We start from the raw sequence: 115,343 nt of genomic DNA on the forward strand, positions 1-115,343 counted from the left end.
AATCGACCTTGCTGCGCATGGTGGCGGGGCTCGAAAGCGTGAGTTCCGGCGAGATTGCGATTGGCGGCAAGGTGGTCAATCGCATGGAGCCGAAGGATCGCGATATCGCCATGGTGTTCCAGAACTACGCGCTTTATCCGCACATGACGGTCGCGCGCAATATGGGCTACAGCCTCAAATTGCAGGGGCTGGACAAGCGCGAAATCGGCGTGCGCGTGGCCGCAGCGGCCGATATTCTCGAACTGGGGGCGCTGCTTGAACGCAAGCCGCGCGAACTGTCGGGCGGCCAGCGCCAGCGCGTCGCAATGGGGCGTGCGATCGTGCGCGAGCCTTCCGTGTTTCTCTTCGACGAACCGCTTTCGAATCTGGATGCCAAACTGCGCGTACAGATGCGTCTGGAAATCCAGCGCCTGCATGCGCGGCTGAAAACCACCAGCCTTTATGTCACGCACGACCAGATCGAGGCGATGACGCTGGCGCAACGCGTGATGGTGCTCAACGGCGGCCGCGCGGAGCAGGTCGGCACGCCTGGCGAGGTCTATGACCGCCCGGCGTCGATGTTCGTGGCGAGCTTTATCGGTTCGCCGGCCATGAATCTGCTGCAAGGCCGCGTAAGTGCGGACGGCCAGCGTTTCGAAACGGCCGGCATGGGCCCGCATTTGCCCTTGCCGCTCGCGGCGCTCGCGCCCGAACTGCGCGAGCAACTGAAGCCGGGGCGCGAATGCGTGCTAGGCGTGCGTCCCGAACATCTGTATGGCGGCGATGTCGGCGGTGAAGGTATCACGCTCGAAGTCGAAACCTGCGAACTGCTGGGCGCCGATAATCTCGCTCACGGCCGCTGGGGCAGCAATGAGTTGATCGTGCGTCTTCCGCATGAAACCCGGCCCGCGCGGGGCGAGCGCATTGCCGTGCGTCTGCCGGCGGCGCGCCTGCATTTCTTCGACCCGGCCGGGGGGAAGCGCCTCGTCTGAGCGGGCTATGTCGTAACATAGCGCTTTGGGCCGTCGCACCGGCGGTCCGCACCTTGTTTCGCTTCGGAAACGCACGTGCCATGAGGCTTTTTCGCGCGTTTCCTATGGGCAACAAGCAGGCAACAAGCAGGCAACAAGCAGTCAACAGACCGCAAACACACACGACCAGGCGACATGGCCGCATCCCTCACGCTTCGATTCCGCTCGCGCGCTGCACGCGGCGCTTATTCCGCATTCGCTCTGAGCGGGAGCCGCCATTGAACGCGCGCGCACTGCCTGCGGGGCTGATGCTCGTCCACGGCAACGAGCCCGAGCGCCTGCGCGATCTGATCGTGCACTGGATCACCCAGCATCCGATTGCGCCGCTCGAAAAGGAAATGCTGCTGGTTCAGAGTAACGGCATCGCGCAGTGGCTCAAGCTCGCGTTCGCGGCCGATCCTCAGGATGGCGGTTGCGGCATTGCGGCGGCGCTCGAAATGTCGCTGCCGTCGCGTTTTCTATGGGCCGTTTATCGTGCGGTGCTGGGTGAGGATGCGGTGCCGGCCGTGTCGCCGTTCGACAAATCGCGCCTGGTCTGGCGGCTCATGCGCATGCTGCCCGCGCTGCTCGACGAACCGGGCTACGAGCCGCTCAAGCGCTTCATGTCGAATGACGAAGAACAGCGCAAGTGCTTTCAGCTCGCGCAGCGCGTGGCCGATCTGTTCGACCAGTACCAGGTCTATCGCGCCGACTGGCTGGCCGCATGGGCCGCCAACGACGATGTGGTGATCGACGCGCGTAATAACCGCATTGCGCTCGCGGACGATGCGCGCTGGCAGGCCGCGCTCTGGCGCGCCTTGCTGGCCGACGTGAGCGCGCGCGCGCCCGCGGGCAGCGCACTGGCGGAAACGGGCCGCGCCGCCGTGCATGACCTCTTTATGCAGCGCGCCGAAAGCTGGCAGGAAGGCGATGCGCGTCCGCGTGGACTGCCGCGCCGCCTCTTGGTGTTCGGCATTTCGAGCCTGCCGCGCCAGTCGCTCGAAGTGCTGGCGGCACTCGCGCGCTGGAGTCAGGTGCTGCTCTGCGTGCACAACCCCTGCATGCATTACTGGGCCGATATCGTCGCCGATCAGGATCTGCTGCGCGCGCGTCACGCACGCCAGCGCCGTCGTGCGGGCGCGCCCGCCATCCTCGACGAATCGCAGCTGCATCTGCATGCGCAGCCTTTGCTGGCGGCCTGGGGCAAGCAGGGCCGCGATTTCATCGGCCTGCTCGACGAATACGACAGCGACGAAGCGCGCGAAACATATACGCCGCATTTCACGCGCATCGGCCAGCGTATCGATCTGTTCGACGGCGCCGAGCCGCATACGCTGCTGCAACAGTTGCAGGACGATATCCGCGATCTGCGGCCTTTGCCGGAGACGCGCGAGCATTGGCCCGCAGTCGATCCGCTGGTGGACGATTCGATCCGCTTCCACGTGGCGCACAGCGCGCAGCGCGAAGTGGAAATTCTCTATGACCGCCTGCTGGCGGCGTTCGCGGCCGACCCGGCCTTGCGCCCGCGCGACGTGATCGTGATGGTGCCGGACATCGAGGTCTATACGCCGCATATTCAGGCTGTTTTCGGTCTGGTCGATGGCGATGATCCGCGCTACATCCCGTTCAGCATTGCTGACCGCGCGCAGCGTGCATTCGATCCGCTGATCGGCGCGCTGGAGATGCTGCTGTCGCTGCCGCACGCGCGCGTGACGGTGAGCGATGTGCTCGACCTGCTGGAAGTGCCGGCGGTACGCACGCGCTTCGGTATCGATGCCGACGATGTGCCCACGCTGCGCAACTGGATCGACGGCGCGAATATTCGCTGGGGCCTGCATGCGCAGCAGCGTGCGAGTCTGGGCCTGCCGCAAGGCGACGAAGCGAGCGCGCCCAATAGCTGGATGTTCGGCCTGCGTCGCATGTTGCTCGGCTATGCGGCCGGCGATCGTGCCAACGCGTGGCGCGGCATCGAGCCGTATGCGGAAATCGGCGGGCTGGATGCGGCGCTGCTCGGGCCGCTCACGCGCCTGATCGATGCGCTCGACGAAGCATGGCGCACGCTCAGCGAGCCGGTGAGCGTGTCGCAGTGGTGCGAGCGCCTGCGTGCACTCACAACGACGTTTTTCGCCGCGACCGAAGGCGAGGATGCCTTCACGCTCGAACGCCTCGATAAAGCGCTCGAAACGTGGCGCGACGCCTGCGATGAAGCGGCGCTGACGCAGGCGCTGCCGCTGGCGATCGTGGCGGAAAACTGGCTCGGCCAGCTCGACGGCGGCGGTCTCTCGCAGCGCTTTTTTGCGGGCGCCGTCACCTTCGCCACGCTGATGCCGATGCGCGCGATTCCGTTCCGCTATGTGTGCCTGCTCGGCATGAATGACGGCGATTATCCGCGCAGCCGCACGCCGCTCGACTTCGACCTGATGCGACGCGACTATCGTCCGGGCGACCGCTCGCGTCGCGAAGACGACCGTTATCTGTTCCTCGAAGCCATGCTGTCGGCTCGCGATCATCTGCATATTTCGTGGGTGGGCCGCAGCGTGACCGACAATACACCGCGTCCACCTTCGGTGCTGGTCGGGCAGTTGCGCGACCATCTCAAGGCGGGTTGGCATCTCGAAGGCGAAGAGCCCGACAAGCCCGGCAAACTGCTGGATGCGCTGACGATCGAGCATCGGCTGCAACCGTTCAGCGCCGAGTATTTCCCCGCCGATCCTCAAGACACCGCGCTCTATACCTACGCGCACGAATGGAGCCGTCCTGCGCCGCTTGCAGGCACGCCATCCGCCGATACCGTGCTGGCGGTGGCTGAGCGCGACGAACCGCTTTCCATCCGCGAACTGGGTGAATTTCTCCGTGATCCCGTGCGCAGCTTTTTCCGCCAGCGCCTGCGCGTAGGCCTCGAAATGCAGGACGAAGCGAGCGAGAACCACGAACCGTTCGAGGTGGACGCATTGCAGGCGTGGCAGTTGCAGGACGAACTGATTCGCGCGCAGTTGCGGGCCATGGAACGCGGCGATGGCGATCTCGACACGGTCGCGCGCGAGCGGCTCGAACGCATGCATCGCAGCGGCGACCTGGCGGCGGGCGGCTTTGGCGAGGTCATCGGCGAAGAACTGCTCGAGCCGATGGAGGCGCTGTTCGCCGAATATCGCAAGGCGTTGGCACGCTGGCCGGATCAATTGGCGCATCAATACGAAATTCGTCTCGATGTGCAGCGCGATGGCCGCACGCTCGAACTGCAGGACTGGATCGACGATATCCGCGAAGGCGAGGGCGGCGCGCTGGGCCGCGTGATTCTCGACGCGGGCACGCTTATCAAGGACAACAAGTATCGTGGCGACCGGCTGGTGGCGTACTGGGTTGCGCACGTCGCGGCGCAACTGGCGGCGGGCGAGGTGACGACGGTGATCGTCAGCAAGGTGGGCGTGGCGGAGTTCGCGCCGGTGGCGCCTGAAGTGGCGCGCGCGTGGCTGCTCCAGTTGCTTGCGGCGTGGGACGAAGGCACGCGCAGGCCGTTGCCGCTCGCCGTGAAAACTGCGTTCGCCTGGCTGCGCAAACTGCCGGCCGATTATGTTGCGGACACGGGCGACATTCCGGCCGACGCCTGGGACGCAGCGCGCACGGCGTACGAGGGCGCTGCGCGCCTGCCTGGCGAGCGCGATACGAATCCCTATCTGCGAAGGGCTTTTGCCGACTTCGATACATTGATTGCGGGTGACGAATTCGTTGCGCTCGCAACGTCGTTGCTGATGCCGGTGCAGCGCGCGCCGCTTTCATCGTCGAAGAAGAAGCCTTCGGCCAATGCCGCCGATACCGCTGGAGAAACCGCATGACCCCGGCAGACGACATGATCGCCGATGTGCTGGAGCCGCTGCGCTTTCCGCTTTACGGCAGCCGCCTGATCGAAGCGAGCGCGGGCACCGGCAAGACCTTTACGATCGCGATGCTCTATGTGCGCCTCGTGCTCGGGCATCACGGCGCCAGTGAGTTTCATGACGAAGAAGACACCGGGGACGCGCAGGCGCAGGCGGGAATACGCCCGCTCACGCCGCCTGAAATCCTTGTCGTGACCTTTACGGATGCGGCGACCAAGGAGCTGCGCGAACGTATTCGTGCGCGTCTGATCGAAGCCGCGGAATACTTCCGGGCCAATGCCGACGAGGTGCCGCTACGCGCGCCCGGCGTCGATCTGCTGCACGATCTGCGCGAGGAATATCTGCCCGAACAATGGCCAGCTTGTGCGCGTCGTTTGCAACTGGCGGCGGAATGGATGGACGAAGCGGCGGTGTCCACGATCCACGGCTGGTGCAATCGCATGCTCAGCGAGCATGCGTTCGATAGCGACAGTCTCTTTTCGCAGACGCTGGAAACAGACCAGACCGAGTTGCGTGCGGAAGTCGTGCGCGACTACTGGCGCACCTTCATGGCGCCGCTGGATGCGCGCGGCGCGGGCGAAGTGCGCGCGTGGTTCGCGAGTCCCGACGCCTTGCACGGCGCGATTCGCAGCCTGCTCGCCCACGCCGAACTGCTGCCCGATGCTGCCGAGCCCGCAGCGGCCTTGCATGAAGCCCGCACGCAGGCGTTCGAAGCGCTCGAAACGTTGAAGGCACCGTGGCGCGCGGGTATCGACGAAGCCGAAGGGCTGATTGCGGCGGCACGCGAAAAGAAACTGTTCGACGCGAAGAAGTTGAACACGCGCAATTGCGAAAACTGGTTTGCGAAGCTGCGCGAATGGGCCAACGACCCGGAAAGCGCTCATCCGGGTTTCAAGGACGATGCCGCCGTGTGGACGCGTCTGACGCCAGACGGCCTCGCGGAAATCTGGAAGGACGGCAAGCCGCCGGCGCACCCGTGCTTCACGGCAATGGAAACCCTGCTCGAAGCGCTGTCCGCACGGCCCGAAGCGAAGCTGCCCATTCTTTGCCATGCGGCGCGCTGGGTAGCGCGCCGTTTCGAGGAAGAGGAAGCGCGCCGCTCGCAGATGGGTTTCGACGATCTGCTGACGCGTCTGCTCGCCGCACTGAAAAAACCCAATGGACCGCGACTTGCCGAGATCATCCGCAAGCAGTATCCGGTCGCGCTGATCGACGAGTTCCAGGACACGGACCCGGTTCAATATCAGATCTTCGATTCGGTCTATGCGATCGAGTCGAATAACATCGATACGGCAATCGTCTTGATCGGCGATCCGAAGCAGGCGATCTACGCATTTCGTGGCGCGGATATCTATACCTATCTGCGCGCAAGGCGTGCCTGCGCCGGGCGGCTCTATACGCTCAAGAAGAACTTCCGCTCGACGCGCGCGATGGTCGATGCGGTCAACCGCTGTTTCGAAGCGGCGGAAATGCGTGCCGAAGGCAGCGGTGCATTTCTGTTTCGCGGCGCAAACCACGGTGACAATGCCCTGCCGTTCGTTGCCGCCGATGCGCACGGCCGTTCCGATGAACTCGTGGCGAACGGTAACGCGCTGCCCGCGCTCAACGTCTGGTGGCTGCCGGGCGCGGACGACGGCAAGCCGCTCAGCAAGACCGCGTACTTCGCGAGCATGGCCGCGAGTTGCGCGACGGAAATGGTGCGCCTGCTCAATCTCGGGCAGATGGGCGCGGCCGGTTTCGAAGGCGAAGCAGGCTTGAAGCCGTTGCGGCCCGCGCATATGGCCGTGCTGGTGAACAACCGCGACGAAGCGCGCGCGATTCGCGAAGCGCTGGCGGTGCGTGGCGTGCGTAGCGTTTATCTTTCCGATCGCGATTCGGTTTATCTCACGTCCCAGGCCGAAGAGTTGCGCTTCTGGCTCGGCGCGTGCGCGGAGCCCGACGATGGCCGTCTCGTGCGCAGTGCGCTCGCCACGGCGTCGCTGGGCCTGGGCTGGAGCGAACTGGACGCGCTGGGCCGCGATGAAATCGCCTGGGAAGGGCGTGTGCTGCAATTTCGCGGCTATCGCGAAGTGTGGCGCAAGAAGGGCGTACTGCCGATGCTGCGCCGTCTGCTCAACGATTTCCACGTGCCGCAGCGCTTGCTCGGCGAAAGCGCTGCGTCGGGGCTGAATGGCGAGCGCGCGCTCACGAATCTGCTGCATCTGGCCGAACTGCTTCAGCAGGCCAGCACGCAACTCGACGGTGAGCACGCGCTGATCCGCTATCTGGACGAGCAGCGCGAAGACGAAAGCGCGGGCGGTGGCGGCGATGCACGTCAGTTGCGGCTGGAAAGCGATGCCGGGCTCGTGCAGGTCGTCACGATCCACAAGTCGAAAGGTCTGGAATATCCGCTGGTTTTCCTGCCTTTCGCGTGCGCGCATCGTGCGGTGAAAGCCACCGACGTGCCGTTCAAATGGCACGATCAGGATGGCGAACTAAAAATTACGCTGGAAGCGGAGCCCGCTGTACTGGTTCAAGCCGACCGTGAACGGCTTGGCGAAGATCTGCGCAAACTTTACGTCGCGCTCACGCGCGCCTGCTACGCCACGTGGATTGGCTACGCGCCCGTGCAGAACGTGGAGGGCAGTGCGTTTGGTTATCTGGTGGGCGGCGGCGAAGCGCTGCCGGCTGAACAGAGCGATACGCTGCTTGAATCGTTCTGCGGGCCGTGTCACGACATCGATATTGCACTGGCGCCGGCGGCTGGCAACGAAATCTTCGCCACGGTGGGCCCGGCTGCGATGCGCGGACATGCGCGCATGTTCCCGCGCCGCACGCGCACGCCCTGGTGGATCGCCAGCTATTCGAGCCTCAAGACCGTGGAGGGCACGCAGGGCGCGTTCGCGGCAAAGCTGGAAGACGAGGAGCGCGCCGCGCCCGACACCCGCAGCGAAGACGTCTTTCTGGAACTGCTCGGCGCGAGCGCGCCTCAGAGCGATGACGTGCCCGAAGCGAATGCACTCGCGCCCGCCAACACGCCGATGCACGGTTTCGAGCGTGGCGCCGACGCCGGTAGTTTTCTGCACGAACTGATCGAATGGATCGCGAACGAAGGTTTCGCCGAGATCGCAGCAGCGGGCGCGCATGAGCGTTTGCGCGACATGATCGCGCGTCGCTGCAGTGTGCGCGGCTGGGATAGGTGGATCGATACGCTGACGCAATGGATTCTGTCATTCATCACCACACCGCTCAAATTGCCCGATTTCGACGGCGAACCGGTTGCACCGCTCACGCTTTCGTCGCTCGATAAAACGCGCTATATGGCGGAAATGGAGTTCTGGGTTGCCGCGCATCGGGTAGAAACGCGCGAGCTCGATGCACTGGTTACCGCATTGACGCTCGATGGCGCCGAACGGCCGCCGCTGGACGCCGCGCGCCTGAACGGCATGCTCAAGGGCTTTATCGACCTGGTATTCGAGCATGAAGGGCGTTACTACGTCGCCGACTACAAGTCGAATTGGCTAGGCGCCGACGATGCTTCGTACACCGTAGAAAAAATGCAATCGCAAATCCTGCATTCGCGTTATGAACTGCAATATGCGCTTTATTTGTTTGCGCTGCATCGGCTGCTCAAATCACGTTTGCCCGACTATGACTACGATCGACATATCGGCGGGGCGGTTTATATGTTCCTGCGCGGTGGAAATTCGGCAAGCCAGGGCTTGCATTGCGAGCGGCCGCCGCGTGAGTTGATCGAAGGACTCGACGCGCTGTTTGCGAATCACGACACGCTGGAGGGCGCGGTATGACGAAGCGACGCACGACCGCGACTTCCGCGCCGAAAGACGGTATCGGCGTAACGGGTGATCTGTTCGCCGATCTGGATTTGCCCGCGCAAGCGCCAGAGCCTGAACGCGTGATCGACGCAGCAAAGCCCGAGGTCTCCAACGTGGCGGCGGCGCGCACGGCTTCAACCAGCACTGCGGCGCAGATGCTGGCCACGCTCGAACGTTGGGTCGAGCGCGGCTGGCTGCGTGCGCTCGATGGTGCGTTCGCGCGCTTTTTGCTGGAAGAGGCGCCTGAAGCCTCGCCTTTGCTCTTGCTTGCGGCGGCGCTCGCCAGTCATCAACTCGGGCGCGGACACGTGTGCCTCGATTTGCAAGCGACGCTCGATGATCCGGCCTTTGCGTTGTCCCTGCCGCCCGACGGCCCGCAGGTGCAAACCGACGAACCGCCGCAACCGCCCGCCGAGGTGCTGGCGGGCGTCACACTCGAAGACTGGCTCGCGGCGCTCGATATGTCCGATCTCGTGGGCAAGGATGCAGGCAACACGCCGCTCGTGTTGACGGGGACGCGTTGCTATCTGCGCCGCTACTGGCAATACGAACAGGACGTGCGCGCGGGCATCGAAGCGCGGCTCGCGCAACGCGCCCGCATCGAGATGGAATTGCCCGCTGCTGCGGCGCGCGCGGCGCTGGACGCGCTGTTTGCGCCGCGCGCTGTCGCGGAACCGGCAAAGCAGGCTGACTGGCAGAAGCTCGCTTGCGCACTCGCCGCGCGTAGCGCTTTCAGCATCATCACGGGTGGGCCGGGCACGGGGAAAACCACCACCGTGGTGAAGTTGTTGGCACTCCTGCAGACCTTGGCGCTGGGCAGCAAGGCATCGGCGCGACCATTGCGGATTCGTCTGGCCGCACCGACGGGTAAGGCGGCGGCGCGGCTGAACGAATCGATTGCAGGTGCAGTGGCGCGCCTGCCGTTTGATGCGCTCGCGCAGGGCGTGGACGCAACGGCATTGCGCAACGCCATTCCCACCGCAGTGACGACGCTGCATCGCGTGCTGGGTACGCGGCCCGGCAGCCGGCGTTTCCGTCACGATGCGGCCAATCCGCTGCCTGTCGATGTGCTGGTGATCGACGAAGCGTCGATGGTCGACCTTGAAATGATGGCGGCGGTGCTCGATGCCTTGCCGCCGACGGCGCGTTTGATCCTGCTCGGCGATAAGGACCAGCTGGCTTCCGTCGAGGCGGGCGCTGTTCTCGGCGAACTTTGCGATCGCGCACGCGAAGGCCACTATACGGAGGCGACGCGCACGTGGCTCGAAGCGGCCACCGGCGAGCGGATCGACACCGTCATGCTCGATGCACGCGGCACACCGCTCGATCAGGCCGTGGCGATGCTGCGTCAGAGCCATCGTTTCGCATCGGAAAGTGGCATTGGCGCGCTCGCGGAACTCGTCAATGCCGGCGATGCGACGGGCGTGGCAAAGATCTGGCGGCATGGTTATGCGGATCTCGCACGCGTGATCTGCCCCATGCACGACGATGCGCCGCTACGCGCGCTGATCGTCGATGGCAATGTTGGCGAGACTGGGCAGCAACATAGTGATGTGCCGCGGCGCGGTTATCGTCACTATCTGGAAACGATGCGCAGCGAACGTCCAGCGCCTGGTGCGACGCCTGAGGAACTCGCTGTATGGGCTGCCGGCGTGCTGAAAGCGCACACGGAATTCCAGTTGCTGTGCGCATTGCGGCGCGGCGCCTGGGGCGTGGAAGGGCTCAACCGGCGCGTCGCGCGATTGCTGCAGGAAGAAGGTTTGATCGAGCCGCTGGGCGACTGGTACGCGGGACGCCCCGTGCTGGTCACGCACAACGACTACGAGCTCGGCCTGATGAACGGCGATATCGGCATTGCGCTCGATTTTCCGGTTGAAGAAGGCAAGCCGCCGGTTCTGCGCGTGGCGTTTCCGTCCGGTGACGGCGTGGGCGGCGTGAAGTGGGTATCGCCTAGCCGTTTGCAGGGCGTGGAAACGGTGTTCGCGCTTACGGTCCACAAATCGCAGGGCTCGGAGTTCATGCACGCGGCGCTCGTGCTGCCCGATACCTACAGCCCGATCCTCACGCGTGAACTCGTCTACACAGGCATCACACGGGCGCGCGCGTTTCTGACGCTTGCCGTGCCGGAAGGGCGTTCGGTGCTTGACAGGGCAGTCGTGGCGAAGGTGCAGCGCGCGAGCGGGCTGATGGCAGGTCTTGCTGGCGACAGCGACTAACGAAAACAACAACGCGCCGGGCGGCGCCGGGGCGAGCCTCGATCAGGCTCGTTCCGTCACCGCCCGGCGCGATACAGTGCCGCTTTTACGCAATTTTTCCGATCGGAAATCGAGAAAACAAAGCGAGAAAACAAATCGGAAAACTGGCGGCAGACTGCGTGTGCGCTCTTAAACGATCGTCAGCGTCACGTCGATGTTGCCGCGCGTGGCGTTCGAGTACGGGCAGACGATGTGAGCCTTGTCGACCAGTTCCTGCGCCGCAGCGCGGTCCATGCCCGGCAGCGAGATACGCAGTTCCACTTCGATGCCGAAGCCGTTCGGGATCTGGCCGATACCCACGCGGCCGGTGATCGAGAGATCGGCCGGCACAGCGATCTTGTCGCGTGCACCCACGAACTTCATCGCGCCGATGAAGCACGCGCTGTAACCCGCTGCGAACAGTTGTTCGGGGTTCGTGCCTTCACCGCCTGCGCCGCCCAGTTCGCGCGGCGTGTCGAGCTTCAGGTCGAGCTTGCTGGCGGGGACGACGGCGCGGCCGTCACGGCCTCCGGTTGCAGTGGCTTCGGCGGTGTAAAGGGCTTTTTCGATCGACATGACTGACTCTCCAGTGTGAGCAACGCAGCATGAAAACTGCAGGTGTTGAATCGTTAGTCGTCCGGACCAATGGCGGTCTTCGCGACAAGGGTTGACTGCATGACATCGACGATAGCGTTCGTTCGTGGCGTACACGTGATCGCCGTCGTCATTTTTTCAAATACTATCTATCACTAGATAGATATAGGGCTACGACATAAACATACATTAATTTTTACCGGATGTCCTGCTTTTCGATGGAGCTATCTATCAGAAGATAGATTCATCGTCCTGCAAAAAGGCGGTGAACCGCCTTCTTCAAATCTCTCTGGCCAACCTGCTCAGGACGCCACTTTCCACATGGCTTCCACGTCTTCCAGGCGCGCCTTCGTATGAAACAGGCGGCTTGCGATCACGCTGCCCTGCAACGCGGCGAACAACGTGCGCGCTGCGCTTTCCGGCTTGCCGCGTGCGACCAGCGTACCTTCCTTGACGCCTTGCGCCAGCACCTTCGCCAGCCACGATTCGTTCGTGCGGAAGAACGCCTGAACGGCTTCGCGCACGGACTCGGGCAGCGTTTCGATGTCGGCGGCCAGCATGCCGCACAGGCAGATCTGGTTACCGTCGCCAAGCGTCTTGCCGAAAAAGCGCGTGTACAGCGCGAGCTTTTCGTTGGCCGGCAGTGCCGGGTCGACCGTTTGCAGCGCCTGCATGACTTCGTCGCTGTACTGCTTCACCGCCTCGAGCACGAGGTCGTCTTTCGACGGGAAGTAGTAGTGAATGCTCGACGTCTTCACGCCCACGAGTTCCGACAGGTCGCGATAACTAAAACCGTTATACCCGCGCAACATCATCAACGTGATGGCGTGATCGAGAACCTGTTCGCGTACTGTCAACTTCGTGTTCATGGGCTCTAATTTATCTACTAGAAGGTAGATTGTCAAGCGCCCGGGGAAAATTTCTTTTCCCGCCGAGTTTCCTTAAGGAAACCCGGCGCTCAGCTAGCGTTAAACCCCGCGGTGACCGGCGCTGACGATCAGCCGCAGACCCAGCGCCGCGATTGCGCCAGCAGCAATGCGGTCGATCCAGTGCTTGGCGCGCAGATACATATCGCGCGGACGCTGGCTCGAAAAACTCAGCGCGACCACCGTATACCAGCCGGTTTCGATCGCGAATACGAGCGGCGGCAGCGCGAAATAACACCAGACCGGCGGATGCTGCGGCAGCAGCGCGACGAAAATGCTGCCGTAAGCCACGGCCGTTTTCGGGTTGCTGAGCTGGGTCGTGAGGCCGGTCCAGAACGATTTCGTGGGATGGGCGATCTGCTTCTCGCCTGCGCCCATCGTCACGGGTTCGCCCGCGCCGCGCCAGATGCGCGAGGCGATGTAAAGCAGATAGAGACCGCCCGCGATCTTGAGACCGGCATACAGCCACGCAACCGTGGCGAGCAGCGTATAGAGGCCGGCGAGCGCGATGCCCGCAAAGCAGATTGCACCCACGCCCATGCCGAGCGCAGTGGCGACACCGTCGCGTCGTGACAGGCCGATCGAATTGCGCGCGACCATCACAAAGCTGGGCCCGGGACTCATGGCGCCGAGCAAAAGCGCGGCGAGGATGCTGACGACGGCGGTAGTGGGGGACATGGCGATCGGCTGGAGGTGGAAGGGATCTTTAACACTATCACGCGCGAAACGCTGTGCACGTCGGGCAGCGAAATCGTGCGCAATGCGCGCAGTTTCCGATCCGCATCGCCATGCCGCTGGCGTCTCCGATCGGAAACGCGCGCACACGATACGGTCGCTCAGGCGTCGCGCAAACGGCTCCAGTGCTCCAGCAGAACACGCGTCTGCTCGCAGCAACTGGTCTTGAGGAAGTCGGCTTTTTTCGCGTCGATTTCATTCCATCCGAGCGTCGTCAGCGTTGAGCCGCGCGCGATATGGAACACCAGAAATTGCCCGTAGAGGCTGAACATGCGCACCACGGTGAGCGGATCGTCGGCCTTCTTGCCGGTGATGCGCGCGAGCAGTTCCACATTCACTTCGTTCAGCGGCTCGCGCACGCGTTCGCGCAGCACCTGCGAGCCGATCTCGGGTTCGCCGCCGCCTTGTTCGCGCGCGAAAAAGAGCCGTTGATCCGGCTCGCTGCGCTTCACGAATGTGCGATCGGCCACGGCGCGCAGGATGTCGATGAAGGCATCGATCAGTTCCGGCGTGTCGCCGTTGCGTTCGAGGACTGCGCGTGCGCGCAGCACGGCCGGCTCCAGCGCTTGCCACGATTCGTCGGCGATCGACTCGGCGCAGGCGCGGTAAAGGCCTTCCTTATTCTCGAAGTAGTACTGCAGCGCCGGAGCATTCACGCCCGCGCGCGCGGCGATATCGCGTGTCGATGCGCCTTCGAAACCGAGTTGCCCGAACAGGCTGATGGCGGCTTCGATGATCTTGCGGCGCGTTTCGTCGCCGCGTGCATAACCGCCCGCCGATGGGCGGCGCAGTCGTTTGGGTTCGTTCATGTCATGTGGGATTGCCTTGGCTGTCGAAAATATAACACTTGACACAATTTTTCCGGGTGGAATAATTTTGCCAACTGGTAATAATCTTTTTCTAAGGTTGTGAAAATCATGTCAACGACTGCGGGTGCGCCTGGGCGCGAAGTGCCGGGCGATGCCGTTTCGCCGGGAAAACGTGGCAACAGGCGGATGGTGCTGGTGGGTCTCGGGCTCGGCGCGCTGGTCGCGGCGGGCGTCTGGGGCGGGCACTGGTGGCTCGTCGGCCGCTTTATCGAAAGTACCGACGATGCCTACCTGCAGGCCGACAGCGTGACCGTCGCGCCCAAGGTGAGCGGCTATATCACCGATGTCTACGTGGCCGACAACCAGACCGTGAAGGTTGGCGATCCGCTCGTGAAGCTCGATGCGCGCCAGTACCAGGTCGCGCTCGATCAGGCGAACGCCACCGTCGATGCGCGCGCGGCCGACATCCAGCACGCCGATGCGCAACTCCTGCAGCAACGCGCGAACATCGCGCAATCGCAGGCGCAGCAGGAAGTGGCGCGCGTCAGTCTGCGCCACGCACAGGACGAAGTGGCGCGCTACGCGCCGCTGGCGGCCACGGGCGCGGAAACGACCGAACGTCTCGCCGAACTCAAGAGCACGCGCGATCAGGCGCAAGCCACGCTGGCCGCCGATTCGGCCGCGGTCGAAGCGCAGCGTTCGCAGATCGCCGCGCTCACCGCGCAGCAGGCGCAGGCGCGCGCACAACTCGAAGCGGCACGCGCCAGCGCGGCGCAGTCGCAACTCGATCTCGACAACACCGTGGTGAAAAGCGCGCTTGCAGGGCGCGTGGGCGATCGCACCGTGCGTGTGGGGCAGTACGTGCAGCCCGGCACGCGCATGCTGACCGTCGTGCCGGTGCAGAAAACCTATCTCACCGCGAACTTCAAGGAAACGCAGATCGGCCGCATGCGGATTGGCCAGCCGGTCGAAATGCATGTCGATGCCTTGCCGGGCCATACGCTGCATGGCGTGGTCGACAGCTTCTCGCCGGGCACGGGCGCGCAATTCGCGTTGCTGCCGCCGGAGAACGCCACGGGCAACTTCACCAAGATCGTGCAGCGCGTGCCGGTGCGGATTCGTCTCGACACCGGCCCTGAAACGCGCGGTGTGCTGCTGCCGGGTATGTCCGTGAATGTCGATGTCGATACGCGTTCCGCGCGCGACGACGATCGCCGTATCGACGCCGAGAATCATCGTGACTAACTCAACGGGTGCTGCAGGCAGCGCCGCGCCGGCCGCGCCGCAGCCGCACGAACGCGCGACCACGGCCGACTGGATCGCCGTGGCCGCGGGTGCGCTGGGCGCGCTGATGGCGACGCTCGATATTTCGATTACGAATTCGGCGTTGCCGCAGATTCAGGGCGAAATCGGCGCGACCGGCACGGAGGGCACGTGGATTTCCACGGGCTATCTGATGTCGGAAATCGTCATGATTCCGCTGGCTGCATGGCTCACACGTGTGTTCGGACTGCGAAACTTTCTGCTTGCCAATGCGGCGCTCTTCATCGGCTTTTCGATGATGTGCGGCTGGTCGGGCACGCTGGGCCTGATGATCGCCGGGCGTATCGGCCAGGGCTTTACCGGCGGCGCAATGATTCCTACCGCACAGACCATTATCCGCACGCGGCTACCGCTTTCGCAATTGCCCGTAGGGATGACGGTGTTCGGGTTGATCGTGCTGCTCGGGCCGCTGCTCGGTCCCGTGCTGGGCGGCTGGCTCGCGGAAAACATCAGCTGGAGCTGGTGCTTCTTCATCAACCTGCCCGTGTGTATCGCGCTCATTACGCTGCTGGTGGTCGGGCTGCCGAAGGATCGTCCGCATTGGGAAGCCTTTTTGAAGGCCGACTGGCTTGGCATCGTCGGCCTCGCTGTCGGGCTGAGCACGCTCACGGTGGTGCTCGAAGAAGGGCAGCGCGAGCGCTGGTTCGAATCGAGCATGATCGTCACGCTGACCTGCGTGTCGCTGGCGGGAATGGTGCTGATCGGCATTTCGCAGTTCGTGGCGAAGAAACCCATCTTGCGTCTTTCGCTGATGCGCAATCCGCGTTATGCGAGCGTGATTGTGATTGTGTCGGCGGTGGGCGCCGGTCTTTACGGCATTTCGTATCTGCTGCCGCAGTTTCTGAGCATCGTGGCCGGCTATAACGCCGAGCAATCCGGCGCCATCATGTTGCTTTCGGGGCTGCCGGCGTTTCTGGTGATGCCGATCTTGCCGCGTCTGCTCGGCAAGGTGGATTTTCGCGTGCTGGTGGTGACCGGGCTCTTGCTGTTCACGCTCAGTTGCATGCTCGATATTTCGCTGACCGCGCAGAGCGTGGGCCACGATTTCGTCTGGTCGCAACTGATTCGCGGCGTGGCGCAAATGCTGGCGATGATGCCGCTCAATCAGGCTTCGATGGCCGCCGTTGCGCGCGAAGATTCGGGCGATGCGGCCGGGCTTTACAACATGGCGCGTAACCTGGGCGGCTCGGTCGGACTGGCGATCATCGGCACCTTGATCGATCGGCGCGAGACCTTCCACACGGCGATGCTGCGCGAGTCGCTGAGCGCTAACTCGGTGATCGGGCAGGAGCGCCTGGCTTCGGGCGCGGCCAACTGGTTCGCCCAGACCGGCGATATGGCGCACGCGCAGGTGCAATCGCTCGGTCAGATTGCCGCGCAGATTCAGGTGCAATCGACAGTCATCACGTACTCCGAAACATTCTGGGTACTCGGCGTTGCGCTTGCTGCCTGCGTGCCGCTCGCGCTCCTGCTCAAGAAACCGCAGCCCGGCGTGAAGGCGCCGTCAGCCGGCCACTGAAGCTAAACAATTCGACTCATGACGGCAACTCGCTCCTATCGTCCTTTCCTCGCGCCGCTTTCAACGCTGGCGGCGGCCTGCGCGCTCGCCGCGTGTACGGTTGGCCCCGACTATCACGGCGCGCCTGCCGTGGCGCCCGAAGCGGCCAGCGCCGCTTCGTTCGTGCGCACGCCGGCGCAAGGCGTGACACCCGCACGCGCGCCCAGCGAATGGTGGCTCGCATTCGACGATCCGCAATTGAATGCGCTGATTTCCGCTGCATTCGAGCACAATCCCGATCTGCGCGCCGCCCGTGCCCGTCTGCGCGAATCGCGTGCGCAACTCCAGCAGCAGCGTGGCGCGGAAATGCCGAAGATCTCGGCCGCCGTCGCCGCGCCCCGTATGCGCGAGCCCGACCTGAGTTCGTTCTCGTCGAGTAGCGGGAGTTCGAGTTCCAGTTCGTCGGGGTCGAGCGGCCGCGGTCCGCTGCAGTTCTACACGGCGGGTTTCGACGCTTCGTGGGAGATCGATCTGTTCGGCGGCACGCGACGCGCGGTGGAAGCCGCGAGCGACGAAGCCGATGCCGTCGATGCCGATCTCGCCGATGCACAAGTCTCGCTCGCTGCCGAAGTGGCGCAGGCCTATGTCGACCTGCGCAACGAGCAGCAGCGTTTGTTGATCGCGCAACAAACTGCCGAATTGCAGCAGCAGTCGCTGACGCTCACTGAGCAGCGCCGTAAAGGCGGCACGGCTGCGGACGTCGATGTCGAGCGTTTGACCACGCAGGTCGAAACCACGCGTTCGACCATTACGCCGCTGGCTTCGCAGGTGGAGACGTCGCTCGACCAACTTGCCGTGCTCACCGGCAAGGCGCCGGGCGCGCTCGACGCCGAACTCGCTGCGCCGCGCGCGCTGCCGGTGCTGCCGGCTTCGGTGCCGGTCGGCGATCCGGCGGCGATGTTCGCGCAGCGTCCCGACATCCGCGCGGCCGAGCGGCGTCTCGCGTCGAGCAACGCGCAGATTGGCGAGCATGTCGCCGATTTCCTGCCCAAGCTCACGCTATTCGGCGATCTGGGCTTCACGGCGGCGGACCCGGGCCACCTGCTGCGCAAGAACAATTTCAGCTGGGTTGGCGTGCCGTATCTGCAATGGAATCTGTTCGACTTCGGCCGCACGATGGGTGCGGTACGCGGCGCGCAAGCGTCGCGCGATGAAGCCGAAGCGCGTTACGAAAAGACCGTGCTCGCCGCGCTGCAGGATGCGAACGGTGCGCTTTCGCGCTACGGCTATCAGCGCGAACATCTGGTGACGCTGCAGAAAGTGCAGACCTCGGCGCAGCGTTCGGCCGTGCTGATGCGTCAGCGTTATCGTGCGGGCGCATCCAGTCTGGTCGATCTGCTCGATACGCAGCGCGCGGAATTTCTCGCGCAACAGGATGTGATTTCGGGGCAGGCCGAACTGCTCAAGGACTTCATTTCCATTCAGAAAAGTCTGGGTCTGGGCTGGCGTAGCAACGCCAGCTAAATATGACGATGAGGTGTGCAATACATCGGGCGATCGTCTGATATTGCACGCCTCATGACTCAAATAGTGAGAAAACCCCGTAAATCAACGGGTAAACGCTGAGCGCTCGCAGCCAAAATACCAAAACGCCTCTTCCGTGGCGCTGCTACTATTTTTCTGAAGAAAGCAGCCCGAGACTGGATACAAGTCCAAGGAGGAGGCATGAAGCTGAAGAAGGCCATCGATCGCGTGCCTGGCGGTCTGATGCTGGTGCCATTGCTGCTCGGCGCCTGCGTGCATACGTTCGCGCCCGGCGCGGGCAAATACTTCGGTTCTTTCACCAACGGCCTGATTGCGGGCACCGTGCCTATTCTTGCCGTATGGTTCTTCTGCATGGGCGCGACCATCGACCTGCGCGCGACTGGCACCGTGCTGCGCAAATCCGGCACGCTGCTCGTCACGAAGATGCTGGTGGCGTGGATCGCCACGCTGGTTGCCGCGCACTTTCTGCCCGTCGATGGCATCAAAAGCGGCCTGTTTGCAGGCCTTTCCATCCTCGCGATCACCACCTCGATGGACATGACCAACGGCGGTCTCTACGCCGCCGTCATGCAGCAGTACGGCACGAAAGAAGAAGCGGGCGCATTCGTGCTGATGTCGATCGAATCGGGGCCGCTCGTCAGCATGATCATTCTGGGCGCGACCGGCGTGGCATTTTTCGAACCGCGTTTATTTGTGGGCGCGGTATTGCCGTTCTTTGTCGGTTTTGTGCTCGGCAATCTCGATCACGATCTGCGCGAACTCTTCGGGCGGTGCGTGCATCCGCTCATTCCGTTCTTTGGCTTTGCACTGGGCAACGGCATCGATCTCAACGTGATCGCGACCAGTGGTTTCGCGGGCGTGATGCTCGGTCTTGGCGTGATCGTCGTGACCGGCATTCCGCTGATTCTTGCCGATCGTCTGATTGCGGGCGGCAACGGCGCGGCGGGACTGGCGGCGTCGTCCACCGCGGGCGCGGCCGTGGCGAACCCGGCGATCATCGGCGAAATGATTCCGCGCTTCAAGCCGCTCGTGCCGGCCGCAACCGCAATGGTCGCCACGGCCTGCCTCGTGACGGCCATTCTGGTGCCGATACTCACCGCCATCTGGGTGCGCAGAAAGAGTGCGCGCGAGGCGCTGCGCGCCGAATTCATGGGGCCGCCGATGCAACCGGTCCACGGCCGCGACGCGCATGTTTGACGGTTTATCCGCGCGCCATGCTGCTGAATACGCCATCGCGCCGGATCCATGCGTGGAACAGCGCCGCGCCCAGATGCATCATCACCGTTGCGAACAGCAGCAAGGCGAGCCATGTATGCGCCGCACGCAGCAAGGCATAAAGCGTGACGCTGTGCGGCGCGATGGGCGGTAGATGCACGGCGCCCGCGAGCACCACGGGATAACCTGCCGCCGATAGCATCGCCCAGCCAATCAGGGGCATCGCAATCATCAAGGCATAAAGCAGCAGATGCGACGCATGCGCGGCGGTGCGCTGCCAGCCTGGGATATCGCGAGGTAAAGGCGGCGTGCCGCGTGTCAGGCGCACGACAACGCGCACGATCACCAGCACGAGCAAGGCGATGCCGAGCGGCCGATGCAGTGCGATCAGGCTGTCGTGTAGCGTCGAAACCGTCGCCACCATCCCCACACCCACAAAGAGCATGGCAACGATCAGGACTGCCATCGACCAGTGAAGCAGGCGGGCGAGGCCGCTGAAATGCGCGTGGACGGGCTTCATTACTGGGCTTCTCCATGTTCGTGTGCCAGGGCGGCTTGCTCGCGCGTGCGGCGGTTGAACGACACCGAATAGGCGGCGGAGCGCGCGGCGAGCAGCGGGTCGTCAGAAGGCTTCAGACCATCGGGCAGGATGGTCGGATCGTAATTGACGTCGCGGCAGGCGCCTGCGCGTTGCGGTGTGGCCTGGCGCAGCACGAGCGTGCCCGCGTCGATCTGCTGGCGCGAATCCGGCCATTGCTGCGTGGCGTCGCTGGTGGCGTCGCCTGGTGCCGCTACGGCGAGCACCAGATGCCAGCGCAGCGGACCTTGTGCGAGCCGGGTGTCGAGATCGTCGGCGAGGAAATCGGGGTTGTGTTTCTGATCGGCGGATTCGGCTTCGAATGGCGTCTCGGGCACCATCTCCCAGCGTACCGCCTGCATTTTGCCTTCGGCATTGGTCGCGATGAACGCGTTGATGCCCCAGAAAGGCGTATTCGCGAAGCTCGATGAAGGCGGATGCGCTTTCAACCATTGGCGAAACGGCAGCGTTTCCGGGTTCGCGCTAAAAAATGCATTGAGTTTCGCGGGATCGGGCTTGCCGGTTGTCGGATCGGGTTTCGACGCGACCAGTTGCTGATAAAACTGCTTCGGGGTACGAACCACAAAGACTGGTGCGGAATTCATGCCGGTGCGCCATTGCTCGCCGTCCTTCAACTGGAATAGCAAGGCCATGCTGCGCACCGGTATGCTGGCGTCAGGCGCCGATGGATTGCTGCCCGGAATCGCCAGGCGTCCAATGACGGGCGTGGCGCCCGGCGCGAACACGGCCGCGCGCGATACGCTTGCGCCATTGCCGTTGCTATCGAATTCGCCTTCCACGCACAGGCCTTTCGCGTGATTGCGCCGATAGCCCGTGTGGACGCCATAGTTCGTTTCGAATGTGTTGACGATGTGCGGCGCGTCCAGCCGCGTCGGCGTCAGCCATCCTGCCGTCCATGCGAACAGGCCAGCGGTGCCACCGATTACGGCTGCAATGGCGGCAAGCCTGCAAGGTACGCAGATAGGGGGGCGGCTCATGATGCGGCTCCGTTGGCGTACGATGCGATCGTCGGGATGCGCGAGTGCGGGAATGGCGATGGGCGATGGGGCATGATCGGTCCTGTCTCGAAGGTCATGGTGGCCGTTATGAGCGTCAACAGGGCGATGGCGCGTTCTATTCCCGTCGTATGTAAAGAAATTCGATCTGTAAGGCGCGTGCAAGAAACTGCACGCAGCGAAGGAGAAAGCGATGCGCCAAGGAGGATGTTTGTGCGGCAGCGTCCGCTACGAGATCGCGGGCGAGCCGATCGGCACGACGGCGTGCCATTGCGTGGATTGCCGGCGCGCATCGGGGGCGCCGTTCGTCGGCTGGATGAGTGTGTCGCGCGATGCATTCAAACTGGTTGCGGGTGCAACGAAATCGTATGCGTCGAGCGAAGGGGTAGAGCGGGCGTTTTGCCCGGAATGCGGTACGCCGCTGACTTACCGCAGTGCGGCGTATGCCGATGAAATCGACGTTGCCACCGGCACGCTGGATGCGCCCGGCGCAGCGCCGCCCGAGGATCACACCTGGACGTCGCAACAGCTCGATTGGGTGCAGCTGGCGGATGATCTGCCGACCTATCCGCGCAACCGCGAGTAAAGAGTGAAACCTTAAGCCTGAAACCCGAAGCGCGGCGCGCCGGAATCAACGCGCCGCGCGTCCTGCGATCAACGATGCTCGGTGACGAACTTGGTCACGAGGTACGGCTCCATCGCTTCGGTGCCGCCTTCCGAACCGTAGCCCGAATCCTTCACGCCGCCGAACGGCACTTCAGGCAGTGCGAGGCCGTGGTGGTTGATCGACAGCATGCCGGTTTCGATGTCTTCGGAAAGCGCCGCCGAAGTGGCCGCCGAACGCGTGTACGCATAAGCCGCGAGGCCAAAGGGCAGGCGATTCGCTTCGGCGATCACGTCTTCGTAGCGCGAGAAACGCGAAACCGGCGCGAGCGGGCCGAACGGCTCTTCGGTCATGATGCGCGCGGAAAGCGGCACATCGGCCAGCACGGTGGGCGCGAAGAAGTAGCCTTCGCGGCCGACGCGTTCGCCGCCCGTGAGCACCTTCGCGCCGTGTTCGCGCGCATCGGCGACAAGACGTTCCATCGCGGCGAGGCGACGATCGTTCGCGAGCGGGCCCATCTGCACGCCTTCCTCAAGACCGTTGCCGACCTTGATGGTCTTCGTCGTGGCGACGAAGTGTTCGAGGAATTCGTCATAGGCCGCGTCTTCAATCAGGAAGCGCGTAGGCGAAATGCAGACCTGGCCCGCGTTGCGGAACTTGGCGATAGCGAGCAGCTTCGCGGCGCGCGGAATGTCCGCATCGGCGAACACGATCGCGGGCGCGTGGCCGCCCAGTTCCATCGTGACGCGCTTCATGTGCTCGCCGGCCTTCGCGGCCAGCAGCTTGCCCACCGGCGTCGAGCCCGTGAACGAGATCTTGCGGATGGCCGGGTGCGCGATCAGATACGACGAGACATCCGAAGGCACGCCAAACACGAGATTGAGCGCGCCCTGCGGCACGCCTGCGTCGATGAACACCTGCACGAGCGCGGCGCAGCTCGCGGGCGTTTCTTCCGGTCCCTTGAGCACGACGGTACAGCCCGAGGCGAGCGCGGCCGAGACCTTGCGCACCGCTTGATTCACCGGGAAGTTCCAGGGCGTGAAGCACGCGACCGGGCCGACCGGCTCGCGCGTGACGATCTGGCGCACGGCGTCCGTGCGCGACGGCACCACGCGGCCATAGGTACGGCGGCCTTCTTCGGCGAACCAGTCGATGATGTCGCCGCCTGCCAGCACTTCGGCCTTGGCTTCGCCAACCGGCTTGCCTTGCTCGCGCGTCATGATGGCGGCGATGTCGCCTGCGCGCTCGCGCAGCAGGTCGGCGGCGCGGCGCATCAGCTTGCTGCGCTCGAGCGGCGAGACCTTGCGCCATGCGTTGAACGCGCGCGCCGCGGCTTCGGCGGCATCCGAAAGGTCCTGTTCGCTGGCGAGGCTCAGGCGTCCGATCTCCGCCTCGGTGGCGGGGTCGATCACGGCAATCGTCTTTGCGCCGGCGCGCCAGGCGCCGTCGACGTAAATCTGGGTATCCGGGTAGGGCTTCGCGCTCGAAGTCATGATGGAACGATCCTCTTGAACAATGCAACGGTAAGGGAAGCCGACGCCGCGCGCGGCAACGCGTGACATCGTGGCCGGGAAACAGAACCGCCTATTCTGCCACCGCTGCGCGCGCTTTGCTGGTGACGCAAACGCAAAGGGCCTTCGAAAATCTCGAAGGCCCTTATTGTCTGGTGCTTACGCGCAATGAATTGCTGCGTTAAAACTCGATCGTGGCGTTGGCAACGAAGGTGCGCGTGGCCGAAGGCATCACGTAGTAGCCCCACGCTGCCGTCCAGTAGCGGCGATTGAAAAGGTTGTTCACGCCGGCGCGCAGCGTGACGTCCTTGCCGGCGACCTGGGTGTCGTATTTCGCGCTCAGGTCCCACGTGGTGTATGCCGGGACGAATTGCGTATTCGCGGCATCGACGGCCATATTGCCCACGTATTTGCCGCCGAACGCAACGGTCAGCGCGCGCAGATACGACGGGTTGTATTCCACGCGGCCCGTGAGCGTGAAGCGCGGCGCGCCATAGACGCGCTTGCCTTCGACACTGGCATCGTCCACGTCGACGGCCTTGGCGTCGAGCCACATCACGCCGCCCATCAGACGCCAGTCGTGCGCGAGTTGCAGCCAGCCGCTCGCATCGACGCCTTGATAGCGCCTGGTGCCGCTTTGCACGAACACATTGGCGCTATTGGTGTACTCGTAGCCCTGATCGATGCGGAACAGCGCGAGATTCGCGCCCCAGTTGCGATGATCGGCCTTGAAACCCACTTCGTATTGCTTGCTCTTGAGCGGGCCGTAAGTCTGCGGATAGTTGACGTTGGTATTGCTCGCCGCTCCGCCTTGCTGCAGCGCTTCGACATAGCTCGCGTAGAGCGTCGAATCGGCATCGAGCTTGTACATCAGCGCAACGGTGGGCGTGACGGGATTCGCGCTGTAATCGGCATTGACCGACTGATCGGGCTGATAGACACGGTCGCGGAACTGCGTATAACGCAGGCCCAGCAGCGCGGAAATGCGCGAGTTGAATTGCACCGTGTCGCTCGCGTAGAGCGCAGTCTGCGACGTGACTTCATGGCGATAGAGATTCTCGCCGATATTCACTGCGTCGTTGGTCAGCAGCGTGCTCTGATAGAGATTGCCGTTGCCGAGAAAATAGCCGCTGTTCCAGCCTTCGCTATTGTCGTATTCGCTGGTCTGCGTCTGATAGCTCGCGCCGAGCACCACGTCATGTTTGAGCGGGCCGGTGTTGAATTTGCCTTCCACCATGGCGTCGACGTTCTGGTAGAAGTAGCGCGTCAGGGCCGCGTACAGCGTGTTGCTGTAGTTGCCCGTCGCATCGGTCACCATCAGCAGGCTGTCCGAGTTGGTGCGGTTTTCCTTGGCGAAGCGGTACTTGAGGTTCGCGTGCCAGTTTTCGGAGAGACGATATTCCAGCCCGGTGCCGAACGAAGCGATCTCGGTCTGGTAGTAGTTCTGCGGTTGCGTAAGCTGGTGCGTGACCTTGCTCGCATCGGGGATCGGCGTGTCGTAAAACCAGATCCCGAATAGCGTGCCGTTGGTCTTGCGCTTCTGATAAAACGCGTCGACGGTCCACGTGAGGTCCGGCGTGATGCGGAAGTCGAGCGCGAGCGACGCCACCTGGCGGCGCACGTGGCCGTTGGCTTCGGCGGTATTGCCGTCTTCGTTGACGAGGTTGAGTCGATAGCCAAAGCGCTTGTCGTTGCCGAAGCGTCCGCCCAGATCGATTTTCTCGCTGAATACGCCCGCCGACTGATAACCGATCGAGAAGCTGCGATAGGGATCGTCGGTGGGGCGCTTGAGCACGTAATTGACGATGCCGCCGGGATTGCTGAAGCCGTACATAAAGCCCGAAAGACCCTTGAGCAGTTCGACCTGCTCGAACGGTTCGAGCGATAGTTCGGTGTCCCAGGAAGGGAAGTTCTGGCCATCGACCTTGACGCCGTTGAGCATGTCGATCGGCAGGCCGCGAATGCTGAACGCCGAGTTTTCGCCGGTCAGGTTGTCGCCGATATTCGTGACCGCCGGATCGTACTTGAACAGATCGTTGGCGGTGCTGGCGAGGCGGTCCTTGCCTTGCTCGGTGGTGACGACGTCGGTGGAGAACGGCGTGTCCACCTGGCGCCGGTTGCCCAGCGCGCCTGCCGAGACACGCTCGGGGGAAGCCGCTTCGCTGTCGCGCGTCGCGCTGACCTTGACGGTGGGCAACGCCGTGGCGCTGCCGGTCTGGCTTTCGTTCTGCGCGGTCTCCTGCGCCCAGCCCGTGGCCGACAAAGTGGACAACGTCAGGCCGGCGCTCACCAGCAAGGCGGCGCTCAGCGGAATGCGCGTGCGGGCGGCGCAGCGCACGGCGACAAAGCCGGGGCCGGAACGGCGGACGGCGGCGGTGTTCTTCATGTGTTCGATCGGCCGGATGCCCGGCTCACGTTGATTTTGTTATGGGTGCCGAGGGCGGCGCGAGAACTTCAAGGAGCGCCGCAAATGCTAATGCAAATGATTCGCATATACAAAGAAATTCAACAAGCCTACTGAAAGGTCGGATATTGGCAACAGTCAGCTTCCGTTGGCTTGAAATGGGGGCCGATTTGTGTTCAAAGCGCGCTGTTTTTGTCGGATGAATTCGGCCAGGAAATAAAAACGGCGCCCGAAGGCGCCGTCTGGAAGGGCGATGAGGCGGGCGCGGCCGCTTCGTCAGCTCAACTGCGTGACGGGTGCGACTGCAGCCGGGTCGCTGATGCTCGGGCGGCCGGTTTCGATATGGCCGGCGTAGCGGCGCACGAAGGTCGCATCGTCGGGGCTCGTGACCGTGAGGTCGTACCAGTGATGGCTGGAGGCGAGCACCCACGGTTCCTCGATGCGCGCGTTGGCGGGCACCACGACGAGGCGCTCGTGCGCGCCATAGGCGTTGTCCGTCACCGTGAGGCGCGAAATGCCGCCGCCCGCGTTGGTGAACTTGAGGAACAGGTTGCCGTTGGCCACATCGTATTGCGCCGAGACTTCCGGCTGCGGCGTGCCGTTGTGCTTGCCGAAGAAACCCGACGACGATGACGACGAAGACGTGGCCGCCGTGCCCGCAAAGCGGCGCACGAAACCATTCGGGCCATGCACTTCGAAGGCGTAGACGCCGTTCGTTACGCTCAGATCCCAGCTATCGTCGAGCGATTTGCCGGCTTCCACGGTATAGCGCCACGGGCCGTCGCTGCGATTCGTGCCGTACACGTAGAAGTGCGCGCCCTGGCGGCCCTTGTTCGCGAAGGTGATCGACAGCGTCTTCTTCGAAGGGTCGACCTGTGCGTTCACGTGCAACTCGTAGGGCAGCGCGCGGGCATAGCGCACGCCCGGCTCCTGGGCGTCGATCGCGCCCGGCGTGGCGGGTACGGTCGGGGCCTTGTTGGCGGAGCACTGGTTGTCGGCCATCGACATATAGTTGCTCGTATCCGGCAGCGTCGGCATCGACGAATCGGGCGTGCGGAAGTCGAAAGCCGTGGTGAGGTCGCCGCAGACCGCGCGACGCCATGCCGTGATATTCGGCTCGTGCACGCCAAAACGCTCTTCGATAAAGCGGATCACCGAGGTGTGATCGAACACCTGCGAACACACGAAACCGCCTTTGCTCCATGGCGAAACGATCGTCATCGGCACGCGCGGGCCGAGGCCGTAGGGCAGGCCGTCGGCGGTGTATTTGCCGCCGCGCCCCGGATTGACGACGTTGTGAATCTCGCCTTCCACGCTCACCGTCGATTTGCCCTGCATCGACGTCGTAGGCGGCTGCGGCGGCACGATATGGTCGAAGAAGCCGTCGTTCTCGTCATACATGATGAAGAGCACGGTCTTGCTCCACACCTCGGGATTCGACGTCAGTGCGTCGAGAATCTGCGAGGTGTATTCGGCGCCATAGGCCGGCGTGTATTTCGGATGCTCGGAGAATGCAGCAGGCGGCAGCAGCCACGATACCTGCGGCAGATTGTTGGCGAGCACATCGTTCTTGAGATCGGCGATCGTGCGCACGGTCTGCGCGCGCTGATAAAGCGCCGAACCCGGCTGTGCGTTGATGAAGTTGGCGAAGTTCTGCAGGATGTTGGTCCCGTAGTTGCCGTTCATCGGATCGCTGCCATTGGTGCCTTGCTGATAGATCTGCCACGAGATGCCGGCGGCCTGCAGGCGCTCGGGATAGGTGGTCCACGACAGCAGTTGATACGCGGGCGGCACGTCGCCATCGACATAGTCGTTGTTGTCGAGCAGCGGGCCGCCCATCGTGCCGGTGGGATCGACCGTGCCCGTCATCAGGTACGAGCGGTTCGGGTGCGTCGGGCCGGGCAGCGAACAGAAGTAGTTATCGCAGACGGTGAAGGCATCGGCCAGCGCGTAGTGGAACGGAATGTCCGCGCGCAGGTAATAGCCCATCGTCATATCGGTCTTGTATTGCGGCCATTGGTTGTACGCGCCGTTGTTGATCGCGTATTGCGTCGGATACCACGAGTGATCGAGGTCGCCCACGCATTGCGCGCTGGTCGTCTGCGTATCGAGGTGAAACGGAAGCACCGGCTTCGTGGCGTCTTCCTTCGACGGCTGATACCAGACCGGCTGGCCGCCGGGCAGCGGAATCGGCATGCGGTCGTTATAACCGCGCACGCCGCGCAGATGGCCCAGATAATGGTCGAAAGAACGGTTCTCCTGCATGAACACGACGATGTGTTCCACATCGCGGATCGAGCCCGTGCGCGAGAACGCGGGAATCGCAAGCGCATTGCGAATCGACTCGGGCAGCACGGTCATGGCCGCGGCGGCGGCGCCCGACGATGCGACTGTCTGCAGGAAACGGCGACGGCTGTTTGACGTCATTCTTGTTCACCTTTCTGCTTGTTGGATGAATGTGTGCATAAGCACATTAACGGTGTATTGCTGGGTGGCTTACTGACGCGTCGTTGCGGTGCTGCTGGAATGGCTGCTGGCTGGCGGTTCGTCGCCAGGGGCGTAACTCATGACGGGTGCGACCTGCTGACTATCCGCGGCGAGGCTGGCCTGCACGCTCTGAACCGGGTCGTTTGCATAGGCAAAGCTGGCGGCATCGGTGGGAGCGGCGGTGCCGATCTGGCTGGCGAGTGCGGCGGAAGAACGGGGCGCTGCTGCTGGCTGTTGATCTGCAGCGGCGTCGCGCGCGGGGCTTTGCGCGCTGAGCGTGTCAGGCGCTGAGGCAGTGGTCGTGCCGCTCGCACCCGGGCCGCAGGCGGCGAGCGAGATCGTTGCGAGAGCAACGGATATCCATGTTGCCAACGACGGTTCGAAAAGGCGTCTTTGCATATGCGCTTGCATTCCGATGATCGAGTCGGCGCACAGTTTCTATGGTCTCGAAGAAAGAATTGTGAAACGCGTGAAAACGTTTGCGAGCGATGATTTTTCTTTTGCAAACGTTTCTGGAGCGAATGAAACAGGTGTGACGGGTTGATGTCGAGAGCAACGGCAACTTGCAACACTTTGCAACTGACGGGCCGGGTGCCGGAGTGAGATAAGCGCGCATTTCTTTCATGCTGCTTTCTGATTGAATCGATTAAAAGTCAGCGCTTTCGAATTGGCGATTGAGTTGCTCTTGAGCGGATTTGCGATATTTGTATTTAATAAGATCGCTTTTTCTTTAACGAATCGAGATGATTATTTTGATTTGTTAAATCGTGGTTTGAATGCTCGATCTTGAGTTGCACGCCTTGTGCTCGCTGCTGTCGAGCCGCCTCATGCGTATTGACTAGCGGCACCCATGCTTGATTACATTCAATGTAATTTGTTATGCTGGCCATCGCCTTCGAATAAAAGCAATTGCATCACTTAACGCGCATTTCCGTAATTCGTTAACTAACGTTTTAGGATGCCGGCAGCGTGATCGAATTGAAATCTATCGTGGCACAACCTGCAATGGTTGCCATCTGATGCATCGTCCGACCCGTCCGGGCGTAGCCATCGCATGGCCTCGCGCGCTGTGCTGCGCGCTGGCGGTCGTTTCATCGACGGCAGCGGCCGCCGAAGGTTATGCGTCCCGCTTCATCGACCCGCAAGACGGCCAGTTCGACACGAGCGATATGCTGTTGCATCACAAAGGCGTGTTGCCCGTGCCGGACATCATCACGGAGCCGGCAATCGGCTATGGCCTTGGGCTTGGACTGCTTTATTTCACTGCGCCGAAAAAATCCGCTTCCGAAACGAACGAGCATGCAGAGCCTGAGCCAGATTCAGACGCGCCCAAAAAGATGTCGCCGCCGAACATCACGGGCGTTGGCGCTTTCGCAACGGGCACACATAGCTGGGGCGTCGGCTTGCTGCATTTCCATACCTGGGACGACGACCGCATTCGCTATCTCGGCGTGCTCGGCAAGGTCAATCTGCATCTGAACTATTACGGCCCGCAAGGCAATGCGAATGCGTACCAGCTCAGCGGCATTGCGCTTGTGCAGCAGTTGCTGTTCCGTGTGGGCAATAGCCCGTGGTATGTCGGCCCGCGCTATACCTACTTCGATTCGACCACGCGTTTCGGCCCGGTGATTCCCGAAGGCATTAACCACTTCGAGCGGGACGTGCGGATCGGCAAAGGTGGCATCGTGGTCGACTACGATACGCGCGACAATATGTTTTATCCGCGCAACGGCACCTACGCGGAATTCGAGGCCGATTTCGCGCGTGGTGGCTTCGGCAGTGACAGCGCGTTCCAGATGCAGTCCGCCAAAGGCTACCGCTGGTTCGACCTCGCGCCGAAGTGGGTTCTAGGCCTGCGCGCCGATACCGGTTTTTCTCAGGGCGATATTCCGTTTTTTGCGCAACCCTATGTCGATCTGCGCGGTGTATCGCAGGCGAAGTTTCAGGACCGCAACCAGCTGACCGGCGAAGTCGAATTGCGTTACTACGTTACGCCGCGATGGTCGGTATTAGGTTTTGGCGGAGCAGGCAAGGCTTATGGCGGCATTCATTCCTTTTCCGACGCACCGACGGCTTTCGGTTTCGGCACGGGGTTTCGCTATCTCGTCGCCCGCAAGCTTGGCGTGACGATGGGTATCGATATCGCACATGGGCCGGGGCAAAACGCTTTCTATATTCAGGTTGGCAGCGCATGGCGATAGACAGGTCGTTTAACGAACATCAAGCTCGATAACTCTTGCGCGGAGTCGCGATGGGCAGAACATCGAATTGTCTGAAATGGTCCGCAACGCTTTTGCTGCTTCATGGCACGCTGGCGTCCGCGCAGGAATTCTCTCTTTTTGGCGGAGGATCGCGTGCGGGAAATACGAATACCTACACATGGGCCTTCAACTATCAGGAAGGTCTCGGAAAGTATTTCGCGGCGAGCTTTACGTGGCTCAATGAAGGACATATCCCCGATCATCACCGCGACGGCCAGATGATCCAGTTGTGGGCGCGCATTCCCGTTGCGAGCCCGCAGTTTGTGATTCAGGCCGGTATTGGGCCTTACCGTTACTTCGATACGACAACAGCCGATCAGGGCGGCAGTTATTCGGATGTGCACGGATGGGGCGTGGTCTATAGCGTGCGCGCCGCGTACTACGCTTCCAGCCGATGGATCACACAGCTTCAACTCAATCGCGTTCATGTGCAGCGCGGGCCGGATGCCACCAGCGTGATGCTGGGTATTGGCTATCAACTCGACGCACCGGGTACGCCGGGCCCGCGCGATTGGGCCGCAGGTTCGCCGTCGAAGGTCACGAATAACGAAGTCGCGGTTTATCTCGGCAAAACGATTGTCAATTCGACCAGTTCGCCTTCTGCGCTGGGTGGCGCAATTGAATATCGGCGCGGGCTCATGAAATACATGGACATTACGGTGGGCTATCTGCACGAAGGCAGCAGCAAGACAGCGCGTCGCGATGGCATTACCAGCGAGTTATGGGCGACGCGCGCCTTTATGAACGACAAGGTTACGCTGGGTCTTGGCGCAGGCGCGTATTACGCCATCAACGAAAACGAAAACAGCGAGTCGCCAGGTCCGGGCGCGGGAAAGTTTTCGGGCCTCGTGACGATCGCTGCTTCGTATCGCTTTGCCCAGCACTGGGATGGCCGGCTCGAATGGAATCGCGTGGTGACGCGCTATAACCGCGATACCGATGTTATTTTTGCGGGGCTGGGTTATCGCTGGTAAGCGACGATCGCTGCGATGCGGGCGGCGAAGTTTTTCCCAAAACCAGTGACTCGGGATGCTGCTCGAGATAATCGCCTAATGCATCGATGCTGGCCAGCGTGCGTTTAAGCTGTGCCAGCGCGAGATGCACATCCGACTGTAGCGGCGAATCCTGCTGCAGCGTTGCGCGTGCTGCTTTAAATGCTTGCTCTGCAGACTGGAGAGTGGACTGCGCTTGAGGCACGATCTCGTCGCTGACCTTCGAGAATAGCGTGGAGGTGCTATCAAGCGAGACAGCCAGATTCTGGCCGATCTGGTCGAACGGCACACGATCGAGGCGTGCAATCGTGCTGCTCAATTGATCCTGCAACTCCTCGATCGTATTGGGAACGGTAGGCAATTCAACTGGCTGATGCGCCATATCGAAACGCACCGCTGGCGCCTGGGGGAAGAAGTCGAGCGCAATATAACGCTGGCCGGTTAGCGCATTGCCCATACGAAGTTGGCCACGCAGTCCTCGCGCGATCATCATGCTCAGCAATTCACGGCCAGCAGCATTGTTGCCCTCGCCAAGCGCATTCCGATAGCTGCGTCCCAGACGAATCGGGTATAGATTCACGGTCGCGATCATATCGAAGGCGCCATGAGTCATCTCATCGTCAGTATGAATGCCGATGACTTCACCAATCTCCACGCCCCGAAAGTCAACTGGCGCGCCCACGGCCAGGCCGCGCAGCGAAGCGTTGAATCGCATCAACACTTGCGCGGCCTGTTCTTTTGAAGCGGCAGTGGCATCGGTCTGGCTATCGACGAGTGCAAAGCTTTGGCCTTCGCTGGCGATCGCATGGTTCGGGCTATCGGTCGGCGACTCGAATTGCACGCCGCCATTCCAGATCGCGGCGATCGACTGTGTGTCGATACGCAGTCCGCTGCCATTCAAGCGCACATCAAAGCCGCTGGCGCGCCACCATTTCGACGATGCCGTGACATAACGGTCATAAGGCGCATTAACGAAAACATCGACGCTCACATCTTCTCCGTTTTTCTGCAGCGCGTAGCCAAGCACCCGGCCTACCTGAACGCGCCGGAAGTACACCGGCGAACCCATTTCGAGTGAACCTAACGATGCCGTGTGCAATTCGAATCGCGTACCGTTTTGCGCCGATGCAATGACGGGCGGCGTGTCCATGCCTCTGAAGTTGCGGCATGTCTTCGTTGCGTGACCCATTTCCGCGGCGATATACGGCCCGGAAACCAGCGTGCCGAGCGCTGCAACATGGGTGCCTTCTATACGCGGTTTCACTACCCAGAAACGCGTGCTGCAGGCGGACAGGCGGGAAGCGTCGGCCTGCAGTCGCACGACCGCCGTTACATGAGATCGATCTTTTGAAATGCGCAATGTTTCCAGTTGCCCAATTTCAACGCTGCGATAACGCAGGCGCGTTTTACCGACCTGCAAGCCTTCTCCGGTAGTGAAGGTAATGCACAACTCCGGGCCGCCCATCAACCATGCGTGCGCGAGCGCGATCACGCCTGCGAGCGCAATCAGCACGGGCAACAGCCATACGATCGTAATGGTTACGCGCGGCATTTACAGATTTCCCAACACGATATCGCGCAGGGCGCTGAACAGGCGGCGAATCATTTGTGCGATTCTTGAAAGCGGACGCGACAACGCCATGGAAGGCATGGCTAGAAACCCAAAATCAGCGTCAGGTAGGCAAGGCTGACGAATACGCCGGCGATTGTCCCAAGGTAATCCCGGGCGCCCAGGCCGAGCAGGAAATGCGCCGGAATGCCTACGGCGAGATACGCGCCGATAAATACAAGCGTAATGACCAGCGGCGGTGGTCCCATTGCAATCATGGCTTTCGACATCTGATGCATGATCAGTCATCCTGATTGATTGAATGAAAAGCCGCCGCGCTGTAGTCGATTGACTTCAGTGCAGTTGGGCGACCAATGCCTGCGCACCTTTATCCAGGCCGGTTTTTGCCGCGCCCAGCGAGCCAAAAGCGGCAGGCAGATTCATCGCGTTGGGATATTGCTTGGCGACATAGGCTTTCAAAAGGCGTCCGTCGCTGCCGTCGTAGACCTCGACGGCATAAGACACGGATCCGCTGAACGCACCTTGTCCGCCGCGCACCGCTTGCACGCCGTTATAGAGATTGCCGGCGATATCGAAATGCATGGCCTGGCCGACAAGCGGCGTGGTGCGTTCGGCGCCCGTGAGCGTGATCTTGACGCGTAGCACGCCCGGCCCGGTCTGGCTGCCCAATTGAAACCGCTTGCCCAGACTCTCGGCGAAAGCCTTTTGCGCATAGCTCGCGAGCGCCGATTTGTCTTCGTCTTTCATGTCGCCGAATTGCGCATCGGTGCCCTGATAAACGGACACGGGTTCGAGCACGACCTGCGTATAGCGCGACCAGACGACCGGCGTGGCATAGGCGAACGGAATTTTCGCGCGATCGTCGCCAAAATTCGGACGCAACTGGTGCGACGCTTCGATGCCGGAATAGGCGACCGGCTGCACGCCGGCGCAGGCGGCGAGGACGAGAGAAAGCGAGCCGCTGGCGAGGCAGGCGGCGAGGCGTTGGCCAATCATGGGCGTTTCCTTGTGTGGTTCGCGAGAGAGTGGGTGAATCCCAGCGAACGCAGCGTAACTGCAAATCGCCAGGATGTAAACCGTCTATCCGGTTTGTTTGTAACCGCCAGGTCGGCTAAGATAGCGCCTGCGACGCCAGACGCCGGCCTCAAACGGCCGCCGGCCGTTCATTTCCATTCCAGACGCAACGGCCTACGAGCCAGTTGCGAAGCAGTGACGCAATCAATTCGACATGGATAACCAGACTCGCTCGGAGCTTTCGCGCAAAAAAGCCATCGCCGCGGCGTTGGCCATTCTGACCCGGGACGGCGTAGGCGCACTGACCTTCGACTCGCTGTCGCGCGAAAGCGGCATCAGCAAAGGCGGGCTGCTGCATCAATTCCGGACGAAACAAGGCGTGTTGCAGGCGCTGCTCGAACATCAGCGCGGCGAATTCATCGAAATCGCCGCCGATTACATGAATGGCGAAGGCCGCGACAAGGCAGAGCCGACGCTCGCTTCGCAGATCGCCATTTTCCGCCACGCGCTGAATCAGCCCGATTCGGTTGCGCGCGCGATGCTCGCCGTGATGGTGGAATCGCCGCAGATGCTGGAAGGCAACCGCGATGGCAACGAAGAAGTCATGCAGGCCATCGGCAAGGAAGCCGTCGATCACGATCTTTCGCTGATCCGCTATTTCGCGGCCAGCGGGATGGCTTTTCATCTGCTGATGGGCCTGACCGAACTCGATGAAGCCACGCGTCATCGCCTGTTCGGCCGTCTGCTCGACGACGAAAGCTGGAAAGCGCTGCAAGCGAAGAAAAAGGCGGCCCGATAACGCGCGTGGCAGCGGCGGCAGCGACGTTTTCGGCCTGAAATCGCCGTTGCTGGCGCCGCATTCAGGTACGATGGGAAGGTGACGTACACGACCCCGGGGCCCCTTATGGATTCGTCCTCTCGCGAGCCGCACGATGTGGCCGTCGAAGCGCTTTCGACGCTATCGGAGTATCTCGAACGCTCGCTCGATAAAGGCGTCAGCGTGATCCTGGTGCGCTCCCAGACCGACCGCAGCGATGTCTGGCTCGGCGACGCCGCCGAGACGCAGGCGGAATGGACGCGTTGCGGTTTCGTGCGTAACGCCCTGGTGGCCGATATTCTCGAAGCCACGCAGCCAGGTCTCAATTCACTGTCGATCGATGGCCAGACCTACCGTTTCGTGCGTACTTTCACGCAGGTTGGCGAACACGGCGCGATCGTCTTTACCGCAGCGTAGACGTTGCAGATTGCACAGTATTCCGAACGATTGTTGACGCTCTAAAAGCGGGCGCGTGCCAGGCGCGCTCACAACAAGGAGGAGACGTGGTGCTGAAAAATCTCGATCCGTTGCTCAATCCCGATGTGCTCCATGCACTCGCCGCGATGGGCCACGGTGACGAAGTGGTGATCTGCGACGCGAATTTCCCGGCCGATGCCGTGGCGCGCGACTCGGTGCTGGGCCGTCTGCTGCGCATGGACGGCGTGGATTCGCCGCGCGCGGTGCGTGCCGTGCTTTCCGTGCTGCCGCTCGACGGGTTTGTCGATCACCCGGCGCTACGCATGGAAATCGTCGGCGATGCGCATTCGCTGCCGGCCGTGCAGCGCGAGGCGCAACGCGAAGTCGACGACGCCGAAGGCCGCGTCGTGCCGTTTGCCTCGCTCGAACGTTTCGCGTTTTACGAGCGCGCGCGTCAGGCCTATTGCGTGATCACGACCGGCGAGGCGCGCGGCTACGGTTGCTTCATCTTCAAGAAAGGCGTGCTGCTGGCAGCAGACGCGCCACGCGCCTGATTCCCGCGTTTCACTGCGCCACGCGCTCCAGTACGTCGGTTGCGCGATGCGGCTGCGCCACCTGATCGATGAGAAAGACGTCGCCGCGCGCGTGCCGCGTGCGCAGCGGCAAAATCGCGTGATAGGCCGGCGAGCGATACCAGGCGCGCGCCTGCTCTCGATCGGCGAATTCGATCACGATCAGGTCGCCGCTAAACGCGCCTTCAAGCCGCTCCACCGGCCCGCCATGAACGATGAAACGCCCGCCATATGGCGCGAGCGTCGCGTCGATCTTTTGCAGATACTCGACGATATCGGCGCAAAGATCGACTTCATGCAGATGGGCGATGGCGTAGGCGGTCATGGCTATCCTCGTGTGCGTGCGTGTGAAAACGATTCACTGGACACGAGAATAGGGCGCCGGGCGGCGACGGGCGATTACCCGCGAGGTAACGGGCGGGGAGACAAGCCGGCCGCATAAAAAGGCCGCACAAACACGCGCGATAAGTCCCTTTCAAAAAATTTCGCGCGCGCTGCAAAAAACACTTGCCAAGGCTAGGGGAAAACCCTAGAATTAACTCGTCTCCTCCATGTCTCCTCCTGATATGGATTCAGCCCGCCCAATTCAGGCGGGCTTTTTCTTTTCCAGCGCCGGAAATCGCGTCCGCGCAGCAGCCCGCTCAGGGTCTGGCCCAATCCGTTAGCGGTCCGGCAGCGGGAGTAAAATAAAAAATCGCCGTGCCGACCGGCACGCTCAACGTTTCCCTTACGCTCCGATGAAACCGTCCCCCGCGCAGGAACCCAAGCAGGAATCCACGCGCAAGCGGCCGCCCACGTGGGTGCTCAACACGCTGACTGCGCTCGTGGGCATCCTGACGCTCGCGCTGGGCGTCGGCTGGCTGATCCGCAGCTGGGTCGTCGATATGGAGATCCCATACTTTGCGATTCCTCTGGTGCTTTGCGTGCCGGTGATCGCCGCCGTGGCGTTCCGCAATATCTGGGACTGACGCCAGGCGTCAGTCGTCCCGCCCAGCCGCTTCGAACTCAGGAAGCGGCGCCGAACCGTTCCTCGCACGCCAGCCGCACGCGCTCGATCGCGTCGCTCCACGTTTGCTTGCCCGTCTGGCGGAAAATCCGCACGTTGCCCGGATACCACGGCGAGTCGTCGCGACCGTCGAGCCAGCGCCAGTCCACGTCGCGGCGCGGCAGCATCACCCAGCACGGCTTGCCGAGCGACGCGGCCAGATGCGCGGTGGAGGTGTCCACGCAGATCAGCAGATCGAGTTGCGCGATGATGGCCGCCGTATCGACGAAATCGGCGACATCGCTGCCCAGGTGCAGCAGCGGTTGCGCCGATCCCGCGTTCTGCGCCGCGTGCGCTTCGTCTTCGCCCGCGCCTTTCTGCAGACTCACAAACTTCAGCCCCGGCACACGCCAGAGCGGCGCAAGCGCGGCCAGCGACGGAATCGAGCGGTTCAAATCGTTGTGATGTTTGGGGTTACCGCGCCATACCAGACCGACGCGCGGCCCCGTGCCCAGCGCCGCCAGACGCGTGCCCCAATGCTCGACGCGCGCGGGATCGATCGTGAAGCGCGTGGGCGGCGGCGTGTTGTCGAGCGTGGTGCCCAGACGCAGCGGCATGCTCAGCGGGCTGGCCCAATAGTCGAATTGGCCCGCGCGCTCGCTGGCTTCGGCGTGAGTGAGCAGCGTGTCGATGCCTTCGACGCCATCGAGAATGCAATGCAGCGCCTCGACGCCGCCAAACGCGATATGCGCCGCGCCCTGCGCCTTGAGCAGTCGCGCGTAACGCGAGAACTGCAGCATGTCGCCCAGACCGTCCTCCTGCCAGAGCAGCAGCGACTTGCCGGCGATCGGCTCGCCTTGCCAGTGCGGGCAGCTCAGCATGCGCCGCGACGCGTAATGCACGAAGCCGTTGTTCTCGTAGCGGCGCTCGTAAAGACGCCAGCCTTCGTCGTAGCGGCCCATCGTGATGAGCAGCGTGGCGAGGCGAAACAGCGCGTCGCCGTAATCGGGCTCGAGTTCGAGGGCGCGACGGTAGGCCGCCACGGCGTCGTCGAGCGCGCCCTGTTCCTTGAGCACGCTGCCCATGTTGAAGTGCGCGAGCGCGAGATCGCGGTTCTGCGCCAGCGCCTGGGCGAAGGTCTCGTGCGCCTCGTCGATGCGGTCCAGCGCGCAGAGCACCGATCCGAGGTTATTGAAGATTTCCGCGCGGCCCGGCGCGAGACGCAGCGCGATGCGGTAGCTCGTTTCGGCTTCCGGGTAGCGTTCGAGCCGCTGCAGCGCGAGGCCCAGGTTGTAGTGAGCTTCGGCGTGATCGGGGCGCAGCACGATGGCCTGCCGATAAAAGCCTTCGGCTTCGGCGTAGCGCTGCAGATCGGTCAGCACGCAGCCGAGGTTGTTCAGCGCCTCGACGTAATCGGGCCGAATCTGGATCGCGAGACGGCAGGCCAGTTCGGCCTCGATATAGCGCGCCTGCGCCTTGAGCAGCGCGCCGTAGTTGTTGAGCGCTTCGGGATAGTGCGGCTCGGCGAGCAGTGCCTGACGCCAGGCTTCTTCGGCTTCCTCCAGACGGCCGCGTTCGCGCAGCACCGTGCCGAGGTTGTTATGCGCGCGTGCGTGTTTCGGATCGAGCGTGAGGGCGGCACGATATGCGGCTTCGGCTGCATCGTGACGCCCCAGTTCGTGCAGCAGGACGCCGAGGTTGTAATGCGCGTCGATATGACCCGGCTGGCGCGCGAGCACGATGCGATAGGCGTTTTCCGCTTCCTGATGGCGCCCGAGTCGGTGCAGCACGATGCCCAGATTGCCTTGCGCGTCCGCGTGCGCGGGATTGACGCTGAGCAGATGGCGCCAGATCGTTTCGGCGGCGGGCAACTGGTTGAGCGCCGTGAACAGCGTGGCGAGGCCGTGATAGGCCTCCTCGAAGCCGGGCTTCGCGACGATGCAGCGCTGCCAGAGCGCCTGCGCGGCGTCGGGCTGCGCGGCGCCCATCGCGGCGAGCGCGGCGAGATTGAGCGCCTCGACGCGCGTGGCGTCGTCCGCGCATGCCTCGGTGCCGACCACGGGCGCGATCGCCGCGAACGCCTCGGCGAAGCGGCCTTGCGCGCACAGCGCGCTCGCTTCCTGCTGGCGGTCGGAGTGGAAAGGCGCGTCGGTCGTCGTCGAAGTCACGGTCGGGCTGGGCAAAATGAAGGACGGTACGAAGCTTAAGGCAGGCCGCGCAAGGCTAAGGCGCCGATTAGAGCCGCCCGCGTGCGGTTATTCGGGCAATGAAGCCTTCAGCGCGGTTACGGGTGGGGCTAGCTCCGCAAATGCTTCCGCAAACTTTCGGCGATGTAAGGCGATGCGGCCGCGCCCGGCTCGTTTCAGCGCTCCGCGCTATGCTTGCCCGCATTGCGCGCGCGAGCGGGTACGCCGCGCGCTCCATGCAGTGATTCTTCGTTAGAGAGGAGCATTCGATGCAATACCGTCGTTTTGGCCAGACCGGCCTCAATGTCTCGCGTCTGTGTCTGGGCACCATGACCTTCGGCCTGCAGACCGAAGAAGACGTCTCCCGTCTTATTCTCGACAAGGCTGCGGAAGCCGGAATCAACTTTATCGACACGGCCGATGTGTATCCCCTCGGCGGCGGCGAATCGCGCGCGGGCCGGACCGAGGAAATCGTCGGACGCTGGCTCAAGGGCCGCCGCGACCGCTTCATTCTGGCGACCAAGGCCGTGGGCAAGGTCGGGCCGTCGCCGTGGGATCAGGGCGCTTCGCGCAAGCATCTGCTCGACGCCATCGATCATTCGCTGCGTCGCCTCGGCACCGATTACGTCGATCTCTATCAACTGCATTCCGACGATGCCAGCACGCCGCTCGACGAAACGCTCGAAGCGCTCGACGTTATCGTGCGCTCGGGCAAGGCGCGTTATATCGGCGTGTCGAATTTTCTGGCGTACCGGCTCGCACGCGCCTTAGGCCGCGCCGATGTGCTGCGCGTGGCGCGCTTCGTTTCCGTGCAGCCGCGCTATAACCTGCTGTTCCGCCAGATCGAGCGCGAATTGCTGCCGCTCGCGGGCGAAGAGGGGCTGGCGGTGATTCCGTACAACCCGCTCGCGGGCGGTTTGCTGACCGGCAAATACCGGCATGACAACAAGCCGGGCGAGGGACGCTTTTCGCAGAGCGTGGGCGTGGCGGGATCGATGTATCAGGACCGCTACTGGCACGAGCGCGAATTCGAAACAATCGAGCAGTTGCGTGGCATTGCCGAAGGTGCAGGGCAATCGCTGACGACGGCTTCGGTGGCGTGGGTGCTGGCGAATCCGCTGGTGACGTCCGCGCTGATTGGCGCGAGCCGGCCCGAGCAACTGGATGCGTCGATAGCTGCCGCCGAACTGGAACTCGATCCTGAATTGAAGAAAAAGCTGGACGAAGCGAGCTTCGGTTATCGCATGGGTGATGCCGCGCGCTGATTGCAGATTATGTAGCTATCCGAAGTAATATGGTCTGAAAAAGGGGCGGCGCAGGGTGGCCGCCCTTCGACATTACGGCACCAGCACCTGCCGTCCCATCACCTTGCCTTGCGCAAGCGCTTCAAGCGCTTCGTTCACCTCGCCGAGCGGCCGCTTCGTCACCGAAGAAGGCTGCATCTTGCCTTCGCGCATCAGCGCCACGAGTTCACGCAGTTCGGGCAGCGTGCCCACATAGCTGCCTTCGATCTTGAGCGGACGCATCGGAATGATCGGCAGCGAGAGCGTGATATCGCCGCCCATCAGCCCGACCACCACCACATGGCCGCCGCGCGCGCACGCATCCAGCGCGAGTTTCACCGTGGGCGTCGCGCCCACCAGATCGAGCACGGCACGCGCGCCGCCGCCCGTGGCTTCGGCGATCTGTTTGACCGCATCGGTTGCGCGCGCATCGATCGCGGCCAGCGCGCCGACCTTGAGCGCGGCGTCGCGCTTGGCGGCATCGACATCCACCACGACAGCGCCTTTCGCGCCGAGCGCCTTCAGCACTTCGATCGCCATCATGCCCAGCCCGCCCGCGCCAATGATCACGACCGGGTCCTGATGAATGCGCTCGCCGAACTTCTTCACCGCCGAATACGTCGTGACGCCCGCGCAGGCAAGCGGCGCGGCCTTGACCGGATCGAGGCCGCCCAGATCGACCAGATAGCGCGGATGCGGCACGATCACGTAATCGGCGAAACCGCCGTCGCGCATCACGCCCAGCGATTGCGGCTTCATGCAGATGTTTTCTTCGCCACGCGCGCAGGCCGCGCACTGACCGCAACCGATCCACGGATGCACGACGGCAACCGTGCCGGTTTTGACATCGCTGGCATCGGGGCCCGCCGCGACCACTTCGCCGCAGATTTCATGACTCAGGGTGAGCGGCAGTTTGATACCGCGATCGGCGAGCGAGAGCTTCTTGCCGCCGCCCAGATCGTAGTAACCCTCCCAGATATGCAGGTCCGAATGGCACAGGCCGGCGGCCTGCACACGCACGAGCACTTCGGTGCCTTGCGGCTGCGGCGTGTCGCGCTGGACGAGTTCGAGAGGCTGGCCGTGATGGGTCACGCAATAGCAACGCATCTGCATCGATGTCTCCGTTGGTGTCGGTTTGGGTCGTGTCTGTATTCGCGTTTGAGTCGTTTAAAGCACGCTGACGATGTCGATTCCTTCGCATCATAACGCGGTTGGGCGATAAATTCGTCCGATCGTTCGTTTTTCATCAGGATATAACCGGGACGCATGACGGCGCGAGGCCGTCACAGTGCGGTCACGAAAAATGCGGGTCGCGTACCATTGGTCCGATCATTTCCCATGAGCTTCGATGACGACAGCGACAAGCGGGCGCGCATGAAGAATCTCATCGATGCGCTGGGCGTGCTGATCGGCGGCATCGGCCTGTTCCTGCTCGGCATCACGATGATGACGAACGGCCTGAAGCTGGCGGCCGGTCCCGCGCTCGAACTGATTCTGCGCCGCGCCACGCGCACGCCGTTGGCGGGTCTTGCCTCGGGCGTGCTGGTCACGGCGCTGGTGCAGTCGTCCACGGCCGTGACGATGGCGGTGATCGGCTTCGTCAACGCCGGGTTGCTCGATCTGGGCGGCGCGCTCTGGGTGTTGTTCGGCGCGAATCTGGGCATGACGACCACGGGCTGGATCGTCTCGCTGCTCGGCCTGAAGATGAAGATCGATGCGCTCGCGCTGCCGATGGTGGGGATCGGCATTGCGTTGCGCCTCACTATCTCGACGCTACCGTGGTCGTGGTGCCCGAACTGGCCGTCGATGCGCTACGCCACGAGATGCAGCGCATTGGCACGCTGGTGCGGCGCATGTTGCGCATGACGCTCGCGGGCGCCGATGCACAGGCGCTCGCACACGAGCAGGGCGCAAGCACGCGGCTGTTCGGCGCGGCGCAAAAGTTCGTACAACGGATGAATCGCGCGGAGATGGTGCCGGCCACCGCCGCGAACGTGGCCGAAAGTCTGCGCGAATTGCGCTACTACGAAAGCGCCGCGGAGCAGGCCTTGCAGGCGGCGCTGGCGAGCGTATTGCCCGATGCGCAGATCGCCGAAGCGTATGCCTTATTCGAGCGCCGCTCGCTGGCGTTGCTCGATACGATCGAAGCGGCGGACCGCAAGCACGAAGTCGCCAACGACGACAGCGCGCTGATCGAAAGTCTCTCGCAGTCGATGGAAGCCGCTTACGGGGCGTTGAAAGCACAACTACTCCAGGCAGGCGCGGCGGGCACGCTCGCGATCTCGGCGATGGAAGAAGGGTTGCGCAGACAGAGTGCCTTGCGGCGCGCGTTGCAACAGGTCGCGAAGGCGCATTCGCGCGCGCTGACTTTCGCGGACTAAGGGCCGCAAAATACGTGAGCACAATAAGGGAGCAGAACGATTCATCTAAAAACACGATTGAACTTACCTGCCGAAGTCCCATCGAATGAATGCGAAAAGTGCCTGAAAAAGGGCGCAATAGTGTGGCATTCGTTGCATAGCTAACGATAAACGGTTATTCTCTCGCCATGTTCGATCAGTGTCTCTACTTCAACACGTCGGCGCTTGCGCGTCGTCTGGAACGCGAGTGGTCCGAAGCGTTCGAACCCTTCGATCTCACGCCGCCGCAGGGCTTCATGCTGCGCGCGGTACTGGAGCGCCCAGGTTCGCTGCAGCGCGAACTGGCTGATCTGCTTTCGATCGCGCGGCCCACGGCCACGCGTGTGCTCGACGGTCTGGAGTCGCGCGGCTATCTGGAGCGCCAGCGTACCGAAGGCGATCAGCGCGAAGTCGCGATCGTCCCCACGGCGCAGGCCCAGGCGATACGCGAGGCGCTCAATCACGCCAGCGCGCAGGTGACCGGGCGCATCAAGCGCTCGCTTGGCGGCGAAGCGTTTGTGGACACTGTGAGCCGTCTGCGCACCGCGCGCGCAACGCTCGGCTGAAGCCGGGCGTTTTATTTGTACCGGAGTGGCATCATGCGGCGCATTGGCGCTTTTTTTGTTTCGACGTGGCTGGCGGCCGCGATTCTGTTTCTCGGCCGGCATTCCGTGCCGATGATGGCGCTCAGCGGCGTGGTGGTGTTCGCGGGTCTCGATCTGTTCCGGCCCGATCACACGGAAATAACCAATCGCGCCGATCGGGAATAAGCGCGCATCGAGCGAATAGCACGAATGCGCACGAATACGCGCGAACCGGGCCAAACGCATCCGCAAAAGCAAACGCCGCGCAAAGTCTGCGCGGCGTTTAGCGTTTAGCGTTTGATCAGTGATCAGCGGGCCGACCCATCGATCACCCGCTTCGTTACCTCAATCAGGCCTCTTCGGCCCACGACATATTCTCGCGCGCCAGCAGCGCCGACGATGCCGCCGGGCCAAACGTGCCCGACGTATACGTGCGCGGACGGTCGTTCAGTTCCTTCCAGCCATCGAGAATCGGTTCGACCCACGTCCAGGCGGCTTCGAGTTCGTCGCGGCGCATGAAGTGCGTGAGGCGGCCGCGAATCACGTCGACAAGCAGACGCTCGTACGCTTCCGCGCGGCGCTCCGGGATCGCCTGTTGCAGGTCCAGATTCAGGTTCACCGGCAGCATGTTCATGCCGCTGCCCGGTTCCTTCGCGAGCATTTGCAACTGGATCGACTCTTCCGGCTGAAGCTGGATCACGAGACGATTGCCGTAATTGCGCGGGCCGCTCGGGAAAATCGAGAACGGCAGATCGGCGAATTCAATCACGATTTCCGACTGACGCTTCTGCAGACGCTTGCCCGTGCGCAGGAAGAACGGTACGTTGGCCCAGCGCCAGTTGTTGATATGCGCGCGCAGGGCGACGAAGGTTTCGGCCTTGCTGTCCGCCGGCACGTTGTCTTCTTCCAGATAGCCGATCACCGGCTTGCCGTCCACGGCGCCTGCCGCGTACTGGCCGCGCACGGTGTCGCGTGCGATATCGGCGAGCGACATCGGGCGCAGCGAGCGCAGCACCTTGAGCTTTTCGTCGCGCACGGCGTCCGGGTCGAGCGAGACGGGCGGCTCCATCGCCACGATGCACAGCAACTGCAGCAGGTGGTTCTGCACCATGTCGCGCAGCGCGCCGGTGTGGTCGTAGAAGCCCGCGCGGCTGCCCACGCCCACCGTTTCCGCGACCGTGATCTGCACGCTGCGGATATACGGCGCCTGCCACAGCGGCCCGAAAATCGGATTGCCGAAGCGCAGCACCATCAGGTTCTGCACCGTTTCCTTGCCCAGATAATGGTCGATACGGTAGATCTGCGATTCCGCGAAATGGCGGCCCACCGACTCGTTGATTTCCTTGGCCGAGGCCAGATCGTGGCCGAGCGGCTTTTCGAGCACGACGCGCGAATTCGCATCGACGAGACCGACCGCCGAGAGGTTGTCGCAGATCGTCGTAAAGAGTTCGGGCGAGGTCGAGAGATAGAACGCGCGAATCGCATGCTCGCGCGAGGCGGTCTTCAGGCGCGTGTAGTCTTCGGTCGCATTGACGTCGATGATCACGTACTGGAACAGGCCCAGATAGCGGTCCCAGGCTTGCGCATCGAAGGCCTTGGCGTCGATGAAGGGACGCGACTGCTCTTCCATGAACTTGCGATAGTCGTCGATCGTCCAGTTCTTGCGGCCGACGGCGATGATGCGCGTCTCGGGCGGCAGATTGCCGTGCAGGTGCGCCATGTAGAGCGCAGGGAGCAGTTTGCGCGCGGCCAGGTCGCCGCCGCCGCCGAAAATGATCATGTCGACGGGCTGTTCGGGCGCGGCTTGGGCAGGCTGATTCGTCATGGCAGGTCGCTCGGTTGTGGCGATTTGTGGCGCAGAGTTGCGAAGTTTGCACTCGCCACACGGGGCGGGCGCGGTGAAAGAGGCTAATGTTGCATCGTTTCGCGCAAGTTTGCACGCATGACGCACGAAGTTGACATGCGAGCGTGGGTGCATTGAACGATTCGAGCACATAAGGTGCACGAATTGAGCGAACCGCTCGCAATGCGTGTGTTGCGCTGCACACTTCGCGCTGGAGCGCCAAAGAAACGCTCGTGCGCGGAAGTCAAACTCAATCGAGACCCGGCACGTCGAAGCCGAAAGTCTGCGCGAGCAGCAGCGCATTGAGCGCAAGCACGGCGATCGCGCCCGCGATAGCCAGCGCAGCCAGCATCGCGCGATTGCGGTACGCACCCATCACATCGCGCCGACAGGTGAACCAGACAAGCGCGGCCATCGGAAACGGCAGCGCCAGACTCAGCACGACCTGACTGGCGACCAGCGCTTCGGTGGCATTGACGCCGAGCGCGACGACCACGAAACTCGGCGCCATCGTCACGAGTCGGCGCAGCCAGAGCGGTATCTGGAATCCGACAAAACCTTGCATGATCATCTGGCCCGCGAGCGTGCCGACGACCGAACTCGAAATCCCCGAAGCAATCAGCGCAACCAGAAAGATCGCGGCCGCCGCGACGCCGAATAGCGGCGTGAGCGTGCGCCATGCCGTGCCGATTTCGGCGACATCGGCGTGACCGAGATGAAACGACGCCGAGGCCATCATCACCATCGCCATGTTGATGAGCCCGGCGAGCGACAGCGCGACGATGACCTCGACGTTCGAGAAGCGCAACAGCCGCGTGCGTTCGGTGTCGTTGCGCGGCTGCACGCGCGCCTGCGTGAGACCGGAGTGCAGAAACAGCGCATGCGGCATGACGGTTGCGCCGACGATACCCACGGCAATCGTCACGGCCTGCGCATCCGGCAGGCGCGGTGTGGCGAGCCCGCGCGCGACTTCGCTCCACGCGACCGGCGTGATGAACAGTTCCAGCAGATAGCACAGCCCGATCACTCCCACGAGGCCGCCAATCACGAGTTCGAGCGGCCGGAATCCCGCGCGCTCGAAGAACAGCAAACCGTAGGTGACGAGCGCCGTGATCGCCATGCCCGCGAGTAGCGGCAGATGCAGCAGCAGCGCGAGGCCAATCGCGCCGCCGAGGAATTCGGCGAGATCGGTGGCCATCGCCGCGATTTCGCTGACGATCCACATGAGCCAGACGAGCGGGGCGGGCAGATGCTCGCGGCACAACTCGGCGAGATTGCGCCCGGTGACGATGCCCAGTTTTGCGGAGAGCGCCTGAAACAGCATCGCGACGAGATTGGCGAGCACCACGATCCAAAGCAGCGCATAGCCGTAACGCGCGCCCGCCTGGATGTTGGTGGCGAAATTGCCGGGGTCCATGTACGCGACCGAAACGATCACGGCCGGTCCTGCCAGCGGCAATAGCAGCGCGGCCCCGCGCCGGCGACCTTCGAGCGCTTCGCGCACCTTGCGCGCCGTGGCGGCGGAAAGTCCGTCGGGCACGTCGTTCAGGTGTTCATCGCGGGTGCGATGGTGCATGAATACCTCGTTGTGACGGAGGATTTTTGCTGGGGGCGGAACAATGATGCGTGATACTTGCCGATAACGCGGCAGATCAGTGTCGCAATACAGCGTGGCAATAAAGCGCAGCAGAAAACCGTGTAGGAAAACGCCTCATCACGTCATCGGAATACGACCCTCGCGCGTTAACCAGGCGTTCCGCGCGCGCTTTCGCGGATCGCCTTGCAATCCGCTTCGCTGCCCGGTTTCAGCGAGGTTTCGTCTGGCTTTCGGGCATGTTGCGCCACGCCAGCGTCTATCTCAGCACAAACCGGCCCTGCGCGCGCTTACTCCGGTTTCGCACCGGTCTTTCTGCTCTAACGAAATGCCAGAATTCCCGACTTTCAGCTTTACCCGGACTCCGAGACGCAGCCTTGCAGCGGCGCTGCTGCTCGGCGGTCTCGCGTGCAGCGCGTTCGCGCATGCAGATGACAAGGTCATCGTGCTCGATTCCGGCGAGGCGCAGCTCTCGCTGATCGACGAAGCGAGCCGCAGCGTGGTCGGCACCGAGCCCACCGGCAAGGAACCGCATCACCTGATGATCACGCCCGACGGCCAGTCGCTGATCGTCGCCGATTCGGTCTCGAACGATCTGATGTTCCTCGACCCGCACACCGGCAAGGTGCAGCGCCGCGTGGAAGGCATCGAAGATCCGTATCAGCTTGGCTTTTCGCCCGATCACAAGTGGTTCGTGACGGCCGGCCTGCGTCTCGATCGCGTCGATGTCTATAGCTACAACGGCCATGACGTGACGATCGCGAAGCGCATTCCGCTGGCGAAGACGCCGAGCCACATCACCTTTTCGTCGGACAGCAAGATCGCCTACGTGACGCTGCAGGACACCGGCGAAGTCGCGGCCATCGATCTCGCTTCGCAGACCGTGCTGTGGAAACTGCATATCGGCAACACGCCCGCGGGCCTGTGGATGACGCCGGGCGACAAGTACCTGCTGATCGGCATGACGGGCGAGGACGACGTCGCCGTGGTGGACCCGCACACGCACACGCTCGTGAAGAAAATCCAGACGGGTCGCGGCGCGCACAACTTCCGCAATCTCGACGACGGCAAGCATGTGGTCGTGTCGAATCGTGTGGAAAGCACCATCAGCATTCTCGATTACACGACGCTCACGAAGGTCGGCGACATCACGGGCCTGCGCCCCGGTCCCGACGACATGGAACTTTCCGCCGATAAACGCTATCTGTGGGTTACGTTCCGCTTCGCGCGCCACGTCGGTGTCATCGACCTCCAGACGCGCCAGCTGATCGACACGATCGCCGTGGGCCGCTCGCCGCACGGCATCTATTTCGCGAACCGCGCGCCGGTGGTGGCGCCGAACCCGGACTGATCGCGAGGAGTCCCGATGCTCGACACGCTGCTTTCGCAGGCCGACAACCTTGTTTCGTGGCTGCAAACCCTCGTCTACGTGGACGTGGTGCAGCCGATCTTCTACAAGGTCGGCCTGATGGGCTATGACGAGGACACTTACGATGCGCTCTACTGGGTGATCGTGGGCGTGCTCGAAGTGCTGCTGACTTATGTGCTGCTGCGTCCGCTCGAAGCGCTGCGTCCGCTCGAAGCGTGGAGCGACCGCAAGGCGCTGCACGCGGACGTCTGGTACACGTGGATAGCCAAGCTTGGCATTCTGAATATCGCGTTCTTCTTCGTGCTCACGCCGCTGTTCAATCACTGGCAGAGCCTGATGGCGATCCACAATATTCCGAATATCGACGTGGACAGTCTGTGGCCCGGCGTGACGGATCGCCCTTATGTGTCGTTCGTGGTCTATCTGGTCGCGCTCGATTTCGCGGGCTACTGGTATCACCGCTGGCAGCATCGCTTCGGCGTCTGGTGGGAACTGCATGCGGTGCATCACAGCCAGCAGCAGATGTCGCTGTGGTGCGACGATCGCAATCATTTCGTCGACGATATCGTGCAGGCCGCGTTTTTCGCGGGCATTTCGCTGTTTATCGGCGTGCCGCCCGCGCAGTTCGTGGTGCTGATCGCCGTGAGCAACTTCCTGCAGGCGGTGCAGCACGTGAATGCACGGCTCGATTACGGCCGCGTGCTGGAGCGCATTCTCGTGAGCCCGGCGTTCCATCGCCGTCATCACGCGATTGGCTACGGTCACGAAGGGACGCGCTACGGCTGCAACTTCGGCGTGCTGTTTTCGTTCTGGGACGTGATGTTCCGCACGGCCTCGTGGAACAAGGCGCTGGAACCGACCGGCATCCGCGATCAACTGCCCGCGCCGGATGGCCGGGGCGTGAACTACGGCGAGGGCCTGATCGCCCAGCAGTGGCTCGCGATGGTGCGTATCGTGCGCCGGCTGGCGGGCAAGGGCTATCCGCTCGGTGGATCGGCGAACTGAGCGTAGCGCGGTATCGCTGATGGTTTGAAAACGAGGCGGCTTTGGCCGCCTCGTTGCGTTTACGTCGCCGGTTTTTCGCTACTTCGGCCGATTCGAGACGCGGCAGCGGATGCGATAATCGTCGTTTGTCCCCCACGAACAACGCAGCGCTTAGGCAGCCGGGCGCGCCTGAGGAGAATATCTTGAGCCGTATCGACAATCCGCAGCACGACCAGGAAGTCGGCGTCGCCGACGCGACCCAGGACAACACCCGCATCGACGACGTGCGCATCGGCGCGGTGCGTCCGCTCATTTCGCCGGCGCTGCTGCTCGACGAACTGCCGGTGCCGCAAGCCACGCAGACGCTGGTGGAAACCAGCCGCGCGCAGATCGCCGAAGTGCTCGCGCAACGCGACGACCGCCTCGTGATCGTGGTCGGCCCGTGCTCGATCCACGACCACGATCAGGCGATCGAATACGCGAAGCTGCTCAAGGCGAAGGCCGATGCGCTCAAGGACGATCTGCTGATCGTCATGCGCGTGTACTTCGAAAAGCCGCGCACGACGGTGGGCTGGAAAGGCTATATCAACGATCCGCGTCTGGACGGCAGCTTCCGCATCAACGAAGGCCTGCGCGCCGCGCGCCAGTTGCTGCTGGAAATCGACGCGCTCGGTCTGCCCACGGGCACTGAATTCCTCGATCTGCTGAGCCCGCAATACATCGCCGATCTGGTGTCGTGGGGCGCGATTGGCGCGCGCACGACCGAAAGCCAGAGCCATCGGCAACTGGCTTCGGGCCTGTCGTGCCCGATCGGCTTCAAGAACGGCACGGACGGCGGCGTGCAGGTGGCAGCGGACGCCATCGTCGCGGCGGGCGCGAGCCACGCATTCATGGGCATGACCAAGATGGGCATGGCCGCGATCTTCGAAACGCGCGGCAATAACGACTGCCACGTGATCCTGCGTGGCGGCAAGAGCGGGCCGAACTACGACGCGGCTTCGGTGGCGGCGTGCTGCGCGGCGCTTGCCAAGGCGGGGTTGCGCGAAGAAGTCATGATCGACTGTTCGCATGCGAATTCGAACAAGGCGCATCAACGTCAGATCGACGTGGCGCGCGATATCGGCGAGCAACTGGCGGGCGGCGAGAAGCGCATCGTCGGCGTGATGATCGAAAGCCACCTGGACGAAGGGCGCCAGGATCTGCAACCGGGCGTGCCGCTCAAGCGCGGCGTGTCGATTACCGATGCCTGCATCAGCTGGGCACAGACGGAGCCGGTGCTCGACGGTCTGGCCGCAGCGGTGCGCGCGCGGCGCAAGACACTAGCGGGCTGAAATGACGGCGGCGTGTCTTAAATAACTTTTTGCGCATAAAACTACGCGCGGCGGACTGGGCAGTCCGCCGCGCGTTTTGACTTCTGGGCGTAGTCGATGCGCTTTTGCCGTGCGCTTACGATTCGGCCGTCCGCACCGCCGCGCCTTGCTGCGGCATGGCGAGGCCGTTCGGCGCGGCGGGTTCGTCACCCGCGCCGCGAACCTGCGACACCCATGCCACGGCCACGATCGTGAACAGCGCGGCCAGCCAGCCGTTGTGGCCGAAGCCCACCAGCGTGCCGTTCGCGCCATTGGCGAGCAGCAAGCCGCCCACCCACGCGCCGATACTCATGCCGAGCGCCTGCACCGCGTTGTTCGCGCTCAGGAACGCGCCGCGCCGCGCGGGTTCGGGGATCGTCGTGATGAGCGCCTGCATCGGCACCATGCGGCCCGAGAGCGCGATCATGAACACCGCGAAGAATGCCACCAGCGCGACGAACGGCAGCGTCGGCAGATGCGTGACGAACAGCACCGGCACGATCGACAGCAGCGCCATCACGCGGAAAATGCGGCGTTTGCCGTAGCGATCCGCGAGACGGCCAACCGCGCGCGAGGTCACGAACGTCGACGCACCGCCCGCCATGTACAGCCACGACAGCTTCTCGGGCGCGACGCCGTGATTGGCGACCAGCATCGGCGCAATGAACGGAATCACGAGCATGTGTGCGGTCATCATCGTGAAGGTGAGCGTGAACGCCTTCAGGTGACGCGGCAGCGTGAGCAACTGCCACAGTCGCGGCAGGATCTCGCTGATGGGCGTTTCGCGGTCGACGTGTTCGGTGAGCGACGGCACCACGCGCGAGCCCGCGATCCAGATCACGGCGGAAAGCACCACCAGCAGCAGGAACGGCGCGCTCCAGCCGAAATGCGCGCCCAGCAGGATGCCGGCAGGCACGCCCGCGATGGCGGCGATCGAGAACGCCGTCATGATCACGCCGGTGGCGGCGCCGCGCCGTGCGATGGGGATCACGTCGCTGACGATGGCCATCACGATCGAGCCGAGAATGCCGCCGGTCAGACCGGCGAAAGCGCGCGCGGCCAGCAGCAGATGGAAGTTCGACGCGAGCGCGCAGGCGAGATTCGACAGCGCGAACAGCGCGTACGTCACCTGGAGCAGGCGCCGACGATCGAACCGGTCGATATAGGTGGCCGCGAACAGGCCGGACAGCCCGGAGAACAGCGAATACGCCGAGACCGCCGTGGCGAAGGCCGCCGGCGTAATCGCGAACGCGTGCATGATCTGCGGGCCGAGCGGCATCATCACCATGAAATCCATGATGACGGTGAACTGCGTGAGCGCCAGCAGCCAGAGCAGCGTGCGTTCGCGCAGCGGATTGAGAGTCAGGGTCATCTAGGGTGACTCGCGAGGCGAGTCCCTGTGTCATGCGCGCGCGGCACGCCGGTAAGCGTTGCCGGGCGCGCGGGTTTCATCAATCGTCGATGGTTTCGTGCGCCGCCTGCGCGCCACGACGCCAGTACGCCGACGCGCGGATGCGCTTCTTGTCGACGCCGCGCTCAACGCACAGATAGGTGCGCACGGCGCGGATCGCCGAGGCTTCGCCTGCGGCCCAGACATAGCCTTCGCCGGGCGGCAGCCAGACTTCGCCGAGCGCATCGACGAGCGGTTGTTCCGATTCCAGTTCTTCGCGATACACCCAGGTGGCGTAGAGGTCGGCTTCGGTCGGCAGCGGAATGCGTGCCGTGCGGTTCGCCACTTCCACGACCACGGCGACGCGCGTGCCGGCGGGCAGCTCGGTCAGGCGGCGCTGGATGGCGGGCAGCGCGGTTTCGTCGCCGACCAGCAGATGCCAGTCGAAGCCCGTGGGGATCACCATCGAACCGCGCGGGCCGCCCACGCCCAGATACTGGCCCGGCTGCGCCTGCGCGGCCCATGCCGTGGCGGGACCGGCTTCGTGCAGCGCGAATTCCAGATCGAGTTCGTTGGCTTGTGCATCGAAACGGCGCGGCGTGTAGTCACGCGCGGCGGGACGCTCGACGCCTTCGGGGAAGACGATGCCGTCCGGGCCGGCGCTCGGCACCACGGGCTTTTCTGCGCCCGGCGCCGGGAAAAACACCTTCACGTGATCGTCGAACGAGGCCGAAGTGAAATCGCTCAGATCGCCGGTCAGCGTGACGCGCACGAGCGCGGTGGAGAGCGTTTCGACGCGCGCGACGCGCAGCAGACGAAACTTCAGCGGATGACGCACGCGGACAACTTCGAGATTGGCTTGATTCTGCATCTATGACTCCGATAAATAGGCGGCTGACGATCGACGTGAGGGCGGGTTGCGGGCTTACGCGCCGGAACTTGCGCCGTCTTCCGTCTTGACGTTTTCGCCGCCTTTTTCAATTTCCTGGGTGGCGCGCACGAGGATCGCCGCGATACGGCGTTGTTCCTCGGGCGACGCGTCGGTGCGGCGTAGCAGCTCGCGCTTGAGCGCGCGGCGCGCCTCGATCAGCTCGCGGACCCAGCTGCTGCCATCGGCCGGATCTTCGCCCGCGAAGGCGCGGCGCATCAGATCCATCTTGCGGCCGAAATGCGTGAGCTTGGCGAGAATCAGGTCGGCGCGTTCGCGGTTGTCGGCCAGATACGTGCGGCCTTCGTCGGACAGCTCGTAGCGCTTGCGATTGCCTTCGAGCGTCACGCTCACGTAGCCGAGTTCTTCCAGATACGTGAGGGCCGGATAGACCATGCCCGGGCTCGGGCTGTAGAAGCCGTTCGAGCGCGAATCGAGCGCCTTGATCAGCTCGTAGCCGTGGCTCGGCCGCTCCGCGAGCAGCGCGAGCAGCATCAGTTGCAGGTCTTCCGAGGTGAACTTGCGGCCACGGCCGAAACCGTCGCCATCGCCAAAGCCGCCCGGGCCGCCGAAACCGCCAAAGCCGTCGCCGAAACGATCGCCGAAGTCGCCGGGACCGTGGCCGCCGCGGCGGCCCATGGCGTGGCGCAAGGCATGAAGGGCGTGATGCGGGTGGCGCATGGCGAAGCGCTTGCGGTCGAAATCGTGCTGGTCGGTGCGTTCGCCGCGCGCTGTAGGCTCGCCGCGCTCGCCTCGGGCTGCGCCTGCGAAGAAGTCGCGTGCGTCGCGATCGTGGTGGCCACGATGGCCGTGGTGGGCATGATGGCCGAAATGATGATGGTGGCGCATGAGGCCTCCTGTCATTGAGTGTCTTAAGATGTGTCTTAAGATATATATCTTAAGAGTGTTTGTCAAAGTTAATTTGTGGGGACGGAACAAGGGCGGGAGTTCGACGGTCTTGCGCCCAATCTGGATAGGGTGCGATCAATGGTTGGCAAGATCCGCCACTTGCAGCAAATAGACCGCGCGCGCCGTCACCCGGAACGTGACCTGCGATCACCGCTATTGATATGGATTGCAGAATAAAAAGCGTGAATTGCCCTGATCAGATATCGCGACACGCCTGCTAATTGTGAAGCTCGTGCATCCAGAGATTGACTCTTGCGAATGACGATTATCTTTAACTAATAGTTAATCGTAATTCAACTTTGACGCCGTGATTGACGACATTCAAGCCTATAGAATGCCGCTCGCATAAGTCACGCAAGTTCGCAGAACGCAATTCCTTCGCATCGCGCCGTGTGGCATCCGGCGCCGCATGCTTTCCCGGCATTGATCCTTCTGAAGACCGCACCGGCTGGCCTTGACGATAGACGTTCACGGCCCGCTTTCCGTTTTCATTTATCCCGCCGACCCTATGGCGGCTATCACCATGGCAGACGATATGAGCGCTCCCCGCATGGGACGAAGACCATTTCTGATCGCATCGATCGCATCATTGAGTGTTGCGGCGGTGGCGACGAAATGTGCAAAAGGCCTATGGACGCCGCAACGGACGCCGGCCGTCGATCTGACAAGCTACCAGCCGGTGTTTTTCGATAACACGCAATGGCAATTCATTCTTGCAGCATGCGACCGTCTGATTCCCGCCGACGACGAAGGCCCGGGAGCGCTCGAAACGAATGTGCCGGTATTTATCGATCGCCAGATGATCACGCCCTACGGAAAAGGCGACGACTGGTACATGAGCGGGCCATTCGATAGCAAGGCCAGTTATCTGTTCGGGTATCAGATGCCGTTCCCGCTTCAGGTGCTGTATCAGAAGGGTATTGATTTGACGAATCAATACACACAAAAACAGTTCCACGCGAACTTTCACGAACTCTCTGCAGATCTGCAGGACCGGGTTCTTCACGATCTCGACCAGAACCACATCGACTTTTCCGCCTTCGGCGAAAAAGATCTTCCGGCTGGCTACTTTTTCTTCCGTCTACTCGACAACGCCAAAGAAGGGTATCTGGCCGATCCGATGTACGGCGGCAATAAGGGCATGGCGTCGTGGCTGATGATCGACTTTCCTGGTGCCCGCGCCAGCTTTACCGAATGGGTGACGATGCATAACGTCAAATATCCACTGAAGCCGGTTTCGCTTAGCGGCGAGCAAGCCTGAACAAGACGCAATCGAGCATGAATATCAAAAACGATCCGGTAGATGTAGTGGTAGTCGGTCTGGGTTGGGCGGGTGCGATCATGGGTATCGAACTGGCTCAGGCAGGTTTGAAGGTGCGGGCGCTGGAGCGGGGCGAAGACCGATTGAATGTCGACTACGCTTATCCGAAACCCGCGGACGAGCTGGCCTACACGCGGCGCCACAAGATCATGCAGAGTCCGCACGACGCGGCATTTACGGTGCGCCACAATCTCAATGGCACCGCGCTGCCGATGCGTGAACTGGGCGCATTTCGTCTTGGCGATGGCGTAGGCGGGTCGGGCCTGCACTGGACCGGGATGATTACGCGCCCAACACCTGTCGATCTCAAGCTCAAGACGTACGCGGATGCGCACTTCAAAGGCAAACTGGATGCCGATCTGCGCATTCGCGATTTTCCGTTGACGTGGGAAGAGATCGAACCGCATATGGACTTCTTCGACAAAGTCTGCGGTTCATCGGGCGAGACGGGAAACCTGAGAGGCGTCATTCAGAAAACGGGTGATCCGTTCGAAGGTGCACGCTCGAATCCATTTCCGAACAAGGCGCTTGAAGACAGTCTGAACAGCGCGATGTTTCGCCAGGCTGCCAGAGAGATGGGCTACCACCCTTATTCCATTCCATCGGCGGCTGTCTCTGTACCGTATACCAATCCTTATGGCCAGCAGATCGCACCGTGCAATTACTGCGGTTTCTGCCAGTTCTACGGTTGCGTGAACTATTCGAAAGCATCGCCGCAGACGGCGATCCTCGATCGACTCAAGCTCAACCCGAACTTCGACTACAAAACGCGGGCCAATGTGATCAGAGTCGATAAACATGCCGACGGCCAATCTGCAACCGGCGTGACCTATATCGACGAAGCCGGCAATGAAGTCTTTCAGCCGGCAAAGATTGTGATTCTGGCGACCTTCGGCTTGAACAATGTTCGGCTGCTGCTGAATTCGAAGATCGGCAAACCCTACGATCCGAATACCGAAGAGGGCGTGATTGGCCGGAATTACGCGCACCAGTACGGCGGCGGCTTTAATCTGTTCTTCGAAAAGCTGGAATTCAATTCATTCGCCACGGCGGGCCCAACCGGTACGGTTATCAGCAATTTTGGAACCGGTGTGATCGACACTGCCTCATTGGGATTCATTGGCGGCGCGAAAATCTATAGCTCGCAGCCCACCGGCACACCCATGGCGGCGGCGATCAAGAAGGGCACGCCGCGCTGGGGCGCCGGATGGAAGAAAGGCCTGAAGGAAAGCTACGGCCATTCCATGAGCATCAAGCTCGAAGGCAGCAATATGGCGACCCGTGGCAATTATCTGGATCTGGACCCGGTCTACAAGGATCGATTCGGCGTGCCTTTGCTGCGTGTGACATACGACTACGTGCAGAACGATCTGCGGATGTTGCAGTTCATGAAAGGGAAGATGGAAGAGATCGCAAAGCATCTCAACCCTGACGAATATTCGAACAACATCCTGCACATGGACAGCCATTTCGCCAGTTCGCCGAACTATGTGAATACCCATAACACGGGCGGCGCGATCATGGGCGACGATCCGCGAACGTCCGCGCTCAACCGCTATTTGCAGTGCTGGGATGCGCACAATGTATTCGTAATGGGCGCAAGTGCGTTTCCTCAGAATTTTTACGCCAATCCCACTGCAATGGTTGCCGCCCTGGCGTACTGGTCGGCTCAGGCTATCCGGCAGCAATACCTTAAAAATCCGGGGCCGCTGGTTCGCGTCTAAGGAAAGAATGTGAAAACAAGCAGGATTCGTTTTGTCTTGATCGCAGCGATGCTGATGCTGGGGGCTGCGCAGCAGGCATGGGCCGGTGTCGATGCGGACACGGCCATGATTGCGCGCGGGGAATATCTCGCACGTGCCGGCGACTGCATTGCGTGCCACACCGCCAGTGGCGGGAAGCCGTTTGCTGGCGGGCTTCGTATCAAAAGTCCGATGGGCGTGATGTATTCGACGAACATTACGCCCGATCCGGTGCACGGTATCGGTCGTTATACGGAACCCGAGTTCGCGAAAGCCGTCCGTCTGGGAATTCGCCGTGACGGCAAGAATCTTTATCCCGCGATGCCCTACCCGGACTATCGTGCGATTACCGATAGCGACGTGCAGGCGCTCTACGCCTATTTTATGAAGGGCGTTGCGCCGGTGGCGAAGACGCCTCCGGTCACGGCGCTGGCGTTTCCATTCAATCAGCGCTGGGGTATGGCGCTATGGAATTTCGCGTTTACTTCCGACAAACCCTTTGTGTTGAACAAGGCCGAATCGCTTGAAGTCAATCGCGGGCGATATCTCGTGCAAACGTTGGGACATTGCAGTAGCTGCCACACTCCGCGCGGAGTCGGCATGCAGGAACTGGCGCTTGACGATAGTTCGAGTTCCTTCCTTTCGGGAGGCGAGTTGAATGGCTGGGGCGTGCCGTCGCTGCGTGGCATGCCCAGTTGGTCAGTTGCCGATATCACGGCCTACCTTGAAACCGGCCGCAATGGGTTCGCGTCCGTTGGCGGAGAAATGACGGGTGTTGTCGATCACAGCACGCAGCATCTCAGCGCTGAAGATCTGCAGTCGATTGCCGTCTATTTGAAATCCTTGCCTGAAGAGAAAAAGGTCGCGCAAACTCATTCGAATAGCGATGCAGCGACGCAGAAAACGGTGCAGCAGCTGGTTCAGGGACAAAACCTGAGCGCAGGGCAGATGGTTTATCTGAACAATTGCGAAGCTTGCCACGCAACGAATGGCAAAGGTGCAGCGGGCATTTTCCCAAGTCTCAATGGCTCGGAAGTTGTGCAATCGAAGAATCCAACAGCGTTGATCAGCGTGATTCTGAAGGGTGCCCAGACTCCGTCGACGCAGAAAGCGCCTTCGGTGCTGGCGATGCCGGGTTTCGAGGGCCGCCTCAATGACGAGGAAATCGCACATCTGGCGACATTCCTCCGCAGCGGATGGGGCAATAATGCCGATGCGGTTTCGACCGGCGCTGTGTCAAAAGTCAGAAAGAGTCTGGCCGGGGCATCGAAGGGATAAGCACACCTATTGCCTTGCTCAGGCTTACTGAAGGGGAAATGAACAGGAAACGGGACCGGCATGTCGATGCCCGTCCCGTTTTGCTTTTAGCTCACGTGTTTCTTCAAGGCGCAAAACCAGCGAGCGCCTGGCTCGCACGTTCTGCAATCGGCGCATCGTTAGGCGGCGTTGCGGTGCTGACACCGACTGCGCCAATCACTTGACCGTCCACGACGATCGGCTCGCCGCCGTTCATCATCGTCAATCCTGCTGTAATGGCTGCGGGCCGCCCGCCATTGATCGCACTTTCCAGCTTTTTGGTGGGGGCTTTGAAGAGCGCCGCCGTACGTGCCTTAGCTGCTGCGATGTCCGACGACGCCGCGCCTACGCCGTCCATGCGTTCGAGCAGAATCAAATGGCCGCCTGCATCGACGACCGCTACTACGCCCGGCGTGCCACGCAGGGTGGCATCGCTCGTTGCTTCGTCGGCGATGACGTGCGCGGCCGCAAGTGTCAGCACGTGCGTGGTGGGCAATTCAATGGCCGTCGTCGATGCGGCAAATGCGCTATAGGAAGCAGCAGAAGCGCCAATGAGCACGACAGTGCGAAGAAGAGAGAGCATAGGGTACCTCGGAAGTGATTTCGGCCTGAAAGCAGACCTTGCTGAAAATTCAATGGCTATGCATGGGATTGCAAAGCAGAGGAGGGCGCAAATAAACGTTTGCGCGATGAGCGCCGAGATACTATCAAAATTGAATGGGCTGATGGAATATGAAATTAATTTCATTGTTCCTTTTGTTGATAAATATTATTCCACCATAGAGTGATGGTGGTTGTTGTTTCGTGAACGGAAATTCGATGAAAGCGCCTGTGTAAAGGGGTTTGGTGAATTTGTTGGCGAATATTCGTCAGTCCGGAATCTGAAGTTATCGGAGGATTGATGAATGCAAGTAAATCATGCTTTTACCTGTAATTAAAGATGAATGGCGGCTTGGATATAAAATTTCTGGCATCGAAGAAACCGGAAAAACCGCCAACCGGGCGCGAGTGGATAGCGCCTGTTTTCAACTTAAGAGGTAAGCCATGAATATTCTGGTGACCGGCGCAACTGCCGGATTTGGTTTGGCGATCGCGAAGGCGTTAGTCTCGGACGGACATACCGTGATCGGTACGGGGCGCCGTGCAGATCGGCTCGCTCAGATCGCTGCAGAGCTCGGCCCACGCTTTGTCGGTCGCGTGCTCGATGTCACGCAGCGCAGTGCAGTTGAGCGAGTATTCGCCGAAATCGGCAACGCAGTCGGCCCCATCGACGCGCTCGTGAACAATGCCGGTCTCGCGCTCGGATTGGATACGGCAGATAAAGCGTCGCTCGATGATTGGGATCTGATGATCGACACCAATATCAAGGGTCTTGTCTATTGCTCGCATGCCGTGCTGCCAGGCATGGTCGCCCGTAATCGTGGCTGGATTCTCAATCTCGGGTCGACTGCCGGCACATATCCCTATCCCGGCGGCAACGTCTACGGCGCAACGAAGGCCTTTGTGCATCAATTCAGCCTGAATCTGCGTTCCGATCTGGTGGGCAAGAACGTGCGCGTCTGCTCGATCGAACCCGGGCTGTGCGGCGGAACGGAATTCTCTACCACGCGCTTCAAGGGCGATAGCGAGCAGGCGAGCAAGGTCTACGAAGGTACGGAACCGCTCACCGCGAATGATCTCGCCAACACCGTGCGATGGCTGCTTTCGCTGCCTGAGCACGTGAATATCAACGCGATCGAAATGATGCCCACGTGCCAGGCGCCGGGACCGCTCGCGGTGAAGCGCCAGGCCTGAGATTCGAATCGGCCACATCCTTGTCGCGTGAGTCGATCAAGGATGTGTCTTCATTGTCAGATTTTTTCCTGAAGGACCATTGTCATGAGCAACGCAAAAAAATACGTCGTGATCGCCGAATTCAAGCTGCTCCCGGGTAAGCGCGAAACCTTTCTCGAAGCCGCGCGGGCCGATGCGCGCGATTCGATGGCCAATGAATCGGGCTGCCACACGTTTGATGTGCTTTTGACTGAAGGGGACGAGAATCTAGTCGTATTTCACGAAGTCTATTCGGATCGATCGGCGTACGACTGGCACAGGCAAACGCCGCATTTCGAGACCTTCAGAACAGCCGTTGCGGCGCTGCTGGATGGCGAACGCAAGGTTCGCTTCTTCGAGCGGCATTGAGAGCAAGCCGTTCGCGCTACACAACAAAAAGCGGCGCCGCATAAACACACGGCGCCGCTAGTGCAAAGCCCTGGGATTTCCCGCTCGAAACCCCAGGACATGCCTTAAAAGTCACTCACTTGATAAAGCTGAGTTCCTTGCTGATGCGATCGAGAATGGGTTTCTTCTTCTCGTTGAACACAGTCTTGTTCTGCTGGATCAGGTTATTGCCTTTGGTATCGATCGAGATGATCAACGGTCCGAATTCGCGCACGCGATTGATCCAGAGCGTTTCCGGCATGCCAAGATCCTGCCACTCCGCGCCCTCGATTTCTTCGACCAGCGTGGCCGCGAGCACCGCGCAACCGCCGGGAAAAATAGCGTGCACGGCCTTGTGCTCCTGGCAGCCCGCAGCCGTCTCGGGACCCATGCCGCCCTTGCCGACAATCAGTTTCACGCCGGTCTGTTCGATGAATTCGCGCTCGAACTTCTCCATGCGCATGCTGGTCGTCGGGCCGATGGAGACCATTTCGAAGCTGCCGTCGTCCTTCTTGCGCACGATCGGGCCAGCGTGAAAAATCGCGCCGCCTTCGAGATTGACGGGCAATTCGCGGCCTTGTTCGATGAGGCGGCGGTGCGCCACGTCGCGGCACGTGACGAGCCGGCCCGTGAGATACACAACGTCGCCAACCTTGAGATCCTCGAGATCTTCTGACTTGATGGGAGTCGTAAGGACCTTCTTCACAGCACCACCCCTTCGTGGGAAAGAATTTCGTAGGACAGATCGGCGTTGATGCGGATCTTGCCGCGGCGATGCGCCCAGCAACCCGTGTTGATGGCCACGCCGATCGTGGACGGATGACGCGCCGACGATTCGATATTCACGCCCATCACACTGTTGTTGCCCGTCAAACCTTGCGGGCCGATGCCGACTTCGTTGAGACCCTGTTCGAGCAGTTCTTCCATCAGCGCGGCGCGCGGATTGTCGCTCTTCGAATCGACCGGGCGCAGGATCGCGAGCTTGGAAAGGCGCGCAGCGGTTTCGACCGAAGTGGACACACCCACGCCGACGAGCAGCGGCGGGCAGGCGTTGACGCCGCGTTCGGTAATCACATCCATGACGAATTCGGCCACGCCTTCGTAGCCCTGGCCCGGCATCAGCACCTTGGCCGCGCCCGGCAGCGTGCAGCCGCCACCCGCCATATAGACATCGATCGTGCAGCTATCTTTCTCGGGCACGATGCGCCAGTCGAGCCAGGGAATCTGCGTGCCGGTATTGGTGCCGGTGTTCTTTTCGTCGAAGGTTTCGACGGCGTTATGACGCAGCGGCCCGAGCTTCGTCGCGCCTTCGGTGGCGCCGCGCAGGATTTCCTCGAGTTCGCCGAGTAGCGGGAAATGCGCGCCGGCTTCGACGAAATACTGAATCACGCCGGTGTCCTGGCAACTCGGACGATTGAGTTTGTCCGCGGCTTCCTGATTGCCGTGCATGGAGTCGTAGACCGACTTCGCCAGCGGGTTCGTCTCCATCGTGCGAAGTTCGGACAGCTTGGCCTTCACGTCTTTCGGCAAGCGCTTGCCGATATAGGCCGTGAATTTGGCCATCGTGTCGGTCAGGGACTGGATACTCGTTTCCTTGTCCACGATTTCTCCTGATACTGTGACTGTGGGGATAGGGAAGCAGATCGCTGACGCGCGGCGGGGCATGGCAAACAAGGGCCGATTCGATGCATCGGCCAGGCAAGGCGAGCCTTTTTTATAAGCTTTCGCGTGGGCCCGCCCTACATGTCTCCGTCCATGCGTTAGCACTGGATCTAACTGCACTTTACCCAAATCAGGGTGTTTAAAACCGGGTCGGAATTCAATCCATCTTTAACTTTGATTCATTGATCCTGGTGGGCTTGATTCGGTCTTTCCATGAGCGCGAGAATGGAGGGCGGATCGAAAGGAATAGTGCGGGGCCGCCTGCCAATGGCGTCGTACACGGCGCTCGCAATCGCGGGCGCAATCACTGCGCAGGTGGGTTCGCCGGCGCCTACGGGTGGCTGATCGGGACGGTCGAGTAACACCACGTCCACCTGTGAAGGCAACTCTGGAAACTTGAGCAGACGGTAAGTCAGCCAGTCCACGCTCGTGACCGCCGAGCGGGAGAAGTCCACCTGTTCGAAAAGCGTGCGGCTGATGGTCTGCACGACTTCGCCTTCGACCTGATTGCGCACGCCATCTGGATTCACGACGAGACCACAATCGTGCGCGACAGTGACCTTGCCGATCTGGATGACGCCTGTAGCGCGATTCAATTCGATGTCGACGACCGCGGCCACATACGCGTGATTGGGTTCGTACCGCACGCAGGCCATGCCGCGCCCGCGCACGATATCGGCGCTTTGACGCTGCGAAAACAAGGGGCGGCGTTGCCAGCCTGCACGCTGTTCGACGGCATGCAGAACCGCCTGGGCGCGCGGATCGGAGAAATGCCGCAGACGGAATTCGATCGGATCGGCGTTGGCCGCGACGGCGAGCTCATCCATGAATGACTCGTTCGCATACGTGTGCTGCACGCGGCCCGGTCCGCGCAACCACGACGGACGCAGCGGCGTGCGTTTGGTTCGATTGACGGCCACGCTCATATCGGGCACGTCATAGGGCGCGACGATATTGAATTCCATACCGCCGGCGTTGTTCGGCTCGTCCACCATCGTGGACGAGCGCATGAGTTCGGCGGCGAGTAGCGGTACGTCTGCGTTGCCCGAGACGCGATAGGGAACCCATGTTGTGTACTGCCACGCCTTGATGCGTCCTTGCGCGTCGAGCACGCCCGCGACATCGGAAACCACCGGCGCGCCTTTCGGGTCCCAGCCGTGTTCATCCTCGCGCATCCACTGCACACGCACGGGTTTGCCCACCGCGCGCGAAAGCAGCGCGGCTTCGGCGGTCGCATCTTCGTGGCCGTTGCGTCCGTAGCAGCCCGCGCCTTCGACATAGATGAGGCGCACATCGGCCTTGTCGAGTTTCATCATCGCCGCGATCTGGTCGCGCGTCATATGCGGGGCCTGCGTCGCCGACCAGACCGTCAGCTTGCCGGCGCGCCAGTCGCCGATCGCGCACGAAGGGCCGATCGAACCATGCGTCTGCATTGGCCAGCAATACGTTGCGCGTACAACCTTATCGGCGTGTTGTATTGCCGTTTCGGCGTCGCCGCGCTCGAGTAACTGGCCGCGGTCGTGAACCGGCAACGCACGCACGACGTCGAAAAGCCTCGCTTGTTCCGGCAAGCCCGACCACGTCGACCACCTGACGCGCAGGGCGCGCGCGCTGCGTATCGCTGACCATTCGTCAGTCGCGATCGCAGCGAGCAGATTGCCGATACGCACGGTGCGCAGAAAGCCTGGAACCTGCTTTGCGTATTGATCGTCCACATCGAGCAACTGCGCGCCATAGGCATCGGGATGGATGACGCGGGCATGCACCATGCCGTCCACATGCACATCCTGCATGAAAGAGAATTCCGCGAACACTTTCGCGCGCACGTCATCGCGTTTGATGGGTTGGCCCACCACCTTGTAATGCCTCGGCGATTTGAGCGGCGCTTTCGGATCGAGATCCAGCTCGACGGGTTGCTTTGCGAGCAACTCGTAAAACGCGACGCCCCGTGTATCCGACGCGCTTTTAAAGGCGCGTCCATTTTCGAGGCGCACGTCTTCGGGAGCGATCCTGAAGAAACGCGCGGCAGCCGTGCGAATAGCCGACGCGGCTGTCGCAGCCGCCTGGCGCAACTGGATTCCCGCGCCCTGGATCGACATGGAGCCGTTGGTTGGGCCCTGATCCACGGTCATGGCGGTATCGCCTTGTACGACACGTACACGCTCGATCGGGAACTCCATTTCTTCGACCACCATCTGCGCAAGTGCGGTGGTATTGCCCGTGCCAAGGTTGACTTTGCCCGTGTAGAGCGTGAGCACGCCGTCCTTTTCCAGCACGAGAAAAGCGTCGATTCGAGTGGGATCGATTGTCTTTGCGTGGGCGAGCGCCATTGCACTTTCGCCTGCAATTTCGACTGCTTTACTAATGCCGTTCTGCGCAGCGGCGAAACGCGAGAAAGAAAATCCAATGACGAGCGCTGCGCCTTGACGCAGAAACTGACGGCGCGAAAAGCTGGGCGATTCGATGGAGGTCATTCATTTGCCCCGCGCTTTAAGGATCGCGCGCACGATACGCATATGCGTTCCACAGCGGCAGAGATTGGAGGCCAGTGCCTCTTTGATCTGTGCTTCGTCGGGATTCGGATTGGCGTTCAGCAGCGAGCGCGCGGCAATCAGCATGCCGTTGATGCAGTAGCCGCACTGCACAGCCTGTTCGTCGATAAAGGCGGTCTGTAGCGGATCGGGATTAGCGGGCGTGCCCATGCCTTCAAGCGTCGTGATCTGGCTATTCGAAACAGAGCCGACTGGCATGACGCACGAGCGCCGCGCGCGACCGTCGACGAGTACGGAACACGCGCCACACTGGCCAAGTCCGCAACCGAAGCGCGGCCCTTTCAATGACAACTGATCGCGAAGTACATAAAGCAGTGGTGTATCGGGAGTGGCTTTCACGCGAACGGACTGACCGTTGACGTGCAGGACAAGGTCATCGGAAATCATGGCCGTCATTGAGGTGTTCCAGTTTGCTTGCGCAAAATATCGACTTCGTGCGCGGAGACCGCAGGTGCATGATTGCCCCAGCTATTGCGCGTGTAAGTGAGTACGTCCGCGATATCGGAATTGCTCAGCGCCGCGCGATGTGCGGGCATGGGATAGGGTGCGGGCTGGCCGTCGATAACGATATGCGGGGTGCCGTTCAGCGTGACGTTGATGAGTGAAAGCGGCTCCTGTTCCAGCACGTTCGGATTGCCAGCGAGTGGCGCAAGCCACGGTGCCGTACCGCGACCGTTTGCGAGGTGGCAGGCCACGCAGAAGTTGCCGTAGATTTGCGCGCCGTGCGCCATCGTTGAAGCATCCACTGAGCCTGTCGTGTTGTGTGAAGCCGTCGTGCTCATTGGCTTGAGCGATTTCAGATAGACGGCAATCGAATAACGGTCCTGATCGGATAGATATTGCGTGCTGTGATTGATTACCGACGTCATCGGGCCGAATGCGGCGGCATGCATGTTTGCACCGGTTTTCAGAAACGAAGCGATATCGCTTGCGCTCCACGCACCGATGCCTGTTGTGGCATTCGAAGTCAGATTGGACGCAAACCAGCCATCGAGCGCGGCGCCGGAGAGAAAGGCGTCGCCGTGCTGGTCGAGAGCGAGTTCCTGGAAAGCCGCGCCGCGCGGCGTATGGCACGCGCCGCAGTGGCCAACACCCTGAACCAGATAGGCGCCGCGATTCCATTCGACGCTGCGGTCGCTGCGCGGTGTAAATGGCTGAACGTCGAGAAAGAACGCATTCCAGATTTTCATCGGCCAACGCATCGTGAGCGGCCAGTGCATGGTGGGCGCGAGATTCGCGCGATGCGAAGGCGGGACGCCATGCAGGAAGTACGCATAGAGCGCGCTAACGTCCGCATCTGAAATCTTGCTATACGACGTATAAGGCATCGCGGGATACAGGTTATGGCCATCCTTCGCCACGCCTTCACGCAGCGCCCGCGCGAAATCCTGTTCCGTGTAACGACCGATGCCGTTTTGCGGATCGGGCGTGATATTGGTCGAGTAGATTGCGCCCATCGGCATACTCATTTTCAGTCCGCCCGAAAAAGGCGCTGCGCCCTTCACGGAATGGCATGCTGCGCAATCGGACGCCTGTGCCAGATAGCGGCCTCGATCGATTAAAGACTGCTCGGCGGATGGCGGGCTTGCGGAATTGTCAGCATGGGCGATTCCCAGGCTGCCGATGAAGGCGAGTATGGCGAACAGTATCTTTCTCAACGGCATTGCTATCTGATCCTTGGCGAAGCGTCGTCGCTTACTCAAATTAAGCATAGCAACTCTAGGTATCAATCGGCATCGCGTCAAGCCCCTTTACCTTGCTGGATAAGGTAAAGTGCATGCCATTGTTCACGCACTATCGTTGACCGGACCAGTGAAAGCAGACAAATCGCTCTCGAGTCATATCGACCTGACTATCCTCGCGGCCCTCGACAAACAGTCGATGCACGGCTATGCGCTGATTGCGCACCTGCGCGAGGTAAGCGACGGCCTGTTCGATTTCCCCGAGGGCACGATCTATCCGGTATTGCATGCGCTCGAGCAAAAAGGTTTTGTCGAAAGCGATTGGGAAATTGGCGAGTCGGGCCGAAAGCGGCGCAGTTACAGCATCACGGCTGCGGGCAAGACGGAGCTTGCCGGCAAGGCCGCGAGGTGGGCGCAGTTTTCGAAAGCAATCGACCGGTTTTTGCGCGCGGCCAAAGTGCCCAAAAAAGCATGAAGCATCCGGCGGTAGAGGCCTATCTGTTCGAGATCGGCGAAGCGTTGCAATTCGATCGTCAATATGCGCGCGATGTTTGCGATGAAGTTGCCGATCATCTGTACGAGAGCGTCGATGAACAGGCCAGGACGCAACGTGCGAGTCCTTCGCGTGCGGGCAGGGCGCAAGGCGAGCTTCGCGCCTTGTTCGAGCGCTTCGGTCACCCGCGCGTTCTGGCGGCCCAATTCGCTTCGACGTATGTATTCCGAAAGCTGCTTGCGCTGCTCGCCTGGGTATTCGCGCTAGGCGCCGCGTCATACATGCTCGGTCTGGTTGTGGGCCCGCTTTCCTGGGCGGGTTTCAGTCTTGCCGGTGGATGCGCGCTTGCCGTTTTGCCTGCCGTGTTGCGAGTGAGGCGTGAAGTGCATCCGCGCGCGCAAAGCTGGCCGAAGCTGTGCATGCCGATGCTGGCGTCCACGTCCGCGGTGCTGCTGCTCGGTGCGGCGCTTGTCGCGAGTGCTGTGTGGAAAGTCGAGCATTGCCAGTCGTCGATCTGCATCGCGCTCGATCTGGCCATTGCGCTTGCGTTGCTCTCGCGCTGGGCATTGCATCGCAAACAAACGGCCCGCATGTGCGCGCTTTGGCGTAGCGTTTCCTGATTCTTTTCACTGTGTTCGACAATGAGCGTGCTGCAAAGGGTGCTTCCCGTTGCAGCACGCTCCACGTTTTAAAGACTCCCTGATTGACCTGTCAGTGATCGTGGCTCACGCGTGGGGTGCCTGTCCCGGAGTTCGTCTTTTGTCGGCTGAGAACGAGCGTGACAATCGACGAGACAGCAAGCGTTGCCGCGACGACATAGAGGCCAGCGGCATAGCTGCCGGTTTCATTCTTGAGCCAGCCGATAACGGCCGGGCCGACGAAGCCGCCCAGATTGCCGAGCGAATTAATCATTGCAATACCTGCTGCTGCGCCGGCGCCGGACAGGAACACACTCGGCATGGCCCACAGCGGCGCTTTCGCAGCGCTAATGCCGATGTTCACAACGACCAGTGCGCTGATAATCAAAAGCGCGCTAGTTGCCTGACCCGCGAAGATAAAGCCGACACATGCAAGCGTGCAGGGAATGATGACGTGCCAGGTACGCTCGCCGGTGCGATCGGAATGCTTCGCCCAGAGAATCATGGCGAGAACCGCGACCAGACTCGGAATACCGTTCAGCAGGCCCGTCTGGAACGACGTGAATCCAAACTCGCGGATGATCAACGGCGCCCACAAGCCCAGCGTATAAAGTCCGGCGGACGTGCCAAAGTAAATCAATGAGAGCGCAAGCACGCGCGGATCTTTCAGCGCGCTGAGCGCTCCACTGGTATGGCCGCCATGAGAAACACGTGCAAGCGATTCTTCCCGCAGCTTGGCAATCAGCCAGTCGCGTTCTTCCGCGAGAAGCCACGTGGCTTTTGACGGGTTGTCAGTCAGATGGCGAAGCACCACGAATCCCAGTACGGCAGCGGGAACGGCTTCGATGATATAGAGCATTTGCCAGTCGGCGAGTCCGAATACCGAGGGCAATTGCATAATCGCACCGGAAAGAGGCGAGCCAATTGCGGTGGAGATCGGCGCGGCAGCCATGAACCATGCTGCGGCCACTGCACGCTGGCGCGTCGGGAACCACTGGCTCAAATAGAGAATGATGCCCGGGAAAAAGCCCGCCTCGGCGACGCCAAGCAGAAAGCGCAGCAAATAGAAGCTTTTCGGGCCCACGACGAAAGCCGAAATACCCGAAACAATGCCCCACGTAATCATGACCCGGGCGATCCAGATCCGCGCGCCCACTTTATGCAGGATCAGGTTTGACGGCACTTCGCAGAGGAAGTAGCCGATAAAGAAGAGGCCGCCACCCAACCCGAAGGCGGTCGGGGAAAGGCCGATATCCTTGTTCATCGTGATTGCGGCAAAGCCGACATTCACGCGATCAAGAAAGCTCACGAAATACAACAGCATGACGAACGGAATGATTCGCCACATGAGTTTCCTGGATACTCGTTGCTCGAGGTCTTGATCGGAAATCATAGTCTCCTCCAAAGAATTGCGCGCCGTGGTTCGTTGTCGAACTCTCTGTTGGCGCAGATTTGAAAACACACCCTGCGTGAATAAAGTCCTGGCGTTAAGCAACGCGCCTGTGCACACCGCCGGAGCGGCGACAGTGTGTTTTCATACGTATATGACCGTTCTTTCTGAAAATGTGAGGAATGCTTATATTCGTTCGATCGGGAGGCACAGTGCGGCCTCCTTCGATCGGGTGATTCTGTTAGCTCTGGCTGGGGCTGGCAGGATCGACCGGTTGCCCGGCTCAGGCTTTTACGGTTGCATGCTCGATCAGCGCGCAGACCGCTTCGGTAACTTGCCGGGTCGTGGCCGTGCCGCCAAGATCGCCGGTGTGCAATTCGGTGTTCGCCGTCACGGCTTCGATCGCTTCCATGACTTGTTGGGCGGCCGCGTGCTCGCCCAGATGTTCGAGCAGCATGACAACCGACCAGAACGTGCCGACGGGATTCGCCAGACCTTTGCCCATGATGTCGAACGCGGAACCATGGATCGGCTCGAACATGGACGGGTAGCGGTGTTCGGGGTCGATGTTGCCGGTCGGCGCGATACCCAGGCTGCCCGCAAGAGCGGCCGCAAGGTCGCTCAGAATGTCGGCGTGCAGGTTGGTTGCCACGATCGTGTCGAGCGATGCCGGGCGGTTGACCATGCGCGCCGTTGCGGCATCGACAAGTTCCTTGTCCCACGTGACATCGGGAAATTCCGCTGCAATCTGATGGGCAATTTCGTCCCACATCACCATGGCGTGACGCTGCGCGTTGCTCTTGGTGATGACCGTAAGCAGTTTGCGCGGACGCGACTGCGCGAGACGAAACGCGAAGCGCAGGATGCGCTCGACGCCTGCACGCGTGAGGATCGAGACATCGGTGGCGGCTTCGATCGGATGGCCCTGGTGAACACGGCCGCCCACGCCCGAGTATTCGCCTTCGGAGTTTTCGCGCACGATGACCCAGTTCAGGTCTTCGGGTTGGCAGCGTTTGAGCGGCGCGTCGATACCGGGCAGGATGCGCGTCGGGCGTACATTGGCGTACTGGTCGAAGCCCTGGCAGATCTTCAGGCGCAGGCCCCACAGCGTAATGTGATCGGGCACATCGGGGTCGCCGGCCGAGCCGAACAGAATGGCGTCCTTGTCGCGAATCTGGTCGAGCCCATCGGCGGGCATCATCGCGCCGTGCTCGCGATAGTAGTCGGCGCCCCAGTCGAAATCGTCGAACTCGAAGGCGAAAGACTCACTGTGTTTCGCGAGCGTTTCGAGTACCTGTTTGCCTGCCGGAACCACTTCCTTGCCGATTCCGTCGCCGGGAATTGTTGCAATGCGATACGTTTTCATGTCTCCGTGTCCTTGGTAATGGCAGGCTAATGGCCCATACTTTACCCAACCTTGAGTGTTGAAACCGGGGCGAAACTTAAAGCACCTTTAACTCCAATTCAAAGAACTGGACCCGTGACAGACGTTATTTCTCCAGCCGATCTTGGCTTTTTTTCTACGCTGGCCGCCTGCGGCAGTTTGAGTTCGGCGGCGCGCGAACTCGGTCTCACACCGGCCGCCGTCAGCAAGCGGCTCACGCTGATGGAGCAGCGCGCCGGCGTCACGCTGGTCAATCGAACCACGCGCCGCATGCTGCTGACGCCCGAGGGCGAGGTCTATCTGGAGCGTGCGCGGCGCATCCTCGATCAGATAGACGAACTGAGTGAGGTATTAACCAGTTCCAGATCGACGCCCAAAGGGCTATTGCGGGTCAACGCGACGCTGGGTTTCGGCCGCAGTCACATCGGCCCGGCGATTTCGCGCTTTCTCAAGTGCTACCCGCAAGTTTCCGTGCAACTCCAGCTTTCCGTGACGCCGCCGCCGCTTTCGGACGACAGCTTCGACGTCTGCATCCGCTTTGGCGAGCCCCCCGATCTGCGCGTCGTGGCGAGAAGACTGGCGGCGAACCGGCGCGTGCTGTGCGCATCGCCCGCGTATCTGGCCGCGCACGGCACGCCAGTCACACCGCACGAACTCACTCGCCACAATTGCATCGGGATCAGGCAGGGCGACGAAGCCTATGGCGTGTGGCGGCTGACCAGCGAGCGCGGCGCGAACGCAAAAAGCGAAGCCTTGCGTGTGAACGGCAATCTGACGACCAACGACGGCGAGATCGCCGTGAAATGGGCGCTCGACGGTCACGGCATCCTGATGCGTGCAGAGTGGGATGTGAAGGATTACATCGCAGATGGACGGCTCGTGATCGTCCTGCCCGAATACCGCACGCCGGGCGCGGATATCTACGCCGTCTATGCCCAGCGCCACCAGCTTTCTACGCGCGTGCGCGCGTTCGTCGATTTTCTGAGTAGCGAACTGGAAAAAGCCGGAGGAACTTGAAGCCGTGACGAGCCACGCGCGCTGACTGTCTGATGCATGCAACGCACGTGGCTCGTTATCGACATGAAATTTTCCTCATATCGGTTCTCAATTCTAAATTTTGTTTATGTTTTGATCGGGATCGATCTTGTTTTTCTGTGCGATCCGGCTGGCGATAACTGAAAAAATATAAAAGAAGTTTCATTTGTGAATGGAGGGAAAAGTGGCTTTTCCCTCTCCGTAAAACATAACGTCCTTCGCTGTATAGAATCCGCCGCGCTCAAGCATTTTCCCAAAGAGCATCATCGCCGATATCGCTTTCCTTACGATCTGTTTGGAATGCGAATAAAAAAGGCGAGGAGGGAGGTATACAGTTGAAGGCGTTTTCATATGAAGAAGTGGCTTGTCTCGCTGTTGTGCGGGGCCGGGTCGGTGGCCGCGCACGCACAGTCGTCCGTCACGCTTTACGGCACGGTCGATGAAGGTTTGCAGTATCTCACCCATTCCAGCAGCAGCGGTCACGCCGAAGTGGGGCTGCAGTCCGGCAATGCGATTCCGTCGCTCTTCGGCATCAAAGGTCAGGAAGATCTGGGAAGCGGTCGCAAGGCGTATTTCGACCTTGAGAGCGGCTATGTCGTGAATACGGGCCAACAGGCCGATTCAAGCTCGCTGTTCAATCGCTATGCTTTCGTGGGTCTCGAAGATCCCACTTGGGGTTCGGTCGAACTCGGTCGCCAGTGGAATCTGATGTTCCAGGCGTTGCTGGATTTCGACGCCACGAGCATGGCGCAGTACTCGCTGCTTTCCACCAATCTCTTTCCTGCGCAATCGGACTGGCCCAGCAACGCCATTAAATATCGTTCGCCCGTCATTGCGGGCTTTAGCGCGAGTGCGGAATATTCATTCGGTCAGCAGATCGCGGGCGATTCGCGTGCGGGACGCTATATGGGCGCGTCGCTTGCCTACGATCGAGGCTCGCTCTCCATGCGCGCCATCTATGAGGACACGCGCGGCGAACTCGATACTACCACTGGCATTTCCGAGGCAAATCGCGTCGAGCGACGCGCAACGTTAGCAGCGAAATATCGTTTCGACCGTCTCTCTCTGATGGGCGGCTACGCGAATATCTCCGGCGATCTGGGCCTGAGTCCCGCTGGCAATCTCTATTGGGCCGGCATGACCTACACGCTTACGCCCAAGGTCACCGTACTCGGCGAAGCGATTCATCACGACATGTTCCATGGCCGTGGCGAACCCACATGGGTTGTTATCGGCGGGCAGTACAACCTGTCGCCGCGCACTTTCCTGTATGGATTCGCGGGTTACCTCGATAACCATGGTGCGAATACCGTGAGCCTCAATGCGCTCGATTCGACCCAGCCTTACGGCATGAGTCAGACCGGCGTTCAGATCGGCATCAATCACTCGTTTTAAACATTCGCGATAGTGCGGAGAAAACTGATGAGTACTTCGTTGATCCGGGCCGCGTGTGCCCTGGTGTTGCTGAATTCGGCTGTCGCAATGGCACAAACGCCAGATGCAATCACGCAAATCGTGGATGCGAAAACGGCTTCGTCTGCGCAAGCCAATAAGTCTGCTCACGCGGCGCCGATCACGCTTTCCACCGATCTCGCGCCCGCGAACGTCAGCGACGCAGCACTGATCGCCAATGACCAGATTCCTTTCCAGAACGTATGGGCCGATAACCATGGACGTACGCACGTGAGCCGGTGCGTGCTGAAAGGGCTGAAACTGCACGGCTTTGCGCCGCCTGCCGCGCCTTATTACATGGGCGTTGCGCCGGAGGATATTCAGAGCGTCGTTTATTCGGTGATACCGGTGGGCTGGTATGGCGACTGGCATCATGCGCCGGGTCCGCAATGGGTCATCGATCTTTCGGGCGAATGGGAGATCAAGACGGCGGATGGCACGACGCTGCGACAGGGACCGGGGCAGGTCCAATTCAATTCCGATCAGGGCGCTTTTGCTGAAAAACCCGGCGATCCGGTGGGGCATACCGCGCGGCAGGTGGGCGATGTCCCCGATGTGCGCGTCATCATTACCCTGAAAAAGAAGCCGGGCAAGAGTTATGACAATCAGGCCTGTGTGCTTTGATAAAGGCTGATTGACTTTCCACACACTCCACCCTGGTGTGTTTCGCGAGGCTGTCCCGCCTCGCTTCGCGGCCTTGACCGGTCATACGGTCAAGGCTCTTTTTGCCAATACAATGCGCAGCGCGTCGCGCGCCCGCATTTAAAAAATCGACCGGCCTGTGCGCGTCGTCAGTTGTTCGAGCGCGAGCGAACCCACCTGCGAATTGCCATTCGCGTCGAGTCCCGGCGACCACACGCACACCGCAAACTCGCCCGGCAGCACGGCAACGATCCCGCCGCCCACGCCGCTTTTCGCCGGCAAGCCCACGCGATACACGAAATCGCCCGCCGCATCGTAAGTGCCGCAAGTCAGCATCAGCGCAGAAAGCCGCTTGGCCGAACTGGCGTCGAGCACCTGCTCGCCGTTCGCGGGCGAAACCCCGCCGTTGGCGAGAAACAGCGCGGCGCGCGCCAGTTCCACGCAACTCATTTCGATCGCGCATTGACGGCAATACGCGTCGATCACCGCATCGGCGGCCATTTCCAGATTGCCGAAACTCGCGATGAAATGCGCCATCGCGCGATTGCGTTCGGCATGCGCGAGTTCCGATTGCGCCACCTTGAGGTCGTAGCCGATACCCGGTTCGCCCGAAAGCCGCCGCACGAAATCCACCAGCGCCGTTTCCGCCTGCACGAAGCGGCGGCACAGCACGTCCGTGACCACCAGCGCGCCCGCGTTGATAAACGGATTGCGCGGCTTGCCGCCTTCGAATTCGAGTTGCACGAGCGAGTTGAACGCCGTGCCCGACGGCTCGCGGCCCACGCGTTGCCAGAGCGCGTCGCCGAGCATCTGGAAGGCCAGCGTGCAGGCGAACAGCTTGGAGATACTCTGGATCGAGAAGCGCACGTCGGCGTCGCCGGTGCGATGGACCTGACCGTCGACGGTCACGATCGCCATGCCGAAATGATCGGCACGCACGTTCGCAAGTTCGGGAATGTAATCGGCGACGCGGCCCGCGCCAAGATGCGGTTGCAGATCGCGATGAATCGCGTCGAGGATGGGCGTGTAATCGATGGGCAAGTTCGTGGACATCGCGGGCAAGGGCGGCGTGACAGTCCGGCGATTGTAGCGATTCTGCTGCGGCCGCGCGATGGCAGCGCAGCCGCTGATGCGATGGTTACGCCGCGTCGTCCTTCATCTCGCGCAGATGCTTGTAGACCGTCGCGCGTCCCATGCCCAGCACCTTCGCCACGTAATTCGCCGAGCTTTTGCCCTTGAACGCGCCTTCGGCATGCAGCGCTTCGACCAGCTCGCGCCGGTGCTCGCGCGTGAGCGAATTCAGCGCCACCTGACGCTCGCGCAGCCAGCCGTGCAGGAAAGTGTTGATGCGCTCCTGCCAGTCGTCCTTGAACAGTTCTTCCGGTTGCGCGATCACGCCCGCGCCGCGCAGGAACAAATCGAGCGTGGCCTGCATATCGTCGAAAGCGGCGATATTGAAATTGATGCACATGACGCCCGCCGCGCGGCCTTCGTCGTCGAATAGCGCCGTACTCACGCAGCGCATGCGCCGCCCGTCCCAGTTCACTTTTTCGTAGGGGCCGAGCAGCTTGCTGCGGGTGGTTTCCTCGACGTCCTCCAGCGCGGAATCGTCGCCGATCTCGCGCTTCGACAGATTGTTCGACAGATACGCCACGGTCTGATCGGCGAGATCGTGGATCACGACTTCGGCGAACGGGAAGAACAGCGTCGTGATGCTGTCCGCCACGTGCGCGTAGCGTTCGAGCAGGCGCGTACGCGAATCGGAGGGCGTCGCTTTCCTGCTGGCGGGTTTCGTTTTCGGCATCGGGCGGGGCGCGTGGAATCTCACATCGAAGAGGACGTCGATGATACTGCTTATCAGGCGTTTTGCTTATTGCGCATTCTGCTGGTCGCGCAGATGCGTGTAGAGCGCATACGCCACGGCGATGTCTTCCAGTCCGAGGCCGATCGAGCGGAAAAACACGTGGCGCGTGTAGCCGGGGCGCGGGCAGGCGTCGTTGGCGAGATCGGCCAGATCGCCCGCGATCGCGTCCGGCGACCAGCCGTGCTCGCGCGCCGCGATCGTCATTTCGCCAGCGCTGTGCGGCGTGGTGCGGCGGTAATCGCAATAGACGTCGAGCGAGGGCAGCGCGGCCGGATCGATCTCGTGCGCCTGCGCGACGTTCGTGCTGATCGAGGTGATGAGCGCGGGTTTCGTGAGTGTGTCGAGCGCGAGCACGGGCTTGCCCGACGAAGTGCAGAGCATGACGACATCGGCGTCGGCCACGCAGTCTTCGGCCGATGCACCGATCTGCACGCGGGCGTCGGTGGCGCGCACGGTGTCGGCGCGGGCGGCGTCGGCGGCGAGCTTCGGCGACCAGACGCTGATGCGCTCCCACGCGCGCAACGGCGCCGCGTGGCGGATGTGCGCGAGCGCCACGTCGCCCGCGCCGATTACGGCGAGCCGGCGTGCCTCGCGCGGCGCGAGCTGGTCGACGGCCAGCGCCGTGGTGCCGGCGGTGCGTTCGGTCGTGAGCAGCGCGGCGTCGCACCACATGAGCGGCTGGCCGGTGGTCGTCGACATCAGCGCGGTCCAGGCCGTGATGACCGGCTTCGCGCCGTTCGCGCCCGCGATGTACGGCGAGAGCTTTGCGCCGAACACGCCGGCTTCGGCGAGCACGCCCAGATAGGTGATGTAGTCGCCGGCCTGTTGCGGAAACAGCGCGAGCGTCTGCGGGGGCTGCACGGCGTTGCCGCGGCCGAGCGAGCCGAACATGCGCGCGAGCACGCCGCGCACGTCGAGTGAGGGCAGCGCGGCGCGCACCTGTGCGGCGTCGACGATGAACGGCGTGGCGGGGAGGGACGTTGCGGTCATGCGGTGACTCCTTCGGTGGATCTCGATGCTGCATCCGCTCGAAATCGGGTGCGCATCAATGTGGATCTGACTGGGTTTGTCGTAGACTTTTTTGTCCATTCTAGACTTTATTTTTAATTTTCGTCTATATTCGCCCTGTGGCCGCGACGCATCGATCGCCGGTGCGTGGCCCGCCCGATCTCATTACGACTATGGTGACGACGATGAACACGAAGACGATTCGCTATGCGCGCAAGGCGCGGCGCGCGGGACTGGTGGCTTTGCTGGGCGCGGCATGCGGGCTGACTGCGGGCATGACGGCGAGCGTGGCGCACGCGCAGGACACCTTGCGCTTCGGCGTGGAGGCGTCGTATCCGCCGTTCGAGAGCAAGGCGCCGTCGGGCCAGTTGCAGGGCTTCGATATCGACATCGGCAATGCGGTGTGCCAGCGCATGCAGGTCAAGTGCGTGTGGGTCGAAAACAGCTTCGACGGGCTGATTGCGGCGCTGGAGGCGCGCAAGTTCGACGTCATCAATTCGGCGATGAACATCACGGACAAGCGCCGTCAGCAGATCGACTTCACGCCTGCGGTCTACTTCATGCCGATCCAGATGGTCGCGAAGCGCGGCTCGGGCCTGCAGCCTGTGGCAGCCAGCCTCAAGGGCAAGCAGATCGGCGTGCTGCAGGGCTCGACGCAGGAAGATTACGTGCGCAAGCACTGGGCGCCGCAGGGCGTGTCGATCGTCACTTACGAGAACCAGGACCAGATTTTCGTGGACCTCGCGGCGGGCCGTCTGGACGGCGCGGTGCAGGAAGTGCAGACTGCCACCGACGGCTTTCTCTCGAAGCCGCAGGGCAAGGGCTTCGATTTCGCGGGCGCGCCGCTCAAGGACCCCGCCACGCTGGGCGAGGGCACGGGTTTCGGGATGCGCAAGAACGACGCGGCACTGCGCGCCAAGGTGGATGCGGCGCTCGATTCGCTGCGCCAGGACGGCACGCTCACGAAGCTCTCGATGAAATACTTCGGCCGCGACATCGTCGCGAAGTGATGACAATCCATACGGACTCCAGAGGAATGGCATGAGCAAGGATGCAATCGTGCTCGGCGCGGGCATCGTCGGCGTGAGCGTTGCGCTGCATCTGCAGGCGCGCGGCCTGCGCGTCACGCTCGTGGACCGGCGCGCGCCCGGCGAGGAAACCAGTCACGGCAATGCCGGGCTGATCGAGGCGTCGTCGGTGGTGCCGTATGGGTTTCCGCGCGACTGGCGCACGCTGCTGCGTCTCGCGCGCAACGATTCGACGATGCTGCGCTACGACGTGCGCTCGCTGCCTGCCTACGCGCGCTGGCTCACGACCTTCTGGCGCGAATCGGCGCCTGCACGGCTGGCGGGCGCGGCGAAGGACATGCTGCCGCTGATTTCGCGCTGCGTCGCCGAGCATCAGGCGCTGATTGCGCGCACGGATCTGGGCGAACTCGTGCGGCCGATCGGCTGGCTGGAGGCGTATCGCTCGCCGGAGCAGTTCGAACGCGAGCGCGAAGCGTCGCAGCAACTGGCCGCGGAGCACGGCCTGCGTACGGAAGTCTTCGATGCGGCCGGGTTGCGTGCCGCCGAAGCGTCGCTGAGCGCGGGTTACGCCGGCGCGATTCACTGGATCGACCCGGCGAGCGTGGCCGATCCCGGCGCGCTGGTGAAGGGCTACGCGGCGTTGTTTGTGCGCGAAGGCGGCCGCATCGTGAAGGGCGACGCGCGCACCTTGCGCGCGCAAGGCAGCGGCTGGCAGGTGCAGACCGATGACGGCCCGCTGGGCGCGGAACTCGCCGTCGTGGCGATGGGGCCGTGGTCGGATCAGGTGACGGCGGCGCTCGGCTACCGCGTGCCGCTGATGGCCAAGCGCGGCTATCACATGCACTACGCGAGCGCCGCGGGTGCGCCGCTGCTGCGGCCGGTGGTGGATATCGAAGGCGGTTACGTGGTCGCGCCGATGCGCCGCGGCCTGCGCCTGACGACCGGCGTGGAACTGGCCACGCGCGAGCGCCCGCCCAACTACGCGCAACTCGATGCCGCCGAGCGCGCCGCGCGGCCGGTGTTCGGACTAGGCGAGCGGCTGGACGAAACGCCCTGGATGGGCATGCGCCCGTGCACGCCGGATATGCGTCCGGTGCTGGGGCCCGCGCCGCGCCACAAGGGCGTGTGGTTCGCCTTCGGCCACAACCATCATGGCCTGACGCTCGGCCCGGTGACGGGACGCCTCGTCGCCGAAATGATCACGGGCGAGACGCCGTTCACCGATCCCAGGCCGTACTCGCCGCTGCGTTTCGCGTGATGCGCGAGGCGCTCAGTGCGCGCCCGCTGCGCCGCCACCGCCGCCGCCGCGCGTCGATTTCGTCACCCAGATCAGCGGGATGATGGCGAGAAAGATAATCGCCGAGACATAGAAGATGTCGTTCAGGCCCATCATCGCGGCCTGCGTCGTCAACTGGAAATCGAACAGCGCGCGCGCCGAAGGCTCGCTCAGATGCAGCAGCGTCTGCGTATTCTCGATCGACTGGCGGAACAGCGGGTTGTCGATCGAGGCCTGCTCGGTCAGGCGTTCGTGGTGCAGCACCGTGCGGTTATTCCACGCATTCGTCGAGATCGAGGTGCCCACTGCGCCGCAAAACACGCGCACGAAGTTCGACAGACCCGCTGCGGCCGGCATCTTGCCGGGCGGCTGGCCAGCGAGAATGATCGCGGTGAGCGGCACGAAGAACAGCGCCATCGGAATGCCCTGCAGCAACGTGGGCAGCACGAGATGGAACGTGTCGATCTCGATCACGTAATTCGAGCGCATGAAGAACACGACCGAGAACAGCACGAACGCGCAGGTGGCGATCACGCGCGCGTCCGAGCGCGGCAGGATGCGGCCCACGACCGGCGCGAGAATCACGGCGAAAATGCCGAGCGGCGCGGTCACGAGACCGGCATCCACCGAGCGATAGTTCAGATACTCCTGCATCCATTGCGGCAGCAGCACCAGATTGCCGAAGAACACGCCATACGCCACCGAAATCGCAATCGTCCCGCCCAGAAAATTGCGCTGGCCGAATAGCCGTAGATCGACGATCGGATTCGCCTCGGTCAATTCCCAGACGAGGAAGAACGCGAAGCTGATCAGCGCGACCACGCCCAGCCCGACGATCAACGGCGAGTTGAACCAGTCGAGATCCTTGCCCTTATCGAGCAGGATCTGCAGCGAGGCGACCCAGGCGATCAGCAAACCCAGCCCGACGATATCGATAGGCGGTTTGCGCGTGGCCGATTCGCGGTTCCGGTAGATATTCCAGGTGATGAGGCCGGCGAACAGTCCGACCGGAATATTGATGTAGAAGATCCACGACCAGTTGTAGCTGTCGGTGATCCAGCCGCCCAGCGCCGGGCCCGCAATCGGCCCGACGGTCGTGGTCATGGCCCAGAACGCAAGCGCCGTGGCCGATTTGTCCTTCGGCCAGGAGCCGAGCAGGATGGCCTGTGAAAGCGGAATCAGCGGGCCGGCCACCGCGCCTTGGAGCACGCGCGCGACCAGCAGGAAGGGCAGGCTGGGCGCTACGCCGCACAGCCACGAGGCGATCACGAACGAAAAGATCGACGCCACGAACAGGCGCACCTGGCCGAAGCGCTGCGTGAGCCAGCCGGTGAGGGGAATCGAGACGGCATTCGCGGCGGCGAACACGGTGATGACCCAGGTGCCTTCGTCGACGGAGACGCCCAGATCGCCCGAGATGGTGGGAATCGCGACGTTGGCGATCGAGGTATCGAGCACGTTCATGAAAGTCGCGAGCGCCACGGCGACGGTTGCGAGGATCAGCCGGCCGCCTTCCAGTGGCGGCGGTGGCGCGGGCGGAGCGGGTGGCGAGGGCGGCGTGGCCGAGGCGGCAGGCTGGTTCAAGCTTGTTCTCCGCGTGATTCGGTGCTGCAAAGCTGGGAAGGCCCGCGTGCTGCGGCCCGGATTTGCGGCAAGGATAACCGCATTCGCGCGATGCCATCGAAGCACCGAAAAGCATCCCCACGTGACGCAGGGACTTCTGCTTTCGTTTGCCTTTCGCCCGGTGGGCGCGGCGACGCATTCTGGAACGCCAGCGTATCCTTGCGTCTGGCGCGGCGGCGCAAGCGCGATGCCTGACGGTCAGGGCTCGCCCGATTGCCGCGCTTCGGTCAGTCACACGCCCACAGGGGATTTCAGAATGAGCTGGGAACAATTCGATGGTGGCTGGCGGCTTGCGCCGGCCGAAGGCGCGGCGCGCGCGCTAGTCGTGCTGCTGCATGGCGTAGGCAGCAACGCACGCGATCTGATGCCGCTCGCCGATGCCTGGCGCGATGCGCTGCCCGGCGTCGCCTTTGCGTCGCTCGATGGCAGCGAGCCGTTCGACGGCGGTTTCGGCGGACGGCAGTGGTTCAGCCTGCGCGACGTCAACGAAGCGAATCGCGGTGCGCGCGTGGCCGCCGCCGCGCCGATCCTGCAAAAGCGTCTCGCCGATGAACTCGCGCATTGGGGCCTCGGAACCGACAAGCTCGCGCTGGTCGGCTTCTCGCAAGGCTCGATCATGTCGCTCTATCACGTGGCGACGCAGCCGGAAGGCGTGGCAGCAGTGGTCGCTTTTGCCGGTCGCCTCTCGACGCCGGTGATCGCGAAAAGCCGCACGCCGCTCACGCTCGTGCACGGCGAAGAGGACACCGTGATTCCGGTGCAGGAACTCGAACGCGCGGCGACCGCATTCAGCGATGCGGGCTACGCAGTAGGCGCTTACGTGCTGCCGGGCGTCGGTCACACGATCACGGCGCAGGGCGCGATGCTCGGTCGCGATGCGCTGGTGCGGGTGTTGGGTTAAGACCTTAAACGCGTCGTCGCCGCACACGCGTGTCAATCACGTCAGGCCGTACAAGCTCGCGGCCTGACGCATTTTTTCCACACTTCGCGTTTAAGCTGCCCGGTTATTTCTGTTGCGGTTAAAGTCTCGCCCGGCTTATGCCGTAAACAGAGCCAGTGGGCCGTTCAGGCCCCATGCGCCCGGCGCTTTACGCGCAATCTTCAGCCGAATGATTCAATCGGGGATTGAATAGTTCAGCTGATTATTTCTGATTGTTACCGTTTGATTGTTAACGTCTGAAGGTTTCCTTATTCAGACGATTGATTGAGCGAGCAGTGCCGGGTTGGAATTCCGGGAATGCGCGTGTCCGCACGCGCGACCCACACACGAAGACGACATGGCCCGAGCCACGCGGCAATCATCATTTCTGCACAAGCTGTCCCGCCACACCGCGCACAACGCGGTGGCGGTCGACCTGGGTACGGCCAATACGCTGATCTACACGGCAGAGGGCGGCATCGTCCTCGACCAGCCGTCGGTCGTCTGTTTCGATCGCGGCACGAGCCGCCGCAAAGGCAGTGACGCGGGCGTCGCGGCTGTCGGCGTGGAAGCCAAAGCGCTCCTCGGGCGTGCGCCGCAAAATCTCGAAACGGTGAAGCCGCTTTCGCATGGCGTGATCGCCAACTTCGACGCGGCCGAGCACATGATGCGCCGCTTCGTCGCGATGGCGCGGCCGCGCCGCATGCTGGCGCGCCGTTCGGCGTTCACGGTCTGCGTGCCGGGCGACGCTACGCGCGTGGAGCGCCGCGCGATCCGCGAGGCGGCCTTTGCTTCGGGGGCGGCCAGCGTGAACCTGATCGACGAATCGCTGGCTTCGGCGCTGGGCGCGGGCCTGCCGGTGGCGTCGGCGACCGGTTCGATGGTGGTCGATATCGGCGGCGGCACGACCGAAGTGGGCGTGATCGCGCTGGGCAGCGTGGCGTGCGGCGGCTCGATCCGCGTGGGCGGCGACCAGTTCGACCGCGCCATCATCGAGCACGTGCGCAATCTCTATGGCGTGATTCTGGGCGAGCAGACCGCCGAGCACCTCAAAACGACCATCGGCAGCGCGCTGCGCGGCGAACCCATCGAGCGTCTGCGCGCGACGGGCCGCAGCCTGGAAGACGGCCTGCCGCGTACCGTCGAGATCACGAGCGAAGATATCGCCGATGCGCTGGCACTGCCGCTGCGTCAGGTGATCGCCGTGGTGCGTCAGGTTTTCGAATCCGCGCCGCCCGAACTCGTCACCGATATCGCCGATAGCGGCATCGTGCTGACCGGCGGCGGCGCGCTGCTGGGGCGCCTCGACCAGTGTTTCGCGGCCGAGCTGGGCGTGCCGGTGCGGGTGGCCGAAGCGCCGCTGACCTGCGCCGTGCGCGGTGCAGGCGCGGCCGCCGCGGGCGCCGTGGTGGCGGATCAGCCGGCTTTCTGCGCTTACGACTGACGCGTCCAACGCCGGTTTGCGCTTGCCGCCCGACGCCCTCTGAAAGCGCAACCGAGGGCCGACCGAGGACCAATCCTAAGCCGCCCCAGGCGGCCAGGCCGCGCTCGTGCGACAATACGTCCCCTTTCGTTTCTCTATTACGCTTAATGACGTGAGGCGGCGCAGGTTTTTTCGTGCCGCTGGTTCATCAGCATTGTTCAGCATTCGTCAGTAGATCATCCAGCCGTGAATCAAGCCGTATTCCCCGCTCCCGGGTCGTTCGTCGAACTGCCCGGCGGGCAGCCCATGCCATATGTCGAAACCGGCAAGGGCGATTTGCTCCTGTTCATCCACGGGTCGCTTTGTGACTATCGCTACTGGCAGCCGCAGCTTGCGGGCCTGGGCGAGCACTATCGCTGCGTCTCCGTGAGCCTCACGCAATACTGGCCCGCGCCTGCCGCAGCCGCCGGCGGCCAGCCGTTTAGCTGGAGCCGCCACGCCGACGAGATCGCGCAGTTTATCGACGCCTTCGGCGCCGGGCCGGCGCACGTGATCGGCCATTCGCGCGGCGGCTCGGTTGCGTATCACTTCGCGCGCCGCTATCCGCAGCATCTGCATTCGCTCACGCTCGCCGATCCGGGCGGCCCCGTGCAGCAGCCGGGCCAGAGCCTTGCCAAGCTGCCGGAGACGGTCAATGCGCTGCGCGCCCGCGCCGTGCAGCTGATCGACTCGGGCGAGGTCGATGCGGGGCTCGAATTGTTCGTCGATTCGGTGAGCCGTCCGGGCTTCTGGGCCAAGAGCACGCAGTCGTTCCGCCGCATGGCGATCGACAATGCGCACACGCTGGGGCCGCAGTTCCTCGATCCGCTTGCCGCGTACACGCGCGAAGAAGCCGCCGAGGTCACGTGCCCCGTGCTGCTGATCGACGGCGAATTGAGCCCGGTGATGTTCCAGCGCGCCGCCGCTGCACTCGAAGAGTGGATGCCGGACGCGCGCCGCGCGACGGTGGAGGGCGCTTCGCACGGCATGAACCTCGCACGTCCGGGCGCGTTCAACGATCTGATCGACCACTTCGCGAGCGGCCACGGCCGCTGATTCGCCGAAGCAAGCGCTGAAACGGACGGCGGCCGCGTAGAGCGGCCGCTATCGTTTCAATGATAAAACGTAGCAATCCGAACTAATTGGCGCACGAGAAAATCACGCGCAAATCGCGCAAAAACACCGTAAAACAGGCAGTCGACCCGGCTGGCCGAAGCGCCGCCGCAAGAGCGGAGCGGCGCGGTCAGCCGGGCGAGCGTGCGGGTTCGTCGAACCGCTTAGTCGCGGCCGTGTGCGTGCGCGTCGAGCTTGTTTTCGGCGGCTTCGCCAACGAGGCCTGCGTAGTACAGGTGCACGCCGATGGCGAGCGAGTCGTTGCGGATTTCGTGGAAGGCCTTCCATGCCTTCACCGGGTCCTTGAACACGAGGTAGTGCGCTTCCTGCGAGACGAGGCGCGCGACCTGGTGCAGGCCGTGACCGTGCAGCGCGGCAACCAGCGCGTCGAGGCTGTGGTGCGTGCGCGCGTCGGTGCGCGGGTAGAGCATGTGGAGCACGGCGACACGTTCGGGGGCGAGGGCCGCCGAAAGCGCGACGACGATGTCCTGGTGATTGAGAGCCGTGACGACGGCGCCCTCTGCAAGTTCGTCTTCAGCGAACAGGGTGTCGATCGAGATGTTCATCTGTTCTTTCCTTACGTTTTGCGTACAGCGCGTGTGGCCTAAGTAAAAAAGGCCCGCCAGAAGGAAGGCGGGCCAAAGATGCATGCCTGACAGGGGAAGTCAATGACATGTGACGCAGTATCGCAGATACGGAGCGTGAATGTTGCGCTGCACAGGCAAAATATTGTTGCACAAATCGGGATTAAGGAAGCTGCAAGCATTCAATGTTGTTGATCCGAAGAGGCATTGTTGCCAGTATCGCTATGAATCGATGGTGCGGCGCGGCGTAAAATGCGGCAAGTGGTCGCAGCGGAGTCGGTCTGTGGAAATGCCGCAGAATCGCCCGGGGAACCGGGTGCCGAGCGCGCTGCGTCCTGCGAAGTAACGCAATTCAATGCAATGCAAGGACAGGACAATGATCGATTCGAAGACACACGCCACACTCACGATCCCCGGTCACGCCGAAGGCGTCGAACTGCCGGTCTACAAGGGCACGCAAGGCCCGGACGTGATCGACATCCGCAAGCTGTACGGCCAGACCGGCATGTTCACGTATGACCCGGGCTTCATGTCCACGGCGGCGTGCAACTCGGCGATCACCTATATCGACGGCGACAAGGGCGAGCTGCTCTATCGCGGCTACCCGATCGACAACCTCGCGCAAAACGCCGACTTCCTCGAAAGCTGCTACCTGCTGCTCAAGGGCGAGCTGCCCACGCAAGCGCAGAAGGACGAATTCGTTGCGATGGTCACGAACCACACGATGGTTCACGAGCAGATGCACTTCTTCTTCCGCGGCTTCCGTCGCGACGCGCACCCGATGGCGATTCTGGTTGCCGCGGTTGGCGCGCTGTCGGCGTTCTATCACGACTCGCTCGACATCAACGATCCGAAGCATCGTGAAGTCTCGGCGATCCGCATGATCGCCAAGCTGCCGACGCTGGTGGCGATGGCGTACAAGTACACGGTTGGCCAACCTTTCGTGTATCCGCGTAACGACCTCTCGTACAGCGCGAACTTCATGCAGATGATGTTCTCGAACCCGACCGAAGAGTACAAGGTCAACGACGTGCTGGTGCGCGCGCTCGACCGTATCCTGATCCTGCACGCAGACCACGAACAGAATGCCTCGACCTCGACGGTCCGTCTGGCAGGTTCGTCGGGTGCGAACCCGTTCGCGTGTATCGCGGCCGGTATCGCCTGTCTGTGGGGCCCGGCGCACGGCGGTGCGAACGAAGCCGCACTGAACATGCTGGAAGAAATTGGCTCGGTGGAGAACATCCCCGAGTTCATCAAGCAGGTGAAGGACAAGAACTCGGGCGTGAAGTTGATGGGCTTCGGTCACCGCGTCTACAAGAACTACGATCCGCGTGCGAAGCTGATGCGCGAAACGTGCCACGAAGTGCTCAACGAACTGGGCCTGCACGACGATCCGCTGTTCAAGCTGGCGATGGCGCTCGAAAAGATCGCTCTGGAAGACGAATACTTTGTCTCGCGCAAGCTGTACCCGAACGTCGACTTCTACTCGGGCATCGTGCAGCGCGCGCTGGGCATCCCCACGGCCATGTTCACCTGCATCTTCGCGATGGCGCGTACGGTGGGCTGGATCGCGCAATGGAACGAAATGATCGGCGACCCGGAACAGAAGATCGGCCGTCCGCGCCAGCTCTTTATCGGCAACACGCCGCGCGAAGCGAAGCCCATCTCGCAACGCTAATCGATATCGTCAAAGCGATGATCGCCATGCCGCGCATCGACGCATAACGTTGTGCCGCGCGCACGGTGGCCACAAGCCGCCGTGCAGCGATCGACGGGCGCCCGCACGTTTTACCGTGCCGGCGCCCGTAATTTTTTCCGAAGCGCTCTCGATGTTTGCCCCAGCGTCTGGCCGCTGATTGCCAGGTATTCGCGCGAACCGCCGCATAGCCACTACAATCGTTCGGACGAAGCACCTTGATGGTCTGATCAGGCAGTGGTTAGAGAGGAGGCGTTCAATGCAAGATCCTGAAACACTCGGCGGCGTCACGCGCTCAAGCGGCGTGGATCATCCCGATCAATCTCCCGATGGCGCATTCATCGCGCCCGAAACGCCCGAAGTCGCAAGCGCCGACCAGCATGTGCTGAAGTCGGGCGACACCTTCATCGTCAATGATCCGCTCGGCGATATCACCGGTATCGACGACGGTCTGTTCGTCAACGACACGCGCGTGCTGTCGTCGCTGCGTCTGACCTTCGGCGGGCGCGTGCCTTCGCTGCTCTCGGGCAGCGTGAGCAGCGACAACACCGCGTTCACCGCGCATCTCACCAATCGTCCCTTGCCGCCGCTCGGCGGCACGAGCACGCCCGAAGGCGTGATTCACGTCGAACGCGAGCGCGTGCTCTCGGGCACGATGATGACCGAAGCGATCGAGCTCACGAATTACGGCACCGAAGACGCGGTCGTGCCGCTTTCGGTGTCGTTCGCGAGCGACTTTCGCGACATGTTCGAAGTGCGCGGCCTCAAGCGCGAAGTGCGCGGCGAACTGAAAGCGCCGCGCATCGAAGGCAATACCGTGCGGCTCGAATATATCGGCCTCGATAAAGTGGCGCGGCGCGTGCGCATCGAATTCTCGCCGACGCCTAGCAAACTGCTCGCCGATCGCGCCGACTTTTCCGTCGAACTGCCCGCGCAGGCCTGCGTCTCGCTTTATCTGACCGTGTCGATCGAGCTCGAAGCGCTCGAAGGCGTCGCGCCGAATACGCCCAGCGCGGGCATCATCAAGCCGCACCATTGTCTCGCCGATTCGAACGGGCAGAGCGTGGGCCGCGCGGCCGTGCGCGCCGCGCTCGTCGATGCGCACATCGTCATGCGTGAGCGGCGCCGCCAGACTGCGCGCGTGCGTTCGAGCAATCCGCTCTTCAATGCGTGGATCAACCGCTCGATCGCCGATCTCGGCCTGCTGACCACCGATCTGCCGACCGGTCCGTATCCGTACGCGGGCATTCCGTGGTTCTCCACGCCGTTCGGCCGCGACGCCATCATCACTTCGCTGCAGACGCTGTGGCTGCAACCGGCGCTCGCGCGCGGCGTGCTGCGCTTTCTCGCGGCGCATCAGGCGCAGGAGGATTCGGCGTTCCGCGATGCGGCGGTCGGCAAGATCATGCACGAGATGCGCAAGAGCGAAATGGCGGCCACCGGCGAAGTGCCGTTCGCGCTCTATTACGGCGGGGTGGATTCCACGCCGCTGTTTGTCGTGCTGGCGGGCGCCTACGCGGAGCGCACCGGCGACATGGCGCTGATCGACGAGCTCTGGCCCGCGCTGGAGCGCGCCGCCGCGTGGGTGGCAGGTGTGTGCGAGCGCAACAAACTCGGCTTGCTCGATTATCGGCGCGAATCGGAAGGCGGGCTTGCGAATCAGGGCTGGAAAGACAGCCACGATTCCGTATTCCACGCCGATGGCCGCTTCCCCGATGGGCCGATTGCGCTGGTCGAAGTGCAGGCCTATGCGAGCGCGGCGTTCGAAACGATGTCGAAGTTCGCCACGCATCGCGGTCTGGTGGAGGAGGCGGCGCGTTACGCGGGCCGCGCGGCGAAGATTCGTCGCTGTGTCGAGGATCGCTACTGGATGCCGGAGTCGGACTTCTACGGCATCGCGCTCGATGGGCACGGCGAGTTGTGCCGTGTGCTCGCATCGAATGCGGGGCATCTGCTGGCGTTCGGTCTGCCGGAGTACGAGCGCGGGCGCGCCGTGGCGGAGACGCTCGAATCCGCGCTGTTCCACACGGGCTGGGGCGTGCGCACGCTGGCGGCGGGCCAGGCGCGTTTCAATCCGATGGCGTATCACAACGGATCGGTCTGGCCGCACGATAACGCGTTGTGCGCGCGCGGTCTCGCGCGCTATGGACGCAAGGAAGCCGCGGTGCGCCTGTTGCAGGCGCTGTTCGAAGCGGCGGTGACCTTCGATATGCGTTTGCCCGAGCTGTTCTGCGGCTTCCCGCGCCGCCGTGGCGAGCCGCCTACGGCGTATCCGGTCGCGTGTCTGCCGCAGGCGTGGGCGGCGGGTTCGCCGTTCATGATGCTGGAGGCGTGTCTGGGCGTGAGCATCGACGCCTCGCGTCACGAAGTACGCGTCGAGCAGCCGATGCTGCCCGAAGGCATCGACTGGCTCGAAGTGGGGCACTTGCGCGTGGGCAATGCGGCCGTGACGCTCACGTTCCGTCGCGTGGACGGCAAGGTCGTGGCATCGGCGGATCGCAGCGACGTGAAGGTGGTCGCGGTGCTCTAACGCATCCGCGACGCGCGGCGATCAGCGTTTGATCAGGTCGCCGCGCACGTCCATGCCGCCGGTTTCCACGCCCTTCGTATTGCGGATGCGCGGCTGGTCGAAGGCGCGCAACGCGTCCAGCTGTGCCGTCGTGCCGATGCCCAGTTGCCTGAGCACGGCCACGACGATCGCATAGAGCGCGCCGACATTGCCGTCCTCCACCTTGACCGCAATGCCGATCGCGCGCGTGGCGCCCGGCAACGCGCCGCGCCGCACGCCAATCGCGTAACTCCCATCCGCGCCCACCTTGCCGACCAGATCGCCGCCAAACGCGCGCATCAGCGTCGTGCAGAAGCGCTGTTCGCCCGCGACCATCTCCGGGTGGGTCGTCATCGCGCGATAGATGCGCGCGAGCGCTTGCGTGCGTGCGTCCTGCGTTTGGGTATTCGTAGCCGTATCGGCGGCCTGCGCGAGCTTCGCGTAAAGCCGCGCGAGGCGGTCGAGCGGGAAGGCTGGAGTTGGCAGATTGCAGCCGTCGATACCCCATTGCACGCCGTCGTCGGGCAGATCGCAGACGGAGGCGACCGTCTGTTTTACGCGCAATTGCAGCGGGTGACCGGCCGCATGGTAATCCTCGACGGGCGCGCCCATCGCGCTCGCCGCCGCGAGCATGCCCGCGTGCTTGCCCGAGCAGTTGCTGCACGCCGGCGTGGGCTCGAAACCGCGTTTGATCCAGTCGCGCCAGACCGCGTCCGATAGCGGCGCGTGGCCGCCGCAACGCATGGCGTCTTCGTTCACGCCCACTTTGGCCAGCATGCTGCGCGTACGTTCGATATGGCGCGGCTCGCTGCTGTTCGACCCGCACATGAGCGCGAGATCGCCATCGTCGAAACCAAAACGTTCCAGCGCGCCGGTTTCGATCACGGCCAGCGCCTGCGCGGGCTTGGCCGCCGAGCGCACGAGCGTGAGCCGATGCGGATCGTTGAAGGCCTGCAGCATCTGGCCGCTCGCATCGACCACGGCAATATGCGCGCGATGCGTACTCTCGACGATACCGCCGCGATACACAACGGCAGCGGTCTGCGAAAAATCGGTGGTCATGGTGGGTCTCCGTGAGCCTGGCGGATCGAATGTCGCTTGCGTGCCGGGCGATTCTGATACCGCGAATTCTAACGTTATTGCGTGACGCTATTCCTCATTCGAATTCCCAATTGAATATTCATTGAACGTTCATTGATCGATGCGGATGTTCACAACCATCAAAATCGATGCGAATTCAATTTTCCGGTTCTAAACATTTCATTTGCTTTACGTCGCAGTCTGAATCGCCGATTTAGTGTTTTTATGCGCTTTTTTGGGGCGCTATTGCACTGCATAAGCGCTGCCGGACGATTGCCTCAATGCTTATTCGGGACCCACCAAGCACAGTCTTTTGTGTACTTCATAGTGGGGTGTTCTTTTGGCGCAACGCCAATTCAATTTCGACGCAATTTTTATTTTCGAAGCCTTATGATTCGCGTGATCGTATTTCCTGCCACGCGGCACGACGCCACGAGCGTACGTGCAAGCCTGCTTTTTTGTGTCCCTGCAAGCCGGCGCGGCCATTGCATTGTCCGCAATAATCGCTCGTCATTATCGGGGTGTTGCGCAATTGAAGCCTCATTCGCATCGATCTGCCAATGAGGTTTGCGCAGCGGCATGTGTCACGTGGAAAGCGCATTCGATTCAATGAATTAACGCCCAAACTCGGAGCCATAAAACATGAAAAAATCGCTAATCGCCCTCGCACTGACCGGCGCGTTCGCAGTTTCCGCTCACGCGCAAAGCAGTGTCACGCTGTACGGCCTCATCGATACCGGTCTCGTCTACACGAACAACCAGATGGGCCACAGCAACTGGCAACTGAATAGCAGCTCCACGCAGAACACGGTGTTCGGCCTCAAGGGTACGGAAGACCTCGGCGGCGGCCTGAAGGCGATCTTCAAGCTCGAGCAGGGCTTTATCCTGAACAACGGCGCGCAGGCATTCTCGGGCGACATGTTTGGCTCGCAGGCATGGGTCGGTCTGCAGACGGATCAATACGGCACGGTGACGTTCGGCCGCCAGTTCGACGTGATGAACGACCTCGTGGGCCCGCTCACGGCTGAATTCAACACGTGGGGCGGCAGCCTCGCAGCGCACCCGTTCGAGAACGACAACCTCGCAGCTAACTCGGTCGTCATCAACAACTCGGTCAAGTACGCAAGCCCGACGTGGTACGGCGTGACGTTCGAGACGATGTACTCGTTCAGCAACCAGACCAACTTCGCGAACAACCGCTCGTATGGCTTCGCTGTGTCGTACGCACAAGGCCCGCTGAACCTCGCAGCAGGCTACCTGCAACTGAACAGCGCAGGCACCAGCAGCGGCGCAGTGACGTCGGGCGACACCAGCGCGAACTTCATCGCACAACGCCAGCGTGTCTGGTCGGTGGGCGGTAACTACACGTACGGCCCGGTCACGGCCGGCCTCGTGTGGAGCCACTCGCAGATCGACAACGCGTCGGGCGTGTTCTCGTTCGGCACGGGCACGTACCTGGGCAGCGGCGATTCGTCGGCAGGCTCGCTCGCGGGCTCGCTGCGTCTGGACAACTACGAAGCGAACATCAAGTACGCGATCACGCCGGCATGGTCGGTTTCGGGCGCCTACACGTACACGCACGGCGCGTACAACGGCTCGAACCCGGGCTGGAACACGGGCATGATCCAGACGGACTACGCGATCAGCAAGCGCACCGACTTCTACCTGGAAGGCGTGTACCAGAACGTTCACGGCGCGCCGGAAGGTTCGGTCCTGTCGCACGCGATGATCAACACGCTGTCGCCGTCGTCGACGGACACGCAGGTGGCGGTCACGGTCGGCATGCGTCACGCATTCTGATCGCCTGAATCGCGCGGTGGGGTTCTACCGCGCGTGATGGCCGACTGAAAAACGGGCCCGCTTTTTTTAGCGGGCCCGTTTTGTTTTGGTTGCGCGTACAACGAAGTATCAAGCTTCGTTGGTGCGCATGAGCAGTTTGACCGCAGCGGCAGCGCTGAGCGCGAAACCGGCGCTCAGCAGCAAGGCCCACGCAAAACCCTGCGCGAATGCAAGCGGGGCGGCTTTTGCAAGCACCTGAACGACGGATGCGTCGAGCGTGCGCAGTGTATCGGCGAGATCGCCTGCAAGCAGGCTTGCCATGAAATGCGCGTCGACGGCACGCGCGGCGGCAGGCGATGCGGCCACGAGATGCGCAAGCGCGCCATGCGTGCGCGCCGCGAGCACCGCGCCCAATACGCCGACCGAAGTGACGATGGCCGCAAAACGCGTCGTCGTGCTGATACCCGACGCCATGCCGGTTCGCTGCGGCGGCACGCAAGCCATGATGGCTTTTTGCGTATCGCCATTCATGATGCCCGCGCCGGTGCCGGTCACGAGCATCGCCAGCGCCACATAGGCGTAGTGACCGCTCGCGGCGCAGGCGGCCGTCGCCAGATTGCCTGCGCCGATCAGCGCGAGTCCCACGCTTAGCACGCCGCCCGTTGCGATCCGGCGCGAGAGCGCGGCGCCCAGCGTCGGCCCGACGATCATCGCCACGGCGAACGGCAGCATGCCGAGCCCCGCAGCCAGCGCGGAAAAGCCGAACGCAATCTGCAGATAGAGCGGCAGGAAGGTCATCATGACCTGCGCGCAGGCCGCATAGCCGAACATCGCCAGCAAGGCGCCGACAAAGCGCGCGCGGCCAAATAGCGCGAGATCGACCATCGGCCGGTCCTGCACGCGTTCGGCGCAGATAAACGCGCCCATCAGCACGGCGCTCGCAGCGACGCGCCCAAGCGTGGCTGCCGAATCCCAGCCATGCGCGGGAATGCCGATCAAGGCCCACACGCCGCAGGCGAGCGCGGCGGCGAACAGCAGGCTGCCCGGCGCGTCGAGGCGTCTGGCGTGCGGATCGCGCGATTCGTCGATTGCCAGCCATGCGCCGATGCCGAGCGCGAGGCAGATCGGCGGATTCATCAGAAAAATCCAGCGCCAGCCCGCCCATTGCGTGATGGCGCCCCCGATCCATGGCGCAAGCGTCGTGGCGATGCCCATGCACATGCCCCAGATCGCCCATGCGCGCTCGCGCGCCGGTCTGTGGGCAAAGCGGTGCGCGATCACGGAAAGCGCGGCGGTGAGCAGCAGTGCCGCGCCGACGCCTTTCACGGCGCGCGCGGCGATCAACGCGCTGGCGGTGGGCGCAGCGCCGCAGGCCAGCGAGGCGAGCGCGAACAGCACGAGACCGCCGAGCAGCGTGCGGCGGCGCCCGAATCGGTCGGCCAGCGCGCCCGCCGGCAGCAGGCAGGCCGCGAACGCGGTCATGTAGGCGCTCACGACCCACTCGATCTGCGCGAAGCTCGCGTGAAAGGAGTGCGCGATCGAGGGCAGCGAAACCGCGACCACATTGGTGTCGAGCACGATCAAGGCGCAAGTGGCGGAGGCGACCGTGAGCGTGATGTACGGATGGCGCTCGGAAAATCTGGTAGCGCTGGTCGCGCTGGCGGGGGTTGCGTCGATTGATGCGGTATCGGCGGGCGCGCTGGAAACGGCAGTGTCGGACATGAAAGTGGGCGGGCAGATGAGCGAAAGATCCGAACGCATCGTCGCATCATCGACGCTTAGCAGTCATTGCCATAAAATAGCGATTTGCTTCGCAAAATTAACAATCATGAGCCGTATCGAACTGCGCCACCTGCGAGCGTTCCTGAGCGTGGCGCGCCATCTGCATTTCGCACGCGCCGCCGAGGAGCTGGACATGGCGCCGCCCGCGCTCACGCGCCATATCCAGGAGGCCGAGCGGCATCTGGGCACGCGCCTGTTTCACCGCTCGCGCACGGCGGTCACGCTGACGGCGGCGGGCGAAGCCTATCTGCCCGAAGCGGCGGCAGCGCTGGAGCATCTGCAGCGCGGCGAGGAAATGGCGGCGCTGGCCGCGCGCGGCGAGGCGGGGCGCATCGTGGCGGGTTATGTGTCGTCGGCGGTGTATTCGGGCGCGTTGCAGCGCTCGATCGGCGAATTCCGCGCCGCCTGGCCGCGCGTGGAAGTGAGCGTGACCGAAATCGCCATGGACGATGTGGGCCGCCGTCTGGAAACCGGCTTGCTCGACATCGCCTATGTGCGCCCGCCGCTCGCGCTGCCGGATTCCCTGCGCATGTTCACGCTGCAGCGCGATGCCTTCGTGGCGGCGGTGCCAGCCGGATCGAGCTACGCCGAATGCGAGACGCTGCGCGCCGCCGATCTCGCCGAAGCCAGTTTTGCCGTGCCGGAACAGGAATTCGGCACGATGGAACTGGCGCGGCGCGGGCGCTTCGTGCCGCGCATTGCGGCGCGCCCGGGCGGCTTGCTGGCGGTGCTCGCGTGCGTGTCGGTGAACGGCTGGGTGGGCGTGATTCCAGACGCGCTGGCCGGTTGCGTGACCTTGCCGGGCATCGTGTACCGGCCGATCGCCGGCAAGCCGATCACTTCCGAACTCGCGCTCGTGTACCGCAAGCATGAACGCGCGCCTGCGGTGCGGGCGTTTCTGCGGCTCGTGGCGCGCTCGGGGACGATAAAGGGCGCCGGATCATGACGGGCGGCGCCGGTGGATCGCGGCTCGCTCAGGACGCTTTCACCATTGCCACGACCGAAACGTCGTAAGGCATCGAAGTGGGCGCGCGAAAGCGCCAGTGCTGGCCCGGCGCAAGGCCGGAACCGCTCGCCGATGTCGTGCCCAGAATCTCGCCTTGCGCGTTGAGCAGATTGATCGTGATGGTGGCGTGATCGATGCGCGCGCCGGACGTGTTGGTGGCGATGCCGCTGATATAGCCCGTGATGCCGCCGGGGTCGACGACGCCGCGCAGCTCGCTCAATTCCAGTGAACCTTGCGCATGCGCGGCAAGCGAGGCGATCGCGAGTGCCGCTGCGATGAGCGTTTTCTTCATGACGATTTCTCCCATCTGGTTGAAAGGCCGCTCAATTGAAGCGCACAGCGCGCCGCCGAAATATGAGGAAATTCCGATAAATCGCCTGGCCTGACGGCCATTGCGCGCTGCGCTTAGCCCGAGTCAGACCGCACGATCGCGCCCTTTATCTCTCCCGATGCCGCGAGCAGGACCGCCCACCGCTTCCGGGTGGGTGCAATGCGCGCGCCGCACCTTATGGTTGTCGGCATGGCGGCATCGATCGCAATGATCTGGAGGAAGACATGAAGGTGTTGGTAGCAATCAAGCGCGTGGTGGACGCCAACGTGAAAGTGCGCGTCAAGGCCGACGGCTCGGGCGTCGATCTCGCGAACGTCAAGATGAGCCTCAATCCGTTCGACGAAATCGCCGTGGAAGAAGCGATGAGGTTGAAGGAGCAGGGCGTGGTCAGCGAAGTGGTCGCCGTGTCGTGCGGCCCGGCGGCCTGCCAGGAAACGCTGCGCACGGCGATGGCGATCGGCGCGGACCGCGGCGTGCTGATCGAAACGGAAACGGCGCTCGAACCGCTGGCCGTTGCGAAGCTGCTCAAGGCGCTGATGGACAAGGAAGCGCCGCAACTGGTGCTGCTCGGCAAACAGGCCATCGACGATGACTGCAACCAGACCGGGCAAATGCTGGCGGCGCTGGCTGGACGCCCGCAGGCCACGTTTGCAAGCAAGCTCGACATCGTCGATGGCAAGGCGCGCGTCACGCGCGAGATCGACGGCGGGCTGGAAACGGTGCAGATCGCGCTGCCGGCGATCGTCACCACCGATCTGCGGCTGAACGAGCCGCGCTACGCGACGCTGCCCAACATCATGAAGGCGAAGAAAAAGCCGCTCGACACGACCACGCCCGCGCAGCTTGGCGTGGACGTGACGCCGCGTCTGGCCACGCTGAACACCGCCGAACCCGCAGCACGCGCGGCAGGCATCAAGGTGCCCGATGTCGCCACGCTGGTGGCGAAGCTGAAAAACGAAGCGAAAGTGATCTGAGGACAGGCAAATGACTGCGGGTAAAACAGTGCTGGTCGTGGCGGAACACGATCACGTTTCGATTAAATCGGCGACGCTCAATGTGGTCACGGCCGCGGTGCAATGCGGCGCCGAAGTGCATGTGCTGGTGGCCGGTCATCACGCTGCGGGCGCGGCGCAAGCGGCGGCGCGCATCGCGGGCGTCGCGAAGGTGCTGCACGCCGATGGCGCGGCGCTGGCGGATTCGCTGGCAGAAAATCTCGCCGCACAGGTGCTGGCCAGCGCGCCTGACTACGGCCACATCCTTTTTGCAGCGACGAGCACCGGCAAGAACGTCGCGCCGCGCGTGGCCGCGCAACTCGATGTCGCGCAGATCTCCGAAATCACGCGCGTGGTGAGCGCGGATACATTCGAGCGCCCGATCTACGCGGGCAACGCCATTCAAACGGTGCAAAGCGCGCAAGCGGTGCAAGTCATCACGGTTCGCATGACGGGCTTCGATGCCGCTTCGGCGCAAGGCGGTGCGGCTGCGATCGAAAGCATCGCGCCGGTCGCGGATAACGGCTTGAGCGCCTTCGTCGAGCGGGTCGTGACGAAGAACGAGCGCCCCGAACTGGCCGATGCGCGCATTGTCGTCAGCGGCGGGCGGGCACTGGGCAGCAGCGATAAATTCAACGCCGTGCTAACGCCTTTGGCCGATAAACTCGGCGCTGCGCTGGGTGCGAGCCGCGCCGCCGTCGACGCCGGGTTTGCGCCCAACGACTGGCAAGTGGGGCAGACCGGCAAGATCGTCGCGCCGCAGGTGTATTTCGCGTGCGGCATTTCCGGCGCGATCCAGCACCTTGCCGGCATGAAGGATTCGAAGGTGATCGTCGCAATCAATAAGGATGCCGAAGCACCTATTTTCGGTGTGGCCGATTTCGGTCTCGAGGCCGATCTTTTCGAAGCGGTGCCTGAACTCGTCGCAGCGCTGTAAACGTGGTGTTTTAACGCAGGTTTCATCGGAAACGATGTTTGACAGAGACTGCCCGCAGTCTCTGTCTTTTTGCGTTTTTGCTTTTTGAGATCGTGTTAGGCGACCGGTGTCCGGCGACAAAATGTCCTGTGACCAGGGTACGCCACCAGAGTCACTGCGCGCAGCGAAGTGTAGTATCCAGAAGATCGATGTTTACGCCGTCGCACTTCATGAAGCACGATTCCACTCTGTCCGACCATGGCGCAAGCGCGTGCGATCACGCAGGCGCGGCCACGCTCAAACCGCTCGTCAGCAGCAAGCTGGCGGTGCCGCGCAGCAACAAGCGCACGCTCGCGCGCGACGCGCTGATCGCGCGCCTGCTTGCGGAGCGCAAGCGCCGTTGTTTCGTTCTGCAAAGTCCTGCGGGCTACGGCAAAACCACTTCTTTGTCGGCCTGGTGCCGGGCGCTCGCGCCGCTCGGCTACGACGTCGCCTGGCTCTCGCTCGACGAAGACGACAACGATCCCGGCGTCTGGCTCGACTATCTGCTATCGAGCGTGGCGCGCGTCGATCCGGCGATCTCGCGCGAAGCCATGCTGCTCGAAGATTTCGGCATGGATCAGGACGGCGTCGAGCGCACGGTGATCGCGCTCGTGCGCGGTATCGTGAGCCATCGGCGCGAACTGGTCATCGCACTCGACGATCTGCATCACGTCACCGAGCCGCGCATTCTCGAAGCGCTGCAATGGCTGCTCGATTACGCGCCGCCAAATCTGCATCTGGCGTTCGCGTCGCGCGGCCCGATTCCGCTTTCGATGGATCGCCTGCGCGCCCAGGACATGACGCTCGAACTCAATATGAGCGACCTGAAACTCTCCGCCGACGAAGCGGAAGGTTTCCTGAAAGCGCAACTGGGCGATGTCGATGTCGCGAGCGCGCGGCGTCTCAATGAATTGACCGATGGCTGGGTGTCGGGTCTGCAACTTTTTTCGCTGAGCCTGAAAAAGAAGCGCCGCGCGGCTACGGCGGGCGCCGTCGATATGGCGATTCAGGAACAGGTGCGCGACGCGCGCACGTTCGCGCTGTTCTTCGAACGCGAGGTGTTGTCGAAGCTCGCGCCCGCCGAACTGAATCTGCTCACGCGCGCGGCGGCGTGCGATCGTTTTTGTGCATCGCTGTGTACCGCGCTGCTCGCGCGCGACGTGCCCGATGCGCCCGGCACACTGGCGCTGCTGGAGCGCCTCGAAAACGACAATCTCTTTATCACGCCGCTCAATCAGACCGGGCAGGAGACCTGGTATCGGCTGCATCCGCTGTTGCAGCAGACCTTGCTCGAACGGTTCGAAAGCTGGAGCGATGGCGCGCAGCGCGAGGTGCATGCGTGTGCGCGGCAATGGTTTCTGGAGCACGGTCATCTGGGCGAGGCGGTGCATCACACGCTCAAGGCCGGCGAGGCCGCGCGTGCAGCGGCGCTGATCGAGCAGTTCGCGCAGTCGCTGTTCGTGAACGGGCAGATGCGCACGCTGGCCGCGCTGGTGCGGCAGTTGCCGCTTGCGCAGGTGCAGTCGAGCCTGACGCTGCGCATCTGGATGGCGCGCCAGCAACTGTTCCATTTCGAATGGGACGCCTGCACCGCGAGTCTGAACGCGCTCGACGCCGATCTGCCCGCCAACGCCGCCGCCGATCGTTTCACCGTGCTGGTGCTGCGCGCCGCGCTCGCGATCCAGCGCGACAACGCCGCCGCGGCAATCGCGCTGCTGCCGAAGCTGCTCGACCCGCCGCCCGCCGCGGATCGCGTCTCGATTGCGGGACGCAACAACATCGTCTCGTGGATCCACATGCAGCGCGGCGAATATGAGCAGGCCCGCGATATTCAGTTGCCGACCGCCGCAGATACCGGCAACGCCGGCGCGCCCTTGCTCGGCACGGGCGCGGGCGCCTTGATGGGGCGCTGTTTCGTCGGCCTGAGCTATGCGATGGAAGGCCAGATGAATCAGGCCGAACGCATCTACCGCGCCGTGCTGCGCGAAGCCGAACGCCACGGCCGCGCGTGCAATCAGCCCGCCTGCGTGGCGGCGGCGTTGCTCAGCGAAGTGCTCTACGAGCAGAACCAGAACGAGGAAGCGCGCGAATTGCTGGAGCGGCGCGTCGACGTGCTGGAGCGCGTGGCAGTATCGGATGTCGTGCTGCGCGGGCTGTTGGTGCTCTCGGGCGCGCGCTGGGCGGCGGGACATCGGCTCGATGCGTTTGCGTGGCTCGAACGGCTCGAGGAAATCGGCGTGGCGACGGGTTTGCCGCGCGTGCTGGGCGTGAGCCTGGCCACGCAGGTGTTCCGCCGTCTCGCGCTGGGCGAGATCAATACGGCGCAGGCCTGCCTGCAACGCCTGCAGGCACTCGACGACGGCGCTGCGCAAGACGATGCAGCGGCCACGTTCAATGGATTGCGTTTCGCGCAGCGCACGGCAACCGTGCGCTTTCTGATCGCTACCGGCGATCTCGAACCGGCCGCCTTGCAACTCGATGCGTTGATTGCCTGGTGCGAAGCGCGCGGCCGTCTCGGTCTGGTTGCGACGCTGCGTTTGCAGCGCGCCGTGGTCGACCGGCGACTTGGCCGTGCCGCGCCGGCGCGGGCCAACGTGCTGGAAGCGCTGCGCCTTGGGCATCGGCTGGGGCTGTTGCGCAGCCTGCTGGACGCCGATGCATCGGCGCTCGATCTGATCGGCGAAGTGGCGCGGGAAGCGCCGCTCGATCCGGTGCTGGCGTTTTACGTCGAGCGGCTTCAGTCCGCACGTCCGCCGCGCGCGGAAGCCGCCGAAGCAGGCGGCAATGGCGCGGCAAGCGCGCGCCGTCGCGCGGCGCCCATCGGCATGAAAGCTTTGAGCGAGCGCGAAATAGACGTGGTGAAACTGCTGGCCGAAGCGCTCAGCACGAAGAAAATCGCGCGCACGCTGGGCCTGTCGCCCGAAACCGTGAAGTGGCATCTGACCAATATCTACGGCAAGCTCGGCGTGAGCGGGCGCGACGAGGCCGTCGAACGCATGCGCGACCTCGAATGGGCCCCGCACGAAGGCGAGGCACCTGCCGTCTAAGGCTCTTCAAAGGCGCTTGCTCAGGCGCGCGGCTGCCGCTCCCAGTCGTACAACGGCGGGCGGCCTTCAAGAAAGGCTTCGATTGCCTGGGCGTGGAACGGCACGCTCGACGCCACCGCTTGCGCCGCGCATTCCAGTTCCGCGAGCGAAGCATACGGTGTTTCAAAGCTCTGGTTGAGCAGGCGCTTGCCGAGCCCCAACGCTTCGCGCGGCGCCGCGACAAAGCGCTGGGCGAAAGCGCGTGCATCGTCGGCGAGCGTTTCGGGCGCGTGGATCGCGTGCACGATGCCAAGCTGCTGCGCCTCTTCCGCGCCCAGTTTGCGCGCCGTCAGCACGAGTTCTTTCGCCGCCGACATGCCGATCACGCGCGGCAGCAGCCAGGCCGCGCCCAGATCGGGCACGAGGCCGACTTTCGCGAACGACATGCAGAAGAACGCGCGCGACGAAGCCAGCACGAAATCGGCGGCCAGCGCGAGCGAAAAGCCGGCGCCCACCGCCGCGCCGTCCACCGCCGCAATCACGGGCAGTTCGAGATTGCGCAAGCGCTGCATCCAGCCGTGCGCCTGCAGCACGCGACGCCGGATCGCCTCGGGCGCGCCCGTTTCCGGCCGCTCGCGCGCGCCGGTCATCGACTTCAGATCGCCGCCCGCGCAGAAGCTGCCGCCCGAGCCTGTCACGATCAGCACGCGGATGCTGCGATCGCGCTCCACGGTGTCGAGGAGATCGGCGTAATCGTCGCGCAGTTCCATCGAAAGCGCGTTGCGGGCTTCGGGCCGCTGATGGGTGAATTCGGCGATGCCGTCCTCGATGTTGAGCGTGGCGTGGCGCAAGTTGCGCAGGGATGCGGGCATGGTGGTCGTCTCCGTGAAGGGTGTGAATGACACCTCCAAGAATCTGACAGGCGTGGCCCCGCTAACCCCCCCATGCGCGGTGGCTTCCTGCATCTGCCGCACTGGTCTACTGGTCCCCATCGCGCCGCCGTCTGCCGCGCTTTTCCCGGACCCGTCATGGCTCACGCTTATATCGTTTCCCCGCTCCGCACGCCGGTCGGCAAGTTTGGCGGCTCGCTCACGCCGCTTTCGGCCGCCGATCTCGCCGCGCACGTCCTGCGTGCGGTCTTGCAGCGTTCGGGCGCGCCGGCCGAATCCGTCGATGAGGTGATCGTCGCGCAGTCGTACCAGTCGAGCGAGGCGCCTTGCATCGGCCGTTATGCGGCGTCGCTGGCGGGGCTGCCGGAACATGTTTCGGGCTACGCGGTGGATCGCCGCTGCGGTTCGGGCCTGCAGGCCGTGATCGATGCGGCCATGCAGATCCAGACGGGCGCGGCCGATTGCGTGCTGGTCGCGGGCGTCGAAAGCATGAGCAATATCGAGTACTACAGCACGCGCATGCGTTGGGGCGCGCGGCTGGGCGACGTGGCGCTGCACGACCGTCTCGACCGTGGCCGCGTGAATTCGCAGCCGGTCAGCCGGTACGGCGTGATGGCGGGCGGCGCGGCGGAAACTGCCGAAAACCTCGCGCGCGACTACGGCATCACGCGTGCGCAAAGCGATCTCTACGCGGCGCGCAGCCATCAACGCGCGGCCGATGCCTGGAAAAGTGGCCGTTTCGAAGCCGAAGTCGTGCCGGTGCCCGTGCCGCAACGCAAGGGCGAAACGGTGCTGTTCGCCCGCGACGAAGGCATTCGCGAAGACGCGAGTCTCGACGTCATGGCGAAGCTGCCCGCGCTGCTGCGCGACGGCACGGTCACGGCGGGCAACGCCTGCCAGCAGAACGACGCGGCGTCCGCTTGCCTGGTGGTTTCCGAGGCCTGGCTTGCAAAGCACGGCGCACAGCCGATGGGGCGTTTCGTCGGCTGGGCGGCTTCGGGCTGCGATCCGCTGCGGATGGGGATCGGCCCGGTGCCGGCGGTGGCGCGTCTGTTGCCACGCATCGGCCTGACACTCGCCGAGATGGATCTCGTCGAAATCAACGAAGCGTTCGCGGTTCAGGTGCTCGCTTGTCTACGCGAATGGCGCATGGAAGGCGACGAACGCGTGAACGTCAACGGCTCGGGAATCTCGCTGGGCCATCCCATTGGCGCCACGGGCGTGCGCATCATGACGACGATGCTGCACGAAATGGCGCGTCGCGGTGCGCGTTATGGGCTCGAAACGATGTGTATCGGCGGCGGGCAGGGGCTGGCGGCTGTGTTCGAGCGCGTTTGATTGATAAATTCCGTCAGCATGTTCAATCAGGATTGCATATGAATTCAAAGAGTCACGGCGACATGCCCTGCGCCAGTAACGATCCGTGGCGCGTGAGCGAAGGCCGCGTCGTTTTGCAGGCTTATCGCCATGAAGGCCGCGACGAGCTGTTTTTCCCGCCCTTGCCGCAGACTTCTCCGCAACGCACGCGCACGGAAACGGTCGACCTGCATGGCATGCCGACGCTCTACAGCTACACCGTCATGCATCCGAGTCCTAAAACCGGCAAGCCGCCCGTGGCGCTCGGTTACGCCGATTACCCGGAAGGCGTGCGCATTTTCGGGCGATTGCTGTATCCGCAAGGCCAGCGCCCGGCGATCGGCGACGCGCTCGCCCCCTGCCTGATCGATACCGAAGAAGGCACCGTCTACGCTTTCGCGCTGCAAAACAAGGAACCACGTTGATGAAGACGCCCATCTATATTGCAGGCGTCGCAATGACGCCGTTCGGCCGCTACGAAGGCTCGATGCAGGATCTCGCGCAGCGCGCGGTGCAAGGCGCGCTCGCCGATGCCGGCATCGAAGCGCAAGCGGTGCAGGCTTTTTACGCGGCCAACGTGTTCGGCGGCATGGTGCTCGGTCAGGTGCTGCTGCGCGACATCGGCGTGACCGGGCCGGCGATCTACAACGTCGAAAACGCCTGCGCGAGCGGCGCAACCGGTGTGCATCTGGCCTGCCATGCGCTGGCGGCAGGCGTCTACGATACGGTAGTCGTGCTCGGCGCGGAACAACTCACGACGATGGGCGGCGGCGCGCTGCCGCTGCAACGCAACGACTACATGACGCAGATGTACGCGCGCGCGGGCCTCACGCTGCCTTCGGTCTATGCGATGCGTGCCACGCGCTATCTGCACGAATTCGGCGTCGATCCCGAGGCGCTGGCCGAAGTCGCGGTGAAGAACCGTCGCCACGGTGCGCTCAATCCGTATGCGCAGACACGCAGCGAAGTCACCGTCGACGATGTGATGAACTCGCGCATGGTGTTCGATCCGCTCACGCTGCTGCAGTGCTGTCCTTCGGCTGTGGATGGTGCGGCCGCGCTCGTGCTCACTACGCGGCGTCCGCAGCAGCGCGCGAAGCCGGTGCGCGTGCTGGCTTCCGTCGTGCAGTCGGGCAGGCAGGAAGTGGGCACCGAAGACATTCTCGCCGCCGAAATCACCGCGCGCGCCGCGGATCTGGCCTATCGCCAGGCCGACGTCAAGCCCGCCGATCTCGACATGGTCGAACTGCACGACGCTTTCACGATCGCCGAACTCATCTACTACAACGCGCTAGGCCTGTGCGAGCGCGGCGAGGCGCATGTGCTGCTGCGCTCGGGCGCGACCGCGCTGGGCGGACGCGTGCCCGTGAATCCAAGCGGCGGCCTGCTGGCGAAGGGCCATCCGCTGGGCGCGACCGGCGTGGCGCAAATGGTCGAGGCGGTGTGGCAACTCGAAGGGCGTGCGGGCGACCGGCAGATTCCGCATGCTTCGCTCGCGCTCACGCAATGCACGGGCGGCGGCATCGCGGGTGTCGATCACGCGGCTTCCGCCGTGCACATTCTCGGCCACTGAAAGTAAGGATTCCTCTCTCATGAATGTCATGAACGAACAGATTGCCATTGTGACCGGCGGCGCGCAGGGAATCGGTCTGGGTATCACGAAGGCCTTGCTCGATGCGGGGCATAAGGTTGCGGTATTCGATCTCAACGATGCCGCGCTCGACACGCTGGCGACTCATCCGGGTGCCAATAAAGACCGTCTGATGGCGCTGCGCGTTGACGTGACGTCGAGCGAACAGGTGAACGATGCCGTCGCGCAGATCGCCGCGCGCTGGAAAACGCCGGACATTCTCATCAACAACGCGGGCGTCACGCGCGACAAGCGCTTCACGAAGATGACCGAGGAAGATTGGGACTTCGTGATCCAGGTGAATCTCAAGTCGCAATTCCTCTGCGCGAAGGCCGTGGTGCCGGGCATGGTGGAGCAGGGCTATGGGCGCATCGTCAATATTTCGTCGCGTGCGTGGCTGGGCGGCTTCGGGCAATCGAATTACTCGGCGGCGAAGGGCGGCGTGGTGAGCCTCACGCGTTCGCTGGCGATCGAACTGGCGAAGCACGGCGTCACCGCCAATGCGATTGCGCCGGGCATCGTCGAAACGCCGCTGATGGCGACCTATACCGACGAACAGCGCGACCGCCTCAAAGCCACCGTGCCGGTCGGCCGTATTGGTCAGCCCGCCGATATCGCGCACGCGGTACTGATGTTCACGGATCGCGCGGCCTCGTACATCACCGGGCAGACGCTCTATGTGTGCGGCGGCCGTTCGCTGTCGAGCCCGAGCGTTTAAGGAATCTGCCATGACGATTCACTACCGGCTCGAAGGCCACGTCGCGGTGCTCACGCTCGACGCACCGGAATCCATGAACGCGCTGACCGTCGACGAACTGCTGGCGCTGCGCGAACGCCTCGCCGCCTGCCAGGACGACGATGCGGTGCGCGCCATCGTCATCACCGGCGCGGGCGAGCGTGCGTTCTGCACGGGCGCCAATCTCAAGGCAACGCTGCCGCCGGAGCACGGTTTCGCGGCGGGCGCATTCAAGGGACGTCGCGCCGAAGCGGCGCAAGGCGGCTACACGCGCCTGCTCGATTTCAGCGACCTCGAAATCTGGAAGCCGATGATCGCTGCGGTGAACGGCTATTGCCTGGGCGGCGGTCTGGAACTCGCGCTGCAATGCGATCTTCGCATCGCCGTCGAGCATGCGAGCTTCGGCCTGCCTGAAGTGCGCGTGGCGAGTGTGCCCGCATGCGGCGGCGTGCAATATCTGTTACGCGCGATTCCTGCGGCGCATGCCATGAAACTCGCGCTGACGGGCGACCGTATCGATGCCGCCGAAGCGCTGCGTATCGGCCTGGTGAGCGATGTGGTGTCGACATCAGGGTTGATGGATTTTGCGTTGCAGCTTGCTGGCCGTATCGCCGCAAATGGACCGCTCGCGGTGCAGGCGGTCAAGCAACTCGCGGTGCAGAGCGCGCATCTGGCGCCACGCGATTTCGTGGCCGAGGCCAATCGCCAATGGGGTCTGCTGCGCGATAGCGCCGATCGCATCGAAGGCCGCAAGGCGTTCGCGGAAAAGCGCACGCCTGCCTATCGCGGCGCCTGATCGAAACCGGTTAAACAGGAATCCAAAGCAATGAACTTTTCGCTTACCGAAGATCAGGCCTTGATGGTGGACGCCGCGAAGCGGATGGTCCAGACGAAGATCGATCCCGTCCTGCGCGCGCATCCCGCCGATCAACCGTTGCCGAAAGCGGCCATGCTGGAGATCTTCAGCGCACTCGCGGAGCTTGGCATTACCGCGCCGCGTGTGCCTGCGGAAGCCGGCGGCGGTGGCCTCAAGATGCTCGATTACGGCATGATTCTCGAGCAATTGCCGCCCGTGATCGCGCTTTCGCTGGCGTCGCACGAAGGCACGATTTTGCGCATCCATCTGGGTTGTCCGGACGCCATCCGCGCACGCTATCTGCCCGACCTGATCGCCGGGCGCAAGATCGCCTGCACGGCCAACACCGAAGCCAATGCCGGTTCCGATTCCGGCGCGATCCGCACGCGCCTCGAAATCGACGGCGATCACGCCTATCTCACGGGCCGCAAGATGTGGATCACCAACGCGTCGATCTGCGATGTGGTCAACGTTTCCTGCAGCAGTGGAGTCGATGAAAAAGGCCGTCCGGTCACGCGCCGCGCGCTGGTGGATCGCAGCGAAATCGACTTCGAGATTCGCGAAACCGCGATCACCGGCCTGCGCCAGGGGCACCTGAGCGAACTCGTGTTCGAGCGTACGCGCGTGCCGTCGAGCCACATCATGGGCGAAGCCGGCGACGCGGCCAAAACGCTCACCATGGCGTGGAACGGCAATCGTCCGCTGCTCGGCCTGATGTGCGTGCATCTCGCGCAGAAGGCGTTCGAGATGGCGCGCGATTATGCGCTGCAGCGCCAGCAGTTCGGCAAGCCGCTCGCCAGCCATCAACTCGTGCAGCGCGATCTCGCCGATATCGAAACGGCGATCGTTTCATCGCGCCTGCTGTGCTATTACGCGCTCGATTGCATCGACCGCGGCCTGCGGGCGAACGGCACCTCGGCGATGGCCAAGCGCTACGCCACGCAGGCGTGCGAGCGCGCCATTCATCTGGCGATGCAGGTGCATGGCGCGATGGGTATCAGCGAAGAACTCGGTCTCGAACAGATGTGGCGCGACGCCCGCGTGTTTCAGGTGCCGGACGGCATGAACGGCATTCTGGCCTTGATTCAAGGGCGCGAAATCACCGGCACGGCCGCATTCCGCTAAGCACGCGCATGCACGCAGAAAACGATCGATAAAGGAGATAGACACCATGAACGAACGGACGATGGACGGCAAGGTTGTGATCGTGACGGGCGCGGGACGCGGCATCGGCCGCGAGATCGCGCTGATGATGGCGAAGCACGGCGCGAAAGTGGTCGTCAACGACGTGGGCGTGAGCGTGAACGGCGCGGCCAGCGAAGAAGATCCCGGCCAGGAAGTGGTCAATCTGATTCGCGAGGCGGGCGGCGAAGCGACCGTGAACCGCGAGAGCGTGGCCGACGCCGCGAGCGCGAACCGCATCGTCGAAACGGCCATGGATACGTTCGGCCGCGTCGACAGCGTGGTCAACAACGCGGGCATTCTGCGCGACCGCATCTTCCATCAGATGACGCCCGAAGAATTCGACGCCGTGTTGCGCGTGCATCTTTATGGCAGCTTCAACGTGAGCCGCGCGGCGGCCCCGCATTTCAAGGCGCAGCAGAGCGGCAGCTTTGTGCATATGACGTCGACTTCCGGTTTGATCGGCAACGTCGGGCAGGCGAATTATGCGGCGGCGAAGCTGGGCATCGTGGGCTTGTCGAAATCGCTCGCGCTCGATATGGCGCGCTCGAACGTGCGCTCGAATTGCATTTCGCCGTTTGCGTACAGCCGCATGGTCGGCTCGATTCCAGAAACGCCGGATCAGGCCGAGCGCCTCGCCAAGGTGCGCTCGATGTCGCCCGCCGATATCGCGCCGCTCGCCGTGTTCCTCGCGAGCGATGCCGCCGCGGCCGTGAACGGCCAGGTCTTTACCGTGCGCCGCAACGAGATTTTCCTGATGAGCCAGCCGCGCCCGATCCGCTCGATGCAGCGCTCCGAAGGCTGGACGCCGCAGGCGCTGGCCTCGCACCTCGCGCCCGCGATGGCGGCGTCGTTTGTGCCCGTGGAAGTCTCGGCGGAAGTGTTCAACTGGGACCCGGTTTAAGCGCGGTGCCGGGGCGTCGTGCCTCAACTCAACGTGCGAGCAAGGCGGGTGATCCGCCGAAGTGAAGGGTTCAAATGGAAACGAGTTTCGACTATATCGTCGTGGGCGCGGGATCTTCGGGATGCGCCGTGGCCGGGCGGCTGGCGCAGGCAGGCGGCGTTAGCGTCGCGCTGCTCGAAGCCGGGCCGAGCGATCACAGCGCCGCCGTCACGACGCCGCTGGGCCTCGTGCTGACCACCGGAAAACCGGGGCCGCGCAATTTCGGCTTTCGTACGCAGCGCCAGCCGCTGCTCGCCAACCGGCGCGGCCGGCAGCCGCGCGGGCGAGGTCTGGGCGGCAGTTCGTCGATCAACGGCATGGTGTACATGCGTGGCGTGCCGCGTGACTACGACCGCTGGGCCGAAGCCGGTTGCGAAGGCTGGTCGTGGCAGGACGTGCTGCCGTACTTCAAGCGCTCCGAATGCAACGAGCGCAACGGCGGCCGCGACGACGAACTGCATGGCGGCAGCGGCCCGCTCAACGTGGCCGATCCGCGTTCGCCCAGCCCGTTCTCGCGTTTTTTCGTCGAGGCGGCGCAGGCGGCGGGCTATCGCTATAACGCCGATTTCAACGGCCCGACCCAGGAAGGCGTGGGCTGCTTCCAGCTCACGCAACGTAACGGCGAGCGCTGGAACGCCGCGCGCGCCTATCTGCATGGCGGCGATGCGAACACGCTCAGCAGCCTGCCCAATCTGCACGTGCTGACCGGCGCGCAGGCCATGCGCATTCTCTTCGAAGGCACGCGTGCCGTGGGCGTGCAGGTGCAGCGTGGCGACGATGTGCAGACGCTCACCGCGCGCCGCGAGGTGATCGTGAGTAGCGGCGCATTTGGCTCGCCGCAATTGCTGATGGCATCGGGTATCGGTCCTGCGGAGCATCTTCGCGAACTGGGCGTGCCGGTGATCGCCGCGTCGCCCGAAGTGGGCGGCAATCTGCAGGAACACGTCGATGTGCTGCTTTATCAGCTGAAGGTCTCGGGCAGCGGGCTGCTCGGGCCGTCGATACGCGGCGCATGGCGCCTGTTCGACGAATGGCGCCGCTACAAGCGCGAGCGCACCGGCATGCTGACGGGCAACGTGGCCGAAGCGGGCGGCTTCTTCAAGAGCCAGCGCGATCTGGCAGATCCCGATCTGCAGGCGCATTTCATGACCGCCGCCGTGACGCATCCGATGCGCTGGGGGCAGGGCTACTCGCTGCATATGTGCGTGCTGCGCCCGCATAGCCGCGGGCAGTTGCGGCTGGCTTCGGCGGATACGCGCGTGGCGCCGCTCATCGACTTGAACATGCTGTCCGATCCGCGCGATATGGACACGCTTGTCAAAGGCGTGCACATCCTCAAGCGCATTCTCGACCAGCCTGCGCTCAAGCGCTTCGGCGGAACCTTCGGCGACCCGCATCTGCGTGCGGACGGCAGCGACGACGAGGCGATCCGCGCCATCATCGCGCAGCGCGCCGATACCGCGTTTCATCCGGTCGGCACCTGCCGCATGGGCGGCGACGCAAACTCGGTCGTCGATCCGCAATTGCGCGTGCGCGGCGTGCAGGGCTTGCGCGTGGTCGATGTATCGATCATGCCGACGCTGATCGGCGGCAATACCAACGCGCCCGCGATGATGATCGGCGAAAAGGCCGCCGATATGATTCTTGGCCGCGTGCCGGCGGTTGCCGAGGCGAGATCAACGATATCGGCCTGAAAGGCGTCGCCATGTTCCTCACATCCGGCGTTCACCGCGCCGTTCAACAGAAGCGCGACCAGGTGGCGACGATCTTTGGCGATCGCCGCCGCACCTGGCGCGAACTCGCCGACCGTGTCGCGCGCCTCGCCGGCGCGCTACAGGCGCTGGGCATGAGGCCAGGCGACCGCGTCGGCATGCTGGCGATGAACAGCGACCGCTACCTCGAATACGTGCTGGCGACGTGGTGGGGCGGCGGGGTCATCAATCCCGTGAATGTGCGCTGGAGCGTGGCGGAGATCGTCTATTCGCTCGACGATTGCGATACCGGCATGTTGCTGGTGGACGATGCGCATCTGCCTCGCGTGGCGCAGATCTGCGCGCAGGCGCGCCGCCAACCGCTGCTGATTCATGCGGGCGATGGCGCGCCGCCTCGCGACATGTTGTCGTTCGAAGCGCTGATCGCCTCGCATGCGCCGGTCGAAGACGCCAATCGGGGCGGCGACGATCTCGCCTCGATCATGTACACGGGCGGCACGACCGGCTTGCCGAAGGGCGTGATGCAAACGCATCTGAACCTGTGGTCGAGCGCGATGCAACGTCTGGCCGAAGCGCCCGCGCTGCCGGGCGTCGCCATGTTGCACGCCGCGCCGTTCTTTCATATGGCCGGGCTCGGCCGCGCCATCATGCAGTGGATCGCGGGCGAGCCGCAATCCATTCTGCCAGGCTTCGACGCGGGCGCGGTGCTGCGCGCGATCCGCGAAGACGATGTAGGCGAAGTCCAGCTCGTGCCGACCATGATTCAGGCCGTGCTCGACCATCCCGACTTCGCGCGTACCGATTTTTCGCGCGTGCAGCGACTTACGTATGGCGCTGCGCCGATTTCCGCCGCGCTGCTCGAACAGGTGATTGCGCGCATGCCGGGCGTCGGGCTCTTCAACTCTTATGGACTGACCGAGGCGTGTTCGAACGTCTGCTCGAATCCGCCGGTGAATCACGGCGAAGCAGGGCGACGCAGCGGCCTTTATCGTTCCGTTGGCCGTTGTGGTCCGGCGGTGCGCGTGAAGATCGTCGATACAACGGGCCGCGAAGTGCCGCGCGGCAGCGTGGGCGAGATTGTCGTGCGCGGCCCCAACATCACGGCGGGCTATTGGAACAAACCGCAGGAAACGGCGAAGGCGCTGCGCGACGGCTGGCTTCATACCGGCGACGGCGGCTATATGGACGATGCCGGTTATCTCTTCGTGGTGGACCGCATCAAGGACATGATCGTGTCGGGTGGCGAGAACGTCTATTCGGCCGAGGTCGAGAACGCCATCGCGCAGCATCCTGCTGTGGCAGCCTGTGCGGTGATCGGCGTGCCGCACGAAAAGTGGGGCGAAGCCGTGCATGCGGTGGTGGTGCTCAAGCCGGATCACGCCGCCGATGCCGATACCATCCGCGCGCATTGCCGGCAGTTCATCGCGGGCTACAAGTGCCCGAAAACCGTGGAGTTCCGCGATGCCTTGCCGCTTTCTGCTGCGGGCAAAGTGCTCAAGCGCGAGTTGAGACCGGCGTAGTTTTTATCGAACGCTGAATATGAAACGAGCCCGCGTAGGGCTCGTTGCATTTCAGGGCAGCGTAAGGTCAAGGCTCGACCACATTGAACATCGGGTCGAAGTCATCGAGCATGCGCAGCAGTTTCAGCACGCTGCCAGAATCGCCTTCGACGCTGATCGAACCGTCACCGGCGAGTTGCTCGAAGGTGTCGGCCAGCGTGCCTTGCCCCATCTGCAGCGCGGCGAGTCCCGCGCGCGTGAGCGCGACACGCGCATCGGCCTTGCCGCGCGCCGTGCCGGGCAACCAGGTCATCGCCGAATTTTCCAGGCGCATCGCCCAATGTTCGCCCGTTTCCGGGTTCGACCAGTCGATGTTCATCTGCACGCCTTGTGCCTTCTCGCCGTCCAGACGCACGGCCAGATAGTCGAGCAGCAATTCGATCGGCAGCACGGAAACCAGATCGCGGCTCACGTTGCGGCGGCGCAGTTTCGGCACGCCCTTGCGCAATTCCTGCGCGCCCAGCAGATAGGCGTTGCGCCACGTCGACGATTCGGCGGCGAAACCCAGTTGTTCCAGCGCGTCGGCGCATAGCTTGCGCGCGGCCTGATTCGCGGGATCGGCGAAAACGAGGTGATTCGTGACTTCCGCGACCCAGCGATACTCGCCGCGCGCGAAATCGGCCTGCGCCTTGTCGAGCACCGCTTGCGCGCCGCCCATGTACTCGATATATCGCGGCCCGGCCAACTCGGGTGGCAGCAGATTCAGATGCGACGGGTTGCCGTCGTACCAGCCCAGATAGCGCTGCACGATCGCCCGGACGTTGTGCGAAATCGTGCCGTAGAAGCCGCGATTCGCCCACGTTTTCGCCAGCGATTCCGGCAGAGTGAGCGCTTCGGCGATCTCGATGCCCGTCATGCCGTGGTTCATCAGGCGCACGGTCTGATCGTGCAGGTATTTGTAGAGATCGCGCTGCTGGCGCAACCAGGTGCAGATGCGTTCGTTGCCCCAGGTCGGCCAGTTGTGCTGTGCGAACACGACATCGGCGGTGGGGGCGTAGCGGTCGAGCGCTTCGTTGAGATAACGCGACCATTCGCGCGGATCACGCACTTCCGCGCCGCGCAGCGGGCAGAGATTGTGCATGGTCTGCACGCCGATTTCCGCCGTGTTCAACGCGCGCAGTTCGGGGAAATGCATGAACATTTCCGAGGGCGCTTCGCTTTCCAGCGCGAGTTGGAAAATGATTTTCACGCCGTCGATGACATGCGTTTCCACCTCGCTTTCGATCGTCATGGTGGGCGGAATCAGCGTGCCCGTACCCATCGGAATGGCCTTGCCGATACCGCAGTCCACCTGGCCGCAGACGTGCTTCGGCAAGCTCAGACCCGACTGGAACATGCCCCGGCGCATCATCGCGTTACCGGCGATCACGTTTTCGGCGACCGTGTGCCACATAAAGCCGCGCGGCGCGATGATCGGCACCTTGCGCGCGTGGGCGTCGGCTTCGTCGAGCGCGCCGCGAGCGCCGCCGTAGTGATCCGCGTGGCTGTGCGTGTAGATCAGCGCGGAAACGGGGCGATTGCCGCGATGCTGGCGATACAGCGCCATCGCCGCCGCGGCGGTTTCCGCGACCGTCAGCGGGTCGATCACGATCACGCCCGTATCGCCTTCGATAAAGCTGATATTCGCGACGTCGAAACCGCGCACCTGATAAATGCGATCGGTGACCTTGAAGAGGCCGTGATGCATGTTCAGGCGCGCCTGGCGCCACAGATTCGGATGCACGGTGGGCGCGGGCTCGACGTCGTCGAGAAACGCGTAGTCCTTGAGACTCCAGACGGGGCGGCCTTTCGCGTCGAGAATTTCGGCGTCTGGAATCGTGCCGATAAAACCGCGTTGGGCGTTTTCGAATTCGATATCGTCCAGCTCGGGCTGGACGCTCTCCTGACTGTTCATGGTGTTCCCTCGATGATATGAAGCGGCCTTGACGCCGCGCAAGCGATTGACGGTTCGCTTTCGATACGCGGCGGACCGTCCTGCATGACACGGTATGCGGGCAGAAGCGCTCCAATCCCACCGCCAGTGGGGGGGCGGCGCTGTGGGGCGCATTCGCGCGAAGGGGGGCGCGTGCGCTTACCGCGTTATCGGGTTATCCCACCCCCACTATTCCGGTAGGTCTCACGCAGGCGATTCCCGCCAGACTCGACGCATGAAAAGCCGGCCCGGCACCATCGAAAGGCAGGCTCCCGCTTTCTGGCCATTCGCATCTTCGGGGTGCGAAATACACAAAGAGAGGAGACGTCCATGCGTTTAGTCAGTCGAGGTATTTGCGGAGCCGCGTTGCTCTGTGCCGCCGGGGGAGCGGCGGCACAGTCGAGCGTCACGCTGTATGGTGTGCTCGATGTATTCGGGTTCTGGAACAACAATGGCGGGACCAGCACGGTCGCGATGCGCAGCGGCGGCAACGTGGGCTCGCTGTTTGGCCTGAAGGGCAGCGAGGATCTGGGCGGCGGTCTGAAAGCCGACTTCGATGTCGAAAACGGTTTCAACATCAATAACGGCACGTTCCTCGCGGATTCCACGGCGATGTTTTATCGCCAGGCGTGGCTCGGCTTGTCGAACGAGAAATACGGCTTTGTGCGTCTTGGCCGCCAGTACACGCCGAGCTTTTTCGCGATCTATCCCGCCGAGCCGTTCCGGCTGGACGAAGCGCTCGGGCTTGCCGCTTCCGCCGTGCTCGCGCGCGACGCCAATACGCTCGCCGTGCAGTATCTGAACGGACGGCAGAGCAATGCGATCCAGTATGTGTCGTCGAATGTGGGCGGGTTCAAATTCTCGGCGTTGTACGGCTTTTCGGCGAGCGTGACGCAGCCGGTGCCCACCACCAACGGCAACGTGATGGATTTTTCGCTGTCATACACGGGCTTTGGTCTGTATGGCGCGCTGGCGTATCAGAACCAGCGTCCGGGCACGATGACCGTGCCGGGGCTGGCGGCGCCGCTGAATCTGCTCGCCAGCGAACGTTTTACGGGGGCGCTGTCGTATCGCATCGGCATCGTCAATCTGCAGGCGTTCTATATCTACACGAAGCCTGACGATGCGCAGCCGGGCTCGGTTGCGTTGCGCACGGGTTCGTATCATCCGTTCAGCGTCGCGCAGGTTGGCGCGACCGTGCAGGCCACGCCGTTCGATACGCTCGAAGTGGCGGCCCTGCAGCGTTCCGTGCGCGGCGTGCATGACAACACGCCGGCTTTCCAGATCGGCTGGGATCACTCGCTGTCGAAGCGCACGTCGATTTACGCGCGCGCGGGCTACATGAAGAACAACGGCAAGGCGACGATGAGCTGGACCGGTCTTTCGGTCACGCAGGCAGGCACGTCGCAGTCGATGGCGGCGATCGGCATGATGCACCGGTTCTGATCGGCGGTTGACAACTATTCTACGAATGCAGAGGAGATCGATATGAATCGCTTTCAGGCTGGCCGTTTTGGGTTGGCGGCTTTGGTTTTGGCGCTGGGCGGCGTGAGTGCGCAGGCGCAGACGCCTGCACCGGATGCCGATCAGGCGGCGGCGTCGGCCGTGCCGGCGATGAGCGCGAAGGAGGCCAAGGCCGCGAATCGCAAGCTGCAGAAGGATGTGGTGCGCGTGCTGGCACGCACGAAAGGGCTGGTGTCGACGGCTATTACGGTTCGTGCGAATAACGGCGATGTGGTGCTGGAAGGCGCCGTGCCGGAGCAGACGCAGATGGCGCTTGCAGCGAAGGCGGCGGAAGGCGTGGCGGGGGTGAAGTCGGTGAAGAATATGCTGACGCTGTCGCAGTTTTAAATCGGGAAGTTTGCTGGAAGGAAGCGGCTCGCATGGTTATCGTGCGGGCCGTTTTTTTATCGTTTCCCTCTTTTTTATTTTCCCTTTTGGCAAGAAAAAAGCGCCGCAATCGCGGCGCTTATCACCTTCAGACAATCCCTCAATTAAAACTCAAATCCCCATCCAGCAGTTTTCGCGCAATCGTCCTGCGTTGGATCTCCGAAGTCCCATCAGGAATCCGAACCGTACGCGCATAGCGATACGCCTTTTCAAGCCGCAACTCATTCGTCAGGCCCATCGCTCCATGCACCTGAATGCAGCGATCGAGCACGCGCCCGACCATTTCCGTCGCCGACGCCTTCACGATCGATACTTCCTTGGTCGCCGGGCGATTTTCGTCGATCAACCACGCGCAATGACGCAGCATCGACTTCGTCGCGTAAATATCCATCGCGCAATCGGCGAGCATGAACTGCACCGCCTGATGATCCGCAATCGGCCGTCCGAAGGTCTTGCGCACCTTCGCATACTCGACCGCCTGCGCCAGCCCCCATTGCGCGAGACCGAGGCAGGAAGCGGCCATCGAAACACGGCCCGCGTTGACGCCATCCAGCGCCACCGAAAGCCCGCGATCCACCGGCCCAAGCCGATGACTATCCGGCACGCGCACGTTCTCCAGCGCCACGATGCCGGTTTCCGAACCATGATGGCCCATCACCGGAATCACGCTCGGCACGGAAAAGCCGGGCGTGCTGGTCGGCAAAAAGAAGCCCGTCACGCCGCCGCGATGCGCGCGCGCCTGCTCTTCGTCGGTGATGGCGAAGATCATTGCGTAATCGGCGTAGGGCGCGTTGGTGATCCACTGCTTCGTGCCGTTGATGATCCAATGATCGCCGTCACGCACGGCGCGCGTGCGCATGCCGAAAACATCGGAACCGGCGTCAGGCTCGCTCAGGCCGAAACACATCGTTTTATCGCCAGACGCGATGCCGTCATGCACCGAGGCCAGCACGGCCGGATCGAGACGGCGCAGCACCGGCGACAATCCGTTCGTGAACGGCGAAGGCAGCACGACTGTATGCACGAGATGTCGCGAAGGCCCGCAATGCGCGTTCAGCCGCTCTTGGATATACACGGCCGCCTGCGATCCCAGCCCGCCTCCGCCGAGCGATTCATCGGCCAGCGCGGTGTAGAAGCCCAGTTCCGCCGAGCGCATACGCACCTGGCGCCGCAGCGCCAGCACTTCCGGGCGATAACGCCCGTCTTCCTGATATGCGCGATGTTCGCTGTCGAGCAGCGCGCGATGCTCGTGTTCGAGCGGGGCGATTTCACGGTCGATGAATTTGATCAGCGCATCGCCGAAATCGACCCATTCGCTGGGCACGTCGAAGTTCATCACATTCGTCCTTATGGCTTGTTCGGCGGCGTTGCTCAGCGCATCACCGACTTGATTTCGAGGTATTCGTTGAAGCCTTCTTCGCCATACTCGCGGCCGTTGCCCGAAGTCTTGTAGCCGCCCAGCGGCATCGAAAAATCCGTCTGCGCGTTGTTGATGCGCAGAATGCCCGCGC

At 62.8% G+C, this 115,343-nt stretch carries 98 protein-coding genes (2 of these 98 cut by a window edge); 57 read left to right on the plus strand and 41 right to left on the minus strand.

All coding sequences use genetic code 11. From position 1 onward, the window contains the following. From G3N59_RS09670 to recD, 4 genes are all read left to right on the plus strand, one after another. A protein-coding gene (locus G3N59_RS09670) for a sn-glycerol-3-phosphate import ATP-binding protein UgpC (protein WP_205982366.1) crosses the window boundary here: on the plus strand, window positions 1-971 show its 3' portion. 127 nt of this gene lie to the left of the window's left edge; 971 of the gene's 1,098 nt are visible here — the last part of the coding sequence; the start codon falls outside the window, past its left edge; its stop codon occupies window positions 969-971. A 257-nt stretch (window positions 972-1,228) separates the two neighbouring features. Further along, entirely contained in the window at window positions 1,229-4,822 is a 3,594-nt protein-coding gene (recC, locus tag G3N59_RS09675; protein WP_241023320.1) for an exodeoxyribonuclease V subunit gamma, read from the plus strand. After that, window positions 4,819-8,652, plus strand: coding sequence for an exodeoxyribonuclease V subunit beta (gene recB, locus G3N59_RS09680; protein ID WP_205982368.1), 3,834 nt, complete (start codon window positions 4,819-4,821; stop codon window positions 8,650-8,652). The genes recC and recB overlap by 4 nt, the downstream gene beginning before the upstream one ends. Continuing rightward, complete coding sequence (gene recD / locus G3N59_RS09685; RefSeq protein WP_241023321.1) at window positions 8,649-10,895, plus strand: exodeoxyribonuclease V subunit alpha; 2,247 nt, start codon at window positions 8,649-8,651, stop codon at window positions 10,893-10,895. The genes recB and recD overlap by 4 nt, the downstream gene beginning before the upstream one ends. A 168-nt stretch (window positions 10,896-11,063) precedes the next feature. Here the strand turns inward: recD and G3N59_RS09690 are convergent, their stop codons facing one another. The 4 genes from G3N59_RS09690 to G3N59_RS09705 all read right to left on the minus strand — a co-directional run bounded on the left by G3N59_RS09690 (window position 11,064) and on the right by G3N59_RS09705 (window position 13,977). Beyond that, entirely contained in the window at window positions 11,064-11,489 is a 426-nt protein-coding gene (locus G3N59_RS09690) for an organic hydroperoxide resistance protein (protein WP_205982369.1), read from the minus strand. Between the two features lie 320 nt (window positions 11,490-11,809). Continuing rightward, the gene (locus tag G3N59_RS09695) at window positions 11,810-12,376 is read right to left on the minus strand and encodes a TetR/AcrR family transcriptional regulator (protein ID WP_205982370.1); all 567 of its coding nucleotides are present in this window, start codon (window positions 12,374-12,376) and stop codon (window positions 11,810-11,812) included. Window positions 12,377-12,475: 99 nt separating this feature from the next. Continuing rightward, window positions 12,476-13,111 carry a LysE family transporter gene (locus G3N59_RS09700; RefSeq protein ID WP_205982371.1) on the minus strand — a complete coding sequence of 212 codons (636 nt, stop codon included), beginning with the start codon at window positions 13,109-13,111 and terminating at the stop codon, window positions 12,476-12,478. A 158-nt stretch (window positions 13,112-13,269) separates the two neighbouring features. Then, window positions 13,270-13,977, minus strand: a complete 708-nt coding sequence (locus tag G3N59_RS09705; RefSeq protein ID WP_205982372.1) for a CerR family C-terminal domain-containing protein — start codon at window positions 13,975-13,977, stop codon at window positions 13,270-13,272. A gap of 186 nt (window positions 13,978-14,163) precedes the next feature. Here G3N59_RS09705 and G3N59_RS09710 point away from each other — a divergent pair, with 186 nt between their 5' ends. The 4 genes from G3N59_RS09710 to kdgT all read left to right on the plus strand — a co-directional run bounded on the left by G3N59_RS09710 (window position 14,164) and on the right by kdgT (window position 19,540). Then, complete coding sequence (locus tag G3N59_RS09710) at window positions 14,164-15,222, plus strand: HlyD family secretion protein (protein ID WP_241023352.1); 1,059 nt, start codon at window positions 14,164-14,166, stop codon at window positions 15,220-15,222. Further along, on the plus strand, window positions 15,158-16,819 hold the full coding sequence (locus G3N59_RS09715; RefSeq protein ID WP_205982374.1) for an MDR family MFS transporter: 1,662 nt from the start codon (window positions 15,158-15,160) through the stop codon (window positions 16,817-16,819). Before G3N59_RS09710 ends, G3N59_RS09715 begins: the two co-directional genes overlap by 65 nt. An 18-nt stretch (window positions 16,820-16,837) precedes the next feature. Beyond that, the gene (locus G3N59_RS09720; RefSeq protein WP_205982375.1) at window positions 16,838-18,322 is read left to right on the plus strand and encodes an efflux transporter outer membrane subunit; all 1,485 of its coding nucleotides are present in this window, start codon (window positions 16,838-16,840) and stop codon (window positions 18,320-18,322) included. Between the two features lie 201 nt (window positions 18,323-18,523). After that, a complete protein-coding gene (gene kdgT / locus G3N59_RS09725; protein WP_205982376.1) occupies window positions 18,524-19,540 on the plus strand; it encodes a 2-keto-3-deoxygluconate transporter in 1,017 nt (338 codons plus the stop codon). 4 nt (window positions 19,541-19,544) lie between these two features. Here the strand turns inward: kdgT and G3N59_RS09730 are convergent, their stop codons facing one another. Together G3N59_RS09730 and G3N59_RS09735 are read right to left on the minus strand one after the other, a co-directional pair. After that, complete coding sequence (locus tag G3N59_RS09730) at window positions 19,545-20,078, minus strand: cytochrome b/b6 domain-containing protein (RefSeq protein WP_205982377.1); 534 nt, start codon at window positions 20,076-20,078, stop codon at window positions 19,545-19,547. Beyond that, complete coding sequence (locus G3N59_RS09735; protein WP_205982378.1) at window positions 20,078-21,133, minus strand: catalase family peroxidase; 1,056 nt, start codon at window positions 21,131-21,133, stop codon at window positions 20,078-20,080. The genes G3N59_RS09730 and G3N59_RS09735 overlap by 1 nt, the downstream gene beginning before the upstream one ends. A 211-nt stretch (window positions 21,134-21,344) precedes the next feature. On the opposite strand from G3N59_RS09735, the gene G3N59_RS09740 reads away from it, so the two are divergent. Then, the gene (locus tag G3N59_RS09740; RefSeq protein ID WP_205982379.1) at window positions 21,345-21,737 is read left to right on the plus strand and encodes a GFA family protein; all 393 of its coding nucleotides are present in this window, start codon (window positions 21,345-21,347) and stop codon (window positions 21,735-21,737) included. A gap of 68 nt (window positions 21,738-21,805) precedes the next feature. Here G3N59_RS09740 and G3N59_RS09745 read toward each other — a convergent pair whose 3' ends face one another. The 4 genes from G3N59_RS09745 to G3N59_RS09760 form a co-directional block, all read right to left on the minus strand. After that, a complete protein-coding gene (locus tag G3N59_RS09745; RefSeq protein ID WP_205982380.1) occupies window positions 21,806-23,248 on the minus strand; it encodes an NAD-dependent succinate-semialdehyde dehydrogenase in 1,443 nt (480 codons plus the stop codon). Window positions 23,249-23,447: 199 nt separating this feature from the next. After that, the gene (locus G3N59_RS09750; RefSeq protein ID WP_205982381.1) at window positions 23,448-25,652 is read right to left on the minus strand and encodes a TonB-dependent siderophore receptor; all 2,205 of its coding nucleotides are present in this window, start codon (window positions 25,650-25,652) and stop codon (window positions 23,448-23,450) included. Between the two features lie 294 nt (window positions 25,653-25,946). After that, complete coding sequence (locus G3N59_RS09755) at window positions 25,947-28,097, minus strand: phospholipase C, phosphocholine-specific (RefSeq protein ID WP_205982382.1); 2,151 nt, start codon at window positions 28,095-28,097, stop codon at window positions 25,947-25,949. A gap of 69 nt (window positions 28,098-28,166) precedes the next feature. Next, complete coding sequence (locus tag G3N59_RS09760; protein WP_205982383.1) at window positions 28,167-28,556, minus strand: hypothetical protein; 390 nt, start codon at window positions 28,554-28,556, stop codon at window positions 28,167-28,169. Between the two features lie 620 nt (window positions 28,557-29,176). Here G3N59_RS09760 and G3N59_RS09765 point away from each other — a divergent pair. Both G3N59_RS09765 and G3N59_RS09770 read left to right on the plus strand, forming a co-directional pair. After that, complete coding sequence (locus G3N59_RS09765) at window positions 29,177-30,358, plus strand: BamA/TamA family outer membrane protein (protein ID WP_205982384.1); 1,182 nt, start codon at window positions 29,177-29,179, stop codon at window positions 30,356-30,358. 50 nt (window positions 30,359-30,408) lie between these two features. Further along, the gene (locus G3N59_RS09770) at window positions 30,409-31,392 is read left to right on the plus strand and encodes a hypothetical protein (protein ID WP_205982385.1); all 984 of its coding nucleotides are present in this window, start codon (window positions 30,409-30,411) and stop codon (window positions 31,390-31,392) included. On the opposite strand, the gene G3N59_RS09775 is transcribed toward G3N59_RS09770, so the two are convergent. The 3 genes from G3N59_RS09775 to G3N59_RS09785 form a co-directional block, all read right to left on the minus strand. After that, window positions 31,361-32,962, minus strand: a complete 1,602-nt coding sequence (locus G3N59_RS09775) for an MlaD family protein (protein ID WP_205982386.1) — start codon at window positions 32,960-32,962, stop codon at window positions 31,361-31,363. The genes G3N59_RS09770 and G3N59_RS09775 overlap by 32 nt on opposite strands. Before the next feature lie 101 nt (window positions 32,963-33,063). Continuing rightward, complete coding sequence (locus G3N59_RS09780; RefSeq protein ID WP_205982387.1) at window positions 33,064-33,258, minus strand: hypothetical protein; 195 nt, start codon at window positions 33,256-33,258, stop codon at window positions 33,064-33,066. A gap of 55 nt (window positions 33,259-33,313) precedes the next feature. Next, window positions 33,314-33,976, minus strand: coding sequence for a DUF3313 domain-containing protein (locus G3N59_RS09785; protein ID WP_205982388.1), 663 nt, complete (start codon window positions 33,974-33,976; stop codon window positions 33,314-33,316). A gap of 232 nt (window positions 33,977-34,208) precedes the next feature. On the opposite strand from G3N59_RS09785, the gene G3N59_RS09790 reads away from it, so the two are divergent. The 3 genes from G3N59_RS09790 to G3N59_RS09800 all read left to right on the plus strand — a co-directional run bounded on the left by G3N59_RS09790 (window position 34,209) and on the right by G3N59_RS09800 (window position 35,782). Continuing rightward, a complete protein-coding gene (locus tag G3N59_RS09790) occupies window positions 34,209-34,793 on the plus strand; it encodes a TetR family transcriptional regulator (RefSeq protein WP_205982389.1) in 585 nt (194 codons plus the stop codon). A gap of 105 nt (window positions 34,794-34,898) precedes the next feature. Continuing rightward, a complete protein-coding gene (locus G3N59_RS09795) occupies window positions 34,899-35,228 on the plus strand; it encodes a hypothetical protein (RefSeq protein ID WP_205982390.1) in 330 nt (109 codons plus the stop codon). 89 nt (window positions 35,229-35,317) lie between these two features. Beyond that, window positions 35,318-35,782 (plus strand): RbsD/FucU domain-containing protein, encoded by a 465-nt coding sequence (locus tag G3N59_RS09800; protein WP_205982654.1) that lies wholly within the window; start codon window positions 35,318-35,320, stop codon window positions 35,780-35,782. Between the two features lie 10 nt (window positions 35,783-35,792). Here G3N59_RS09800 and G3N59_RS09805 read toward each other — a convergent pair whose 3' ends face one another. After that, on the minus strand, window positions 35,793-36,125 hold the full coding sequence (locus tag G3N59_RS09805) for a DUF1330 domain-containing protein (protein WP_205982391.1): 333 nt from the start codon (window positions 36,123-36,125) through the stop codon (window positions 35,793-35,795). 412 nt (window positions 36,126-36,537) lie between these two features. Between G3N59_RS09805 and G3N59_RS09810 the strand changes: the two genes are divergently transcribed. Further along, window positions 36,538-36,768: a hypothetical protein gene (locus tag G3N59_RS09810; RefSeq protein WP_205982392.1), complete on the plus strand. Its 231-nt coding sequence runs from the start codon at window positions 36,538-36,540 to the stop codon at window positions 36,766-36,768. Between the two features lie 37 nt (window positions 36,769-36,805). Here G3N59_RS09810 and G3N59_RS09815 read toward each other — a convergent pair whose 3' ends face one another. Beyond that, on the minus strand, window positions 36,806-38,953 hold the full coding sequence (locus G3N59_RS09815) for a tetratricopeptide repeat protein (protein WP_205982393.1): 2,148 nt from the start codon (window positions 38,951-38,953) through the stop codon (window positions 36,806-36,808). Window positions 38,954-39,240: 287 nt separating this feature from the next. Here G3N59_RS09815 and G3N59_RS09820 point away from each other — a divergent pair, with 287 nt between their 5' ends. After that, window positions 39,241-40,236 carry an aldo/keto reductase gene (locus tag G3N59_RS09820; protein ID WP_205982394.1) on the plus strand — a complete coding sequence of 332 codons (996 nt, stop codon included), beginning with the start codon at window positions 39,241-39,243 and terminating at the stop codon, window positions 40,234-40,236. A gap of 72 nt (window positions 40,237-40,308) precedes the next feature. On the opposite strand, the gene G3N59_RS09825 is transcribed toward G3N59_RS09820, so the two are convergent. Further along, window positions 40,309-41,361, minus strand: coding sequence for an alcohol dehydrogenase (locus G3N59_RS09825; RefSeq protein WP_205982655.1), 1,053 nt, complete (start codon window positions 41,359-41,361; stop codon window positions 40,309-40,311). 231 nt (window positions 41,362-41,592) lie between these two features. On the opposite strand from G3N59_RS09825, the gene G3N59_RS09830 reads away from it, so the two are divergent. From G3N59_RS09830 to G3N59_RS09845, 4 genes are all read left to right on the plus strand, one after another. Then, window positions 41,593-42,120 carry a Na/Pi symporter gene (locus tag G3N59_RS09830; RefSeq protein WP_241023322.1) on the plus strand — a complete coding sequence of 176 codons (528 nt, stop codon included), beginning with the start codon at window positions 41,593-41,595 and terminating at the stop codon, window positions 42,118-42,120. After that, entirely contained in the window at window positions 42,033-42,635 is a 603-nt protein-coding gene (locus tag G3N59_RS09835) for a hypothetical protein (protein WP_205982395.1), read from the plus strand. The genes G3N59_RS09830 and G3N59_RS09835 overlap by 88 nt, the downstream gene beginning before the upstream one ends. Before the next feature lie 167 nt (window positions 42,636-42,802). After that, entirely contained in the window at window positions 42,803-43,219 is a 417-nt protein-coding gene (locus G3N59_RS09840) for a MarR family transcriptional regulator (protein WP_205982396.1), read from the plus strand. 33 nt (window positions 43,220-43,252) lie between these two features. After that, window positions 43,253-43,423: a hypothetical protein gene (locus G3N59_RS09845; protein ID WP_205982397.1), complete on the plus strand. Its 171-nt coding sequence runs from the start codon at window positions 43,253-43,255 to the stop codon at window positions 43,421-43,423. A gap of 163 nt (window positions 43,424-43,586) precedes the next feature. On the opposite strand, the gene zwf is transcribed toward G3N59_RS09845, so the two are convergent. Together zwf and G3N59_RS09855 are read right to left on the minus strand one after the other, a co-directional pair. Beyond that, a complete protein-coding gene (gene zwf / locus G3N59_RS09850; protein ID WP_205982398.1) occupies window positions 43,587-45,062 on the minus strand; it encodes a glucose-6-phosphate dehydrogenase in 1,476 nt (491 codons plus the stop codon). A gap of 268 nt (window positions 45,063-45,330) precedes the next feature. Continuing rightward, entirely contained in the window at window positions 45,331-46,629 is a 1,299-nt protein-coding gene (locus G3N59_RS09855; RefSeq protein ID WP_241023355.1) for an Nramp family divalent metal transporter, read from the minus strand. Between the two features lie 373 nt (window positions 46,630-47,002). Here G3N59_RS09855 and G3N59_RS09860 point away from each other — a divergent pair, with 373 nt between their 5' ends. The 3 genes from G3N59_RS09860 to G3N59_RS09870 all read left to right on the plus strand — a co-directional run bounded on the left by G3N59_RS09860 (window position 47,003) and on the right by G3N59_RS09870 (window position 50,358). Beyond that, window positions 47,003-48,025: a beta-propeller fold lactonase family protein gene (locus tag G3N59_RS09860; protein WP_205982400.1), complete on the plus strand. Its 1,023-nt coding sequence runs from the start codon at window positions 47,003-47,005 to the stop codon at window positions 48,023-48,025. A gap of 15 nt (window positions 48,026-48,040) precedes the next feature. After that, complete coding sequence (locus G3N59_RS09865) at window positions 48,041-49,048, plus strand: sterol desaturase family protein (RefSeq protein WP_205982401.1); 1,008 nt, start codon at window positions 48,041-48,043, stop codon at window positions 49,046-49,048. A 182-nt stretch (window positions 49,049-49,230) separates the two neighbouring features. Next, on the plus strand, window positions 49,231-50,358 hold the full coding sequence (locus G3N59_RS09870; protein WP_205982402.1) for a 3-deoxy-7-phosphoheptulonate synthase: 1,128 nt from the start codon (window positions 49,231-49,233) through the stop codon (window positions 50,356-50,358). 115 nt (window positions 50,359-50,473) lie between these two features. Here G3N59_RS09870 and G3N59_RS09875 read toward each other — a convergent pair whose 3' ends face one another. The 3 genes from G3N59_RS09875 to G3N59_RS09885 form a co-directional block, all read right to left on the minus strand. Next, the gene (locus G3N59_RS09875) at window positions 50,474-51,748 is read right to left on the minus strand and encodes an MFS transporter (protein ID WP_205982403.1); all 1,275 of its coding nucleotides are present in this window, start codon (window positions 51,746-51,748) and stop codon (window positions 50,474-50,476) included. A 79-nt stretch (window positions 51,749-51,827) separates the two neighbouring features. After that, complete coding sequence (locus tag G3N59_RS09880) at window positions 51,828-52,637, minus strand: siderophore-interacting protein (protein WP_205982404.1); 810 nt, start codon at window positions 52,635-52,637, stop codon at window positions 51,828-51,830. Window positions 52,638-52,691: 54 nt separating this feature from the next. Further along, on the minus strand, window positions 52,692-53,375 hold the full coding sequence (locus tag G3N59_RS09885; protein WP_241023356.1) for a PadR family transcriptional regulator: 684 nt from the start codon (window positions 53,373-53,375) through the stop codon (window positions 52,692-52,694). Here G3N59_RS09885 and G3N59_RS36940 point away from each other — a divergent pair. The 4 genes from G3N59_RS36940 to G3N59_RS09900 all read left to right on the plus strand — a co-directional run bounded on the left by G3N59_RS36940 (window position 53,337) and on the right by G3N59_RS09900 (window position 57,944). After that, the gene (locus G3N59_RS36940; RefSeq protein WP_241023376.1) at window positions 53,337-53,561 is read left to right on the plus strand and encodes a hypothetical protein; all 225 of its coding nucleotides are present in this window, start codon (window positions 53,337-53,339) and stop codon (window positions 53,559-53,561) included. The two genes, G3N59_RS09885 and G3N59_RS36940, sit on opposite strands and share 39 nt — an antisense overlap. A 565-nt stretch (window positions 53,562-54,126) precedes the next feature. Next, the gene (locus G3N59_RS09890; protein WP_241023323.1) at window positions 54,127-54,864 is read left to right on the plus strand and encodes a gluconate 2-dehydrogenase subunit 3 family protein; all 738 of its coding nucleotides are present in this window, start codon (window positions 54,127-54,129) and stop codon (window positions 54,862-54,864) included. A 17-nt stretch (window positions 54,865-54,881) separates the two neighbouring features. Next, window positions 54,882-56,648: a GMC family oxidoreductase gene (locus G3N59_RS09895; RefSeq protein WP_205982406.1), complete on the plus strand. Its 1,767-nt coding sequence runs from the start codon at window positions 54,882-54,884 to the stop codon at window positions 56,646-56,648. A gap of 9 nt (window positions 56,649-56,657) precedes the next feature. Continuing rightward, on the plus strand, window positions 56,658-57,944 hold the full coding sequence (locus G3N59_RS09900; RefSeq protein ID WP_346777869.1) for a cytochrome c: 1,287 nt from the start codon (window positions 56,658-56,660) through the stop codon (window positions 57,942-57,944). Window positions 57,945-58,047: 103 nt separating this feature from the next. Here the strand turns inward: G3N59_RS09900 and G3N59_RS09905 are convergent, their stop codons facing one another. Beyond that, window positions 58,048-58,710, minus strand: coding sequence for a heme-binding protein (locus G3N59_RS09905; RefSeq protein ID WP_241023324.1), 663 nt, complete (start codon window positions 58,708-58,710; stop codon window positions 58,048-58,050). 296 nt (window positions 58,711-59,006) lie between these two features. Here G3N59_RS09905 and G3N59_RS09910 point away from each other — a divergent pair, with 296 nt between their 5' ends. Together G3N59_RS09910 and G3N59_RS09915 are read left to right on the plus strand one after the other, a co-directional pair. Then, entirely contained in the window at window positions 59,007-59,756 is a 750-nt protein-coding gene (locus tag G3N59_RS09910; RefSeq protein WP_205982407.1) for an SDR family NAD(P)-dependent oxidoreductase, read from the plus strand. A 108-nt stretch (window positions 59,757-59,864) separates the two neighbouring features. Continuing rightward, window positions 59,865-60,143, plus strand: coding sequence for a putative quinol monooxygenase (locus G3N59_RS09915; protein ID WP_205982408.1), 279 nt, complete (start codon window positions 59,865-59,867; stop codon window positions 60,141-60,143). Between the two features lie 115 nt (window positions 60,144-60,258). Here G3N59_RS09915 and ttdB read toward each other — a convergent pair whose 3' ends face one another. The 5 genes from ttdB to G3N59_RS09940 form a co-directional block, all read right to left on the minus strand. Continuing rightward, window positions 60,259-60,867, minus strand: a complete 609-nt coding sequence (ttdB, locus tag G3N59_RS09920; protein WP_205982409.1) for a L(+)-tartrate dehydratase subunit beta — start codon at window positions 60,865-60,867, stop codon at window positions 60,259-60,261. Next, window positions 60,864-61,763 (minus strand): L(+)-tartrate dehydratase subunit alpha, encoded by a 900-nt coding sequence (gene ttdA / locus G3N59_RS09925; protein WP_205982410.1) that lies wholly within the window; start codon window positions 61,761-61,763, stop codon window positions 60,864-60,866. Before ttdA ends, ttdB begins: the two co-directional genes overlap by 4 nt. A gap of 239 nt (window positions 61,764-62,002) precedes the next feature. After that, the gene (locus G3N59_RS09930) at window positions 62,003-64,297 is read right to left on the minus strand and encodes a molybdopterin cofactor-binding domain-containing protein (RefSeq protein WP_205982411.1); all 2,295 of its coding nucleotides are present in this window, start codon (window positions 64,295-64,297) and stop codon (window positions 62,003-62,005) included. Further along, a complete protein-coding gene (locus G3N59_RS09935) occupies window positions 64,298-64,762 on the minus strand; it encodes a (2Fe-2S)-binding protein (RefSeq protein ID WP_241023358.1) in 465 nt (154 codons plus the stop codon). It abuts the gene before it with no gap. A gap of 5 nt (window positions 64,763-64,767) precedes the next feature. Next, window positions 64,768-66,087: a cytochrome c gene (locus G3N59_RS09940; RefSeq protein ID WP_241023326.1), complete on the minus strand. Its 1,320-nt coding sequence runs from the start codon at window positions 66,085-66,087 to the stop codon at window positions 64,768-64,770. Between the two features lie 61 nt (window positions 66,088-66,148). Here G3N59_RS09940 and G3N59_RS09945 point away from each other — a divergent pair, with 61 nt between their 5' ends. Further along, a complete protein-coding gene (locus G3N59_RS09945; RefSeq protein WP_205982414.1) occupies window positions 66,149-66,532 on the plus strand; it encodes a PadR family transcriptional regulator in 384 nt (127 codons plus the stop codon). Next, window positions 66,529-67,170: a hypothetical protein gene (locus G3N59_RS09950; protein WP_205982415.1), complete on the plus strand. Its 642-nt coding sequence runs from the start codon at window positions 66,529-66,531 to the stop codon at window positions 67,168-67,170. The genes G3N59_RS09945 and G3N59_RS09950 overlap by 4 nt, the downstream gene beginning before the upstream one ends. 91 nt (window positions 67,171-67,261) lie before the next feature. Here G3N59_RS09950 and G3N59_RS09955 read toward each other — a convergent pair whose 3' ends face one another. Together G3N59_RS09955 and G3N59_RS09960 are read right to left on the minus strand one after the other, a co-directional pair. After that, window positions 67,262-68,581 (minus strand): MFS transporter, encoded by a 1,320-nt coding sequence (locus tag G3N59_RS09955; protein ID WP_205982416.1) that lies wholly within the window; start codon window positions 68,579-68,581, stop codon window positions 67,262-67,264. Between the two features lie 280 nt (window positions 68,582-68,861). Beyond that, window positions 68,862-69,944 (minus strand): tartrate dehydrogenase, encoded by a 1,083-nt coding sequence (locus tag G3N59_RS09960; RefSeq protein WP_205982417.1) that lies wholly within the window; start codon window positions 69,942-69,944, stop codon window positions 68,862-68,864. 114 nt (window positions 69,945-70,058) lie between these two features. Between G3N59_RS09960 and G3N59_RS09965 the strand changes: the two genes are divergently transcribed. The 3 genes from G3N59_RS09965 to G3N59_RS09975 all read left to right on the plus strand — a co-directional run bounded on the left by G3N59_RS09965 (window position 70,059) and on the right by G3N59_RS09975 (window position 73,073). Further along, window positions 70,059-70,979, plus strand: a complete 921-nt coding sequence (locus tag G3N59_RS09965) for a LysR family transcriptional regulator (protein WP_205982418.1) — start codon at window positions 70,059-70,061, stop codon at window positions 70,977-70,979. Window positions 70,980-71,348: 369 nt separating this feature from the next. After that, entirely contained in the window at window positions 71,349-72,392 is a 1,044-nt protein-coding gene (locus tag G3N59_RS09970) for a porin (RefSeq protein WP_205982419.1), read from the plus strand. A gap of 39 nt (window positions 72,393-72,431) precedes the next feature. Continuing rightward, the gene (locus G3N59_RS09975; RefSeq protein WP_205982420.1) at window positions 72,432-73,073 is read left to right on the plus strand and encodes a hypothetical protein; all 642 of its coding nucleotides are present in this window, start codon (window positions 72,432-72,434) and stop codon (window positions 73,071-73,073) included. 138 nt (window positions 73,074-73,211) lie between these two features. On the opposite strand, the gene G3N59_RS09980 is transcribed toward G3N59_RS09975, so the two are convergent. The 3 genes from G3N59_RS09980 to G3N59_RS09990 all read right to left on the minus strand — a co-directional run bounded on the left by G3N59_RS09980 (window position 73,212) and on the right by G3N59_RS09990 (window position 75,945). Then, window positions 73,212-74,126: a glutaminase gene (locus tag G3N59_RS09980; protein WP_205982660.1), complete on the minus strand. Its 915-nt coding sequence runs from the start codon at window positions 74,124-74,126 to the stop codon at window positions 73,212-73,214. A gap of 103 nt (window positions 74,127-74,229) precedes the next feature. Further along, window positions 74,230-74,895, minus strand: a complete 666-nt coding sequence (locus G3N59_RS09985; RefSeq protein ID WP_205982421.1) for a PAS domain-containing protein — start codon at window positions 74,893-74,895, stop codon at window positions 74,230-74,232. A 66-nt stretch (window positions 74,896-74,961) separates the two neighbouring features. Next, window positions 74,962-75,945: an ornithine cyclodeaminase family protein gene (locus G3N59_RS09990; RefSeq protein ID WP_205982422.1), complete on the minus strand. Its 984-nt coding sequence runs from the start codon at window positions 75,943-75,945 to the stop codon at window positions 74,962-74,964. Between the two features lie 293 nt (window positions 75,946-76,238). Between G3N59_RS09990 and G3N59_RS09995 the strand changes: the two genes are divergently transcribed. Together G3N59_RS09995 and G3N59_RS10000 are read left to right on the plus strand one after the other, a co-directional pair. Next, window positions 76,239-76,973: an ABC transporter substrate-binding protein gene (locus G3N59_RS09995; protein WP_205982661.1), complete on the plus strand. Its 735-nt coding sequence runs from the start codon at window positions 76,239-76,241 to the stop codon at window positions 76,971-76,973. Between the two features lie 31 nt (window positions 76,974-77,004). Continuing rightward, window positions 77,005-78,249 (plus strand): FAD-binding oxidoreductase, encoded by a 1,245-nt coding sequence (locus G3N59_RS10000; protein WP_205982423.1) that lies wholly within the window; start codon window positions 77,005-77,007, stop codon window positions 78,247-78,249. 12 nt (window positions 78,250-78,261) lie between these two features. On the opposite strand, the gene G3N59_RS10005 is transcribed toward G3N59_RS10000, so the two are convergent. Beyond that, window positions 78,262-79,851 carry a DHA2 family efflux MFS transporter permease subunit gene (locus G3N59_RS10005; protein ID WP_205982424.1) on the minus strand — a complete coding sequence of 530 codons (1,590 nt, stop codon included), beginning with the start codon at window positions 79,849-79,851 and terminating at the stop codon, window positions 78,262-78,264. 295 nt (window positions 79,852-80,146) lie between these two features. Between G3N59_RS10005 and G3N59_RS10010 the strand changes: the two genes are divergently transcribed. From G3N59_RS10010 to G3N59_RS10020, 3 genes are all read left to right on the plus strand, one after another. Next, complete coding sequence (locus G3N59_RS10010; protein ID WP_205982425.1) at window positions 80,147-80,791, plus strand: dienelactone hydrolase family protein; 645 nt, start codon at window positions 80,147-80,149, stop codon at window positions 80,789-80,791. A gap of 376 nt (window positions 80,792-81,167) precedes the next feature. After that, a complete protein-coding gene (locus tag G3N59_RS10015; protein ID WP_205982426.1) occupies window positions 81,168-82,253 on the plus strand; it encodes a rod shape-determining protein in 1,086 nt (361 codons plus the stop codon). A 285-nt stretch (window positions 82,254-82,538) separates the two neighbouring features. Further along, the gene (locus tag G3N59_RS10020) at window positions 82,539-83,327 is read left to right on the plus strand and encodes an alpha/beta hydrolase (RefSeq protein WP_205982427.1); all 789 of its coding nucleotides are present in this window, start codon (window positions 82,539-82,541) and stop codon (window positions 83,325-83,327) included. A gap of 221 nt (window positions 83,328-83,548) precedes the next feature. On the opposite strand, the gene G3N59_RS10025 is transcribed toward G3N59_RS10020, so the two are convergent. Further along, the gene (locus G3N59_RS10025; protein ID WP_205982428.1) at window positions 83,549-83,950 is read right to left on the minus strand and encodes a hypothetical protein; all 402 of its coding nucleotides are present in this window, start codon (window positions 83,948-83,950) and stop codon (window positions 83,549-83,551) included. A 394-nt stretch (window positions 83,951-84,344) separates the two neighbouring features. Here G3N59_RS10025 and gltA point away from each other — a divergent pair, with 394 nt between their 5' ends. Beyond that, window positions 84,345-85,646 (plus strand): citrate synthase, encoded by a 1,302-nt coding sequence (gene gltA / locus G3N59_RS10030; RefSeq protein WP_205982429.1) that lies wholly within the window; start codon window positions 84,345-84,347, stop codon window positions 85,644-85,646. 277 nt (window positions 85,647-85,923) lie between these two features. Further along, window positions 85,924-88,194, plus strand: coding sequence for an amylo-alpha-1,6-glucosidase (locus G3N59_RS10035; RefSeq protein ID WP_205982430.1), 2,271 nt, complete (start codon window positions 85,924-85,926; stop codon window positions 88,192-88,194). Window positions 88,195-88,215: 21 nt separating this feature from the next. Here the strand turns inward: G3N59_RS10035 and G3N59_RS10040 are convergent, their stop codons facing one another. After that, window positions 88,216-89,274: an asparaginase gene (locus tag G3N59_RS10040; protein WP_205982431.1), complete on the minus strand. Its 1,059-nt coding sequence runs from the start codon at window positions 89,272-89,274 to the stop codon at window positions 88,216-88,218. A 660-nt stretch (window positions 89,275-89,934) separates the two neighbouring features. On the opposite strand from G3N59_RS10040, the gene G3N59_RS10045 reads away from it, so the two are divergent. Beyond that, entirely contained in the window at window positions 89,935-91,092 is a 1,158-nt protein-coding gene (locus tag G3N59_RS10045; protein WP_205982432.1) for a porin, read from the plus strand. Window positions 91,093-91,200: 108 nt separating this feature from the next. Here G3N59_RS10045 and G3N59_RS10050 read toward each other — a convergent pair whose 3' ends face one another. After that, entirely contained in the window at window positions 91,201-92,793 is a 1,593-nt protein-coding gene (locus tag G3N59_RS10050; RefSeq protein WP_205982433.1) for an MFS transporter, read from the minus strand. A gap of 106 nt (window positions 92,794-92,899) precedes the next feature. On the opposite strand from G3N59_RS10050, the gene G3N59_RS10055 reads away from it, so the two are divergent. Next, entirely contained in the window at window positions 92,900-93,799 is a 900-nt protein-coding gene (locus G3N59_RS10055) for a LysR family transcriptional regulator (RefSeq protein ID WP_205982434.1), read from the plus strand. A gap of 28 nt (window positions 93,800-93,827) precedes the next feature. Here G3N59_RS10055 and G3N59_RS10060 read toward each other — a convergent pair whose 3' ends face one another. Then, window positions 93,828-94,151 carry an FxLYD domain-containing protein gene (locus G3N59_RS10060; protein ID WP_205982435.1) on the minus strand — a complete coding sequence of 108 codons (324 nt, stop codon included), beginning with the start codon at window positions 94,149-94,151 and terminating at the stop codon, window positions 93,828-93,830. 263 nt (window positions 94,152-94,414) lie between these two features. Between G3N59_RS10060 and G3N59_RS10065 the strand changes: the two genes are divergently transcribed. The 3 genes from G3N59_RS10065 to G3N59_RS10075 all read left to right on the plus strand — a co-directional run bounded on the left by G3N59_RS10065 (window position 94,415) and on the right by G3N59_RS10075 (window position 99,187). Beyond that, entirely contained in the window at window positions 94,415-95,164 is a 750-nt protein-coding gene (locus G3N59_RS10065) for an electron transfer flavoprotein subunit beta/FixA family protein (protein ID WP_205982436.1), read from the plus strand. A 10-nt stretch (window positions 95,165-95,174) separates the two neighbouring features. Further along, the gene (locus tag G3N59_RS10070; protein ID WP_205982437.1) at window positions 95,175-96,119 is read left to right on the plus strand and encodes an FAD-binding protein; all 945 of its coding nucleotides are present in this window, start codon (window positions 95,175-95,177) and stop codon (window positions 96,117-96,119) included. 209 nt (window positions 96,120-96,328) lie between these two features. After that, window positions 96,329-99,187, plus strand: coding sequence for a LuxR C-terminal-related transcriptional regulator (locus tag G3N59_RS10075; RefSeq protein WP_241023328.1), 2,859 nt, complete (start codon window positions 96,329-96,331; stop codon window positions 99,185-99,187). Window positions 99,188-99,207: 20 nt separating this feature from the next. Here the strand turns inward: G3N59_RS10075 and G3N59_RS10080 are convergent, their stop codons facing one another. After that, window positions 99,208-100,038 (minus strand): enoyl-CoA hydratase-related protein, encoded by an 831-nt coding sequence (locus G3N59_RS10080; RefSeq protein ID WP_205982438.1) that lies wholly within the window; start codon window positions 100,036-100,038, stop codon window positions 99,208-99,210. A gap of 156 nt (window positions 100,039-100,194) precedes the next feature. On the opposite strand from G3N59_RS10080, the gene G3N59_RS10085 reads away from it, so the two are divergent. The 9 genes from G3N59_RS10085 (at window position 100,195) to G3N59_RS10125 (ending at window position 109,991) form a co-directional block, all read left to right on the plus strand. Further along, window positions 100,195-101,394, plus strand: coding sequence for an acetyl-CoA C-acetyltransferase (locus G3N59_RS10085; protein ID WP_205982439.1), 1,200 nt, complete (start codon window positions 100,195-100,197; stop codon window positions 101,392-101,394). 38 nt (window positions 101,395-101,432) lie between these two features. Further along, window positions 101,433-101,837, plus strand: a complete 405-nt coding sequence (locus G3N59_RS10090) for an OB-fold domain-containing protein (protein WP_241023329.1) — start codon at window positions 101,433-101,435, stop codon at window positions 101,835-101,837. After that, entirely contained in the window at window positions 101,837-102,985 is a 1,149-nt protein-coding gene (locus tag G3N59_RS10095; protein ID WP_205982440.1) for a thiolase family protein, read from the plus strand. The genes G3N59_RS10090 and G3N59_RS10095 overlap by 1 nt, the downstream gene beginning before the upstream one ends. Window positions 102,986-103,004: 19 nt before the next feature. Next, window positions 103,005-103,760, plus strand: a complete 756-nt coding sequence (locus tag G3N59_RS10100) for an SDR family NAD(P)-dependent oxidoreductase (RefSeq protein WP_205982441.1) — start codon at window positions 103,005-103,007, stop codon at window positions 103,758-103,760. Between the two features lie 10 nt (window positions 103,761-103,770). Then, on the plus strand, window positions 103,771-104,574 hold the full coding sequence (locus G3N59_RS10105; RefSeq protein ID WP_205982442.1) for an enoyl-CoA hydratase-related protein: 804 nt from the start codon (window positions 103,771-103,773) through the stop codon (window positions 104,572-104,574). Window positions 104,575-104,604: 30 nt separating this feature from the next. After that, window positions 104,605-105,759, plus strand: coding sequence for an acyl-CoA dehydrogenase family protein (locus G3N59_RS10110; RefSeq protein ID WP_205982443.1), 1,155 nt, complete (start codon window positions 104,605-104,607; stop codon window positions 105,757-105,759). 46 nt (window positions 105,760-105,805) lie between these two features. Further along, window positions 105,806-106,720 carry an SDR family oxidoreductase gene (locus G3N59_RS10115; RefSeq protein ID WP_205982444.1) on the plus strand — a complete coding sequence of 305 codons (915 nt, stop codon included), beginning with the start codon at window positions 105,806-105,808 and terminating at the stop codon, window positions 106,718-106,720. A gap of 74 nt (window positions 106,721-106,794) precedes the next feature. Continuing rightward, a complete protein-coding gene (locus G3N59_RS10120; protein ID WP_205982445.1) occupies window positions 106,795-108,453 on the plus strand; it encodes a GMC family oxidoreductase N-terminal domain-containing protein in 1,659 nt (552 codons plus the stop codon). An 11-nt stretch (window positions 108,454-108,464) separates the two neighbouring features. After that, entirely contained in the window at window positions 108,465-109,991 is a 1,527-nt protein-coding gene (locus G3N59_RS10125) for a long-chain fatty acid--CoA ligase (RefSeq protein ID WP_205982446.1), read from the plus strand. Between the two features lie 67 nt (window positions 109,992-110,058). Here G3N59_RS10125 and G3N59_RS10130 read toward each other — a convergent pair whose 3' ends face one another. After that, the gene (locus G3N59_RS10130) at window positions 110,059-111,924 is read right to left on the minus strand and encodes an alkyl sulfatase dimerization domain-containing protein (protein WP_205982447.1); all 1,866 of its coding nucleotides are present in this window, start codon (window positions 111,922-111,924) and stop codon (window positions 110,059-110,061) included. 348 nt (window positions 111,925-112,272) lie between these two features. On the opposite strand from G3N59_RS10130, the gene G3N59_RS10135 reads away from it, so the two are divergent. After that, window positions 112,273-113,388, plus strand: a complete 1,116-nt coding sequence (locus tag G3N59_RS10135) for a porin (protein ID WP_205982448.1) — start codon at window positions 112,273-112,275, stop codon at window positions 113,386-113,388. A 42-nt stretch (window positions 113,389-113,430) separates the two neighbouring features. After that, the gene (locus G3N59_RS10140) at window positions 113,431-113,793 is read left to right on the plus strand and encodes a BON domain-containing protein (RefSeq protein ID WP_205982449.1); all 363 of its coding nucleotides are present in this window, start codon (window positions 113,431-113,433) and stop codon (window positions 113,791-113,793) included. 139 nt (window positions 113,794-113,932) lie between these two features. On the opposite strand, the gene G3N59_RS10145 is transcribed toward G3N59_RS10140, so the two are convergent. After that, window positions 113,933-115,168, minus strand: a complete 1,236-nt coding sequence (locus tag G3N59_RS10145; protein WP_205982450.1) for an acyl-CoA dehydrogenase — start codon at window positions 115,166-115,168, stop codon at window positions 113,933-113,935. A gap of 35 nt (window positions 115,169-115,203) precedes the next feature. Continuing rightward, on the minus strand, window positions 115,204-115,343 hold the final stretch of the coding sequence (locus G3N59_RS10150) for an aldehyde dehydrogenase family protein (protein ID WP_205982451.1). It continues 1,282 nt past the right edge of the window; only the last 140 of its 1,422 coding nucleotides appear in the window; its start codon lies beyond the right edge, outside the window; the stop codon is at window positions 115,204-115,206.

It is taken from the genome of Paraburkholderia sp. Ac-20340 (assembly GCF_017104965.1).
Lineage (GTDB): Bacteria > Pseudomonadota > Gammaproteobacteria > Burkholderiales > Burkholderiaceae > Paraburkholderia.

Coding starts and splice junctions, on each gene's coding strand:
- recB (WP_205982368.1), top strand. CDS start 4,819: ATGACCCCGGCAGACGACATGATCGCCGATGTGCTGGAGCCGCTGCGC.
- recD (WP_241023321.1), top strand. CDS start 8,649: ATGACGAAGCGACGCACGACCGCGACTTCCGCGCCGAAAGACGGTATC.
- G3N59_RS09690 (WP_205982369.1), bottom strand. CDS start 11,489: ATGTCGATCGAAAAAGCCCTTTACACCGCCGAAGCCACTGCAACCGGA.
- G3N59_RS09695 (WP_205982370.1), bottom strand. CDS start 12,376: ATGAACACGAAGTTGACAGTACGCGAACAGGTTCTCGATCACGCCATC.
- G3N59_RS09700 (WP_205982371.1), bottom strand. CDS start 13,111: ATGTCCCCCACTACCGCCGTCGTCAGCATCCTCGCCGCGCTTTTGCTC.
- G3N59_RS09705 (WP_205982372.1), bottom strand. CDS start 13,977: ATGAACGAACCCAAACGACTGCGCCGCCCATCGGCGGGCGGTTATGCA.
- G3N59_RS09710 (WP_241023352.1), top strand. CDS start 14,164: ATGGTGCTGGTGGGTCTCGGGCTCGGCGCGCTGGTCGCGGCGGGCGTC.
- G3N59_RS09715 (WP_205982374.1), top strand. CDS start 15,158: ATGTCGATACGCGTTCCGCGCGCGACGACGATCGCCGTATCGACGCCG.
- G3N59_RS09720 (WP_205982375.1), top strand. CDS start 16,838: ATGACGGCAACTCGCTCCTATCGTCCTTTCCTCGCGCCGCTTTCAACG.
- kdgT (WP_205982376.1), top strand. CDS start 18,524: ATGAAGCTGAAGAAGGCCATCGATCGCGTGCCTGGCGGTCTGATGCTG.
- G3N59_RS09730 (WP_205982377.1), bottom strand. CDS start 20,078: ATGAAGCCCGTCCACGCGCATTTCAGCGGCCTCGCCCGCCTGCTTCAC.
- G3N59_RS09735 (WP_205982378.1), bottom strand. CDS start 21,133: ATGAGCCGCCCCCCTATCTGCGTACCTTGCAGGCTTGCCGCCATTGCA.
- G3N59_RS09740 (WP_205982379.1), top strand. CDS start 21,345: ATGCGCCAAGGAGGATGTTTGTGCGGCAGCGTCCGCTACGAGATCGCG.
- G3N59_RS09745 (WP_205982380.1), bottom strand. CDS start 23,248: ATGACTTCGAGCGCGAAGCCCTACCCGGATACCCAGATTTACGTCGAC.
- G3N59_RS09750 (WP_205982381.1), bottom strand. CDS start 25,652: ATGAAGAACACCGCCGCCGTCCGCCGTTCCGGCCCCGGCTTTGTCGCC.
- G3N59_RS09755 (WP_205982382.1), bottom strand. CDS start 28,097: ATGACGTCAAACAGCCGTCGCCGTTTCCTGCAGACAGTCGCATCGTCG.
- G3N59_RS09760 (WP_205982383.1), bottom strand. CDS start 28,556: ATGCAAAGACGCCTTTTCGAACCGTCGTTGGCAACATGGATATCCGTT.
- G3N59_RS09765 (WP_205982384.1), top strand. CDS start 29,177: ATGCATCGTCCGACCCGTCCGGGCGTAGCCATCGCATGGCCTCGCGCG.
- G3N59_RS09770 (WP_205982385.1), top strand. CDS start 30,409: ATGGGCAGAACATCGAATTGTCTGAAATGGTCCGCAACGCTTTTGCTG.
- G3N59_RS09775 (WP_205982386.1), bottom strand. CDS start 32,962: ATGCCGCGCGTAACCATTACGATCGTATGGCTGTTGCCCGTGCTGATT.
- G3N59_RS09780 (WP_205982387.1), bottom strand. CDS start 33,258: ATGCATCAGATGTCGAAAGCCATGATTGCAATGGGACCACCGCCGCTG.
- G3N59_RS09785 (WP_205982388.1), bottom strand. CDS start 33,976: ATGATTGGCCAACGCCTCGCCGCCTGCCTCGCCAGCGGCTCGCTTTCT.
- G3N59_RS09790 (WP_205982389.1), top strand. CDS start 34,209: ATGGATAACCAGACTCGCTCGGAGCTTTCGCGCAAAAAAGCCATCGCC.
- G3N59_RS09795 (WP_205982390.1), top strand. CDS start 34,899: ATGGATTCGTCCTCTCGCGAGCCGCACGATGTGGCCGTCGAAGCGCTT.
- G3N59_RS09805 (WP_205982391.1), bottom strand. CDS start 36,125: ATGACCGCCTACGCCATCGCCCATCTGCATGAAGTCGATCTTTGCGCC.
- G3N59_RS09810 (WP_205982392.1), top strand. CDS start 36,538: ATGAAACCGTCCCCCGCGCAGGAACCCAAGCAGGAATCCACGCGCAAG.
- G3N59_RS09820 (WP_205982394.1), top strand. CDS start 39,241: ATGCAATACCGTCGTTTTGGCCAGACCGGCCTCAATGTCTCGCGTCTG.
- G3N59_RS09825 (WP_205982655.1), bottom strand. CDS start 41,361: ATGCGTTGCTATTGCGTGACCCATCACGGCCAGCCTCTCGAACTCGTC.
- G3N59_RS09830 (WP_241023322.1), top strand. CDS start 41,593: ATGAGCTTCGATGACGACAGCGACAAGCGGGCGCGCATGAAGAATCTC.
- G3N59_RS09840 (WP_205982396.1), top strand. CDS start 42,803: ATGTTCGATCAGTGTCTCTACTTCAACACGTCGGCGCTTGCGCGTCGT.
- G3N59_RS09845 (WP_205982397.1), top strand. CDS start 43,253: ATGCGGCGCATTGGCGCTTTTTTTGTTTCGACGTGGCTGGCGGCCGCG.
- zwf (WP_205982398.1), bottom strand. CDS start 45,062: ATGACGAATCAGCCTGCCCAAGCCGCGCCCGAACAGCCCGTCGACATG.
- G3N59_RS09860 (WP_205982400.1), top strand. CDS start 47,003: ATGCCAGAATTCCCGACTTTCAGCTTTACCCGGACTCCGAGACGCAGC.
- G3N59_RS09865 (WP_205982401.1), top strand. CDS start 48,041: ATGCTCGACACGCTGCTTTCGCAGGCCGACAACCTTGTTTCGTGGCTG.
- G3N59_RS09875 (WP_205982403.1), bottom strand. CDS start 51,748: ATGACCCTGACTCTCAATCCGCTGCGCGAACGCACGCTGCTCTGGCTG.
- G3N59_RS09880 (WP_205982404.1), bottom strand. CDS start 52,637: ATGCAGAATCAAGCCAATCTCGAAGTTGTCCGCGTGCGTCATCCGCTG.
- G3N59_RS09885 (WP_241023356.1), bottom strand. CDS start 53,375: ATGCGCCACCCGCATCACGCCCTTCATGCCTTGCGCCACGCCATGGGC.
- G3N59_RS09890 (WP_241023323.1), top strand. CDS start 54,127: ATGGCAGACGATATGAGCGCTCCCCGCATGGGACGAAGACCATTTCTG.
- G3N59_RS09895 (WP_205982406.1), top strand. CDS start 54,882: ATGAATATCAAAAACGATCCGGTAGATGTAGTGGTAGTCGGTCTGGGT.
- G3N59_RS09905 (WP_241023324.1), bottom strand. CDS start 58,710: ATGAAATTAATTTCATATTCCATCAGCCCATTCAATTTTGATAGTATC.
- G3N59_RS09910 (WP_205982407.1), top strand. CDS start 59,007: ATGAATATTCTGGTGACCGGCGCAACTGCCGGATTTGGTTTGGCGATC.
- G3N59_RS09930 (WP_205982411.1), bottom strand. CDS start 64,297: ATGACCTCCATCGAATCGCCCAGCTTTTCGCGCCGTCAGTTTCTGCGT.
- G3N59_RS09935 (WP_241023358.1), bottom strand. CDS start 64,762: ATGATTTCCGATGACCTTGTCCTGCACGTCAACGGTCAGTCCGTTCGC.
- G3N59_RS09940 (WP_241023326.1), bottom strand. CDS start 66,087: ATGCTTAATTTGAGTAAGCGACGACGCTTCGCCAAGGATCAGATAGCA.
- G3N59_RS09950 (WP_205982415.1), top strand. CDS start 66,529: ATGAAGCATCCGGCGGTAGAGGCCTATCTGTTCGAGATCGGCGAAGCG.
- G3N59_RS09955 (WP_205982416.1), bottom strand. CDS start 68,581: ATGATTTCCGATCAAGACCTCGAGCAACGAGTATCCAGGAAACTCATG.
- G3N59_RS09960 (WP_205982417.1), bottom strand. CDS start 69,944: ATGAAAACGTATCGCATTGCAACAATTCCCGGCGACGGAATCGGCAAG.
- G3N59_RS09970 (WP_205982419.1), top strand. CDS start 71,349: ATGAAGAAGTGGCTTGTCTCGCTGTTGTGCGGGGCCGGGTCGGTGGCC.
- G3N59_RS09985 (WP_205982421.1), bottom strand. CDS start 74,895: ATGCCGAAAACGAAACCCGCCAGCAGGAAAGCGACGCCCTCCGATTCG.
- G3N59_RS09990 (WP_205982422.1), bottom strand. CDS start 75,945: ATGACCGCAACGTCCCTCCCCGCCACGCCGTTCATCGTCGACGCCGCA.
- G3N59_RS09995 (WP_205982661.1), top strand. CDS start 76,239: ATGACGGCGAGCGTGGCGCACGCGCAGGACACCTTGCGCTTCGGCGTG.
- G3N59_RS10000 (WP_205982423.1), top strand. CDS start 77,005: ATGAGCAAGGATGCAATCGTGCTCGGCGCGGGCATCGTCGGCGTGAGC.
- G3N59_RS10010 (WP_205982425.1), top strand. CDS start 80,147: ATGAGCTGGGAACAATTCGATGGTGGCTGGCGGCTTGCGCCGGCCGAA.
- G3N59_RS10015 (WP_205982426.1), top strand. CDS start 81,168: ATGGCCCGAGCCACGCGGCAATCATCATTTCTGCACAAGCTGTCCCGC.
- G3N59_RS10020 (WP_205982427.1), top strand. CDS start 82,539: ATGCCATATGTCGAAACCGGCAAGGGCGATTTGCTCCTGTTCATCCAC.
- G3N59_RS10025 (WP_205982428.1), bottom strand. CDS start 83,950: ATGAACATCTCGATCGACACCCTGTTCGCTGAAGACGAACTTGCAGAG.
- gltA (WP_205982429.1), top strand. CDS start 84,345: ATGATCGATTCGAAGACACACGCCACACTCACGATCCCCGGTCACGCC.
- G3N59_RS10035 (WP_205982430.1), top strand. CDS start 85,924: ATGCAAGATCCTGAAACACTCGGCGGCGTCACGCGCTCAAGCGGCGTG.
- G3N59_RS10040 (WP_205982431.1), bottom strand. CDS start 89,274: ATGACCACCGATTTTTCGCAGACCGCTGCCGTTGTGTATCGCGGCGGT.
- G3N59_RS10045 (WP_205982432.1), top strand. CDS start 89,935: ATGAAAAAATCGCTAATCGCCCTCGCACTGACCGGCGCGTTCGCAGTT.
- G3N59_RS10050 (WP_205982433.1), bottom strand. CDS start 92,793: ATGTCCGACACTGCCGTTTCCAGCGCGCCCGCCGATACCGCATCAATC.
- G3N59_RS10055 (WP_205982434.1), top strand. CDS start 92,900: ATGAGCCGTATCGAACTGCGCCACCTGCGAGCGTTCCTGAGCGTGGCG.
- G3N59_RS10060 (WP_205982435.1), bottom strand. CDS start 94,151: ATGAAGAAAACGCTCATCGCAGCGGCACTCGCGATCGCCTCGCTTGCC.
- G3N59_RS10065 (WP_205982436.1), top strand. CDS start 94,415: ATGAAGGTGTTGGTAGCAATCAAGCGCGTGGTGGACGCCAACGTGAAA.
- G3N59_RS10070 (WP_205982437.1), top strand. CDS start 95,175: ATGACTGCGGGTAAAACAGTGCTGGTCGTGGCGGAACACGATCACGTT.
- G3N59_RS10075 (WP_241023328.1), top strand. CDS start 96,329: ATGAAGCACGATTCCACTCTGTCCGACCATGGCGCAAGCGCGTGCGAT.
- G3N59_RS10080 (WP_205982438.1), bottom strand. CDS start 100,038: ATGCCCGCATCCCTGCGCAACTTGCGCCACGCCACGCTCAACATCGAG.
- G3N59_RS10085 (WP_205982439.1), top strand. CDS start 100,195: ATGGCTCACGCTTATATCGTTTCCCCGCTCCGCACGCCGGTCGGCAAG.
- G3N59_RS10090 (WP_241023329.1), top strand. CDS start 101,433: ATGAATTCAAAGAGTCACGGCGACATGCCCTGCGCCAGTAACGATCCG.
- G3N59_RS10095 (WP_205982440.1), top strand. CDS start 101,837: ATGAAGACGCCCATCTATATTGCAGGCGTCGCAATGACGCCGTTCGGC.
- G3N59_RS10100 (WP_205982441.1), top strand. CDS start 103,005: ATGAATGTCATGAACGAACAGATTGCCATTGTGACCGGCGGCGCGCAG.
- G3N59_RS10105 (WP_205982442.1), top strand. CDS start 103,771: ATGACGATTCACTACCGGCTCGAAGGCCACGTCGCGGTGCTCACGCTC.
- G3N59_RS10110 (WP_205982443.1), top strand. CDS start 104,605: ATGAACTTTTCGCTTACCGAAGATCAGGCCTTGATGGTGGACGCCGCG.
- G3N59_RS10115 (WP_205982444.1), top strand. CDS start 105,806: ATGAACGAACGGACGATGGACGGCAAGGTTGTGATCGTGACGGGCGCG.
- G3N59_RS10120 (WP_205982445.1), top strand. CDS start 106,795: ATGGAAACGAGTTTCGACTATATCGTCGTGGGCGCGGGATCTTCGGGA.
- G3N59_RS10125 (WP_205982446.1), top strand. CDS start 108,465: ATGTTCCTCACATCCGGCGTTCACCGCGCCGTTCAACAGAAGCGCGAC.
- G3N59_RS10130 (WP_205982447.1), bottom strand. CDS start 111,924: ATGAACAGTCAGGAGAGCGTCCAGCCCGAGCTGGACGATATCGAATTC.
- G3N59_RS10135 (WP_205982448.1), top strand. CDS start 112,273: ATGCGTTTAGTCAGTCGAGGTATTTGCGGAGCCGCGTTGCTCTGTGCC.
- G3N59_RS10140 (WP_205982449.1), top strand. CDS start 113,431: ATGAATCGCTTTCAGGCTGGCCGTTTTGGGTTGGCGGCTTTGGTTTTG.
- G3N59_RS10145 (WP_205982450.1), bottom strand. CDS start 115,168: ATGAACTTCGACGTGCCCAGCGAATGGGTCGATTTCGGCGATGCGCTG.